This is a genomic window from Pectinatus sottacetonis (genome assembly GCF_015732155.1).
Lineage (GTDB): Bacteria > Bacillota > Negativicutes > Selenomonadales > Selenomonadaceae > Pectinatus > Pectinatus sottacetonis.
Genome location: NZ_WIQK01000001.1, coordinates 57,672 through 173,014, shown reverse-complemented (window position 1 = coordinate 173,014; position 115,343 = coordinate 57,672). Strand labels below are relative to the sequence as shown.

Annotated in this window: 97 protein-coding genes, 2 tRNA genes and 5 pseudogenes (2 of these 104 cut by a window edge); 67 read left to right on the top strand and 37 right to left on the bottom strand. The window is 34.1% G+C overall.

What is annotated here, in order from left to right; translation table 11 throughout:
* From I6760_RS00740 to I6760_RS00720, 5 genes are all read right to left on the bottom strand, one after another.
* Nucleotides 1-1,487, bottom strand: the 5' portion of a protein-coding gene (locus tag I6760_RS00740) for a KAP family P-loop NTPase fold protein (RefSeq protein WP_196592625.1). The gene continues 25 nt to the left of window position 1, outside the view; only the first 1,487 of its 1,512 coding nucleotides appear in the window; it begins with the start codon at nt 1,485-1,487; its stop codon lies beyond the left edge, outside the window.
* Nucleotides 1,488-1,522: 35 nt separating this feature from the next.
* Nucleotides 1,523-2,101, bottom strand: a complete 579-nt coding sequence (locus I6760_RS00735; protein WP_196592624.1) for a hypothetical protein — start codon at nt 2,099-2,101, stop codon at nt 1,523-1,525.
* Between the two features lie 163 nt (nt 2,102-2,264).
* Nucleotides 2,265-2,341: transfer RNA gene (locus I6760_RS00730), tRNA-Arg, on the bottom strand.
* A gap of 45 nt (nt 2,342-2,386) precedes the next feature.
* Complete coding sequence (locus tag I6760_RS00725; RefSeq protein ID WP_196592623.1) at nt 2,387-3,748, bottom strand: PFL family protein; 1,362 nt, start codon at nt 3,746-3,748, stop codon at nt 2,387-2,389.
* A gap of 16 nt (nt 3,749-3,764) precedes the next feature.
* Entirely contained in the window at nt 3,765-4,034 is a 270-nt protein-coding gene (locus tag I6760_RS00720) for an ACT domain-containing protein (RefSeq protein WP_196592622.1), read from the bottom strand.
* A 233-nt stretch (nt 4,035-4,267) separates the two neighbouring features.
* Between I6760_RS00720 and I6760_RS00715 the strand changes: the two genes are divergently transcribed.
* Nucleotides 4,268-4,447, top strand: a complete 180-nt coding sequence (locus I6760_RS00715) for a hypothetical protein (RefSeq protein WP_196592621.1) — start codon at nt 4,268-4,270, stop codon at nt 4,445-4,447.
* 77 nt (nt 4,448-4,524) lie between these two features.
* Here the strand turns inward: I6760_RS00715 and clpB are convergent, their stop codons facing one another.
* The gene (gene clpB / locus I6760_RS00710) at nt 4,525-7,098 is read right to left on the bottom strand and encodes an ATP-dependent chaperone ClpB (protein WP_196592620.1); all 2,574 of its coding nucleotides are present in this window, start codon (nt 7,096-7,098) and stop codon (nt 4,525-4,527) included.
* Between the two features lie 254 nt (nt 7,099-7,352).
* On the opposite strand from clpB, the gene I6760_RS00705 reads away from it, so the two are divergent.
* On the top strand, nt 7,353-7,847 hold the full coding sequence (locus tag I6760_RS00705) for a DNA-deoxyinosine glycosylase (RefSeq protein WP_196592619.1): 495 nt from the start codon (nt 7,353-7,355) through the stop codon (nt 7,845-7,847).
* Nucleotides 7,848-7,962: 115 nt separating this feature from the next.
* On the opposite strand, the gene I6760_RS00700 is transcribed toward I6760_RS00705, so the two are convergent.
* The 6 genes from I6760_RS00700 to I6760_RS00675 form a co-directional block, all read right to left on the bottom strand.
* Nucleotides 7,963-9,735: an ATP-binding protein gene (locus I6760_RS00700; RefSeq protein WP_196592618.1), complete on the bottom strand. Its 1,773-nt coding sequence runs from the start codon at nt 9,733-9,735 to the stop codon at nt 7,963-7,965.
* Between the two features lie 144 nt (nt 9,736-9,879).
* Complete coding sequence (phoU, locus tag I6760_RS00695) at nt 9,880-10,545, bottom strand: phosphate signaling complex protein PhoU (RefSeq protein WP_196592617.1); 666 nt, start codon at nt 10,543-10,545, stop codon at nt 9,880-9,882.
* 16 nt (nt 10,546-10,561) lie between these two features.
* Nucleotides 10,562-11,317, bottom strand: coding sequence for a phosphate ABC transporter ATP-binding protein PstB (pstB, locus tag I6760_RS00690; RefSeq protein ID WP_196592616.1), 756 nt, complete (start codon nt 11,315-11,317; stop codon nt 10,562-10,564).
* Nucleotides 11,318-11,437: 120 nt separating this feature from the next.
* Nucleotides 11,438-13,507: a polyphosphate kinase 1 gene (ppk1, locus tag I6760_RS00685; protein WP_196592615.1), complete on the bottom strand. Its 2,070-nt coding sequence runs from the start codon at nt 13,505-13,507 to the stop codon at nt 11,438-11,440.
* Nucleotides 13,504-14,448 carry a Ppx/GppA phosphatase family protein gene (locus I6760_RS00680; protein ID WP_196592614.1) on the bottom strand — a complete coding sequence of 315 codons (945 nt, stop codon included), beginning with the start codon at nt 14,446-14,448 and terminating at the stop codon, nt 13,504-13,506. The genes ppk1 and I6760_RS00680 overlap by 4 nt, the downstream gene beginning before the upstream one ends.
* Nucleotides 14,449-14,579: 131 nt before the next feature.
* Nucleotides 14,580-15,269, bottom strand: a complete 690-nt coding sequence (locus I6760_RS00675; RefSeq protein ID WP_196592613.1) for a response regulator transcription factor — start codon at nt 15,267-15,269, stop codon at nt 14,580-14,582.
* Between the two features lie 311 nt (nt 15,270-15,580).
* Between I6760_RS00675 and I6760_RS00670 the strand changes: the two genes are divergently transcribed.
* The 3 genes from I6760_RS00670 to pstA are packed head-to-tail and all read left to right on the top strand — an operon-like array spanning nt 15,581 to nt 18,213.
* Nucleotides 15,581-16,450, top strand: coding sequence for a phosphate ABC transporter substrate-binding protein (locus I6760_RS00670; RefSeq protein WP_196592612.1), 870 nt, complete (start codon nt 15,581-15,583; stop codon nt 16,448-16,450).
* 18 nt (nt 16,451-16,468) lie between these two features.
* Nucleotides 16,469-17,353: a phosphate ABC transporter permease subunit PstC gene (gene pstC, locus I6760_RS00665; protein WP_196592611.1), complete on the top strand. Its 885-nt coding sequence runs from the start codon at nt 16,469-16,471 to the stop codon at nt 17,351-17,353.
* Nucleotides 17,353-18,213: a phosphate ABC transporter permease PstA gene (gene pstA, locus I6760_RS00660; RefSeq protein WP_196592610.1), complete on the top strand. Its 861-nt coding sequence runs from the start codon at nt 17,353-17,355 to the stop codon at nt 18,211-18,213. Before pstC ends, pstA begins: the two co-directional genes overlap by 1 nt.
* 306 nt (nt 18,214-18,519) lie before the next feature.
* Here the strand turns inward: pstA and I6760_RS00655 are convergent, their stop codons facing one another.
* The 3 genes from I6760_RS00655 to I6760_RS00645 form a co-directional block, all read right to left on the bottom strand.
* The gene (locus I6760_RS00655; RefSeq protein WP_196592609.1) at nt 18,520-19,692 is read right to left on the bottom strand and encodes an FprA family A-type flavoprotein; all 1,173 of its coding nucleotides are present in this window, start codon (nt 19,690-19,692) and stop codon (nt 18,520-18,522) included.
* 92 nt (nt 19,693-19,784) lie between these two features.
* The gene (locus I6760_RS00650) at nt 19,785-21,179 is read right to left on the bottom strand and encodes a GDSL-type esterase/lipase family protein (RefSeq protein WP_196592608.1); all 1,395 of its coding nucleotides are present in this window, start codon (nt 21,177-21,179) and stop codon (nt 19,785-19,787) included.
* Nucleotides 21,180-21,190: 11 nt separating this feature from the next.
* Nucleotides 21,191-22,015 (bottom strand): Cof-type HAD-IIB family hydrolase, encoded by an 825-nt coding sequence (locus I6760_RS00645; RefSeq protein WP_196592607.1) that lies wholly within the window; start codon nt 22,013-22,015, stop codon nt 21,191-21,193.
* A gap of 162 nt (nt 22,016-22,177) precedes the next feature.
* On the opposite strand from I6760_RS00645, the gene I6760_RS00640 reads away from it, so the two are divergent.
* From I6760_RS00640 to I6760_RS12990, 33 genes and pseudogenes are all read left to right on the top strand, one after another.
* Nucleotides 22,178-23,488, top strand: coding sequence for an LCP family protein (locus I6760_RS00640; RefSeq protein ID WP_196592606.1), 1,311 nt, complete (start codon nt 22,178-22,180; stop codon nt 23,486-23,488).
* 22 nt (nt 23,489-23,510) lie between these two features.
* On the top strand, nt 23,511-25,427 hold the full coding sequence (locus I6760_RS00635) for an ABC-F family ATP-binding cassette domain-containing protein (RefSeq protein WP_196592605.1): 1,917 nt from the start codon (nt 23,511-23,513) through the stop codon (nt 25,425-25,427).
* A gap of 33 nt (nt 25,428-25,460) precedes the next feature.
* Complete coding sequence (gene recD2 / locus I6760_RS00630) at nt 25,461-27,623, top strand: SF1B family DNA helicase RecD2 (protein WP_196592604.1); 2,163 nt, start codon at nt 25,461-25,463, stop codon at nt 27,621-27,623.
* A 13-nt stretch (nt 27,624-27,636) separates the two neighbouring features.
* Complete coding sequence (locus I6760_RS00625; protein ID WP_196592603.1) at nt 27,637-28,290, top strand: ComF family protein; 654 nt, start codon at nt 27,637-27,639, stop codon at nt 28,288-28,290.
* 74 nt (nt 28,291-28,364) lie between these two features.
* On the top strand, nt 28,365-28,778 hold the full coding sequence (locus tag I6760_RS00620; protein ID WP_196592602.1) for a flagellar protein: 414 nt from the start codon (nt 28,365-28,367) through the stop codon (nt 28,776-28,778).
* A 159-nt stretch (nt 28,779-28,937) separates the two neighbouring features.
* A complete protein-coding gene (gene flgM, locus I6760_RS00615) occupies nt 28,938-29,225 on the top strand; it encodes a flagellar biosynthesis anti-sigma factor FlgM (RefSeq protein WP_196592601.1) in 288 nt (95 codons plus the stop codon).
* Nucleotides 29,226-29,245: 20 nt separating this feature from the next.
* Complete coding sequence (locus I6760_RS00610) at nt 29,246-29,731, top strand: flagellar protein FlgN (protein ID WP_196592600.1); 486 nt, start codon at nt 29,246-29,248, stop codon at nt 29,729-29,731.
* A 9-nt stretch (nt 29,732-29,740) separates the two neighbouring features.
* Nucleotides 29,741-30,184: a flagellar protein FlgN gene (locus I6760_RS00605; protein ID WP_196592599.1), complete on the top strand. Its 444-nt coding sequence runs from the start codon at nt 29,741-29,743 to the stop codon at nt 30,182-30,184.
* 14 nt (nt 30,185-30,198) lie between these two features.
* Nucleotides 30,199-31,947: a flagellar hook-associated protein FlgK gene (gene flgK, locus I6760_RS00600; RefSeq protein WP_196592598.1), complete on the top strand. Its 1,749-nt coding sequence runs from the start codon at nt 30,199-30,201 to the stop codon at nt 31,945-31,947.
* Nucleotides 31,948-31,953: 6 nt separating this feature from the next.
* On the top strand, nt 31,954-33,426 hold the full coding sequence (locus I6760_RS00595; RefSeq protein ID WP_196592597.1) for a flagellin: 1,473 nt from the start codon (nt 31,954-31,956) through the stop codon (nt 33,424-33,426).
* Nucleotides 33,427-33,475: 49 nt separating this feature from the next.
* Nucleotides 33,476-34,042, top strand: coding sequence for a DUF6470 family protein (locus tag I6760_RS00590; RefSeq protein WP_330997932.1), 567 nt, complete (start codon nt 33,476-33,478; stop codon nt 34,040-34,042).
* Nucleotides 34,043-34,056: 14 nt separating this feature from the next.
* Nucleotides 34,057-34,505, top strand: a pseudogene (fliW, locus tag I6760_RS12995) (flagellar assembly protein FliW).
* A complete protein-coding gene (gene csrA / locus I6760_RS00580) occupies nt 34,505-34,729 on the top strand; it encodes a carbon storage regulator CsrA (RefSeq protein ID WP_196592595.1) in 225 nt (74 codons plus the stop codon). Before fliW ends, csrA begins: the two are co-directional and overlap by 1 nt.
* 57 nt (nt 34,730-34,786) lie before the next feature.
* Nucleotides 34,787-35,224 carry a flagellar protein FlaG gene (locus tag I6760_RS00575; protein ID WP_196592594.1) on the top strand — a complete coding sequence of 146 codons (438 nt, stop codon included), beginning with the start codon at nt 34,787-34,789 and terminating at the stop codon, nt 35,222-35,224.
* A 24-nt stretch (nt 35,225-35,248) separates the two neighbouring features.
* On the top strand, nt 35,249-37,093 hold the full coding sequence (fliD, locus tag I6760_RS00570) for a flagellar filament capping protein FliD (protein ID WP_196592593.1): 1,845 nt from the start codon (nt 35,249-35,251) through the stop codon (nt 37,091-37,093).
* A 35-nt stretch (nt 37,094-37,128) separates the two neighbouring features.
* On the top strand, nt 37,129-37,527 hold the full coding sequence (gene fliS / locus I6760_RS00565; protein ID WP_196592592.1) for a flagellar export chaperone FliS: 399 nt from the start codon (nt 37,129-37,131) through the stop codon (nt 37,525-37,527).
* Nucleotides 37,528-37,608: 81 nt separating this feature from the next.
* A complete protein-coding gene (locus I6760_RS00560) occupies nt 37,609-37,950 on the top strand; it encodes a hypothetical protein (RefSeq protein ID WP_196592591.1) in 342 nt (113 codons plus the stop codon).
* Between the two features lie 161 nt (nt 37,951-38,111).
* A complete protein-coding gene (locus I6760_RS00555; RefSeq protein ID WP_196592590.1) occupies nt 38,112-39,473 on the top strand; it encodes a flagellin N-terminal helical domain-containing protein in 1,362 nt (453 codons plus the stop codon).
* A gap of 130 nt (nt 39,474-39,603) precedes the next feature.
* Nucleotides 39,604-42,240, top strand: coding sequence for a glycosyltransferase family 2 protein (locus I6760_RS00550; RefSeq protein ID WP_196592589.1), 2,637 nt, complete (start codon nt 39,604-39,606; stop codon nt 42,238-42,240).
* Nucleotides 42,234-43,685, top strand: a complete 1,452-nt coding sequence (locus I6760_RS00545; protein WP_196592588.1) for a tetratricopeptide repeat-containing glycosyltransferase family 2 protein — start codon at nt 42,234-42,236, stop codon at nt 43,683-43,685. Before I6760_RS00550 ends, I6760_RS00545 begins: the two co-directional genes overlap by 7 nt.
* A 30-nt stretch (nt 43,686-43,715) precedes the next feature.
* Nucleotides 43,716-45,164 (top strand): glycosyltransferase family 2 protein, encoded by a 1,449-nt coding sequence (locus tag I6760_RS00540; protein ID WP_196592587.1) that lies wholly within the window; start codon nt 43,716-43,718, stop codon nt 45,162-45,164.
* A gap of 23 nt (nt 45,165-45,187) precedes the next feature.
* Complete coding sequence (locus I6760_RS00535; protein WP_196592586.1) at nt 45,188-46,303, top strand: major capsid protein; 1,116 nt, start codon at nt 45,188-45,190, stop codon at nt 46,301-46,303.
* A 170-nt stretch (nt 46,304-46,473) separates the two neighbouring features.
* Entirely contained in the window at nt 46,474-47,865 is a 1,392-nt protein-coding gene (locus tag I6760_RS00530) for a glycosyltransferase (protein ID WP_196592585.1), read from the top strand.
* A gap of 109 nt (nt 47,866-47,974) precedes the next feature.
* A complete protein-coding gene (locus I6760_RS00525) occupies nt 47,975-50,347 on the top strand; it encodes a CatB-related O-acetyltransferase (protein WP_196592584.1) in 2,373 nt (790 codons plus the stop codon).
* 37 nt (nt 50,348-50,384) lie between these two features.
* Nucleotides 50,385-50,798 (top strand): sugar 3,4-ketoisomerase, encoded by a 414-nt coding sequence (locus I6760_RS00520; RefSeq protein WP_196592583.1) that lies wholly within the window; start codon nt 50,385-50,387, stop codon nt 50,796-50,798.
* A complete protein-coding gene (locus I6760_RS00515; RefSeq protein ID WP_196592582.1) occupies nt 50,788-51,885 on the top strand; it encodes a DegT/DnrJ/EryC1/StrS family aminotransferase in 1,098 nt (365 codons plus the stop codon). Before I6760_RS00520 ends, I6760_RS00515 begins: the two co-directional genes overlap by 11 nt.
* 79 nt (nt 51,886-51,964) lie before the next feature.
* Nucleotides 51,965-52,531: an N-acetyltransferase gene (locus tag I6760_RS00510; RefSeq protein ID WP_196592581.1), complete on the top strand. Its 567-nt coding sequence runs from the start codon at nt 51,965-51,967 to the stop codon at nt 52,529-52,531.
* Between the two features lie 35 nt (nt 52,532-52,566).
* Nucleotides 52,567-52,782 (top strand): hypothetical protein, encoded by a 216-nt coding sequence (locus tag I6760_RS00505; protein ID WP_196592580.1) that lies wholly within the window; start codon nt 52,567-52,569, stop codon nt 52,780-52,782.
* Nucleotides 52,783-52,803: 21 nt separating this feature from the next.
* A complete protein-coding gene (locus I6760_RS00500; RefSeq protein WP_196592579.1) occupies nt 52,804-53,550 on the top strand; it encodes an SDR family NAD(P)-dependent oxidoreductase in 747 nt (248 codons plus the stop codon).
* Between the two features lie 19 nt (nt 53,551-53,569).
* Complete coding sequence (locus I6760_RS00495) at nt 53,570-54,562, top strand: 3-oxoacyl-ACP synthase III family protein (protein WP_196592578.1); 993 nt, start codon at nt 53,570-53,572, stop codon at nt 54,560-54,562.
* A 136-nt stretch (nt 54,563-54,698) separates the two neighbouring features.
* On the top strand, nt 54,699-55,004 hold the full coding sequence (locus tag I6760_RS00490; RefSeq protein ID WP_196592577.1) for a transposase: 306 nt from the start codon (nt 54,699-54,701) through the stop codon (nt 55,002-55,004).
* Nucleotides 54,995-55,672, top strand: a complete 678-nt coding sequence (locus tag I6760_RS00485) for an IS3 family transposase (RefSeq protein ID WP_196592576.1) — start codon at nt 54,995-54,997, stop codon at nt 55,670-55,672. The genes I6760_RS00490 and I6760_RS00485 overlap by 10 nt, the downstream gene beginning before the upstream one ends.
* Before the next feature lie 12 nt (nt 55,673-55,684).
* Nucleotides 55,685-55,855: pseudogene (locus I6760_RS12990) on the top strand (integrase core domain-containing protein); the annotation flags it as partial.
* On the opposite strand, the gene tnpC reads toward I6760_RS12990, so the two are convergent.
* The 3 genes and pseudogenes from tnpC to tnpB form a co-directional block, all read right to left on the bottom strand.
* The gene (gene tnpC, locus I6760_RS00475; protein ID WP_196592575.1) at nt 55,809-57,011 is read right to left on the bottom strand and encodes an IS66 family transposase; all 1,203 of its coding nucleotides are present in this window, start codon (nt 57,009-57,011) and stop codon (nt 55,809-55,811) included. The pseudogene I6760_RS12990 and the gene tnpC sit on opposite strands and share 47 nt — an antisense overlap.
* 120 nt (nt 57,012-57,131) lie before the next feature.
* On the bottom strand, nt 57,132-58,514 hold the full coding sequence (gene ltrA / locus I6760_RS00470; protein ID WP_231036020.1) for a group II intron reverse transcriptase/maturase: 1,383 nt from the start codon (nt 58,512-58,514) through the stop codon (nt 57,132-57,134).
* Between the two features lie 456 nt (nt 58,515-58,970).
* Nucleotides 58,971-59,240: pseudogene (tnpB, locus tag I6760_RS00465) on the bottom strand (IS66 family insertion sequence element accessory protein TnpB); the annotation flags it as partial.
* 96 nt (nt 59,241-59,336) lie between these two features.
* On the opposite strand from tnpB, the gene I6760_RS00460 reads away from it, so the two are divergent.
* Both I6760_RS00460 and I6760_RS00455 read left to right on the top strand, forming a co-directional pair.
* The gene (locus I6760_RS00460) at nt 59,337-59,486 is read left to right on the top strand and encodes a transposase family protein (protein ID WP_196592573.1); all 150 of its coding nucleotides are present in this window, start codon (nt 59,337-59,339) and stop codon (nt 59,484-59,486) included.
* 18 nt (nt 59,487-59,504) lie between these two features.
* Nucleotides 59,505-60,440: pseudogene (locus I6760_RS00455) on the top strand (ISAs1 family transposase); the annotation flags it as partial.
* Between the two features lie 15 nt (nt 60,441-60,455).
* On the opposite strand, the gene I6760_RS12795 reads toward I6760_RS00455, so the two are convergent.
* The 4 genes and pseudogenes from I6760_RS12795 to I6760_RS00445 form a co-directional block, all read right to left on the bottom strand.
* The gene (locus I6760_RS12795; RefSeq protein ID WP_269140266.1) at nt 60,456-60,578 is read right to left on the bottom strand and encodes a hypothetical protein; all 123 of its coding nucleotides are present in this window, start codon (nt 60,576-60,578) and stop codon (nt 60,456-60,458) included.
* Nucleotides 60,568-60,789, bottom strand: a pseudogene (locus I6760_RS12985) (hypothetical protein); the annotation flags it as partial. The gene I6760_RS12795 and the pseudogene I6760_RS12985, both read right to left, overlap by 11 nt.
* Before the next feature lie 638 nt (nt 60,790-61,427).
* Complete coding sequence (locus I6760_RS00450) at nt 61,428-61,793, bottom strand: hypothetical protein (RefSeq protein WP_196592572.1); 366 nt, start codon at nt 61,791-61,793, stop codon at nt 61,428-61,430.
* Entirely contained in the window at nt 61,790-62,344 is a 555-nt protein-coding gene (locus I6760_RS00445; RefSeq protein WP_196592571.1) for a replication/maintenance protein RepL, read from the bottom strand. The genes I6760_RS00450 and I6760_RS00445 overlap by 4 nt, the downstream gene beginning before the upstream one ends.
* Nucleotides 62,345-63,098: 754 nt before the next feature.
* Here I6760_RS00445 and I6760_RS00440 point away from each other — a divergent pair.
* The 3 genes from I6760_RS00440 (at nt 63,099) to I6760_RS00430 (ending at nt 65,333) form a co-directional block, all read left to right on the top strand.
* A complete protein-coding gene (locus I6760_RS00440) occupies nt 63,099-63,536 on the top strand; it encodes a universal stress protein (RefSeq protein WP_196592570.1) in 438 nt (145 codons plus the stop codon).
* 537 nt (nt 63,537-64,073) lie between these two features.
* A complete protein-coding gene (gene scpB, locus I6760_RS00435) occupies nt 64,074-64,853 on the top strand; it encodes a methylmalonyl-CoA decarboxylase (protein ID WP_196592569.1) in 780 nt (259 codons plus the stop codon).
* A gap of 321 nt (nt 64,854-65,174) precedes the next feature.
* On the top strand, nt 65,175-65,333 hold the full coding sequence (locus I6760_RS00430) for a hypothetical protein (RefSeq protein WP_196592568.1): 159 nt from the start codon (nt 65,175-65,177) through the stop codon (nt 65,331-65,333).
* 349 nt (nt 65,334-65,682) lie between these two features.
* On the opposite strand, the gene I6760_RS00425 is transcribed toward I6760_RS00430, so the two are convergent.
* Nucleotides 65,683-65,757: transfer RNA gene (locus I6760_RS00425), tRNA-Arg, on the bottom strand.
* Between the two features lie 201 nt (nt 65,758-65,958).
* Here I6760_RS00425 and I6760_RS00420 point away from each other — a divergent pair.
* The 16 genes from I6760_RS00420 to I6760_RS00350 all read left to right on the top strand — a co-directional run bounded on the left by I6760_RS00420 (nt 65,959) and on the right by I6760_RS00350 (nt 84,112).
* Nucleotides 65,959-66,207 (top strand): hypothetical protein, encoded by a 249-nt coding sequence (locus tag I6760_RS00420; RefSeq protein WP_196592567.1) that lies wholly within the window; start codon nt 65,959-65,961, stop codon nt 66,205-66,207.
* Between the two features lie 162 nt (nt 66,208-66,369).
* On the top strand, nt 66,370-66,567 hold the full coding sequence (locus I6760_RS00415; RefSeq protein WP_196592566.1) for a hypothetical protein: 198 nt from the start codon (nt 66,370-66,372) through the stop codon (nt 66,565-66,567).
* A gap of 345 nt (nt 66,568-66,912) precedes the next feature.
* Complete coding sequence (locus I6760_RS00410; RefSeq protein ID WP_196592565.1) at nt 66,913-68,412, top strand: TIGR02677 family protein; 1,500 nt, start codon at nt 66,913-66,915, stop codon at nt 68,410-68,412.
* On the top strand, nt 68,405-69,592 hold the full coding sequence (locus tag I6760_RS00405; RefSeq protein ID WP_196592564.1) for a TIGR02678 family protein: 1,188 nt from the start codon (nt 68,405-68,407) through the stop codon (nt 69,590-69,592). Before I6760_RS00410 ends, I6760_RS00405 begins: the two co-directional genes overlap by 8 nt.
* Entirely contained in the window at nt 69,582-73,769 is a 4,188-nt protein-coding gene (locus I6760_RS00400; RefSeq protein WP_196592563.1) for a TIGR02680 family protein, read from the top strand. The genes I6760_RS00405 and I6760_RS00400 overlap by 11 nt, the downstream gene beginning before the upstream one ends.
* Complete coding sequence (locus I6760_RS00395; protein ID WP_196592562.1) at nt 73,759-75,057, top strand: TIGR02679 domain-containing protein; 1,299 nt, start codon at nt 73,759-73,761, stop codon at nt 75,055-75,057. Before I6760_RS00400 ends, I6760_RS00395 begins: the two co-directional genes overlap by 11 nt.
* A gap of 92 nt (nt 75,058-75,149) precedes the next feature.
* Complete coding sequence (locus tag I6760_RS00390) at nt 75,150-75,311, top strand: hypothetical protein (RefSeq protein WP_196592561.1); 162 nt, start codon at nt 75,150-75,152, stop codon at nt 75,309-75,311.
* Between the two features lie 332 nt (nt 75,312-75,643).
* Entirely contained in the window at nt 75,644-76,456 is an 813-nt protein-coding gene (locus I6760_RS00385) for a class I fructose-bisphosphate aldolase (protein WP_196592560.1), read from the top strand.
* A gap of 101 nt (nt 76,457-76,557) precedes the next feature.
* Nucleotides 76,558-77,106, top strand: coding sequence for a glycerol-3-phosphate responsive antiterminator (locus I6760_RS00380; protein ID WP_196592559.1), 549 nt, complete (start codon nt 76,558-76,560; stop codon nt 77,104-77,106).
* Between the two features lie 14 nt (nt 77,107-77,120).
* Nucleotides 77,121-78,695, top strand: a complete 1,575-nt coding sequence (locus I6760_RS00375) for an FGGY-family carbohydrate kinase (protein WP_196592558.1) — start codon at nt 77,121-77,123, stop codon at nt 78,693-78,695.
* Between the two features lies 1 nt (nt 78,696).
* On the top strand, nt 78,697-79,458 hold the full coding sequence (locus I6760_RS00370; protein ID WP_231036018.1) for an SDR family NAD(P)-dependent oxidoreductase: 762 nt from the start codon (nt 78,697-78,699) through the stop codon (nt 79,456-79,458).
* Nucleotides 79,459-79,493: 35 nt separating this feature from the next.
* Entirely contained in the window at nt 79,494-80,354 is an 861-nt protein-coding gene (locus tag I6760_RS00365; RefSeq protein WP_196592556.1) for an NAD(P)-dependent oxidoreductase, read from the top strand.
* A 570-nt stretch (nt 80,355-80,924) separates the two neighbouring features.
* Nucleotides 80,925-81,332: a helix-turn-helix domain-containing protein gene (locus I6760_RS12645; protein WP_231036016.1), complete on the top strand. Its 408-nt coding sequence runs from the start codon at nt 80,925-80,927 to the stop codon at nt 81,330-81,332.
* A 23-nt stretch (nt 81,333-81,355) separates the two neighbouring features.
* Entirely contained in the window at nt 81,356-81,763 is a 408-nt protein-coding gene (locus tag I6760_RS12640; RefSeq protein ID WP_330997930.1) for an RNA-guided endonuclease TnpB family protein, read from the top strand.
* Between the two features lie 288 nt (nt 81,764-82,051).
* The gene (locus tag I6760_RS00355; RefSeq protein ID WP_196592555.1) at nt 82,052-83,323 is read left to right on the top strand and encodes a PTS transporter subunit IIC; all 1,272 of its coding nucleotides are present in this window, start codon (nt 82,052-82,054) and stop codon (nt 83,321-83,323) included.
* A gap of 432 nt (nt 83,324-83,755) precedes the next feature.
* A complete protein-coding gene (locus tag I6760_RS00350; RefSeq protein WP_196592554.1) occupies nt 83,756-84,112 on the top strand; it encodes a hypothetical protein in 357 nt (118 codons plus the stop codon).
* Between the two features lie 75 nt (nt 84,113-84,187).
* Here the strand turns inward: I6760_RS00350 and I6760_RS00345 are convergent, their stop codons facing one another.
* From I6760_RS00345 to I6760_RS00335, 3 genes are all read right to left on the bottom strand, one after another.
* Nucleotides 84,188-85,711: a DHA2 family efflux MFS transporter permease subunit gene (locus tag I6760_RS00345; protein WP_196592553.1), complete on the bottom strand. Its 1,524-nt coding sequence runs from the start codon at nt 85,709-85,711 to the stop codon at nt 84,188-84,190.
* A gap of 12 nt (nt 85,712-85,723) precedes the next feature.
* Nucleotides 85,724-86,782 (bottom strand): HlyD family secretion protein, encoded by a 1,059-nt coding sequence (locus I6760_RS00340; RefSeq protein ID WP_231036014.1) that lies wholly within the window; start codon nt 86,780-86,782, stop codon nt 85,724-85,726.
* A gap of 65 nt (nt 86,783-86,847) precedes the next feature.
* Nucleotides 86,848-87,444, bottom strand: coding sequence for a TetR/AcrR family transcriptional regulator (locus I6760_RS00335; protein WP_196592552.1), 597 nt, complete (start codon nt 87,442-87,444; stop codon nt 86,848-86,850).
* A gap of 361 nt (nt 87,445-87,805) precedes the next feature.
* Between I6760_RS00335 and I6760_RS00330 the strand changes: the two genes are divergently transcribed.
* On the top strand, nt 87,806-87,988 hold the full coding sequence (locus I6760_RS00330) for a hypothetical protein (protein ID WP_196592551.1): 183 nt from the start codon (nt 87,806-87,808) through the stop codon (nt 87,986-87,988).
* Between the two features lie 122 nt (nt 87,989-88,110).
* On the top strand, nt 88,111-91,059 hold the full coding sequence (lanM, locus tag I6760_RS00325; RefSeq protein WP_196592550.1) for a type 2 lanthipeptide synthetase LanM: 2,949 nt from the start codon (nt 88,111-88,113) through the stop codon (nt 91,057-91,059).
* A 54-nt stretch (nt 91,060-91,113) separates the two neighbouring features.
* Here lanM and I6760_RS12980 read toward each other — a convergent pair whose 3' ends face one another.
* The 9 genes from I6760_RS12980 to I6760_RS00280 all read right to left on the bottom strand — a co-directional run bounded on the left by I6760_RS12980 (nt 91,114) and on the right by I6760_RS00280 (nt 105,458).
* On the bottom strand, nt 91,114-91,311 hold the full coding sequence (locus tag I6760_RS12980; protein ID WP_407947303.1) for an integrase core domain-containing protein: 198 nt from the start codon (nt 91,309-91,311) through the stop codon (nt 91,114-91,116).
* Nucleotides 91,312-91,530: 219 nt separating this feature from the next.
* Entirely contained in the window at nt 91,531-91,734 is a 204-nt protein-coding gene (locus I6760_RS00315) for a hypothetical protein (protein ID WP_196592548.1), read from the bottom strand.
* Nucleotides 91,735-91,995: 261 nt separating this feature from the next.
* Complete coding sequence (locus tag I6760_RS00310) at nt 91,996-92,262, bottom strand: transposase (protein ID WP_196592547.1); 267 nt, start codon at nt 92,260-92,262, stop codon at nt 91,996-91,998.
* A gap of 181 nt (nt 92,263-92,443) precedes the next feature.
* A complete protein-coding gene (locus I6760_RS00305; protein ID WP_196592546.1) occupies nt 92,444-95,026 on the bottom strand; it encodes a TrlF family AAA-like ATPase in 2,583 nt (860 codons plus the stop codon).
* Nucleotides 95,027-95,114: 88 nt separating this feature from the next.
* Entirely contained in the window at nt 95,115-98,159 is a 3,045-nt protein-coding gene (locus tag I6760_RS00300) for a type III restriction-modification system endonuclease (protein WP_196592545.1), read from the bottom strand.
* An 11-nt stretch (nt 98,160-98,170) separates the two neighbouring features.
* Complete coding sequence (locus I6760_RS00295) at nt 98,171-100,033, bottom strand: site-specific DNA-methyltransferase (RefSeq protein WP_196592544.1); 1,863 nt, start codon at nt 100,031-100,033, stop codon at nt 98,171-98,173.
* Between the two features lie 30 nt (nt 100,034-100,063).
* On the bottom strand, nt 100,064-100,723 hold the full coding sequence (locus tag I6760_RS00290) for a DUF4391 domain-containing protein (protein WP_196592543.1): 660 nt from the start codon (nt 100,721-100,723) through the stop codon (nt 100,064-100,066).
* A 13-nt stretch (nt 100,724-100,736) separates the two neighbouring features.
* On the bottom strand, nt 100,737-103,961 hold the full coding sequence (locus tag I6760_RS00285; RefSeq protein WP_196592542.1) for a helicase-related protein: 3,225 nt from the start codon (nt 103,959-103,961) through the stop codon (nt 100,737-100,739).
* Nucleotides 103,962-104,531: 570 nt separating this feature from the next.
* Nucleotides 104,532-105,458 (bottom strand): site-specific integrase, encoded by a 927-nt coding sequence (locus I6760_RS00280; RefSeq protein WP_196592541.1) that lies wholly within the window; start codon nt 105,456-105,458, stop codon nt 104,532-104,534.
* 344 nt (nt 105,459-105,802) lie between these two features.
* Here I6760_RS00280 and I6760_RS00275 point away from each other — a divergent pair, with 344 nt between their 5' ends.
* The 3 genes from I6760_RS00275 to I6760_RS00265 are packed head-to-tail and all read left to right on the top strand — an operon-like array spanning nt 105,803 to nt 106,753.
* Complete coding sequence (locus tag I6760_RS00275; RefSeq protein WP_196592540.1) at nt 105,803-106,042, top strand: helix-turn-helix domain-containing protein; 240 nt, start codon at nt 105,803-105,805, stop codon at nt 106,040-106,042.
* Nucleotides 106,020-106,202 (top strand): hypothetical protein, encoded by a 183-nt coding sequence (locus tag I6760_RS00270; RefSeq protein WP_196592539.1) that lies wholly within the window; start codon nt 106,020-106,022, stop codon nt 106,200-106,202. Before I6760_RS00275 ends, I6760_RS00270 begins: the two co-directional genes overlap by 23 nt.
* On the top strand, nt 106,199-106,753 hold the full coding sequence (locus I6760_RS00265; RefSeq protein ID WP_231036010.1) for a hypothetical protein: 555 nt from the start codon (nt 106,199-106,201) through the stop codon (nt 106,751-106,753). Before I6760_RS00270 ends, I6760_RS00265 begins: the two co-directional genes overlap by 4 nt.
* 111 nt (nt 106,754-106,864) lie before the next feature.
* Here I6760_RS00265 and guaA read toward each other — a convergent pair whose 3' ends face one another.
* Complete coding sequence (guaA, locus tag I6760_RS00260) at nt 106,865-108,433, bottom strand: glutamine-hydrolyzing GMP synthase (RefSeq protein ID WP_196592537.1); 1,569 nt, start codon at nt 108,431-108,433, stop codon at nt 106,865-106,867.
* A 188-nt stretch (nt 108,434-108,621) separates the two neighbouring features.
* The gene (fba, locus tag I6760_RS00255) at nt 108,622-109,587 is read right to left on the bottom strand and encodes a class II fructose-1,6-bisphosphate aldolase (RefSeq protein ID WP_196592536.1); all 966 of its coding nucleotides are present in this window, start codon (nt 109,585-109,587) and stop codon (nt 108,622-108,624) included.
* Nucleotides 109,588-109,880: 293 nt separating this feature from the next.
* Between fba and typA the strand changes: the two genes are divergently transcribed.
* The 3 genes from typA to rpoB all read left to right on the top strand — a co-directional run.
* Nucleotides 109,881-111,695, top strand: coding sequence for a translational GTPase TypA (gene typA, locus I6760_RS00250; RefSeq protein ID WP_196592535.1), 1,815 nt, complete (start codon nt 109,881-109,883; stop codon nt 111,693-111,695).
* A gap of 99 nt (nt 111,696-111,794) precedes the next feature.
* A complete protein-coding gene (locus I6760_RS00245; RefSeq protein WP_196592534.1) occupies nt 111,795-112,295 on the top strand; it encodes a cell division protein SepF in 501 nt (166 codons plus the stop codon).
* A 603-nt stretch (nt 112,296-112,898) separates the two neighbouring features.
* Nucleotides 112,899-115,343 carry the 5' portion of a DNA-directed RNA polymerase subunit beta gene (gene rpoB / locus I6760_RS00240; RefSeq protein ID WP_196592533.1) on the top strand. The gene runs 1,290 nt beyond the window's last position, so only the first 2,445 of its 3,735 coding nucleotides appear in the window; it begins with the start codon at nt 112,899-112,901; its stop codon lies beyond the right edge, outside the window.

The window sequence follows — 115,343 nt, the reverse complement described above, 5'->3', positions numbered from 1 at the left end:
AATATATCCCATAATCTATAAGAACAATCCATTAGTGACTGTTTCACAGTTGTATACTTAATTGTTTTTAAATTAGTTATTTCACTATTTCTAAAAACTGCTTGATTATTATTTAAATAATTACAAAAATATGCAGCATACGAAATTTTGCCATTTACTGTACAAGTCATAAATTGACGATGATAGTCAGGCATAAGAATATCTATATAACCATCAATTTTAGGTGCAAATAGCGTTGTTAATATAGAAACAAATAAATCACTCGTTTTACGTCCAGTTTGTTTAATACCATTTTCTGCTCTACTTCTAATAACAGGCGATAACATATATATATCTTTGATAGTACCATTACCCTTATCTTTTAATGCCTTTAATCCTTGTATATTATTAAATCCTTCTGTATTTTTTTTCCAATAATCTAATTTTTCATCATATTGTTTTAATGTAATAAAAGTCTCTTTTTCAAATTCATATAATATAATTATAAATAATGTTAGTAATTTAAAAAAAAGAAGATTTTGATTAGGAATCAATAAAGGTTTTCCTATATTTAAACCTCTATAATATTCAAGTAATAAATATTTATTAAAAATTTTTTTTACATGCCTTGGATTCGTAAAGTGCATTGCATAAATAAAATTCTTTATTTCTTTTATATCTGTATCAAATCCTATAAACGAATCAATCATTTTATCAAGTTCAACTATCGGCATGTCAAATGATATATCAAATAGTTTTTCAAGATATTCTTCTGATTTTATCACATCATTATATTTACATTGCAGTGCTTTATTTACTGCTGTTTTATCAACAGCACAAACAAAAATAGTACGTTTTCCTAATGCAAAAAATAATTTTATTGCAGATAACAGGTTCAATATATTTTCCGGTTCGCATCTATCTAAATCATCTATAAATACAACTAAATACTCGTTTTCTTTTAAAATATCACTTTCCAATTCACGGTACTTAATTTTAAAATCATCTATTTTATCAGCAAAACTGCCTTTTTCAAGATAGTCATTTACACTCATTCTAACCTTTTCTAGCGAAATACGACCTACATGTGGAACATTTATTGTTGTAGCATCAACAAGACCACTCATTATAGCTTTAGCCGATTCCCATGTTTCTTTTTTTATTTTTTCACATGTAGACTTATTTTTATCAAATATAGTTTCAAATAATGTCATAGGCAAATTATCGTCATTTTCCATTTGCCATGTATCAAAAAATACTGTTTTAAATGTATCATCATCTAATTGTTTTTTTATATATTTCAATAAGGACGTTTTCCCACTGCCCCATTCTCCATATAATGCAATTATTTTCATATCAAGCGGATCGTGTTTTACTATTATATTTAAAAAATCTTTTATTAAATCACCTTTATCATGTGTACCTAATTCATCATTTTCATCTGTTAAATCTTTTGGTTGATTATTTTTTATTTTTTCTAATAAATATTCATCATCTATACATCCCATAGTCATATTCTCCTAATATATTACAAAAACACTAATCAATTTAATAAATTTTCTCTTAATTTGATTATTATAATGTCAAACTCTGCTACTAACAGAGCAAGATCTTTTTTATCGACATTCTGTCCGTTGCTATAGAAAGAAACAATAAATTTAAGCTTGTCAAAATAATCCTCTATCTCAGTAGATAAATTTTCATCTAAATATAATCCTGCTTCTCTAAAAGCCTTCTGTGCCTCATTAAATGCATTAATAACTTCAATATTTTCTTTCTGTATCTCTTCATTTGAAGGTAAATTCACTTCTATATTTTTCCGATGATGAATTTTAGCAATAGCTTCACATAAACGTTCATATAACACTATACATTTTTCATGTTTTTTGGTTGCAAATAAACTAAAATCCGTTAATTGTTTTTGATGTTGATATTTCACTGTTTCTGTTAATGAAGCAAGTTCCTGTTTATAGTGTTCAAGATTTTTAGCTAAATTTGTTTTTTGTTCTTCTAATTTACTATTAAATTTATATTGTTCGTGAAATTTATAAAAACCAATAAAACATAGAATAATGGGTAAATATTTCACTATAATATCTAATATAGCATATATATGCTCCATCTTAAATCAACTCCTAATATGGATTAACCTATAAAATAAAACCGTTGGATTATCTCCAACGGTTCATCAGCAATCAGTCATATATTGAAATTCTATCTGCACCACAAATGCACCATTTATACACGGTTTTTCCTGCACCAGCGGCTAGAACTATTGTTATTAGTGGTGCGCCAAGCAGGATTCGAACCTGCGACACACGGCTTAGAAGGCCGTTGCTCTATCCAACTGAGCTATTGGCGCATAACGTCACTATATTAGCAACGAAAAAAGTATACTATAAAAAAATTAATTTGTCAAGCTTCTTATTGGGGCTGGGATTCTTCCGCCACGGGCAATAAAAGCTTCGGAACTATATTTGTTTTTCACAGGGACTATAGGGCAATGTCCTAATAATCCGCCAAAATTAACAGAATCTCCAATTTTTTTACCAGGAACAGGAATTATTCGTACAGCAGTAGTTTTATTATTTATCATACCGATAGCTGCTTCATCAGCAATAATTCCAGATATAGTGGATGCAGATACATCACCTTCAACAGCAATCATATCAAGGCCAACTGAGCATACACAAGTCATTGCTTCTAGTTTTTCTAAGGATAAGCTGCCTCTTTCAACTGCATTTATCATACCCGCATCTTCGCTGACAGGAATGAAAGCACCACTTAGTCCACCTACATGAGATGATGCCATTAAGCCACCCTTTTTTACAGCATCATTTAGCAGGGCCAGGGCAGCAGTTGTACCAGGAGCACCACAGCTTTCCAATCCCATTTCTTCTATAATATGAGCAACGCTGTCTCCTACTGCTGGTGTAGGTGCTAATGATAAGTCAATAATACCGAAGGGAACACCAAGACGCTTAGAAGCTTCTCTGGCAACCAATTGACCAACACGAGTTATTTTATAAGCAGTTTTCTTAATAGTTTCAGCAACTTCACTAAAATCAGCACTTTTTATATCTTCCAATGCATGTTTTACAACTCCCGGGCCACTGACGCCAACGCTTACTACTTTTTCTGCTTCACTGACGCCATGGAAAGCTCCTGCCATAAATGGATTATCACCTGGGGCATTAGAAAAGACAACAAGTTTTGCACAGCCGATTGCCCCATGGTCACGGGTAAGTTCAGCAGTCCTTTTGATTACCTCACCCATTTCACGGACACAATCCATATTTATACCTGCCTTAGTTGAGCCTAAATTTATAGATGAACATACAATATCAGTAGTTGCAAGTGCTTGAGGAATAGATTTTATTAATATTCTATCACCGGTAGTATAACCCTTTTCAACCAAAGCAGAAAAACCACCAATAAAATTAATACCAACCTCATGGGCAGCCTTGTCCAACGCTTCAGCTACGGGTACATATGTATCTGTCTTACAAGCTTCAGCAGCTATAGCAATAGGAGTGACAGAGACACGTTTATGAATAATAGGAATTCCATATTCTCCCTCAATATCTTCGCCTGTTTTAACCAGAAATTCTGCTGACTTAGTTATTTTATCATAAATATTACTGCAGAACTGTTTTATGTTGGGATGTGCACAATCACGTAAACTAATACCCATGGTAATAGTTCTTACATCAAGTTTATTTTCTGTGATCATGCGATTTGTTTCCATTATATCGTTGATACTAATCAATGTATTTCCTCCAAATTTAGATATTATGCATGACGTTGAAAATATCCTGATGTTGTACTTTTATATCAAGATTTATTTCAGTGCCTTTTTCTTTTAAGATTTTTTGCAATTCCTGTAATTTTATTTTGCTGTCAGTCATTTCTACAATCATAACCATATTGAAGAAGCCTTCCATGATATTTTGATTGATGTTTAATATATTGACATTATTCTCCGCAAGAATATTGCTAACCATAGCTATTATGCCAACACGATCTTTTCCTACAATTGTCACTACAAGTTTCATTGACAACTACTCCTATTCATTAATATGCCCATTATTATAACACAAATATATATTAGTAGTAAATACAAGGCTTTTTAAATAATATTTTTGTTTTTTATTTAGCAACTATTTTTATAATATAAAGCAATTATACTATGTAAATTTTATGTAAACTGCTTATTTGTCAAGGAAAAATGTTTTATAATTAAAATAAGTTTATTTTTTATAAAATGTTTTATATAGGGGGCATAACCATGCAAAAGGGATTGGCCATAAAAAATATAATTAATGAAATTAAATATGAAAAAAAAGTTAGGAATAAGATAAAACCTAATAAATTATCGAAATCAGAATTCAGGCATAGGATTTTAGCTAGAAAAATTCCTAATGATTTTAGAAATTACATAAAATATAAATTTGAAAAAATAATATAAAACTAATAAAAGCTGGAAATATGAGATTTTATTTATTTCATATTTCCAGCTAAAAAATTATTTATAAAATAATTAAATCAGGCAACAGAAAAATGCAACTTACCATCTACCAAGCTTATTTCTGCTGTGTCGCCTTCTTTTATAGTACCCTTGATGATCTCCTTACTGAGTTCGGTTTCTACCGTATGAGTCAGAAGACGGCGAAGTGGACGTGCACCGAAGTTAGGATCAAAGCCCTTTTCAGATAACTTGTCTAAAACTTCGTCGGACCATTTTAAGCTGATCTTGACTTGTTTTTGCAGCCGTTTGTTTAAAGTTTCCAATAAAATACCAGCAATTTTTTTGACTTGGTTTCTATCAAGGCCCTTGAATACTATTATATCATCAATACGATTTAAGAATTCAGGACGGAAATAATTCTTTAATATTTCCAATACATCTTGCTGGGCTTTGGCAAAATCCTGTTCGTCCAGTATCTTGTGTGATCCCAGATTTGATGTCATTATAATGACAGTATTCTTAAAGTTTACGACACGTCCCTTACCATCAGTAAGACGACCGTCATCAAGAATCTGCAGTAATACATTGAAGATATCAGCATGGGCTTTTTCAATTTCATCAAGCAGGATAACACTGTATGGATGACGGCGTACCGCTTCTGTCAGCTGACCACCTTCATCATAGCCGACATATCCCGGAGGAGCGCCGATAAGACGTGATACAGAATGTTTTTCCATATATTCCGACATATCTATACGGATCATAGAGCGTTCATCATCAAACAAGGATTCTGCCAGAGTCTTTGCCAGTTCAGTTTTACCTACGCCGGTTGGCCCCAGAAAAATGAAGGAACCAATAGGCCTGTTGGGGTCTTTTATTCCTGCCCGTGCCCGGATAATAGCTTCACTAACTGCTTTTACCGCTTGATCCTGGCCTATGACACGTTTATGAAGTTCATCTTCAAGATGGATAAGTTTTTCTCGTTCGCCGGTCATCATTTTTGTTACCGGGATACCAGTCCACCTGCTGACAACTTTAGCTATATCTTCTTCGCCTACTTCTTCTTTCAATAACTGGGAATCTTTATTTTCAGCCATGAACTTTTCTTGAGCAGCCAGCTGTTTTGTCAGCTCTGGTAATTTCCCATATCTGAGTTCAGAAGCTTTGGTCAGATCACCATCACGTTCAGCTTTAGTCATTTCATTTTTTACATTGTCTATTTCCTGCTTAATTCCACGAGTACGTGTTATCAATTGTTTTTCATGTTCCCATTGTTTTTTCAGAGCCGCTTCTTCAGTTTCAGAAGATTTGATTTCTTCATTGAGTTTTTCGAGTCGTTCTTTTGAAGCATCATCATTTTCTTTAGTTAAGGCTTGCTGTTCTATTTTAAGCTGGAGAATTTTTCTTCGTATTTCGTCAAGCGGGGCTGGCATGGATTCTATTTCGGTCCTGAGTTTGGCAGCAGCTTCATCGACTAAGTCTATAGCTTTATCAGGAAGAAATCTGTCAGAAATATATCTATCTGATAAAACTGCCGCTGAAATTAGTGCATTATCCCGTATCCTAACGCCATGATGAACTTCATAACGTTCTTTTAGACCACGCAGTATGGAAATTGTATCTTCCACATTTGGTTCTCCGACCATTACCGGCTGGAAACGACGTTCTAAAGCGGTGTCTTTTTCTATATATTTACGATATTCATTCAGTGTAGTCGCCCCTATGCAGCGAAGTTCTCCCCGGGCCAGCATCGGTTTTAAGATATTGCCGGCATCCATAGCACCTTCAGCAGCACCGGCTCCCACAACAGTATGGACTTCATCAATGAAAAGGAGAATTTGACCGTCTGATTTAGCAATTTCATTTAAAACTGCTTTTAAACGTTCTTCAAATTCACCACGGAACTTTGCTCCTGCAACCATTGAGCCTAAATCAAGGGAATATAAAGTTTTATTTTTTAAAGATTCTGGTACATCTCCGGCAATGATACGGCGGGCAAGACCTTCAACAATAGCAGTTTTTCCTACACCTGGTTCACCAATTAAAACAGGATTATTTTTGGTACGCCGGGAAAGAATTTCAATAGTGCGACGTATTTCGTCATCGCGGCCAATGACTGGATCCAGCTTACCACGGCGTGCCGCTTCAGTAAGGTCACGTCCATATTTTTCCAGGGATTTATATTCACTTTCTGGATTATCAGAGTTTACATTTTGTTTACGATTATTTTTTATTATAGATTGAATTCTGGATTTAACAAGACCGTATTCCTTGCAAATCTTCTGTATTTCATCATCAGAACTATCGATTATAGCCAGTAACAAATGTTCTGTACTGATATAATCATCTTTCATAGAATCAGCAATTTGACGGGATTTGCCTAGAACACGGGCAAGTTCAACACTCATGGTAAGGCGATCTTGCCCCTTAACGGAGGGAATCTTATTAAGTATTTGTTCGAGTCGTACCTTGAGCATTGGTAGATCGGTTTTGCAGCCTTCAAAAATTGTTGCTAATAGACCTTCTGGTTCTTTTACCAGGGCAAGTAGAATATGCGCTGAGGTAATTTCTTGATGATAATGCATAGCAGCAGTCTGCTGGGCATTTTGTAGTGCGGTTAGAACTTTTTGAGTATATTTTTCTTCTGCCATAAATAGAACCTCCTGACAATAAATTTCGTATTTTAAGTGTTTGTATTGCTATCAGAGCATAAATCATGTTATCCAATATCATAGAAACATGATAGCAACTTTGATATCATTATTTTCAAGTACAATATTATTATAATACAAAAAGTCAAAAAGTCAAATACTTTTTTGACTTTTTGACTTTTTGTATAAAATAACATTATGAATAAAAATTTGTTATACTTAGATATAAAATACTATTATAAGGGAGCTGTTTAATGTTGGAATGTGTAGGTTTCAAACCATGTGTAAATAAAAATTCCCGTATTTTAATTTTGGGATCAATGCCAAGTATAAAATCATTAAAAGAACAGCAGTATTATGCTCATCCGCAGAACCGTTTTTGGAAATTAATGGCAAAACTACTGAATTATAGAAAGACACCAGAAGACTATCATGATAAAATAAAAATGCTTTTGGACAATAATATAGCTTTATGGGATGCAATTGCCTCATGTGATAGAAAAGGAAGTCTGGATACCGCTATACAAAATGAAATACCCAATGATTTTACAGCCTTTTTAGATAAATATAAAAGCATCAGGACAATATGTTTTAATGGTGGTAAATCATATCAGTCATTTAAAAAATATAACGAAGAGTTACTAAAGAAAGTAAAATATACATATTTTGCAATGCCTTCCACCAGCCCCGCTAATGCAAGATTTAGATTGGACATGCTGTATGAAAAATGGGCAAAAATGTTTGGCTAATATACTGTAATAAAATAGAAGCTTCTATCACAAATATTTTGCCTCATAATAATCTTCTATTTATAGAAGGACAAAGAATAGTTTTATAGGGACAATAACGGATTTCTCAAATATTTTATTTTTGCTGTCGGGGAAAAACTAAGGTAAAAGTAGTACCCTTCCCTAAAATACTGTGTACAAAAATTTTGCCGCCGAACAACTCTACTAAGAATTTGACTAGTGATAGACCGATTCCAGAACCACCAATACTTTGTCTTAAGCGGGATTTGTCACTGCGGTAAAAGCGATCAAAAATGAAGGGCAGATCAGCTTTATCAATACCGATTCCATTATCAGATAATGTAAAAGTGACATTGGCCGTGTCAGCTTCATAGGATAATTCTATAGTACCTTTTTCAGGCGTGTATTTTATGGCGTTTTCAATTAAATTAATAAAAATCTGTTTAAATAAATCAGAATTGGCTTTTATATATATTTTTTCTGAGGAAAAGTTTGTTTTAAATAATTGATTTTTCTCTGTAAAAAGAGGCATTACAGCTTTAGTAACTTTAGTCAAAACCTTGGAACAGTCAATATTGTTAGTGACAAGCTGTTTCCGGTAATCTTCATTATTCAATTTAGCAAGCTGTAGTAGATTTTTTACCAAATACTGCATACGGCAGCTTTCATCATAGATTATTTGGATAAAATGATGAGCCGTATCCGTATCTTTTAGATTGCTGTCTAATAAAGTCTCACTAAAGCCTTTTATAGAAGTGAGTGGTGTTGAAAGTTCATGTGCGGCATTAGCAACAAATATATTCTGCCGGTTGGTTATTTCCTGCAGCAAAGAGATGTCATGGAAAACACAAACTATAGATTGTTTATTTTCTGTAGTAAATGGAGCGAAAAAGACAATAAAAGTCTTTTCCGTATTGCCTAATTTTATGCGGAGGGTTATTTTTTTATTCTTATTTTCCTGGGCGCTGTTTTTTGCTGTTTCACTTATAACAGTACTGCCAATACAATTTATACTATAAGTTTGCATTATGTCAGGCGTGATTTTAAAAATTTTTTTTGCCTGACGATTTGTCTGGGTTATTATACCCTTGTCGTTTAGCAGGATAACGGCATTATCCATATTATCAAGGATTAGTGATAAAGTGCGGGCTTTGGTCTGGGCGTAATTTATTTTATTGAGCAGTCTGACGGTGAGTTTATTGATTATTGCAGCAAGAAATTCTAGTTCATCAGAAGTATTTATCTTCATGCGTGTACTTAAATCACCATTGATTATCTTTTGTGCATCCAGAGTCATTTGTTTTATTGGATTTGTGAAGTGACGAGTCAAAATTATACCAATAATAATGGAAATAATAGTAACTGCTAAAAAGATAAACAAAATATTGTTACGCATATTATCATATGAGTTTTCTAGAGGCGTAATACTTATAGCTGTTCGGCTTACACCCAGCAATATTTTATTATCATATACAGGAACTGCAACATAAAGAAGATTTTTTTGTAAAGTTTTACTGAAACGTATGGAAGATCCAGTTCCTATTTTTAAAGCATCTAAAATTTCCGGACGCTGGGAATGATTATCCATCGAAGTATTATCGTGGGAAGAATCATAAATCACTGTTCCACGGTTATTTACTAAAGTAATGCGCAGGCCCGTATCATCGCTTATAGATTTAAGTAGTGAAAAATCATTAGTAGTATTATTAAAATAATCATGTGATATATCAGCTATTGTCTTGGCCTGATTTTTTAATGAATTGGTTTTATCAGTTATATTTATTTTATAGAAATAGTCGACCATATATATACTACATATCAATAAAGGTAGTATTACTAATATTAAAGAATAAAGAGTCAATCGTTTACTTATACTTGATTTGAGCATTATAGTGAGTCCTTTCCTAATAATCTAATAATTTAATAATAAAGTATACTAATTGTATCACAGATGATAATTTATGTATGCTATTTAGTTATATAAAAAATCTCAGTACAAGTATGTACTGAGATTTTTTATATAACTAATACTTTATTTATCAAATATTTTTTTAGTTTTGCGGATTCTTTCAGCAGTTTCCAAATAGATAACCCATTCAGCTATATTAGTAGCATGGTCTCCAACACGTTCCAGATAACGTGAAATAAATACCAATTCTGGCAGAGCTTCAGTATTATTAATGCTAGATATTTGATTTAAAGTTTTAGCAAAAAGAGAATCCGCATTATCATCTTCTTGGCAAACTTTTTCGGCTAAACTTATATCAGCATTTTTATAAGCCATAATTGACATATTGATCATAGAAATAGCACAGTCAGATAATTTTTTTATATAGGTTTTATCAAAATCAAAGGACCTTTTTAAATTACAAGTAATTTTGGCTATATCAAAGGCATGATCACCAATTCGCTCAAGATCAGTAGAAATTTTAAAAGAAGTAGCTACGATACGCAAATCGTGAGCTATCGGCTGTTGTTTAGCAATTAACAATATGCATGAATCTTCTATATCAATTAAAAGCTTGTCAATTACATCGTCATTATGCATAACTTCAGCCGCTAATTTTTTGTCAAAAGTAAGCAACGCATGGACAGCATTTTTAGCAGCAGTTTCGGCTGCGATGCCCATTTCCACTATTTTCTCTTGAATCTTTGCTAAATCTTCTATGTAGGACTTTCTTGTTATCTGTTGATCCATAAAAAAAATTCCTTTCTTAACCGAAACGACCAGATATATAATCTTCGGTTTGTTTATCAGATGGGTTAGTAAATATAACATCAGTAATATCGTGTTCGATCAATTTTCCATTAAGGAAAAAAGCCGTATAATCCGATACACGGGCAGCCTGTTGCATATTATGGGTAACCATTACTATTGTATATTTCTTTTTCAATTCAGTGACCAGTTCTTCTATTTTCATGGTTGATATAGGATCAAGCGCGGAGCATGGTTCATCCATAAGAATAACTTCTGGTTCAACAGCAAGAACACGTGCTATACAAAGTCGCTGCTGCTGGCCACCAGACATTCCCATAGCGGAATCATTAAGACGATCCTTAACTTCGTCCCATAACGCAGCATTGCGAAGACTTCTTTCAACTATTTCGTTGAGTTTGTTTTTATTGCTAAGTCCATGTATACGCGGACCATAGGCAATATTTTCATAAATTGACATAGGAAAAGGATTTGGACGCTGAAATACCATGCCGACACGCTTACGCAGGTATACGATATCTGTATCTGGAGCATATATATCATTTCCATCCAGAAAAATGTCGCCATCAATATGGACGTTGTCGACAAGATCATTCATTCTGTTTAAGGTTTTTAAAAATGTTGATTTACCACAGCCTGAAGGACCAATTAAAGCAACGACCTTGTTAGGCTGGACATCAAGTGAAACATTATATAAGGCCTGTTTGTTTCCATAATGTAAATTTAAATTTTTGGTCTGCATTTTAAATTGCATTCTATTTCCTCCTGATATATCATGTGACAAATATATCATAAACTTGAATATTAAGTGTTAGTTAAATGTAAATTTTTTGTAAAATAATAATTTGAATTTAGAAGTAAAACATATCTGTCATTAAGAATGATATTTTTGGAGAAAATATTCCTGACTGTTCAACAATGGCAGTTTGGTAGAGAAATTTTCATAATTACCCTCAGAATTTATAAGACGGCCCTTAATCGTGTCACGCCACATTATAAGTAGTCCCTGGTATATATCTTCCTTTAAGTTTTCATCATATATAGGACAGGCCAGTTCTACACGATGCTCGGTATTTCTTGTCATCCAATCAGCTGAAGAAATATAAATTTTGGTATCTTTTCCGTTGCCAAAACAAAAAACACGTGAATGTTCTAAAAAGCGGCCAACGATACTCATGACTTTTATATTTTCTGTTTTTTCCCTTATACCTGGCTTTAAGCAGCAGATGCCACGGATTATCATTTTTATCTTTACTCCAGCTTGTGATGCTTCTGAAAGGGCATCAATGAGTTCTCGGTCTGTTAAGGAATTCATTTTTAAAAGAATATGTGAAAGTTGTCCTGACAAAGCTTTTTTCTTTTCCTCATTTATTAATTTTATAAGCTTTGACTTTAAGCTGTTTGGCGCGGATAGAAGGCAGTTATAATTTCCATGCAGGTTATCCGTTCCCATGTTTTGAAAAAATTGTACCGCATCAAGACCTATATTATCAGAGGCAGTAAATAGAGAAAGATCTGTATATAATTTTGCTGTCTGGGCATTATAATTACCAGTACCAATTTGAGTAAAATATTCTATTCTATTTTCATTGCGGCGCATTATCAGACAGATTTTAGCATGGACTTTATAACCTTCCATGCCATAAATTACCTTACAGCCGGAATCCTGTAACATTTCTGCCCAGTTAATATTGTTAGCTTCATCAAAACGTGCCCGCAGCTCCATTAGAACAGTAACATCCTTACCAAGCTCAGCTGCCATTGACAGTAGCTGGATCAATTTTGCCTTGCGCTTTCCTATACGGTAAATAGTAATTTTCATGGCAAATACGGATTCATCATAAACAGCTTCTTTTATGAAGTTCAGGAATAGATCAAAACTTTGATAAGGATAATGAAGCAGTAAATCGTGCTGGCGTACATAATCCATGATTTTACTTTCAATTGGTACAGCTGATTTTAATGATGGTTTAAAATGTGGATACATTAGTGTTGCCTTTTGTTCTACTGTTAATCTTTCATCGAGAGAAAGCAGATAAGACATATTTATGGGAACATGACATTTAAAAAGTTGTTGTTTATTTATTTTTAAATGATTAATAAGATAATCCGTTATAAATGATGATGGTTCGCCATTTATTTCCAGGCGTACAGCAGCCAGACGACTTCTCTTGCGCAGACTTTTCCGCATATGCTGTAAATAATCCTCGCCTAATTCAAATTCTTCATCATCAAGGCTGATGTCGGCATTGCGGGTGACACTGATTATTACTTTTTTTTCTACCGAATACAAGTTAAATATTTTCTCTGCGTAATATAATATAATATCTTCTATTAATATATATTTAATTTTATTGTATTTTACTTTGCGTCCTGGTAAATATAATAATTTTGGCAGTGTTTTAGGTACAGGAATTATGCCAAGTACATTAACTTTTTTTTCTTTTAAAACGGCAGCTATATATAAATTTTTGTTTAATAAATGGGGAAATGGATGTCGTAGATTTATCACCAATGGTGATAATAAAGGAACAATTTGTGTTTTGAAATAAGTTTCCATAAACTTTTGTTCAGTTTTATTTAATTTATCAGGCTGTTTTCTTTGGATGCCAGCTTTTTTGCAGGCACGTTCTAATTTTAGTGCAAGAGCATCTCTTTTTTTATATAGAATTTTAGTAGCAGCAAATATTTTTTCAAGTTGCTGCGAAGGTGTCAGAAAACTTTTATTGTCAAATTTGAGAGTATTTTCCAAGGAAAGATCATAAAGACTGCCGACCCGTATCATAAAAAATTCATCTAAATTGCTGTTGAAAATAGATAAAAATTTTAATCTTTCATAAAGAGGGACACTCTCATCGCTTGCTTCTTCCAAAACACGTGCATTAAATTTTAGCCATGAAAGTTCGCGGTTTTGAGTATATGTAGGATTAATTTTTTTTATCATTCGCCTTCCACCTCAATATCGTTGAATTCATTTAACACCATTTTAGTAAGATACCCTTCACGTACACCGGCACGACTTACAAGTATATTTTGCACGTTAAATTGATTTATAAGGGTATTTAATATTATCATTCCCGGCAATATTGTACGTACACGTTCTGGTACTACATCTAAAAGAGAATCAAGCGTAGTACGATTAATATGTGATTTATTTTTTTTATGCAAAAACTTTCTTATTATATCAGGAACATGTTTTGTCATAATATTTCTATTTTGGGAGCTTAAGCCGAAAATAGAATTGTATAAATCTTTAGTAGAACGTATAGTACCACCTACACCACAAATGCATTGATAATTTTTATTAAAATGATTAATATCTTCTCTTCCCAGTAATTTTAAAATGACTTTACTGATTTTTTTCTGTTCACTTTTATTAGGAAAGAAATGTTTTACATATTTACTGTAAGCACTCAGTGAACCAATAGGAAGACTTATAGCATATTTTATCTGCATATCTTCATAAGCGACTAATTCGGTGCTGGCTCCGCCGATATCTACTAAAAGACCACTTTTTAGCTCAACTGTTCTGGCAGCACCGATAAAGTCAAGCGTAGCTTCTGTTTTTCCACTTATTACATTTATTCTTAGGCCAGTTCTTTCTTCAATTTCATTAATGGCATTTTCACTGTTAGACACATTGCGCAAAGCTGCAGTAGCAAACGCATGTATTTCCTTTATACCAAGGTCATAGGCAATTTTTTTAAATATAGATAACGCATTACAAGCCCTATCTATTCCGGCACCGCTCATCATATCATCTTTTATAAAAGATGCCAGAGCGGCCATTTCTTTCTTATTAAGAAGAATAGTATAGGTTCCGTTGTCAATTTTATAAATGACAAGCCTTATAGTATTTGATCCAATATCAATTATAGCGTACATGAATTTCTGCCTCGCTTTAATTATAATTTGTAATATATGGGCCAGATATATATTATATTACATCAAGAAAATAATAATGTAATCATTAAGTAAATTTATTGTAAATATTTTAAAAGCTATAATTTTTTCTGTTAATCTTGTTTAGTAAATCTATATCCGACACCGCGTACTGTTTTAATTCCTTCGCTTATAGATGGAGCTGATTGAAGTTTGGCCCGTAGATGACGTATATGAACATCAACTGTTCTGGTATCACCATAATATTCATAACCCCACACTTTTTCTAGAAGTTCATCGCGGGAAAAAGCTTTACCTTCATTAGTAATAAATAATTTTAACAAATCATATTCTTTAGGTGTTAGCATGAGCTGTTCATTATTAAGATATGCCGTATAGGCATTAAAATTGATCCGCAGACTACCGATGGTAAGTTCGCCTTCTGGATTTTCATGTACATTACTGCGGCGTAAGACTGCTTTTATTCGCGCAATTAATTCGCGCATACTGAATGGTTTTGTAGTATAGTCGTCCGCGCCAAGTTCCAAACCGAGAACTTTATCGATTTCTTCGTTTTTGGCAGTTATCATAATAATAGGTATTTTCGAGGTGGTTTTATTTTGTTTGAGACGGCGGCATACTTCAAATCCATCAATTTCTGGCAGCATTATATCTAACAATATTAATGAAATGTTTTCTGTTTGGGCAATTTCAATAGCTGTTAATCCATCAGCGGCTGCGGCAGTTTCGTAACCATTCTTTTTCAAATTAAAAACAAGTAATTCACGGATTGGTGCTTCATCATCAACAACTAAAATTTTCATTTAAACTCTCCATTACTATATTAAATTTAATATAAACTTAAATATATCTTTCGATAAAAATTAATAATTTCCTATAGGTTGATTGAAATTAGTGGTAGTCTTAACAAAAAGTTAACAAATACATAACAAGCTTATAGAAAATATACTGTAGAATAAGCATGAAGCAGAAAGATAGTATGCTTTGCAGTGTGAAGAAATAAAAAAATAACAGAAAACTGCAAGATTATTTTATAATTTTAATCTGGTCAGGCTCCAGTGAATAATCGCTGGATTTAAGACTCATCTATAAATTTTATTTTGGAGGTTTTAAAATGCTATTTAGCGGAAAGAAAAAATTATTGGCTGTTTTAGGAACAATGGTGGTAAGTACAATGTTATTTGCTGGATGCGGTGGGAATAGTGCTGACAATAATGCGAAGTCAGCTTCTAGTGATCTCAAAGGAAAAGTATCAGCTTCTGGTTCGACAGCGTTGTTGCCATTACTCAAACCGGCACAGGAAGCTTTTGAAAAAGATCATAAAGATGTAACAGTAAACATAGCCGGTGGTGGATCTTTTACAGGTATGAATCAGGTTGCCGAAGGTGCTGTTGATATTGGTGATTCAGATGTTTTCTTACCAGAAGAATATAAAGGAAAAGGTTTGGTAGACCATAAGGTAGTAGTTGAACCATTTGTCTTCATAACAAATAAAGATAATAAAGTTAGCAACTTATCAACAGACCAGATAGTGGGTATTCTTACAGGCAAGATCACTAACTGGAAAGAAGTAGGTGGTGCTGATAAAGCAATTACTTTAATTCATCGTGCCAAATCATCCGGTTCACGTGCTACAATTAGCAGTGTTATATTAAAAGGTAAACAATTTACTGATAATGCATCCATACAGGATTCCAATGGAGCTGTATTAAAAGGTGTAGCAAGTACTCCAGGTGCTATAGGTTATGTAGATGCACCATATGCTGATAAAACAGTCAAAGTTTTGGCTTTAAACGGTGTTCCTTATTCCGCACAGGCAATTATTGATGGGAAATATCCTGTTTATGGATATGGACATATGTATACTAAAGGTCAGCCTAAAGGGGCAGTTAAAGCCTTTATTGATTATGTTATGAGTCCGGGATTCCAAGATAAATATGTAGAAAAATTAGGCTTTATCCCTGTCAGCAAAATGAAAAAATAATTTGTAAAGGTAAAAAATATGGAAAAAGATTTTATGCATCAAAGAAAATTAATATATGACCGCTATGTGCGATATCTCTTTATTGCCTGTGCTGCCTTGATGACTATAATAATTTTTTCCATTATATTTTTTGTCGGAAAACAAGGGCTGATGACATTTCATGATGTCAGCCCTATTGAATTTTTCTTTGCCGACAAGTGGAATCCATTGATTCATAAATATGGGGCACTAAGCTTTATAATAGGATCAATTGTAGTTACGCTGTTAGCAATAGTGTTGGGAACTCCATTGGGGCTTTTGGGAGCAGTATTTATGTCAAAAATTTCTCCCAGAAGACTCAGAAATATAATGCGGCCGGCGGTAGATTTATATGTAGCTATTCCCTCAGTAGTATATGGTTATATTGGGCTTACAGTTTTAGTTCCACTGGTCAGAAAAATTTTCCATGTTAATATGGGTTATGGTGTATTTGTCACATCAGTGATATTGGCAGTAATGATTTTGCCTACTATAATAAGTATAAGTGAAGATGCTTTAAATGGTGTCCCTAAACCGTTAGAAGAAGCTTCCCTGGCACTGGGTGCGACCTACTGGCAGACGCTGTATAGAGTTATTATTCCGTCAGCAGCTCCGGGAATATTAACAGCTATCGTCTTGGCTATGGCACGGGCTATTGGTGAAACAATGGCTGTACAAATGGTAATAGGTAATACACCGCTTATTCCTAAAGGATTGTTTACGCCAACATCGACCTTAACAAGTAATATCGTCATTGAAATGGGAAATACTCCATTTGGTTCTACCTGGGGCAATGCCCTGTTTCTCATGGCATTAGTGCTACTTGTAGTATCGTTACTAATGATTTTGATAATAAGACGAATTGGAGCCAGGAGGTATACATAATGAGTGCAAAAATTACAAATAAAATTGCCATGGTCATTTTATGGTTGACTGGTTTCTTTATTCTCATGTTATTATGTGTATTCCTTGGATATATATTATATAAAGGATTACCGGTACTGTCAGTTCATTTTATATTTGGCAAATCAAGTGATATAACTGCCGGTGGTGGAGTAGGTGCACAGTTATTTAACTCATTTTATTTACTATTTTTATCACTTGTAATATCAGTTCCCATTGCTTTAGGGGCAGGAATTTATTTAGCTGAATATGCAAAAGATAATTGGTTAACAAAAATTATCCGATTAAGTACTGAAAGTTTGGCCACAGTACCTTCAATAGTTTTGGGGTTGTTTGGCATGATAATTTTTGTTAATGTTATGGGCTTTGGTTTTAGCATACTGAGCGGGACATTTACGCTGGTACTTTTAAACCTACCGCTGCTGGTTCGTGTTACAGAAGAATCTATTAAGCTGGTTCCTAAGTCTTACCGGGAGGCAAGTCTTGCCCTGGGCTCAACAAAATGGCAGAGTATTTATAAAGTTGTTCTGCCATCAGCATTTGCCGGAATTATCACAGGTATTATATTGACAGCAGGGCGGGCCTTGGGTGAAACTGCTATTCTAATTTTTACTGCAGGGACAACAGTATCAAGACACATGTGTGATACCAATGTAATGGCAGCTGGGGAAACACTGGCAGTTCATTTATGGTATCTCATGTCAGTGGGATTAGTTCCTGACAGAGGCGTAATTGCTGATGGTATAGGAGCATTATTGATAATTGTTATTTTGTTGTTCAACTTAGTCTTGACTATTCCACTTAAAATAATTCAAAAAAGAATGGGAATTATAAGTAAATGAAGACTGCTGCATGTGATGTTTTCTTGTATATGCATAATACTGAGAGCATATTTATAGGTAAATAAATTGTGCCGCAGTTTTTTATTTTCTATTTCGTAAAGTTATGTAATATGTAAATGGTCTTTTTATTAGACCTTCTAATGGTGGATAGAAGATTATGACTAATATTTATTTGCCTGTACTTATGCCTACTGAAATATTCTGAGCGTATAGGCTGGAAATTATTAGGTATATAATAATATGCCCTTTGCCAAATCAAGCCATAAATTGATTTGGCAAAGGGCATATTAACGTTCTACTATGAAATTAAGATAACTTTTCTAAAACAGTATTTTTAAGTTGTTTTAATTCTTCGTTGCTGGGAATATTTTTTATGCGTATTTTATCTATCCAGATAGTAAAACCACAGGCTTTTAATTCATCTTCAGCCTGAGCAATGCTCTGTCCACCCCATCCATAAGAACCAAAAGCAAAAGAAAGGCGGCCTTTATCCTTGGGAGAAAGGCCCTTGAGATAACATAAGAATGAAGCAACCGTAGGCATCATATTATTATTAAGTGTGGGAGATCCTACAGCAATATATTTTGCAGTAAGTATATCAGTTACAATGTCTGAAATGTGATTTATCTTTAAATCATATAATTGGGCAGGAATTTTTTTCTGTGAAAAAGCTTCAACAATATATTTAGCCATCGTTTCAGTAGAATGCCACATACTGTCATAGACAATGATTGCTTTTTCTTCAGTATCATTAGAAGACCATTTTTTATAATTATCTATAATTTTGTCAACATATTTATGCCAAATAATGCCATGTCCAGTAGCAATTATATCAATAGGCAGTGTACTAACAGCTTTCAAAGCAGTAGCGGCCTGATGTCCATATAACATTAAAATATTAGCATAATATTTTTTGGCTTCATACATGAGCGTATTAAAATTAACTTCATTATCAAAGCGTTCCGTAGCTGCAAAATGCTGGCCAAAACCATCATTAGAAAACAGTATTTTTTCTTCTGGGCAGTATGTGAACATACTGTCGGGCCAGTGCAGCATAGGAACAGGAATAAATCGTAGTGTTCTTGAACCGATATTTAATGAATCACCTGCTTTTACTCCCTTATAGTTTAGATCACCGTAAAATTTAGGAATATTTTTCAACCCATTTGGCATACATGTATAAATTTGAGCATTAGGACATTTTTCCATAACAGCCGGAATACAGCCGGAATGATCTTGTTCAAGATGATTACAAATAATGTAATCAATTTTTGCTGGATCAATAACAGAAGATATACGAGATAATAATTCATTTTTAAAACCGACTTTTGCGGTGTCAATAAGAGTTATTTTTTCATCTATTATTAAATAAGCATTATAAGAAGATCCCCTGCCTGTACGATATCCGTGAAAATTACGTAAATTCCAATCAATTACACCAACCCAATAGATACCTTTTTTTATTTCTACTGCCTGCATAAAATACACACTACCTTTCTATATAAAGAACAAAATAAACTAATATTATTATAACACTGGTAATAAATAGACACAATTAATATTCAGACAGATCACAGATCATAGACATCAGGTGTCTGAAAAAATTTCTTTAGTGCAGCAGTTCCTATATGGAAATTTTTTCTTTCATCTATTTCTTTAATAACACGCGGCCAGGCCTTGTTTATCCTATTGCCCATAATAGCTTTAGCATTATCATCTAAATGCAAGCCATCCAAGGCATAACAGGTAGGCAAGACTTCTGGGGGCGTGGGAAAATCAGCAGCTGTATCAATGTGTACTTGTGTCCTAATATAAGCATTGACCTTGTTGAAATCATCAGCCCAATTATCAGAAGTAGCTTCATCAAAAACTTTTTTTATATTGGCTGGATTTATTGAAGGAAGTGTCAGTAATATAGGCTCAATATTATTGTCATAACATTTTTGCTGTAAAATTTTTAGTCCCAGGATAACTTTATCCGCTGGAATGCCTGCTCGCAGACTGTTACTGGCACCCATTATGATAAGGTACTTTGGAGTAAAAGGAAGTACATCATTATCAAAGCGTTTGACCATCATTTCAATGGTGTCACCGCTTTCGGATAAATTTATAGTAGGAAAATCCAAATAATGGGCATAGCTGAATTCAAAATCTTCTGGGCCGTACGACATATGACCGCCGCCGTGGCTTATACTGTCACCAAAGATACCAACAATATAATGCTTAGAAGGATCATTATCGATTAATCTTGCCGCTGAAAAAACACCTATAGGATTATTATCACTGTCGAGGGCACGTACACGCCAATAAAATTTTCCGATACGGGGTACAGGGTCGTAAAATTCACAAGAAAAATTTATAATTTTAGAAAATACTTTATATTGGGAATTACTTATTTCCCCAGAAGTATCCGGTGCAGCAGATAGGACTTCAATTTCAAACTTTTCAGCTCCAGGATTAGGAATCCATTCATATACAGGATATAAAAGTACAGAACCATTACCAGTATTATACTGGGCTATAGGAATAGGAGCATTTGCGGAAGGTACATGTCCGTCGCTATATAACTTTTCTAAGCTAGAAAAAGTGGTCAGAGGATTGTGGTCAATATCCATCGCACGTACACGCCAATATATAGTACAGGGGAACGTATGAATAATATCTTGCAAGGGTAGCATAAAAGCATTTAGGAAAACTTTATCAGTAAAATAAACATGCTGAGAATTAGGTTTGTTATTACTGAGATTTTTAGGGATATCCGTAAAAACTTCCAATTCATAATATACAGCTTTAGTATTTTTATTCCATCTTAACACAGGCGTATATGATGCAGGTGATTTTTCTCCATAGTGCACAACTGCATAGGGAGGAGAAGATACAAGGGGATAGCTGTAAGTATCACCGGCAATTGCTAAAATATTAAAAAATACAACAAAAACAATAATATATTTAATAAAATTTTTCATAAAAATATCCTCTATAAATTAAGTGCGTATTTTTTTATGGCAGCTGCAACGCCATGTTCATTATTGTTTAAAGTCTGATATAAGGCTTTTTCTTTTACTGATAGAAAAGCATTTTCCATCGCAACAGAACAACCTGCATACTCGAGCATAGAAATATCATTGCTTCCATCACCAATAGCCATGACTTCAGAAGAATGCAGATGAAGTGTTTTAGCTAATTTTGCCAGTGAATTCCCCTTGCTTGCCGTAGGGCTATTAAACTCCAGATTAGCTTCAGTAGAACCAGTCATAGCAGCTGGCAGATTTTTACATTTAGCATGGATAGCTTCAAAATTATCAGCATTATTGTAAAATATATTCATTTTATAGATAGGTTTTTGCCAGTCAGCGCGAAACAATGCTTTTAAATTTTCTAAAGGAGTACGGGTATCTAAAATAAGTTGGGCAAATTTTTCTGGTACATACTTGTATACATGTTCGTAACACGATTGTGATGTATAAATTTGATCGTTGGTATAAACTTCTATCATTACAGGATATTCACGAACAATGCGATAGATAGTATTAGCCGCCGAAAAGGATAAAGGGTCAGACAATATTGTTTTATTAAGCGTTTTATCATATATTTTACAGCCATTACCGTTAATAAAATATCTCAGTTCTGGCAGCAGTTTGATGATAGGAGGAAGTTCAGTGTTACTGCGTCCGGTACAGACTGTTACTACAATCCCTTGGACCAGTGCAGCATTTATTGCAGAGCGATTCTCATCGGATATTTTATGCTCATCATTCAAAGTAGTGCCATCCATATCCAGTGCAATCAGTTTTATAGCCATTAGTTTTGATCCTTTCTAATACAAAATAATATACAAACTCATTTTACAATAAAATATATTTATTAGCAATAATGAAACTCTTGATGTATAAATTGAAAAAAATAGCCTTTTTTGTTATACTAAAATTTACTAATTATTCATTTGGAGAAGTGAAAAGAAAAATTGGCAGAAAAAAAATTAAAATACAAAAGAAATTATCGACGTATTATAGCCTTGGGGATTATATTTTTTACCATTGCAGTTGCAGCATTTGCGTATAATTTTATAAAGCATGACAATGATAATATAACAAACAAAAATATGAAGCAGGCAACTAACAAGGTTACTATAATGATAATGGGAGTTGACAGTCGTAAAGATGATGTTGGCAGAAGTGATACTTTAATGCTGCTGGTCATAGATAAAAAGACAGATGAGGTATCACTTCTATCCATTCCCCGTGATACAAGAGTAAAAATAAAAGGGCATGAATACAATAAAATAAATCATGCTTATGCGTATGGTGGACATGAACTGACTAAGAATACAGTAGAAAATTTATTGGATATTCCTATTAATTATTATGTGTTAATAAATATGGAATCTTTTAAAAAAATAGTTAATGATCTTGGCGGTATTGACCTAAAAGTAGAAAAGAGAATGTACTATAATGATCCTTGGGATGATAATGGGGGACTTCATATAGACTTATATCCAGGCATGCAGCATTTAGATGGTGAAAAAGCTGTTGAATATGTGCGTTTTCGTGACAGCGAAGGTGATATAGGCCGGATAGCTAGGCAGCAGCATTTCATAAAAGCTGTATTAGAAAAAGTATTGACACCGGCTGTACTGCCAAAAATTCCTTCATTAATAAAAGAATTGAGCAGTACGATAAAAACAGATATGCCTGTTACTGAAATGATGTCATATGCAAAATTGCTCCCCGGATTAAAAAATAAAAAGATAGCAGCTACAATGCTTCCTGGCAGCCCACTGTATATTAATGATATAAGTTATTGGATTCCCGATATAAAATTGCTGCGGCACAATATAGCAAAGTTATTAGGACAGACAATTACACAAGCTATGGCCGATAACACAGAGGAAACCATAAGGCAATATGCTCAATCACTGCCAGTCCAGATAAAAATGTCTGAACAGGATAAACAAATAATCGCAGATAAGGAACAAAAAAATAAAGATGATGTTCAGCTCAAAGATACTACAAAGCCTAATGATATTACTGTTATGGTAATAAATTCAAGTGGAATAGATGGAGCAGGAGCAGCAGCAGCTGATGTACTAAAGCATAAAGGATTTAATATATCAAGTGTCGAAACAGGACATACATCGGCAAATCAACAGACGAAGATAATAGCAAGTAAAAATGCCGTTAATTTATTTTACGGGATGCCATTTCCCTGCGTGATAATGGCAGGGAATACTTCAGGTCATGCGGTGCTTGATATAGGACGGGATTATAAAAAATAGATTCTATATAGGATGTGAAATTTTGGGGTTGCTACGTATTCAAGAGGTATCAAAATCATTCGGTATAAAAGAACTTTTTAATAATGTATCATTTACAATAAATAAGGGTGATAAAATTGGTTTGATTGGAGCTAATGGCGCCGGAAAGACTACACTACTGAATTGTATAATGGGTGTAGAGGACTATGACAGCGGCACAGTAAAAATAGATGCCGGCGATAAAATAGGTTATATGGAACAGCAGGCAGAGTTTTCTTGTCAGACTTTGAATGAAGAATTATTAACAACCTTTAATGATGTTCTAACTTTAAAAGATGAAAAAGAAAAACTGGAAAAAGTCATAGCTAAAAATACTGATAAAACAAAATTAGCAGATTTAATGAATGAATATACTAAAACTGCTGATGAATTTGAAAGACTGGACGGCTACAATTATGAAAGCAATATTCGCCGAGTAAGCTTTGGACTGGGATTTGATGAAAATGACTTAAAAAAATCACCGGAAGATTTTTCCGGCGGACAGAAAACACGTATTTCTCTTGTTAAGGCCCTTTTACGTGAACCAGATTATCTTTTTTTAGATGAACCGACTAATCATTTAGATATAGAGATGATTGAATGGCTGGAAGAATTTCTCAAAAATTATAAAGGCGGCGTGTTAATGATATCACATGACCGCTTTTTTCTTGATAAAGTTACTACATCTATAGCTGAATTAATAAATAAAAATGTAGATATTTATCAAGGAAACTATAGCAGAGCCATGCAGCTGCGCAATGAGCAGCGGGCGGCTCTGGAATCGGCATTTATAAAACAGCAGGAACACATAAAAAAGACTGAAGAATACATCCGGCGTTATAAAGCCGGTATAAAATCAAAACAGGCCCGGGGCAGAGAAAAACAACTAAAGCGTTTAGACAGGATTATTCTGCCGCCTGATTCCGCTGGATTTAATTATTTACTGTTTAACCCACCGGCTGAATGTGCACAAAAAGTATTAGAAATAGAGGACTTAGCCTTTTCCTTTGGGGCAGATTTTCTTTTCAGAGATTTATCAATGTCAGTAAGAAAAGGTGATGGTATAGCATTGATAGGTTCCAATGGAGCAGGTAAAACAACATTGTTGAAGTTGATAATGGGGGAACTGGACGCAGTTTCAGGCAGAATAAAAATCGGCAGCAGAGTAAAAATAGGTTATTTTTCTCAGCATCATGATGAACTTAATGGAAGAAATAACATCTTCTCTGAAATAATTGATAATTATGAAGTAAATGATGAGCAGGCAAGGAACTATTTAGGGGCATTTTTATTCAAGGGCGATGATGTTTATAAAACTGTTGCTGATTTATCCGGTGGGGAAAAAGCCCGGCTGGCTTTGTTAAAACTAATGATGGACGGGGCCAATTTCTTGATCCTTGATGAACCAACTAATCACTTGGATATACCAGCAAGAGAGGCAGTAGAAAGAGCACTTATGTCCTTTCCAGGAACATTTATGGTAGTATCACATGATCGATATTTTTTAGATAAAGTGACGAACTGTACTTATGAGTTGGAAAAGGGGGCTTTGACACAATATAATGGTAATTACAGCTATTATCGACAGAAAAAAGATGCAAGAGAAACTATTTTACCTAAGCAGGTAAAAGAAAAAACTGTAAACAAAAAAAACAAATTTTCGCTGCCAGAAAAGAAAAAACTTCTTACCCATGAAGCAGAGGGAAGTTCTCTTAAAGCGGAAAAAAAAGAACAGGCAATCAGTCGTTGCGAAGCACATATTGCTATGCTGGAAGTCGAGCTTAAAGCTCTGGAACAGAAAATGAATGACCCAGCAATACAAAAAGACATAAAAACAAGTGAAGAAGTAGCTGAGGCATATGAGGCTAAACAAACAGAGATAGATGAAAAATATAAACAATGGGATTCTCTTATGCAATAATTTTATTAAACTTATACTGATTAGGATAATGTTATGGAAAAAATTGAGGGCAGTGTTCAAACAATTATATTTGCAAGTTCGGATGGAAATTTCAGCGTATTTCGTTTGAAGCCAGAACAACAAAATACCCCGGTAACAGTAACGGCAAATTTAGCTGCACCGCTTATAGGCCAAAATGTTTACGTGGAAGGAATGTGGGTAAAACATCCCCGATTTGGGCAGCAGTTCAAAGCAGAAAAAATGCATGTATCAGCACCAGACAGCGCAGCAGGAATAGAGAATTTTCTCGCATCAGGTGCACTTGATGGAATCGGTTCGGCTACTGCCAAAAGAATTGTAAATAAATTTGGTAAAGATACTTTAAAGATAATAGAAACTGAACATAACAGATTATGTGAAATTCCGGGCATAGGTAAAAAGACTGCAGAAAAAATATTCAGTTCTTATAATGAGCAGGGAGAATTAAGAGACATCATGGTCTGGTTGGAAACGCACGGAGTTTCTGGTACCTATGCTGGACGTATCTTTGAAGAATATGGTTCTTTTGCTATGGATGTAATAGCTAATGATCCATATAGGCTCGCTAGTGATATTGATGGAATAGGTTTTTTGACTGCGGATCAGATAGCAGAAAAAATAGGCATAGAAAAAAACAGCAGCAGCAGAATATCTGCGGGAATAGATTTTACATTGCAGAAAATAGCATCAAATGGGCATTGCTGCGTTCCTGAAGAATTTGTCATAAATAAAACAGCAAAACTGCTGAATATCGACAGAGAAAGTGTACGCATTAATGTAAAAGCAGAATTACAGGCAGACAGATTATATACTGAATATGTGGGTGGCAGCCAGCTTTTGTATCCACCATATTTATATTTTGCAGAAAAACAAGTAGCACAGCGGCTGCTGAAATTAAAAGGCAGTGTAGATCAATTAATACAGGCTGATGGTTATAAAATAATCGCACAGTGGGAAGCCAGCAAAAAAATGCGGTTAGCAGAAAAACAGAAAGAAGCTGTACGAGCCGTTTTAGAACATGGGGTATTAGTATTGACAGGCGGGCCGGGTACAGGAAAAACAACTGTTGTCCAAGCAATAATAGCACTTTTAGAAAATCTTAATTTGAAGATATTGTTAGGAGCACCGACAGGCCGGGCTGCAAAACGACTGGCAGAAGCCACAGAAAGAAAAGCAGCTACAATACATCGGCTTTTAGAAGCTACAGGTATACGTAAAGCCAATGATGAATCTGTTTTTGGCAAAGATAGTGACGAACCATTGGACGCGGATGTAATCATCATTGACGAAGTGTCAATGGTCGATATAGTCTTGATGCAGCATTTTTTAAATGCTATACCCGATGGATGCCGTGTTGTCTTGGTAGGAGATATGGATCAGCTGCCTGCAGTAGGGCCAGGAGCTGTACTAAAAGATATCCTGCGATCTAAAACTATTTACTCTATAAAACTTGATGAAATTTTTCGACAGGCTCAGGAGAGCATGATAGTTTATAACGCTCATGCGATAAATGCTGGGAGAATGCCTGATTGCACATCCAGTAATGATTTTGTATTTTATGAAATAGATAATGATGAAGAAACTGCTGCTAAAATAGTAAAATTATGCAAAGAAAAACTACCAGCAGAAGGGTTTAATCCACTGCTTGATGTACAGGTCCTGTCACCTATGCATCGTCTGCCTTGCGGCGTAAGTAATTTAAACAGATTATTGCAAAAATCATTAAATCCACCGGCACCATATAAAAAAGAATATAAGACAGCAGCCCAATTGTTTCGTGTTGGTGATAAAGTAATGCAGATAAGAAATAATTATGAAAAAAATGTTTTTAATGGTGATATAGGCTTTATAAAAAATATTTTTCCAGAAAAAATTGTAGTCAGGTTCAACGAAGAAAATATTGATTATCAGGCAGCAGAAATCAATCAATTAATTTTGGCATATGCAATGAGTGTACATAAAAGTCAGGGTAGTGAATATAAGATTGTCATTTTGCCGCTGACACAAGGACATTTTATTATGCTGCAGAGAAATTTGTTATACACAGCAGTTACAAGAGCAAAAGAACGGGTTATAATGCTCGGTTCAAAAAAAGCAGTATTTACGGCAGTACAGAATAATAAAATGCAGAAGCGATATACGCTATTGGCAGAACGGCTGGCATATCAAGTAAATTAAGTAGGCAATAATAATGAACATATTAGAAACCATAGCTGATTTCCTTTTCCCTCCGGTCTGTCCGTCTTGTGGAGCATATGTAGAAAAGAATGGTGATTGGTGTCAAGCCTGTTTAGCAAATACTATAAAAATACATGAGCTGCCAATAGAAAAAGAAAATTATAAATATTTTCATAGAATATGGGCATTAGGCAGATATCATGGCGTATTGCGCAAACTTATCATAAAGTTGAAATATAATAAAAAAACGAGCGTGCTACCCCAATTTGATTCTTTTATTACAGCTGCTATGGATAATTTTGCCATGCCGTCTGATATAGATGCAGTAGCCTTTGTACCTCTGCATGATAAACGCAGAAAAGAAAGAGGTTTTAACCAGACAGAACTAATCTTTAGAAAAATACTGGATATATATCAGCTATCTCCTATAGACTGTTTGGAACGAGTCATTTGTACTAAGGCCCAATTTAGTCTGACAAGAGAGGAAAGAAAAGAAAATCTGTATAAGGCATTTGCTATTAAGCCTGGTTATACTATTAAGGCAAAAAATTGTTTATTACTGGATGATATATATACTACAGGAACGACAATGGCAGCATGCGCAAAAGTACTAAAGAAAAATGGCGCCGGGAAAATTTATGGCATTGTTTTGGCGAGTGATGCATAGTAATATAAAAAAATTGTTAAATTATATCATATGAATTATAATAAGAATAACAGAGAATGGCTGGAGGGAAAATTATGGTCAATAAAATGAGAAATTGCCCAGAATGTGGAAAGTTATTTATAGATACAGGCGCGGGAATGTGCCGGGACTGCCTGCGTAAGGAAGAGGAAAGCGAGCTTATTGTCAGCAGTTATCTTAGAGATAATCCCGGTAGTACAATAAAAGAAATATATGATGCCACAGGTGTTAAGGAACGCACAATAATGCGAATGATCCGTGCTGGCAGATTTATAGGAAAAGGAAAGATTTCCTATCCCTGCGAACGCTGCGGAACACTTATTACTGAAGGACGCTATTGTAATAAGTGTATGCAGGAATTAAAGGAAGATATAAAAAAAGCTACTGATGCCATTAAGCAAAAGCAGCAGAAAAATAATCCGTCAAGTGATACGAGAATGAAAAGCCGGGGCATGTATTCAAATAAATAAGGTGTTTTGCCTATAAGCCCTGTAAGAGTGAGGAAACTGAAGATTTTAGGGGAAAAACGTAAAAAAACAGCATATAAAGTAGTTAATTAAAATACCATGATTACCGATATTTATTGTTAGTAGATAATATCGGTGATTTTTTTTAAGGGGGGATAAGAGATGATTTCTAATAGTAGCCATATAAATTCTATAACAAATTTATATGTAAACAAAATAGATAAAGTTAATTTAAAGACTAAAGTAAAACAGCTTGATATGGAAGTCAGTGATAAAATCGTATTATCAAACGAAAGCCAGAAATTTGCGCCATATCTGAATAAATTACGTACACTGCCGGATGCTCGCATGGAAAAAGTACAAAATTATAGTAAAGCCATAGAGAGCGGGACATATAAAATTGATGCCAGTGGTGTTGCCGACAGTATCTTACAGACATGTTTTTTATAATTTTATAAAAGGATATAATTATGTGGCAGGATTTAATAGATATTATTATAAAACTTACAATGGTATATACGGATATACTTAAATCAAATGAACGAAAAAGAAAAGCAGTTTTAGCCATAGATATGAAAACCTTGGATCAGATTATTAATGAAGAACAAAAACTTATGGCTATAGTTATAAAAGAGGAACAAAAACGTCAAGAAATATTGAAAAAAATGGCAGATAAAAACCCATCAATAAATTTGACTTCAAATGTAAAATCGCTGACATTTTTTTGTCCTACTGACTACAAAGATAAATTTTTAGCTGTCAATAAGGATTTATCGGAAATTGTGAAAAAAGTAGCAGATATCAATGAAGCTAATAAAATGCTTATGCAAGGGGCGTTAACGGCTGTAAATTTGAATTTAAATTCGTTAGTACAAATGAAAGCAGATCCTGATTATAAAAAAAATGGCAGTCAGTATTTTTCTCCCCAGGAGAAAAAATTAGATTTTAAAGCATGAGGCATAATTATGAACGAATTAATAAATATATTAAAACAACAGTTAGTAAAATATAAGGAATTAGAACAGAATCTTAAAATTCAGCAGCAAATGTTTATAGCAGCCGATAATAAAAAGCTGCAGGAGCAGACAAATAAAATAGAAATGCTAGTAAATCAACTAAAATCACTGGAACGAAAGAAACAGAAAATCAGGGAACTTAATAGACAGGCAGAAACAGTATCCCCCAAAGATGTCTATACGGAAAGTTTATCAGATAAAATAAAAATATTGGCACAGGCAATAAAAAAGGTAAGCGATTGTAATAAAACACTTTTAAATAATAAAATGAATTCTATTCAGTTCAGCATTAATGTAATGACTAAGGTTACTGACGATTCACCGTATCAGTCTGATGGTGAAGCAACAGCAAGGGGAAATAATAAAATAAAAATGTTTGATAGAAGCATTTAAAAAGGATGGTTGTAATGAGGTCAACATTTTCTGGTTTAAATACTATGGTTAGTGGGCTTCAAGCTCATCAGCTGGCACTTGATACCGTTGGGCAGAATTTGTCTAACGATAGTACAGACGGTTATTCCAGACAAAGCGTTAATTTAGTAGCAACGACACCTTTAGCACAGAATACATTGTATGGTGTAAGTTATGTTGGTACAGGTGTTGACGCGGTGTCAATAACTAGGGCAAGAGATATTTTTGCAGATAAACACTACTGGCGAGAAAATGCCTCTAAGTCATATTATGAGGAAAGGCAAACTAATTATACTGCCGTTGAACAGGTTTTTAATGATTCTCAAATTAACGATCAGGACGTTGGTTTAAAGAGTTCTATAGATAAGTTTTGGAATTCATGGCAGACTTTATCCGGTGATGCTAGTAATGATGATGACAGAATAAGTACCCGCGATACAGCTGTGACAATGGCTGATAAAATAAAAACCATGGCTTCACAGATGCAGAGCCAGATAGGAACAAACTATGATCAGCTAAAGACAGATGTTACTGAAGTAAACAAAATAACAACACAAATATTAGATTTAAACAAAAATATCCGTCAAGCAGAAGCTACTGGTGGTATGGCCAACGATTTAAGAGACCAACGGGACAAACTAGTTGATGATTTATCTAAGTATATAAAAACAGATGTTACTGTACAAAGTGATGGAACATATTCCATCAGTAATAATGGGAGTGTACTCGTCGACGGTAGAGGAAAGCTTACTTTAGATTTACAGTCACAAGATAATTCTGAGTATGGAATTACAGATTATAATTTAACCTTTAAAGAAACCGGGACAATCTATAATCCTTCAGATGGGGAGATAAAAGCACTCCAGGACAATGTAGTAGAAGATAAGAATTATATTGATAAGCTTGGTAATTATTCAGCTTTTTTTCTTTCCACGTTCAACGCTCAGCATAAAGAAGGCTATGGCATTGATGGTGCTAATAATGGTAAAGGTTCAACAGATATAAACTTTTTTGGGGAAACAGGTAATTCTTATAAATGGATAAATAATGAAGATGGTACTTCAGGTGCTTATGAGAAAGCATATATTGAAAAAACCAGTGCAAGTGGCGTAGAAGAATTGCGTGGCATTAATATAATCAATGAGCTGACGGTAAACAGTAAAATAACTGATAAGGGTGGTACAGATTATATAGCAGCAAAAGGGGCTAATGTGTATACCAAGGATACATCATATACTGACAGTAATGGTAAAACAGTAAAAAAAGGCGATTATATCGATGCAAATGGCAACTGGGTAGATTATGATCACAGAATACCATCAGAAAACGGTAAGGCTGATGGTGCCGATGGATCTAATGCAGTTACATTGTCTACCATATTTAAAAAGACTTTAACAGATGCTGCCGTAAATGATCATATAAAAGAAGCAGCCGGTATGATTGATGCCAGTGGCAATTTGAAAATAAGTTCTACGAATAATAAGTCACTATATGATTATTATAATGATTCTATGACTGAGCTGGGGACTGCTTCAAGTGTGACTGATGATAATGTTACTAAAATGACATCTGTTGTTACTCAAGCTGACAATGCACGACAGTCAGTATCCGGCGTAAACTGGAATGAGGAATTAACTAATATGATAAAATTTCAGCAGGGCTATTCTGCCTGCGCACGAGTATTGACAACCATGGATGAGATGCTGGATAAATTGATAAATAGTACCGGAACGGTAGGAAGGTGATTAAAAATGCGTGTAAGTAGTACGATGATGCTGAATAATTATATGAACGCGGTCAATGGCAATTATGAAACACAGGCTAAGCTCGTAGAAGAAAATTCAACACAACAAAGATTAAACAGACCTTCAGATGATCCTGTAGGATATGCGAAATATCTTTCTTATACAAATGATGATGTTGAAAATCAGCAGTATATACAAAATGCTAAAAATGGAGTTTCATGGATGAAAGCTAGTGATGACGCCCTTACGAACATAAGCAATCAGTTTACTACTTTTATTGAGCAAACTAATCAAGCGGCTAATGGAACCAATAACACAAGTAATAATTCAGCTACAGCTAGTCAGTTGCTTTCATTGATGCAAGAAACAATAAGTCAGGGTAATACTCAGCTGGGCGGCAGGTATTTGTTTTCCGGGCAGATGGATAAGACTGAGCCTTTTACAATCTCCACAGAAAAAGTAGAACGCGGTCTTACTAAAACCCTTGATGATAATCAGGCTGATTTTTTTAGCAAGACAGTTAATATAAATGGAATGGATACCAAAGAAACGGGTGGTACCCAGGTCAATGGACTAAATCAGATGCTTAGTCTTAAAGGCAGTGATGGAGACGATTATTATCTTGACCCCAGTACTGGCTATATATTCACAAAAGATTTTGTTCAAAACGGTTATAAAGATAAACTTAATTCAGGGCAGAAAAGTGTAACAGCTGCTGATGCAGTTGGCAGGATTACGTTGACCAATAATGCAAGTACGCCTCTGGCAGATTTACCAGCTGATGCTGATGCGCTGAAAGCAGGCAATCTAAATGAATCTTCATATGGGACACAGAAGGATTATGATAATTTATCCGTAAATGTACGTTCAGACTTTATTAATAAGTATTTTGATAAAGATAATAATGGAGCTATTACAGCAGCAGGAAAGGCATTAACAACCTCAGGGCTAACTGCTTCTGGTGGAACGGGTGTTACATTTTCCTTTAATACTATCCATCAATATGTTGTCAATTACAATGGTGACGATAATAAAATATCAATGGTAAAATTAAGCGGCAGAACTGACCAAACTCGCGACAGCATTAATGTTACCGGCAGTGATGTGTTTGGCAATAGTGATATATTTGGTGCTTCACATGGTACAGCAACTTTGAACGATATGCTTACAGTTGTGGCGGAAATGGATGGCGGCAATCAAAACTGGCTTTCAAGTGATGGAATTACCATAGCTAATAATGCTAAAGATGTATTGCAAAAATCCCAGACTTCTCTAGCTTCGAGAAATGAGGCATACAGTAATGCTATTGATACGATGGATAGCCAAAATGTTGTTATTAAAGATAATATAAATAATGTCAATGGTATTAATGTCCCGGAAATTGCTACTAAATTAATGACAGCGCAGACTATTTATAACATATCTATTTCAATGGGGAAAAATGTAATTCCTAAAACCATTGCAGATTACCTTAGCTGATAATATGTATATAATGGATTAATGAATGTATTTAAGGGAATGATATACAATGTCAATGCTATGTTTAAATATAAGAAGTAGTAATCTGATTTTAAATATGAAAAGCTTTCAAGGAAAAGCTGATCCTAATATGCCAGAACCATCAGGTCAAGGGAAGTATATAGCACCAAGCTGCAATTTGAAAGTCACACCAGCTACTGTGAAAATAGATTCGACTGCATCACGTGAGGTTGTAGGGTTATATACGGATTCGGCATTTAGTAAAAAAATGGCAGAAAGAGGAGAAAAGGCACTTTCAGCAGGTATTGCACGGCGCATGCAGGAAGGGCGTGAAGTAATGGAAAACGGTGCGTTAACTGATGCATTAGGGGATATAAGCAGAAGAAATATGCTGCCCAAGCAAAAACAACTGGCGATAGTTTCTATGCCAGCGCCAAAGATAACCGTTACACCTGCTCATATTGAGGGGACTATTGACCCAGGTATTTCACAAATAAAGCTGACAGCAGGAAAATATAAATTGGATTTTGAGCCGGCAAAAGTAGATATATCAGTTAAACAGTATGCATCTATAAAAATGTGGGTAACACAGGGACATTGTGATACCTATGCATAATTTGGAGGATTTAAATGAAAAACATAGCTACAACACGATTTGGTAATATTGATATTGATGAAGAAAAGATCATAAAATTTACCCAGGGAATTCCTGCTTTTGAAAAAGAACATGAATTTGTCATGATTCCTTATGATGAAAAAACACCATTCCTTTTTCTTCAATCAGTAAAAACGCCGGATTTAGCATTTTTGATGGTTGATCCATTTGTTTTTTTGCAGATTATGAGTTTACAATAAATGATGAAACAATAGAGGAACTAAAAATCGTAAAACAGGAAGATATGCTGACCTTTGTTTTTTTAACTGTACAAAATAAGGATGTAAAAAAGACAACAGCAAATCTTTTAGCACCAATAATCATAAATCAAAATAACCATGAGGCAAAACAATTGATTCTAGAAAATACAAACTATATGACAAAACACCAGTTAATTAATAATGTTGCGGAGGATGATAAATAATGCTAGTTTTAACACGTCGTCCTGGACAATATATAACAATCGGCGATGATATCGTCATACATATTTCTGATGTGCAAGGAGGCAATGTCCGCATTGCTATTGATGCACCTCGTAATATAAAAATATATCGCGGTGAAATATATGAAGCAATATTGGAAGAAAATAAAAAGTCTGCGTCACAATCATCAGATGTTGATTTGGGCAAACTACTGAAGGACAAATAAGTTTTCACTGCACAAGGGAATGCTATGGGTTAATACTATCTAAGGAGGGATTTTGCAATGGTCGATAATATGTCGGGAATTATTGCAGGAAATATAAATATACCTGAAAATAATATAAGCAAAAAATCAGGTGAAACTTTAACTAATATATCAAATGATAATAATGGTTCGCTCATTAAGGATGACAATAACTTAATAGGGAAAAATAAAATAAATAATGCACTGGATGATGCTATGAATGGTATTACGAGGAGTAATAAGAAAAAAATATCCAGTACTGATTTACAACAGGTAACAGATAAACTAAATAAAGACATGAATGATATGAATCTACAGCTGAAGTTTGTCTGGTATAAGGAAATTGACCAGCTTGGTGTGCGAATGATAGATATTGATACACAAAAAATCATTAAGTCCTTTCCACCGGAAGATGTTATGAAGACACTGATAAAGACAAAAGATTGGATTGGAAAATTTCTCGATGAAAATGTGTAAATGATTACTACAGGAGGATAAGTCATGGGAGTAAATGGTATATATGGACTAGCTTCAGGTCTTGATGTTGATTCATTGGTTACACAGGCTATGCAGGCTAAACAGAAACAGTATGATTCAATATATAAAAAAGAACAACGGGCAGAATGGACGAAGGATGCTTATAATTCATGGTATGAAAAATTAACTGATTTTCAGAATAATACGCTTTGGCAGTATTCTTTATCCAGCGGAATGGATCCGCATACAGCAACAAGTTCTGATAATAGCATAGTTACAGCAAAAGCAGGTGGTGCAGCAGCAAATATGTCTCATCATGTGGCAGTGGAATCATTAGCTTCTAATGCTTACTTAAAGTCCGTGGGAGAAATCACGCGGCCGTCTGGTACACCTAGTGATAGTATAAAGCTTTCAGATATAGTGGGCATAACTAACGTTAATTTTACAGCAGGCACTGATAATTCTACGGATGATAAGCTGTCTTTTGATATGGATGGATCACATTATGAGCTGAATGGCAGTGAAATGGATGAAACGGCAATTAGCTTTACGGTAAGGGATGGTACAACAACAAAGGATATTGATAATGGAACAGAATCCAATACTTCCTGTAAAGTGTCTTTTTCCTATCGTGATCTTGTTGAAGGTACTTTGAACGATGTCGCTAGTAAACTAAGTAATGGCGGAACAAATGTAAATGCCGGATATGATTCAGTGAATGATACCTTTAGTATTTATAACAATAAGGGTGGAGTTAGTAACTTTATCGACCTTACAGTCGATGATGTTCCTATTTCCAGTGCTTTAGCAAACAAGGGGATTACAATTGATAGTAATGAGCACACAAGGACATTACTGTCTGCACTAAACCTTGGTCAATATGATGCCAGCAATGATAGTTTGACCGCAATTGATGTGTCAAATCTGCATGACACACCTGATAATTTGAATTCAGGTTATAGCGGAGCCGAATTTAAAGGGACTGATGGTAAGGTAAAAATAGATGGGAAAGAATATACAACTGACAGTAGTGGAATAACAGTTGATGGTGTTTCCTATACACTACTGGCAGATAGTGATTATACACTTGATGCTAATAATAATAAGGTGTATAAAAATAGTGTAGTTTCCGTGAGTACAGATACAGATACCATTGTTAAAAATGTAAAACAATTTGTTGATGATTATAATAAAATGTTAAGTGATTTGAAAGATGCCGTTAATACAGAACCTGATAGTAATTATCAACCATTAACCGATACTGAAAAGAAGGCCATGAGTGAAGATCAGATAAAAGCATGGGAAACAAAAGCAAAACAGGGATTGTTATACAAAGATAATTCCCTGACTGACTTGATAAGTAGTATACGTTCTGCTGTCAATGAGCCTATTGCTGGTATTGGCGGCAAGTATAATAGCCTTAATAATATTGGCATATCAGTATCGGCAGAATGGACTAGTGAGAAGAGCGGTGTTTTGAGTTTAGATGAAACAAAACTAAAAAGTGCTTTAGCCGAAGATCCTAATGTTGTTTATAAGATTTTTGATAATCCGGCGGCTGATAAAAGTGATAGCAGTACCTATGGTGTAGTTAAACGTTTAAACCAGGCGGTAACTGACGCTATAGGGACAGGTGATATCGCAACGGCAAGCGGTATAAGGGGAATGGCAGGGGTCAGTGATTCCTCGGATATTTCAGACCAAAGTTATTGGGCAAAAGAAATAGTGGATTGGAAGAAAAAGCTTAGTTCATTTCAAGACTCAATGGACAAATATCAGGATAAATTATATAGTCAATTTGATGCTATGGAAACAGCCATTTCTAATTTGAGTTCTCAGTATAGTTATATTTCGAGTTTTTTAAGTTAATATATAAATAGTTATTATGAAGGGAGCATTTATTAATGCGAAATGCGTCTTATACCGCGGAAGCGTATAAACGACAGCAGGTAATGACGGCAAGCCCAGAAATGTTGACATTGATGTTGTACAATGGGGCAATAAGATTCATCAATGAGGGCATTAAATGTGTAGATGCTAAGGACTGTGTAAAATCAAATAAAGCATTGCTAAAAGCGCAAAATATACTAATAGAGTTTATGTCAACTTTGAATATGGATTATGAAATAGCGCATCAGCTTTATCCTATTTATAATTATGTTTATCGTATTTTGATCGAGGGAAATATGAAAAATGATGTAAATAAATTAAATGAGGCAAGGGAACTTTTGACGGAACTGCGTGATACATGGCACCAAGCTATGAAAAAGGCACAACAGGAAAAAAATACAGTTAACGAATAAAATATAATAAAGAACATGTTAACTGGCTATTGAATTATGTTAAAATACGCAGTATACTTATTGATATTAAAGGATAGAATAATGGAGAACACTGATAAAGAGGCAGCTGCTTTATGGAACAAATTTTATATGCTGACGACTGAGATGTATAGATTTTTGAAAAAAAGTGATATAGATATGTTCTTTTCCTTGTTACAACAGCGTTTGGATTTGCAAAAGATGTTGGAAAAACTTGACAATAAAACTTATCATAAAACTGTAGCAGGGAAAAAACTTATTTCGCAGATTAATCCGATTAATGTTCAAATTAAAGCAATGGCGCAGTCCTGGCTTATACGGATGCGAAATAAAAATAATAAGGTCAATTCGTATGATGTTTCACCATATGTACTGCAAATGAATAGATTTAATAAAAAAATGTAAAAAAAATTTATAAAGTATTTAAGTTTCATTATAAAAGTTTCGATTATATATTTAGAGTTAAAAGTCGAGTATTCTGAGCGATCGGCAGTTTATTCGGCTTTTAATATAAAGCTGTCGAGGATGATGGCAATAAAACATTTCAATCAGGGAGGAATTTTATTATGTCATTAGTAGTAAAAAATAATATGTCAGCGCTTAATACACTGAACATTATGGGAAGAAATAGTAAGGCTTTATCCAGCAGTTTGGAAAAAGTATCTTCAGGTATGAAAATCAATAGTGCGGCTGATAATCCAGCGGGCTATGCAATTTCTGAACGTATGCGCACTCAGATCCGTTCTTTGGATCAGGACAATACCAATGCACAAAATGGTCAAAACATGTTGAAGACTGCAGAAGGTTCTGTTTCTTCCACAGTTGATATCTTGAAAACTTTGAAAGAAAAAGTTCTTGATGCAGCCAATGATACTAATACCACTTATGACCGTCAGACAATGCAGGACTATCTTGATCAGGCCGTAGACCAGATCAATGATAATGCTAATACAACTTATAACGGCCAGCTGCTTATTGATGGTTCTAAGGATAAGCAAATGGATAAAGATACAGCTGTTGTTTATAGTAATTCTAGCCTTAGTACGACTACTGATTTTTCTACTGCTTTAACTGCTTTGTATAATCGCAATGGACAGAAACTTGATATTCAGAGTGCTGATAAGCTTTCTATTTCTTTTGTAAGCAATGGTAAGACTTTTACTACATCTGTTACAGTATCAAGTTTAGGCTCGGCTGCTGGATTAAAAGATGTATTTACTTTAGCTAATAGTATTGCTGGTGTATCTGGAACAGCTAATGTAGGGGAATTTGCTACTGGGTCAGTTCATACTAATTCAGTAATTGGTACAACTGCCGAAGGTGTAACGATGTATACAGCTGATGGTTCAAGTGTGTTGTCGATTGCATCATCAACAGCAGGTTTAGCAGGCAATATTGCCGGTTTTACTATCAGTATTACCGGTACAGATGGCAATATCAAAAAATCTGTTAACTCAGTACTTGATGCTTGGGATGAACAGATCAGTGCTCAGGATAAATCAGGTGATAATGCTATTACCATGCAGATCGGTACAAAATCAAACCAGGCTATTCGCGTTGGTTTAAGTGATATGCGGGCTAGAGCACTTGGACTTCAGGGTGTGTCTTCTGATGGACGTGTGCAGAATCTGGATATTACTACTCGTGCTAATGCTAATGCTTCTATCAATGTACTTGATAATGCAGTGCAGAAAGCACTTAAGGAACAAACGAAAATTGGTTCTGTGGAAAGTCGCTTAGATTATACTCAGGATAACCTGACTACACAAAGTGAAAATGTACAGGCTTCCGAATCAACTATTCGTGATTCTAATATGGCTAAAGAAATGACTGAATACACGAAGAACAATGTTCTTATGCAGGCTTCACAGGCTATGTTGGCTCAGGCAAATCAAAGCAGCCAGAATGTATTACAGTTGTTACGATAATATTTGTATTATCAGTGATATTATTAAGGCGGATGTTTATGGCATCCGCCTTAATTTTATATATAAGTTTAACATTTTTAAACTTATATATAAAATTAAAGAAAAATTATTAATAATAAAGGATGATAATATGCTGCTTTCAGCCTGTTATATAGTAAGAAATGAAGAAAAAAATTTAGCGCGAAGCATTATTTCAATAAAAAGTATAGTGGATGAAATAATCATAGTAGATACCGGTTCTACGGATAGTACAGTCAATATTGCACGACAATATACTGATAAAATATTTCCTTATCAATGGCAGGATGATTTTGCTGCTGCCCGTAATTTTGCCCTAACCAAAGCAGCAGGTTCATGGATACTTTTCCCTGACGCTGACGAATATGCAGTAATAAGAAAAAATTTTAATATCAGGAAAAAATTAGAACACACTCCAAATATTGATACTTATTTATTGAAAATAGTAAATATTGATATTGACAACAATAAATATCTCGATGAATTTTATGCACTGCGGCTTTTTAAAAATAATAATGTAATGTATAAAGGTAAAATACATGAGCAGCTTATAAAAAAATCAGGGCAAGCATTAAAAAATGAGCTTATTTTGCAGGAAGACATGTCCTTTTTTCATACTGGTTATACGCTATCTAAGGCGAAAAAAAAAGCACAGCGCAATCTTAGGCTGCTGCAAAGCGATATAGTTACCCCTGCTGTATTGATAGAGTTAGCAGAGGCTTATAATGGTGTAGATGATGCTGAAAAAGCTTTGTTTTATGCTAATAAAGCCGTACAACAGGGAAGATTGAATATTACTTATGCCAGTCGGCCTTATCGGCTGTTGATAAGTCTGCTGCAAAAAAAACAAGCTGATATAAAAATAATAAAAAAAGCTATTGAAATAGCTATGCTGGATTTTCCGGAAATGCCGGATTTTTGTGCTGAATATGGCAATATTTTTTATAATACAGGTAACTATTTAAGTGCCATAAAATACATGGAAAAAGCATTAAAATTAAAAAAAAGCTATAAAAGCATAGAACCGACACTTTTTGACAGTGATAAAGAAACAGCAGCTGAGCAAATTATCTGTCATAGTGCTGCTATATTAAAAAATGTGAAAACAATAAAAGTATCAGCGTGTATTATTGTAAAAAATGAAGAAAGAGATATTATGCGTTGGTATAATTCTGTGGCTAAATGCAGTGATGAACAGATAGTTATCGATACTGGCTCTATAGATAATACTATAAGCATATTAAAAAAACTGCCTGTAAAATTATATCATTATCAGTGGAATGATGATTTTGCGGCAGCCAAAAATTATGCTATTGATAAAGCTAAGGGAGATTGGATAATATTTATTGATGCTGATCAATACTTTAGTGCTGATTGTATAGAAAAGGTGCGCAGTGAAATAGCCAGGGCCGATATCGCAGAAAACCACCCCAGCGGCTTGTTTATAATAGAAATAAATATAGAAGAAAGTACCAGCAGAGAAATAAGCCGTTCATATAGTATCCGTGTTTTTCGCAATGACCCCGATTTGCGTTATAAAGGAGCTATTCACGAAGAACTTCAATTAAATAGCAACGGCAAATTTACTATTGTAAAAAATGATCTGTTAAAGATTTATCATACGGGTTATTCAGATAGCTACGCACAAAAAAAAGCCGCACGCAATTTAAAAATACTGCTATCAGAAAAATATAATGATGGTATTATGCGTTGGCATTATATTGCTGATGCTTATTATGGCATGGAAAATTATGAAAAAGCAGTAGAATGTATTGAAAAATATTTTAGTGAGAGTAAATATTATGTTATAAATGGCGCGAGTCATATTTGGAATACATATATCAATGCTATGCTGAAAGCTGCTTATCCACAAGATAAGATTCTGTCAGAGTTGAAAAAGGCTATTGATAAATTTCCCGAATTACCGGATTTTTATGCATTGACTGGAATAGTATTATTTAATAATGGTAAAGAGAAACTGGCAGAAAAATATCTTATACAGGCACTGGATATAAATAAAAAAAACATCGAATTAACCATAAAAGACAGTACATCGTTTTCAATGTATTTGCCAACTGCACAAAACTGCTTACGACAAATAAATTGTGCGAAAAAAGAAAAATGTACGAAAAAATTGTCTGAAAGTACAAATATAAATAATACTATGCTGGAAAGGAATTTAGCAGAAGGTAATAAAGAAGAGGCGAAAACTTATATGGAAGAAAAGATACTAGATGATGATATAATAAATAAAACTGTTGATAATATACAATGGTTATTTGTGGCAATTTTGTCACAACCTGTATTGGATAAAAAATATCTTAGGTTTTTACCTGATGCAATAGCAAGATTGGTTTGGCAGTTTTTTTCTGATAGTCCGGTTTTATCGGATAATGATGCAAATACGTATGAAACTTTATGGCCAATGATTTTAAAACATGCATCAGATAATGTCATAGAAAAGTATACATTGCTTGCAGATAAATTTTCGCTTGTGTTACAAAAAAAAATAATTACTGATCTATTAAAGGAAAATAAATGGAAGGCAGCATATCATTTATTAAAATGTATGAAAAATGCTCAGTTTGATGCTGAGTTACTATATAATTATGCTTGTTGTTTTTATTATTTAGATGAACTGGATACAGCGGAAAAATATTTTCTGCAGGCTGGTAAGACAGGGTATTCAAAAGAAATAATAAGTTCCTACCTTGCATGGATAAAAGATCGGAGAAACGGCAAATGGTAAAAATATCAGCCTGCGTAATTACTAAAAATGAAGCAGAAAATCTGCCTACGTGGCTTGCCGGTATGCGAGAAATAGCAGATGAAATGATTGTAGTGGATACGGGCTCTAGTGATAATACACGGCAGATAGCACATGATGCAGGAGCAGTTGTATATGACTTTGCCTGGCGTGACGATTTTGCAGCGGCTAAAAATTATGCGATTGACAGAGCTGTCGGTGAATGGATATTGTTTTTAGATGCGGATGAATATTTTCTTGATGATATGGGGCAAAAAATTATAAAAGAGCTTGATAAGATTAATAATAATCAAGCAGTAAATGCTTTAATGTGTCGTTTGATTAATATTGATAGAGATAATAATAACAAATTTATGGGCAGTTTTTATCAGCTGCGTATTTTTAGAAATATGCCGGGACTTCGTTATAAGGGTGTAGTACATGAAATGTTAAAATATAACGATGCTACACCACAGTTACTGGTTTTGCCGCGGGATATATATATATACCATACAGGTTATTCGGCAAAAGTTAATTTGCAAAAAATAAAACGAAATTTAAAATTAATGCAGCAGGACATAGCATTGCATGGTGAAACTATTGCTTATTATAAGCCGTTGGCAGACTGCTATTATGGATTAAAAGAATATGACAAGGCTGTTTATTATGATAAGAAACTTATTGAAAGCGGCGTAATATTGATAGGCAGTGACATTGACGTGTACCTGCAATGCATTAATGCTCTGTGTATACTTGATAAGCCGAAACCAGATATTAAGGCAGTTGTTAATAAGGGTCTTGAAAAATATCCTGAATCATCGGATCTTAACTATCAGAAGGGATTTTTATTATATGAAGATAAAAAGTATATAGAAGCAGAAACCTATTTAAATAAATCACTTAAATTATATGCAACTAAAGAACAAATATCTTCTTCCAATATGGATAGATCGTTTTTTTTGCTTTATGGATTATTGGGAGATATAGCTTCTTTAAAGGGAACAACGGAGCAGGCAGTAAAATGGTATGTTAAATCATTACAGAAAGATCCCTGTGTCCGACAATTTTTCGACAATTTTTATAAAATAATTAAGACAAGATCCAATAAAGTAAAAATAAAATTCCTAAATAAAATTTATCAAAAAGAGAATAAAGATTTTTTACTCAGAACATTAAAAGATATTGGCGCAGATGAATTATATCTTTATTATAAGGAACTTTATCAACCTGATAGTTTATCATCGACGGATAAAATAGTTAAATATTTTTGTGGGGGCAATTATAATTTGGCAGCAGAAAATTTTGCTGCTGTTCTTAATAAAAATTATAAAAATATAATTATGGATATTTTGGATAAGAAGGCAGATATGCCGCCTGGAGTTAAATGTATACTACCGCAAGGTTACCAAACAGCTTTTTATCAAGTTAAAAATAAATTAAAGCAATAGGTTAATGCCCTGGTGAGAGGAAAATATTTTATGAAGATAAGTGCCTGCGTGATTGTAAAAAATGAAGCAGTAAACATACAAACGTGGTTGTGTTGTATGAAAAAAATAGCTGATGAACTTATAGTAGTAGATACAGGATCAGCTGACGATACTAAACAAATGAGCAGCAGAGCTGGAGCCAAAGTATATGATTTCATCTGGCAGGATGATTTTGCTGCTGCTAAGAATTATGCCATAAGTAAAGCTAAGGGTGATTGGGTTTTGTTTTTTGACGCCGATGAGTATTTTTCTGAAACTGTAGCAAAACAGCTGCAACAACAGCTGCTTATTTTCCTTCATAATGATGATATAGAAGCTTTCTTATGCAAACTAGTTAATATAGACAAGGATAAAAACAATAAATTTCTCAGTAGTTTTTATCAATTGCGTATTTTTAAAAATAAGCCAGGTATTGCATATGAAGGAGCAATTCACGAAGAATTGAAAAATAAGGGCAGAAGTCTGCGTTTAGCAGCACTGCCTGCCGAAATATATGCTTATCACACGGGGTATTCGGCTTCAGTGAATGCGACAAAATTGGAACGCAATTTAATTATTTTACAACAGCAGATAAACCGGCATGGTGAAGATAAGAAACTCTATCCATATTTAGCAACATGTTATTTTGGCTTGAAACAGTATGAAAAAACTATTTATTATCTGCAAGAATTTATTAATAGCGGGATAAACATGCTGGGAGCAGAGGTATATGTTTTTATACAGTACATTGATGCACTTGAATTAGCAGGCTGCTCCCATAACGAAGTAGAGAAGGTGTTGGCAGAAGGTTTAAAAAGATTTCCTAAATCACCAGATTTGAATTATAAGAAGGGGATTATGCTATTCAGCGAGAATAAATTTAGTAATGCTGAAAAATATTTGCATAAGGCACTGCTGCTTTATGCTGATACAGAACAACTGACTGCTTCAAAAATGGATAATTATTTATTTATGTTATATGGCATTTTAGCGCAAATCAATGCATTAAAGAAGGATAATATGGCAGCAGTAAAATATTATGTCATGTCTCTGCAGAAAAACCATTATTCAAAGTTTTTCGGAGATTTTTGTCGTTTAATAAGGTGTTATCCAGTTTTGGCAAGAATAAAATTATTAGATAAAATATATAATCACAGCGGTGAGGATTTACAATTTTTATTACAATATTTCAAGAGTTTCGGTGATAGAAAATTAATTCAGCACTATGAAAAATTTCTGCCAAATAAAAAAATAATTATAGATAAAAATTTACGACTTTTTTTAGATGGACAATATAAAGAGTTAACGGAACTAACAGCTAATACACTCGATAGTACTTATAGAATAATATTATCAGCTATATTGCAAGGTAACGGTAAAACTTTGTCGGAAGAAATAAAGCTTATTTTGCCAAGTAATTACCAAAAAGTCTTTTTTACTATTCGTAGTAAATTAATATAAATGTTTATATAAGGTGGGTACACATGGGAAAGAGTAAAAAGCGTATTATGAAAAATTTACAAGGGAGATCAGGCATGAGTAATGTAAATAATTTGTCGTATAATGATTTAAAAATTGATAAGATAGTTTCTGAACATGATGTTGATAAATGCCGTATTGAAATAAAAAAACTGTTAGAAGAAAAAAAATATAATGCAGCTATGGAAAAAATAATCAGTTTGTTTAATGCTGGGCATACAGACTATGATTTAATGCTTGACCTTGCAGAGATATATTATGTAAATCGTGACTATCAAAGAGCGGAAAAATGGGCCTATAATTCAATAAAAATACAAGAAACAGGTAAAGCTTATGTGCTCCTGGCTAAAATATATTCAGATAATAATGCTACAGAAAAGATGGCAGGTGCATTAAATGCAGCACTGAAACTGCAAAAAGACATTTCCGATGAAGATAATGAACTTATAGGTGATATGACTTTGGTAGTTGAATTGTCTTATGATGCAGATATAATATCGCAAAAATATCCATATATCGCCAAGAAGATGGAAAAAGATGAAGCAGATATAGATGATGTGGATGCGTTTACAGAAGATAATGACAACAATTTCCAGCAGGATAATTTTAATGATAATTCTGCTGATAAAGATGAAATTATAGATGATACTGAAACTATGATGAATTCGGGGTCACTGCAGTCAGCACAAATGGCAGCTGATTCCATTGAACAAATGATAAATGATGAATTGGCAGGAAGTTCTGAAACCGCACCGGAAAAACCAGGGGGATTTGAGGAACACAAGATAGCCCAAAATACCACTAGTAATGATGCTCCCACTATAAATAATAAGACTGATATAGAAGCTATACGTGATAATATATTACAGGAAAACACATCACTTGTCGAAAAATTAAAAAAACTTAATGCAGCAGCAGCAAATTGCTATTTTGATAATAATTTACCAGCGTCACAAATGCTCCTCGAAACAGCATTTTCTATAGATGAATATGATGAAGGAACGTTGCGTAATTTAGTGCAATTATCATTACGGCAGAATGATAAAGAAAAAGCTTTTGACTATGCTATAAAAATGCCAACTGTTGATTTTATGCTATTAGATAAAATAAAGAATGAATAACCTTATGTGGGTTATTCATTCTTTATCAACTAATTATATTAAAAATTAATTAGTTTGTGCTTTTATATGTAAATAAGTAGTTGTGAGATTTTTTATTTGTTATTTAAATTAATTAAACAAGTTACATTATATTGTTTGTTAAAATTTTTGCTAAAATGGAGATATTATTAATGCTTCGAAAAACAAGTATAATATTATTAACACATAACCAGTTGGAATATACAAAACTTTGTGTTAAAAGCATAAGAAGACACACTAATGCTTTAAAATATGAAATTATTGTTGTTGATAATGCATCTACTGATCAAACAACTGAATGGCTTCGTAAACAAAAAGATATTAAATGTATTTTCAACTCTGAAAATAAGGGGTTTTCTGCTGGTTGTAATCAGGGAATAAGAAAATCTAATGGAACGGAAATATTATTGCTTAATAATGATACTATAGTTATGCCTAATTGGCTTAGAAATTTGAGAATAGCTTTATATAGCTCAGATAAAATAGGGGCAGTTGGTCCTGTAAGTAATAGTTGTTCAAATCTGCAAGCTATAAATGTTAATTATGAAAGTGATAACTTTTTTAAAATGCTTGAATTTGGGAAAAATTACAATCAAATTAGTAATTCCCAAAAGTGGCAAGAAAAAGTCAAACTTATAGGATTTTGCATGTTGATAAAAAAGTCTGTGGTGGATAAGGTTGGATTTTTAGATGAACAATTTTTCCCAGGAAATTTTGAAGATGACGATTATTCATTGCGAATTATAAAAGCTGGATATGATTTATTACAATGCAATGATACGTTTATTCATCATTTTGGTGGGGTTTCATTTAAGGGATATAATCAAAAATACGCGAATATTATTATTGAAAATCACAGTAAGTTTTTCAATAAATGGGGGATAGATTCTATTTCTTCTATAGATAATATAAGTGAATATAACAGCTTGAATTTATGTGCAGGGATGCATATCCTAGAAATAGGTTGTTCTTGTGGAGCTGCATTGCTGGAATTAAAGTCAAAAAATGTTGGTATAAATATATATGGTATAGATAAAAGAAAAACAGCTGTACAAATTGCTAATCATTATTTCCCTGCTATATATGGCGATATTGAAACAATGAATTTATCCTATGGAAAGGAATTTTTTGATTATATCCTTTTGCCGGATTATATAACAAAAGTTAAAAAGCCAGTAAATGTTTTAAAAAAACTTGTACCATATTTAAAAGATAACGGGGAAATTGTTGTTAGTGCCTATAACATCATGCATTATGATAATTTGAGAAAAATATTATCAGGAGATTATTTATATAAATCTGATTTAGTAAGTGATGTTTTTTCGGAAAGTAATATACGCTTTTTAAACTTATATAGTCTAAAAAAAATTATTGAGGATGCTGGGCTGAAAATAGGCCATTGTGAATCAATAGTAAAATTTGATGAAGATATTAATTATGACAATGATTTAGTGAAAACTATTCTAAGTACAAATTTAGTACCAAAGGAAAAGCATTGGGAATTAAAGGTATATAAGTATATTATGCATTTAAAACATAGATAGATATTGTAGAGAAAAGTAGTAAAGAATTAAATAAGTGATTTTAAGGAGCTAAATTATGATTATTCCAGTGAATTTTGCTAATTTTGATATAAAAGTCCGGAAGCTTTATATGGATAAAGAAGAGAGAATAGTTGCATTGACTATGGGACCCGGCTCGTATTTGGTTAATGGTAATTTAGAATATGGGAGTACAGATTGTCATGTACTTATTGGCCGCTATTGCTCATTAGCGCATAGACTTACTTTTGAAATAGGGTTAAATCATGATTATCGTCAAGTAACTACTTATCCATTTATTGATATTATGAAAAAGGATAATTTTAATCATTATAAAAATGCAAATCATTATCAGGTTATCATCGGAAATGATGTCTGGATTGGCTGCAACGTGGTAATATTAGGAGGAACACGTATTGGTAATGGTGCAGTTATAGGAGCAGGGGCAGTAGTATCTGGCAATGTACCACCATATGCTGTTGTAGTAGGAAATCCTGCCAAAGTAATTAAATATCGTTTTGATAAGGATATAATTGATAGGTTACAGAAAATTAAGTGGTGGTATTGGGATATAGAAAAAATTAAAAAGAATCTGGCCTTAATGCAAAATCCAGAAAAATTTGTAAGTAAGTTTTATTGTAATTGCTTAAATGAAGAATTAGAAAATGAAATTATTACAAAATTAAGGAATTTTAAATCGCTAAAGTATAAAATTTATTATTTTATATTAGATTTTGAAAATAGTTATCCTATTTGGAAAAAGATTATAGAGGAATATTTGGGAAAATATTCCTCTATAAACAAAATTATACTTTTATTAGAACTACCAAAAACAAAATATTGTAGGGAAATAGCATATTTACAGAAATGCATAACAAGTAAGGGAAAAAATTCTCCTACAATATTAATATATCAGGGAAATGGAAAAATTACTGATTATATATTACAAAATGTAGATTATTTTATTACAAGTCGTGAAGATATTTCCTCACAATGTGTAGATTATAGTGTGAATTATAATTTTGATGTTATATCTGGACTAGAAAATGATGTATTTGCGATGGATAACATAATTAATAATAATGAATTAATAGCTTCAAATACAATGAATTCAAATAAAAATTTAGCTCAAAAAATTGATATGGCAATTATAAATGAAAAAAGAAAAATTGAAAATAATTTTTTAGAAAATCAATTAGAAAATGGATTATTAAAAATACGTAATATGGGTTCAATATTATATGAATATAATCAAAGATATACAGATAATGACTTAGAAAATGAATTACAAAAAATAGAAAAAATATTATCGGACAAGACTTTATACAAAAATATAGATGATAAGCGGGTACTTTTTTATGATGGGTTTGGGCTTGATAGCAGAGGGCTGGCTCAAATTTATTTACAGGCACTTGGCTTGGCAGGATACAAAATATTTTATATTGTAATAAATAAGGGAAGAGAAAATATTCCAACTTTAAAAAAAATATTACATTGCTATAATGCAAAAATTTTATATTTACCAGCTAATAATATAATAAATACATATAAAATATTATGTAAATACATATATTTATTTAAACCGCGAATTGGTTTCCTTTATACTACACCATATGATATTTCTGCAATTATGGCATTTATGCATTTTAAAAATATGATGAAACGTTATCTAATAAATTTGACAGATCATGCTTTTTGGTTAGGAAAAAATAGTTTTGATTATTGTTTAGAATTTAGAGATTATGGTGCGTCTTTATCATTTAAATATAGAAAAATTTTGGCAAATAAACTTATTAAACAACCATATTATCCCATTTTTAATAAAAGGCTTAAATTTGATGGATTTCCATTTGAAAAAGAAAATAAAGATTTTGTTATTTTTTCAGGTGGTTTTTTGTATAAGACAATGGATAAAAATAACACCTACTATCAAATTATTGATTATTGTTTAAAAGCTTTTTCGCATACCAAATTTTGGTATGCAGGGTATGGAGATGATTCCCAATTAAAAATATTAATGGCAAGATATCCTGGTCGTGTTTTTCATACAAATGAAAGAAAGGATTTATTCCAAGTTTTACAAAATATTGACATGTATATAAATACATATCCTTTTTTGGGTGGACTTATGACTCAATATAGTGCTATTGCTGGTAAAGCGCCAATTACTTTAGGAAGTGGTAAATCCTTAGAAGGATTACTTTTCAATTCAGAAAAGTTAAAAATTGAATTTATTAAGATAGAAGAAATTAAAGAAGAAATAATAAAATATATTAGTGATGAAGATTATCGATATAAAAAAGATTATCAAATGAAAAATACAGTTATTGATTCAAAGATATTTACTGAAAATTTAGTACAAATTATAGAGTGTAATAAATCTAAATTTCCTATTCATATATACGATATAGATACATCACAGGATAAAAAAATTTATTATGAACAATTTTTAAAAAAATTCGGTAGTGATATTTTTAATAGCTAAATATTTTATTATTTGTCCCGATGGAGGAATATTGTAGGTGAAAATTATTAGCATAAAAACTGTAAAACATGAAATTTTAGGTAGTTTATCCTTTTTTGAAGGAGAAAGGGATATTCCTTTTTCTATTAAACGTGTTTATTATATTTATGGAGTGCCTAAAGAAGGACAAAGAGGTGGACATGCGCATAAAAATTTGCAACAAATGCTTTTTTGTCCTTATGGTAGTATAGAAATAGTATTAGATGATGGAAATAATAAAAAAAGCATAATGCTTGATTCGCCAGAAAAAGGATTGTTAATAGGAAATGGTATATGGCGTGATATGATATGGCACAAAAATGAGTCGGTTCTTTGTGTGGTTGCTTCCGCTTATTATAATGAACATGATTATATACGAGATCATAAAATATTCAAAAAAATGGTAGAAGAAGGATATTGGGATGAAAATTGATTTAGCAGTGTTAAATCGTCAGTTTGAACTATATCAAAAAGAATATGAATCGGCAGCAATTAAAGTGCTACGTTCAGGATGGTATATACTCGGACCTGAATTAGAACAATTTGAAAATGAATTTAAAACTTATATAGGGTGTGAATATAGCGTTGGGTTAAATTCGGGATTAGATGCATTAACATTGGCAGTAAAGGCATTAGGAATAAAAGCAGGAGATGAAGTGATTGTTCCAGCCAATACATATATAGCCACAGTATTGAGTATTACAGAAAATGGGGCAACGCCAATTTTTGTTGAGCCAGACATATATTATAATATAGATGCAGAAAATATAGAACGGGTAATTACAGCAAAAACAAAAGCAATAATGACTGTGCATCTTTATGGGCAGGCAGCTCAAATGGATAAAATAACACAAATTGCAAATAAATATAACTTGTATTTACTCGAAGATTGCGCCCAGTCGCATGGGGCACATTTTGATAAAAAAATGACAGGATCTTTTGGCGATATAGGATGCTTTAGTTTTTATCCAACTAAAAATCTAGGTGCATTTGGTGATTCTGGGGCAATTGTTACTGATAATGAAAAACTTTATAAAAGAATAAAAATGATGCGTAATTATGGGAGCCGAATAAAATATCATAATGAACTTGAAGGTGTTAATTCTCGTCTAGATGAAGTTCAAGCAGCACTTTTGCGCGTTAAATTAGAACACATAAAGGAACTGGAAAGTGAACGTAAAAAGATTGCCAATATATATTTAGAAGAAATACGAAATGATAATATAAAATTACCAATGACAAGAAGTAAGTCAGAACATGTATATCATCAGTTTGTCATAAGAACAGAAAAACGTGATAAATTTAAGTGTTTTCTAGAAGATAAAGGAATAAAAACAGTTATTCATTATCCTATACCGCCGCATTTATCGGAGTGTTATAGGTACCTTGGACATAAGAAGGGTGAGTATCCTATAGCAGAAAATTATGCAGATACAGTATTGAGTTTACCAATTTTTAATGGAATGACAGATAATGAGATTACTTATATTATTGATACTATCAATGGTTATAAAGGGTAGGTATGAGTCGATTAAGATTATTTGTGTCACCGTTATTATTGATGTTGATTCAGACAGTAAATAATCAAGAGGAGCTATTATGGAAAAAAGTATATACATCGAAGGGAAATATGCTATTTTAGATGAAATTTCCCCCAAATATTTTAAATATGTAATTAAATGGCGTAATGATAAAGTTTTGAATAAATTTTTAAATCAGCCTTTTGATCTTACATTAGAAAGTGAATTAGAATGGTATAAAAAATATGTTAAAGATGATACCCAGGGATTTATGATTATGATAGACAAGGAAAGTAATATTCCCTTTGGGACAATCGGCTGGACGGATTTGGACAAAATACATAAAAAATGTATATTGGGAAGACTTATCTTAGGCAATCCATTATTTAAAGGAACAATGGCTTTTTTGGAAAGTTTTATATTAATAGGAGATTATTTATATAAAAAAGTTGATAATATGTATATTCATGTTGGGATAAGAAATAAAAAAGCACTACACATAAATAAAACAATGGGCTTTATTTATAATATATCTGAGTGTCAATATCCGCATGAATTACTGGTAAATGGGAATAAACAAAGGGAACTTTATCGTACAAAAGATATGTATAATAAAACTAAAAAAGACTTAGAAATATTATTTTAAAAACAATATGTACAATAATCAAAGGAGAATATCACATGGGAGAAAAACAATTTATAGATAAAATGGTTGAATTACTGGATTGTGAAGAAAAAATAGAAATGGATACAGAGTTAAATAATATAGAAGAATGGGATTCATTAAGTTTTGTAAGTTTTTTAGCAATGGCAGACGCATCATATGGTAAAAAGATTTTACCTGAGAAGATACGTGAAGCTAAAAAAATATCTGATTTATATGCATTAGTGAAATAAAATTAATACATGGAGAAATATATGGATTCAGTGGAGTTTAACTTTACAGGAAATCACTATATAGTGACAGGCGCATCATCTGGAATGGGGCGTCAGGTTACACTAGAATTAGTAAAAGCTGGTGCAGTTATATTAGCTGTTGCAAGAAAAAAAGAAAACCTGTTAAGCTTAAAAGAAGAAGCGCCTGAACAAATTCATATTGCAACAGTGGATGTCTGTGATAATATAGCATTAGAAAATAAGATAAGAGAATTTGTCGATAAATATGGTAAATTAAATGGGAGCGTACATGCAGCAGGAATAAGCGAAATTACTCCATTACGCGCATATAATAAAGATATAGCTCATAAGATTATGCAGACAAGTTTTTGGGCTGGAATAGACCTAATTCAACTTGTTACAAAAAGTAAATATTCAGAAAAAGGGACGTCAAATGTTATTTTTTCATCAGTATGTGCACTTTCTAGTGAAAAAGGAATGTTTGCCTATACTGCAGCAAAAGCAGCAATAAATAGTAGTATAAAATCTATTGCCAAGGAAATTTGTGGTAAAGGGCACAGACTTAATAGCATAGTACCAGGATGGGTAAAAACACCAATGACCGAAAGAGCTGAGAATTTAACAAATACAAAAGATCTTTTTGATAGATATTTATTAGGAACAGGAGAAGTAAAAGATATTAGTGGCACAGTACTTTTTCTTTTAAGTAACAGAGCAAAATGGATTACGGGAAGTAATATTGTAGTCGATGGAGGATATTTAGCGTAAAAATTTTAAGGAGGAAAACTTGAAAGCATATATTACAAAAATAACATATTCATTACCTGAAACAGTAGAAATTAATGAAATAAACCGTTTGACCAAAAAAACGGGAATATATAGAAGGCATATTTGTAATAGTAGGGAAATAGCATCTGACTTAGCCATAAAAGCGGCAAATAAATTATTCGACAAAGGAATAGATAAAACTAAAATTGATTTCATAATTCTTTGTACACAATCACCTGATTATATCTTACCAACTACAGCTTGTATTTTGCAGGATAAGCTTGGATTAAATAAAAACAGCGGTGCTTTTGATTTTAACTTAGGTTGTTCAGGCTTTGTCTATGGATTAGGAATAGCAAAAGGTCTTATTGAATCAGGACAAGCAGGATATATTTTATTAATAACAGCAGAAACATATAGTAAATATATAAATTCACGAGATAATGCAGTGAAACCGCTTTTTGGCGATGGGGCAACAGCTTGTTTAATTGAAAGCAGAAAAGAAGAAGAGTCTGGGATATTAGGAAACGTTTTTGGGACAGATGGGAGTGGTGCAGGAAAGCTAATTGTTCCAGTAGGTGCAATGCAAGAACGCTTTGGAGTTCCTGAAAAAGAAACCACAGATAAATATGGAAACATACGGACAAATTATAATTTGTATATGGATGGGGCAGCTATTAGTCAGTTTGCCTTAGAAGTTGTTCCCAAAACCATGAAAACCATTTTAAAAAAGATGAATTTAAGTAAAACTGAAATAGATTATTTTGTATTCCACCAGGCCAATAAATTTATTTTGGAGTTTTTGCAGCAAAAATGCGAATTATTAAACTGTCATTTTTGGAATGATGCTAGTGAATATGGAAATACTGTATCTAGTTCAATACCAATAGCATTAACTGATTTAGTACAAAAAGAACCAGTAGAAAAATTAGAAAAAGTTATGCTTATAGGCTTCGGAGTAGGTTTATCCTGGGCTGGTTGTATTGTTAATTTAAAATTATTAAGGAATTAAAGGAATATTTGCTGTGTTGCTATAAATCAAGGAGGAGGCAGGAGCATTATAATGGTCTCATAAATTAAGACATTTTCTGAACACGTTTATAATGAACCTGATATACTGTAGATAACACTCGAAAGAAGGTTCATTTATGTCTCGGAAAAGAAGAAATTTCACAGCAAAATTCAAATCGGATCTTGTTCTTGAACTGCTCAAGGGTGAGAAAGATCTCAACTCGGTAGCTACCGAAAATAGCATACAGCCAAATCTTTTGCGAAACTGGAAAAAGGAATTTCTTGATAAAGCCTCTGTTGTATTCGATGATTCCCGTGAGGAGAATATCAGAGAAAAGCTTGATGAGGAACGCAAAGAGAAAGAAGAATATGCGAAAAAGGTTGGCCAGCTCACCATGCAGGTGGACTGGTTGAAAAAAATCTACAGAACTCCTTGGACCTGACTACGAAAGTAAATTTAGTCCGAAACCTTTTGACGACTAAGGAACTTCCAGCTCAAAAAGGCGCTGAATTACTTGAAGTAAATCGTACTAGCATTTATTACAAAGGAACGCCAGTTTCAGAAGAAGAGCTTGCATGTAAGGCCATTATAGACCGTATTCATACGGATAATCCCGCTTGGGGCGCACGTCAAATATCATCTCAACTTAAAAACCTCGGTTATTTAGTAGGGCGCAGGAAAGCACGCCGATATATGACGGAAATGGGAATTGACGCGATATATCCGAAGATGAATCTTTCAAAGCGCATGCAGCAGGCAAAGGTATGTCCTTACTTACTACGTAATGCCGTAATATCTCGGCCAAATCAAGCCTGGTCAATAGACATCACCTATATTCCCATCAAGCGAGGATTCCTTTATTTGACTGCTGTCATCGATTGGTATAGCCGATGTATTGTTGGCTGGGAGGTAGATGATACATTGGATACAAGAATGGTCATTCATGCACTTGGAAAAGCTTTTAGAGTTGCCAAGCCACTAATTTTAAATTCAGATCAGGGGTGTCAATTCACCAGCAATGAATATATTGAATTTCTCAAAGGGAATAACATCCGTCAAAGCATGGATGGAAAGAGCCGATGGGCTGACAATATTATGATTGAACGTTGATTTCGAAGTTTCAAGTATGAAGAAGCTTATCTGACCCAATATGCCAACCTAAAAGAGGCGCGTCAAGCAATTAAGAAGTATATCTATACCTACAATTTTAAACGGCATCATTCAGCAATTGATTATCAGGTGCCAGCTACGCTGTACTATCCAGCAATGCTGATAGACTATGCCACGGCTTAAGGTTCATTATAAAATCTTTAGATTTCTGTCTTGACAAGTGAGCCATTATATTTTGCCTGTTTTGTATGGGTTCTTTTATTAATAGTTTTTCTATGGCAAACAGTTTATTTATTTGTTTTATGCTTTCTTGTGCTATTGTCCCGGAAAGTTCATCAGTGTCAGAAGGTATTGCTTCAACGAAGTATCTTCTGGCATGGGCCCAGCACAGACAATGTTTTATGTTTTCTACTTTTTCATAGCCAATATAGGCATCGGTGTGCAAATACCCGTTATATCCTTGGAGAAAGTTTTGGGCATAATCGCCTTTTCTTCCTGGCTGGTATTCGAATATCCGGATGTTATGTATTGGGTCATATTTACCGCTGCTATACAGCCACATATAGGATTTTGCTGTGTTTTTACGGTTTTTTTCGCCCATTATTTGTACTGGTGTTTCGTCTGCATGAATAACTTTTTCTTGTAAAAGATATTCATGCATTTTTTTTATTATGGGCAGCAGCCACTCTTGTGCTGCTAAAACTATCCAGTTGGCAAGCGTTGCTCTGTTTAGTTTTATGCCTAATTGCTGCCATTGTTTTTCCTGACGGTAAAGCGGTACTGCATATTCATATTTTTGCTGCATGGTATGAGCTATTGCTGACGGTGTGGCTATACTATGTGGTATTACGGATGCTGGTATTTGTGGTTTTTCTATACTGAAGTGTTCATTTTTTCGGCAAGTGCGGCATTCAAATGTCTCCCGGTAAAGGTCTATTACTTTTACTTTAGCTGGGATATATTCTAATTCGCTGCGGATAAATTCTTCACCCATGGAGACAAGGTTACTTTGGCAGCGGTTACAAATTCTTTTATCTTCGGGTAGTGTTATAATTTTCTTTTCATGTGGCAGGTTTTCCAGCAGTTCTTTTTTCTGCCCGGAATATTTTTTGCGTTTATGTTCTTTTATTATCTGTATTTCTGGTTCGGGGGCAGTTTTCTTTGTTTGCTGTTCTGCTTCGTCAAACAGGCTTAATTGATCTTCACAAATAACAGCTGTTTTTTCTGTTTTACGGCCAAATACATGTTTGCGTAGATAAGCAACCTGTTCTTTAAGACGCAGGTTTTCTTCTTCTAATGTTGTTATGCGTTTTTTCATTGAAGCTTCCAGCTGTGTCATAAATAACCGTCCTTTAATAAAAAGATGTTTACAGTAATCGAGTAGGAGGTCACTCATTAATTGAATGACCGACCTCTCACACCACCGTACTTACTGTTCAGTATACGGCGGTTCAATAATTTAACGTGAATGAAACATCTCATATTTCTTGGCTATATTCATATAACCAAGCGACTCAAGATATTTATCTGTTAGTGTTTTGCCTAATATTGGACTGTTTGCGATGCGCCAGTACCCCAGTCTTGTATTGGCATACTCCCACGCCTTGCCTTTGTACAATCCTAATCGATTCAGATTTTTAAATCTCGCGGAAATTTTCTTCCACTGTTTCCACAGATACATTCTCAATCTACGCCTAATCCACTGGTTTAAATCTTGTATTCTGCTGCGCATATCGCTTATGGAAAAGTAATTAAGCCAGCCTATTGTATAATTTTTTAATTCAAGCAAGATGCTTTCTATTGACCGGCCGCGACTGCGGCCGGTTATTTCTTTCACCTTTTGCTTGAATTTCCGGATTACATTTTGGTGTGGCCTGATTCCTATTTTCCCTACTACTTTGTGCAGAGAAAATCCTAAAAACTTTTCCCGCAATGGGCTGCCTATTTTACTTTTCTTCCGGTTGACTTTTAGTTTCAGTTTTCCTTCAAGATAGTTTATACAGCTCTCCATTACACGTTTTGCCGCTCTTGGCGTTTTTACATAGATGTTACAGTCATCGGCGTATCTTACAAATTTATGTCCCCTGCTTTCTAGCAGTTTGTCAAATTTTGTAAGATAGATGTTAGACAGTAATGGTGACAGGTTTCCTCCCTGCGGCGTTCCTGCCATTGTCGGGCTTATTATTCCGCCTTCCATTACTCCGCTCTTTAAATATTTTCGGATGAGTGCTATTGCGCGCTCATCCTGTATTTCTTCTCGGAGCATGTTTATGAGCATGTCATGATTTACCGTGTCAAAGTACTGTGCAAGGTCAAGGTCCACTATTTTAGTGTATCCTTCTTTATAATAGGCTTCCGCCTGTTTTATGGCCAGGTGCGCACTCTTTCCCGGTCTGAATCCATAACTGTTGTCTGAGAATGTCTGTTCGAAAATTGGCTGTAGTACCTGCATTATTGCTTGTTGTATTACTCTGTCCAGTACTGTTGGTATGCCAAGCTTTCTTTTCCCTCCGTCTGGCTTAGGTATTTCTACCCGCCGTACCGGCTGTGGTTTATATTTCCCGTTCTTTAGCGATTCAAGGAATTCTTCCTTATGTTCTTTTAACCATCCGTACATTTCGTCAACTTTCATGCCATCTACTCCGGCTGCGCCTTTCTTTCGCTTTACCCTGAGATAGGCTTCATTGAGATTTGCCGGACTTAGGATTATTTCTAACAGGTTCACACGGTTCTTTGTTGCAGTTCCCAGCGATGTCATGCTCTGCGCTCCCTTGCTACTATCTGTTTCCAACATACCCTTACAAGGGCAGTCCATTTTATTGGTTTTCTGCTTTCTTTGCATGACTTCTCCTCCCTCTGCCCAAGAACGCTATTATTGTTCGGTCCTTCCTGGATTTCTTCCAGTACTATGACCTCAGCTGACTTCTCACGATAAATCTTATTTCAACCATGTTTCAATTTTATTTCTGCATGTCCGCGAGACCTCCCCGGGTAAGAACGCAGTCTTTCTCTCCATCCATCTGCCACATTTACAGGATTGGCCTCGAATAGTTTTGGGCTTTGGTTTGTCTAGCAACCTTACCCGGTTACTCCTGCCTTATATGTGATTTCTGTTCGTCAGACCAGAGATTTGCCGCTGGCTTCCTTTAGATTCCACCTCGCGATGGACACCCTTGCCTTAAGCTATGTGCTTGGCACTATTAACCTGCACTCGGGACTTTCACCCGTTAGACTGCGCCCATGCCGGGCACACTAGCAGAAAGACCGGTAAATTCATAGCAATTTATGAATTTACCGGTCATATACAATTTTTAGCGGTTATTTTCTTTACAGCTTTAGGCTGGTTTATGCATAAACCTTCCAGCAGCCAGCGTAATTGCTGCCGGCTTAAATCCAGTACTTCTTCAGGTGTATCCGGCCACTGGAATTTGCCATTTTCCAGCCGTTTATATAAAAGGACAAAACCGTCACCTTCAAATAATAATGCTTTAAGCCGGTCGTGTTTCCTGCTGCTGAATAAAAACAAACTCTTGTCAAACGGACCCATCTTGAATTTTTGCTGTACTAAACAGCAAACACGTTCGTTTCATAAACCGGAAAATAAATATTAACAAAAAAAGGAAATAAATGATATAATCCAAAGTAAAAAAGTATAGGTGAAAAAATGGATTATATCAAAGAAAAATTTGCAATAATAGAAGATAACAAACATTCAAGCTATGTAGAACATAGTTTAACAGATATACTTACTATAATAATGTGTGCCGTATTGTGTGGATTAGATGAACTGGCAGATATAACAACTTATGCATAAAGCAATGCAAAATTTTTAAAAAAGAAATTTAATATCACTAAAATCCCTTCTAAAGCTACTTTCAGCCGTATATTAAATATTATGGACGCAGATAAAGTAGCCAGTGTAATTATTGAAATAATGCATGATGCAGCATACTGTGACTTGGGCGATGTTATCGCTGTAGACGGGAAGGCAATCCGTAGTACCTCTAAAAAAGGTACACCGCATTCAGCACTGCAAATATTAACTGTATATTTAACACAAAGCGGCGTCGTTTTAGGGCAAAAATCTATACATGAAAAGACAAACGAGATTCCTGTATTCCAGCAGCTATTGGATAATCTAAACATTAAGGACAAGACAGTAACGGCTGATGCGATGCATTGTCAAAAAGAAACCTGCAAGAAAATTATAGCCAAGCATGGCAATTACGTTTTTGGGCTTAAGGAAAACCAAAAGACATTGCACGATGATGTTAAATTTTTCTTTGATGAAGAATTCGATAGCAAAACATTAGATTCTTATACGACAGTTGAAAAAAATGGAGGAAGAATTGAGAAACGCATCTGCAAAAAATGTTCAGATATTAAATGGCTGAATGGATATAAAGAATGGGCAGGACTGAGTTCAATATTTGCAGTTAAGCGTATTACAACAACGAACCGTGAAACCAGTGATGAAACTGGTTATTATATAACAAGTAAGGATACAGATGCCAAAGAGCTTTTACATATTTGCCGTGAACATTGGAAAATTGAAAGCATGCATTGGCTGTTAGATGTAACCTTTTCGGAAGATGAGTGTTCTATTATATCTGAAAATGGGCAAAAAACTTTAAACAGCCTTAGAAAATTGGCATTACTGCTACATAAAAGATATTTAGCTAAGCAGCTTAAAAAATGTAGCATTAAAGCTAATCTGCTAAAATGTCTTATGAATAGCCAACTGTTATGTGAGGTAGCTGACTTATAGACTAACATTTCTTATTTAAGAACAATTATCTTGTTTATGAAACGAACGTGAACAGCAAAGACCATCTATTGACTTTGGCATATCCGTATGACCACAGGCTATATAAATATGTTCTACTGAAGATATGTCACCGAGCATATTTCTGTTCCATTTTTATAAATAACGCCAGTGTTTCTTCCAAATATTGAGAATTTATATTATCCTGTGTTTCCAAACAAAAATTACCATAACGAATGGTGATTTTTGTTGGAACAGCTGCTGATTTTAATGAGGCGGAAATATTAATAGGAACAATAGTACCTGCTAAAGACTTACCTGCTTCATTACGGATTATTTTCTGCCAATAATAATAACTTTTTACGTTTAAACCATACTTTTCACAAAAAGATTTTACTGTAAGATTGCTGCCTGCCCGCTCGCTCTTTCAAATACTTCCGCCATTGCTGTAAACGATATTGTCTTGTTAATTCTTTAGTACTTATGAGAAAATCCCCCTTTAGACTTTTTCGAGTTTTTCGACCTTCTCTGAAAACTCTAAAGAAATTATCTCATGTTTGAGGTATGTTTTATAGCCACTGTTTTATTTTGCGGTTACAAATAGTGTATAGAAAATGCCGCTAATCCTGTATTGTAATTACAAGGGTTAGCGGCATTCATATATGTTAAGGTTACTGGCTACAGTTGTTTTTTATTTCGTGACTCCATGGCAGATAATTTTCTATCAGCTCAGGATTCTAAATAATTTGCTGGTTAGGCATGTTTTTTTCATATATATTCAAGATATTATATGTATCTATTTTATTTGTCTTGCAGGTTTTTATTATGCTGTATACAGCGGCGCTTGCTTTGGCTCCTTTGGGCTAACCGAAAAAACAGCCAGTTTCCTGCAAAGTTATTCCTAAGAAAATTATCTCATATTTGAGGAATATTTTATAGCCACTGCCTTATTTTGTGGTTACTATGAAACGACTAGGTAGAAAGATATAATTATAGAAATCCTGAATCAGATCCATCTAAAATTATTGGCCAATCTTCTTTATCAATTTTTTCATTGCTATATAAAAATGCTATTATGGCATGATGAATTTGATTTTTATCTAAGCTTATACTAACTCTTGTACAAATATTATTTATAATTTCATTGGCGTGGTTTAAAATTCTGGTAAAAGTTTCCTCATCTACATTGTATTCAGAAGAATCAAGAATTTGGGCATTAAAGGTAATGTTATTTACATCATATTTTTGTTTAATAAACCAAACGCCTGTAATATTTTCAATTATAAAAGTTACTTTATTTTGTGAGGCGAGTGATATGCTTGTAGTTATTTTTGATCCGTTATCGTAAAATATCATTTATTTTTACTCCTTTTTTCTAGTTCTGTATTATTTTCTTTCAGTATATATTCATTTACTAATGCTAATCTATTACCATTATAAATGTAAGTTGGATTTATAAAATATACGCCTGATATTAGTGTTTCAGCGATAAAATTCTTTTTTAATAAATCTTTTAGGCCACGATAAAAAGTAGCTCTACTACAGGTTGCTTGTTGTTCATCTTCTAGCATGTCATAATTAAGCAGTATAGTATCTTTAGTATATTGCTTATTTAGAATAATAATGTTATAAATAATAGAAAATGTTTTCATACCGGCACTTGATAAACCTGTAAGTGTTCTTATTCCTAATGAATATATTTTTAAAAAGTGAGTTTTATCAACTTCGACTTTCGTATAAAATCCAGTCATTTCTTTTATTTCTTCAGTATCAGAAGTAACGACAAGTCTAGTATCACTTTGTTCTCCTGTGCCAGTTATTGTCCTATTACCTTGTATGCTTTGAAGTGTAGTTTCTTTCAGAAAAGGATTTTCTTTGTACTTTGTTACATTAGTACGTCTCGCCATATTTCAAAACCTCCTTTGCTAGAATATACAGCATATTAGATAGATGGTTTATATGTATCTAAAGCACCTTTAAAATGATATTAGAAGTGTCACTGGAATTGACAATATGATATATATATAACTTTACCACATACATATTGGGGAATCAATAAAAATAACATTTATAATATCATTTTTCGCGTTGTGTTAGTTGATAAAATAATTTAAAGTGCGATAGTAGAGACTGCTTAATATATTTTTTACAACGAGATTTTCGGCTATTATTGTTTATAAATAACAAAATTTCCTACCGGCTTTATCCTAATAGTTATAGAATTGCAATTATTCTCTAAAAATTGAGAGATGTAATATCTTATTTAACAGTAGGAGGTGCATTGTTGGCGATATAAAGCAATATATAAAAACCAAAATTTTAAGTAAAGGAATATGAAATAGATGAAGAACACTGATTCAAATATTAACAAACAAAAGATTTAAATCTACGAGAATGGAATTGCCTTGAATGAGGAACACACAATAATAAAGATAAAAACGCAGCTATAAATATACTCCAAGAAGGAGAAAAATTTTTTTTCTCGAAATATATAATATATATAAAGATGTTAATCGTTTAGAAGAGAATTCATAAAAATGGCATTTTGCCAGCAATATTCGTTCGTATTCTAGAATTTTCTGCCTTTAGGCATGAGGGAGTATGTCAATAATATACTTATTTCATGGTAAAATGGAAACAATAATTAAAAGGAGAGATAATATGGATACCAAAAATTTTTTAGTGGCGGTCGACGGTTCTGAAAACTCAATGATTGCGTTGCAGCAGGCAATAGAAATTGCTGAGAAATTTAAAGCTAAGCTGTATGTAATTTATGTAAAGAATCGTAATGTCCCAGTTGTCGATTCATATCTGTTAGAAGAACTTATTGAATCAAATAATCGTTATTCTAAAGCGATACTTGACAATGCAGTAAAAAAAGTACCGGATAGTGTAGATGTTGAAGGTATTATGGAGATAGGTGATCCAGCAGACCAAATACTAAAGTTAGTAAAAGAAAAGTCTATTGACATGGTTATTATTGGGTCGCGTGGTTTAGGAACAATAGAGGGAAAAATTTTTGGCAGCGTAAGTCAAAAAGTCATTCAAGATGCAAAATGCTGTGTGTTGGTATGTAAAAAAGAAAGTAAGCTGTTTTAAAAAAGAGCTTGGGCAGGCATCATTGATTGCCTGATAGTAAGATGTCTGCCTATAAAAAGATAAATTTATGATATGAAAAGGTTTTGCTTTGTAATAAATACTTTTATGTATGATAATCATAGATAAAACAATGTGTAGAATTATTTACTAAGCTTGTATGACATTGAATTAAGTAGCTTTACAAATATTTCTATTACATTTATGAATAATATAGATGTTTTATTTTAATGTGAAAGTTTATAAAATACTTTTGTTATTTACACTAATTCGCATTAATATTTTTTATATAGGGGATTTTTAGGTAGCAATTTTTTTAGGAAAAATAAGCAATGTATTTAGTGCAATAGCTTCAGTCGTTAAACTCATAAAGCATGATGTTTTTGTATGTTTTTTTGGTGTATACTATATACACTTAATAAAAAATGATTTTTATTGAGTGGAAGTAAAAACATATTGGCATAATTAACCAATTATGTAAATGGGATGTTACAAATAGAGAAAATGTAACACTTATAAACTAATTTGGAGGCTGAAACTATGGCATTAGTACAAAAAGAAGTTCGGGATAATGTGGGGATTATTACTTTGGATAATCCTAAAAAGCTGAATGCTCTCAGCAGAGAAATGGTAGATGATATAATTAGTGCATTTGATGATTTTGAAGCGCAGAGGATACCAGTTATTATTTTGAAAGCATCTGAAGGAATGAAAGTCTGGTCCGCAGGACATGATGTAAAAGAACTGCCGCGTAAGATGAGAGATCCGTTAAGTTATTATGATTCTTTGGAAAGACTGTTAAGGACTGTAGAAAAATATTTTGGACCTGTAATAGCGGTTGTTCATGGCAGTGTTTGGGGTGGAGCTTGTGATTTGACTATGACCTGTGATATGGTTGTGGCTGATGATACGGCAAGTTTTGCAATGACTCCTGTAAAAATGGGAGTACCATATAATCTTACTGGTATTCTTCATTTTATGAATAGATTGCCAATTAATATTGCTAAGGAAATGTTTTTTACAGCATCGCCACTGCCTGCTAAAAAAGCAGCAGAAATTGGTATTATAAACCATCTGGTACCGGAAGAAGATCTTTTGAAGGTTGCGATGGATATAGCTAAAACAGTGATGTCACGTTCTCAGTTGTCTGTGGAAGTTATCAAGGAACAGTTTCGTATTTTGTCTAAAGCTTTCCCAATTAATCCAGCTGATTTTGAACGTGTTCAGGGATTGCGGCGTAAAGTATATGATAGCCATGATTATGAAGAAGCTATTACAGCCTTTTTGGAAAAAAGACCACCATGTTTTAATGGTAAATAATATAACTGCTTAATTAAATAATATGTAGCAAAAATGCCACTAATCTTGTATAGTAATTATAAGATTAGTGGCATTATATAGTTTCGTTCATATTATAAAAATTATATGGATTACTATTAGGTAAAAAATGAAAAAGCCGTCCGTATAGGGGTAGTAGCTTACATATACATATCGTCAGGGAAGATACATATTAGTCAAGAAGAAATTTATATGAGGTCTTTTGAATACGAATATAATATTAAAAGTAACTTTCTTTAAATACTTTTAATTAACATAATAAAAAAGCCACCCATATTGGTCGGTACGAAAAAAGGTATTACTATGAATCAAAAAGATAATCAAAAACTTAAAACTTCTACAACTGGACATATTATAAAAACTAGTAAAAATAATTCTGTTCTAGCACAAAAAATTAAGAAAGCATCCAAGAAAATTTTAAAAAAGAATTATAAACTTTATAAAGACCTTGAAAATAAATGAGTGATATTAACGAAACTATTCAATTTATACTAGATGATGTAATTTCCCTCCATGATGAAATGGAACAGGTATTTGTCATATTTGCTGACGGTATTGCTGATGAATTTGATAAAGAACGTCTTGCTGAAACAAAAAAAGAGCTGCTTTCCATCCGCAGTACAATTGCAGAATTAGAAAGCAGCTATATTCCTCCGCTCAGCAAAGAGCAGATTATAAAATACATTGATCAATACCGTAATGATATTTATAGTAACGACCCCGAAGTATTAAAAAATCTTATAAATCATTTCATTGAAAAAATCACTGTAACCACTGATAACATAACGATTCGTTACCGATTGTGTTTTGATGGTGCGCCCGGTGGGAGTCGAACCCACGCACCTGGCTCCGGAGGCTAGTGCTCTATCCACTGAGCTACGGGCGCATAACATAAGAAACAGCTAATATTATAACATAATCATAAAGAAAATACTATATTTATTTAGATAAATAAATATAGTATTTTAGCAATTGTAGATAAAAAGTCGATAAAAAGTTACAAATATGTCACAATTTGTAAAGCTGGTTTTGGTAATATAATTACGTAAATAGAATTAATAATTATTTTTGAAAGAGAGTTGTTAATATGCTGAAATTTACAAGAAAGAAAATGGCCGTATTTATGGTATCCGCATTTATGGCACTTAGTGTATCTGGGACTGCAGTTGTATCAGCACATCCATATGATGCTGATGCTCCGGCAATACATCATAATGATCAAGCACCGCATCCACCGGTTCATCATAATGAACATCATCGTCATCATCACTGGGTTGATGGACATTGGTCCCATGGTCATTGGATTGAAGGACATTGGGAACGTAATCACAGGTAATAATAATGAGTCTTTTAATTGGTTCTGATGAACCCTCTCTATTTTTTGTATTAAAGACTAGAGAGGGCTGTTTTATTGGGAAAACAATAAAAGGATTACTATTTAAATAATGATTTTTTTATCAATTAGTGTTAAAATAATAAAGAAGAAAGGGGATATTTAATGAATCAAAAAGATGAAAAAAGCATCGGAGAAATTTTGGCACAGTTAAAAAGAAATGGCTTTAGAAGGGAAGATTGTCCTATTTGTCATTGTCAATATATACTGGCTGCCAAAACGGATAAGTATTTAAAACTTACCTGTAGAGAATGTGGATATACACAGCTATTCAACATTAGGCTGCTATTTAACCATGAATAGTAAATAAGATGGAACACCCTGAAGGGTGCTTTTTTTATACTTTTTTTAGATATCTAATTATAGTGGAATTAATTGTACTGTAAATATCTATGATATATATTCATTGTATTTTATATTAAAAGTAACGATACAATAGTCATTTTAAAGTTATGCAATAAAAAAATCCTGCACCATGAAAGTGCAGGAAAGAGTAAGATAATAATTAGTTCATATATTATTATAAACTTATATTTATTATTTTGCAATAGATTTAAAAAAAGAAATGTCTAAAAGTATTTACGGTTATAGTGTAGAATAATAAGATAAGGTTAGGAAGATTAAATATTTTAGAAGGAAATAAATAAAATGGTAGAGCAAAGTACTTTAAAAAGAATATCGGAAACAGCCTATTTAAATCAGGAGAATACCTGGCGATACCGCAGTATCATTCATTTTTGTTATAAAAAACATGAGCGGATGCAGACATATATTTATCCAGAAGAAATATATCAATATTTGCGGGAAGATGACCATTTTAAGGAATATACAAGTGAACAGCTTAACCAGGATTTAAATCAGCTGGTACAATGGCATAATTTATCGGCACAGCAGGAAACTGCTAATATGAATACAATTGATGATTTCAAAAAGAAAAAATTACGTTATCAGTGTACACCATACACCGTAGAAATAGAACGTATGATTCAGAATCTGCAAAAGATTGGCAGTGAATTTGGCGGATCGCTGGAAATAACGCAGTTTGATAGACTTCTGCATTCTATAACAATGCTTTTAGATAAGGGAAATGATTTAAGTGCCGAGAATTTAAATCAGACTTGGAATGATTTATGTCATTATTTTAAAACGATGGTGCAAAATGCTGCCGATTATTTGGCGCATGTTAAAAGTGAAAAAGTTGAAGAACGCATGAAAACAAGTGAATTTATTATTTATAAGGATAAATTTACTCATTATTTGCAAAACTTCATGATAGGTTTGCAGCATTCGTCATTGCAGATTGAGGCAGTATTTAAAAGAAATGACGCAGTAAAAGAGAAAAATATAATAGATAAAATAGCTAATTATCAGCTTAATTATCGGCTTGGTGAAGAAAAGTCAGCAAAAGAGTACTTTGAGGAATACATGGAACAGTATTTGGCGATAAAAGAGTGGTTTTTGGGCGCCCAGTATCGTGAAAGTGAGTTGCGGGTACTATATGGGGAAACGATGGAAACAATAAGGCGGATAACACGTTTTGCCAAAAGGTTAGCTGAACGTCATCAGGCCTTTCGCAGCCGCAAAAATGATTACATATATTTGTCCCGCTGGTTTTTACGGTTAGGAACACAGCAGGAAGCAGCCAAACTTAGTGCGGTATTATTCGGTACTGTACAGATGCGGCATTTTTATGCAAAGCCGCGTAGTAGTGATAGTTTTGATATACTGATGCAGGAGGAAGCTCCCACGGTTATCGAGATGAAACCGCGAACAAAAACATATCGGGAAAAAAGTAAACAGCAGGCTATGACTGAATATGCAGCAGAAAAAAGACTGGTTTTACAAAAGTATCGTGAACAGCAAATAGTGCATGATGAATTAATCGATAAACTAATTCATCATGATAGTATTGATTTGGCTGAATTGCCTAAAATATCCACTGCTGTGCGTAAAACTCTGCTGGGCTGGATAACACGCTGCCTGCAGCAGGAAACCCGTCAGATTCAGACTCAGACGGGACGACAGGTGAAATTGCTATGGGATAATAATACTATTGAAACCATTGTATTAAAAAGTGATGATGGTGAATTTGTTTTACCGAAAATGAAATTGCAGGTAACGGCGGCGAGGATGAAAAATTATGGATAATAATATGAAACGTGCTATGATGCTGCTTTTAGAAAATAAATGGCTCATAAGAAAAAAATCACCTGAGGAATATAATTTGGTAAGACGTTATGAAAAAGAGCTGCAAAGATATTTTCAAGATAAATGCGGCTGGCTGCTTGTCAGCAATCAACGTTTTTACAAGCTGGAAAAGATACCAGCAAGAGCTGAAGCATTCATGGGGATTAAAGAATTTCAGCAGGCAGAGGATTATGTATTACTTTGCTGTATTATGGCGTATTTGGAAGAACAGGAAGTTGACAGTAAATTTTTATTGAGTGATTTATGTGAGGCTTTGCTGGAATATTATCCAGACGAAGAATTTAACGACAAAATAAATTGGGAGTCATATAATTGGCGGCGGGCATTGGTCAGAGTAATAAACTATCTATTGTCAATGGAAATATTGCGCTGGATAGATGGCGACCGCAGCGGCGAAAATTTTTTAAGCAATGATTTTTCGCGTGAATCTTTTTCAGGGGAAACACTTTATCAGATAACGATATTGTCACGTTATTTTTTACGCAGTTACCCTAAAGACCTGCAAAACTATGATGATATTGCCAGTTTATATCAAAGTGAGTTTATGGAAAATGATGCGGTGGAAGCGGAAGAAGTAGCTCATCGTCGTCATAATGTCTATCGGCAGTTATTATTGTCCCCCATTTTTTATAAAGAAGCGGCTGCTGGTGATTTCGCCTATTTACGCAAGATGTATCGGCGTATAAATGAAGAAATGATGGAGCTGTTTGAAGTTGATGTACAGTTATATGATGATTGTGCTATGGCAGTAAGTAATGAGCGCAATACTTGGTTTAAAGATGTTTTCCCCGCACGCTTGAAAGGCAGTCATGATGTTATTTTGAGTTTTGCTGCGTATTGTTGGGAAAATAGTATTAAGCCACAGGCGTTATCATTAAAAGAGTTTATAAATTTGGCTGAGAAGACTGCTCAGCAATTTAATAGTGGCTGGACCAAAGAATTTCGTGAAATGACAGCAGAAAAACTGGCGCGGGCAATTTTGGCGGAAATGATGGAGTGGCAGATGGTATTTTGGCACAAAAAAGAAAATATGGTGATATTGCAGCCGGCATTATTTAAGCTAATTGGCAAATACCCGGCAGATTATTTGGCAGGAGGTACTACAGCATATGGAAAGTAATAAATGGCAGTTGCATAGAGCCGGAATACTTAATTATTGGTATTATGATGAGGCTGAATTTTTATTTGCTGGTGGGAGGCTGTTATTGCGTGGCAGTAATGGTGCCGGCAAATCAGTAACGATGCAAAGTCTTATTACATTGCTGCTGGATGGTGTAAAGTCAGCTGAAAGATTGGATAGTTTTGGCTCACGCTCACGTCGAATAGAAGATTATCTTTTAGGCGAAAAAGAAATAAGTAATTATGATGAGCGGACAGGTTATTTATTTTTGGAGTATAAAAGACAAAAAAGTGAGCAGTATATTACGACAGGGATAGGTCTGCATGCTCGTCGTAATGCCGGGAAAGTAGATTTTTGGGGATTTATCGTAACAGACAACCGGCGTATAAATAAGGATTTTTATCTTTATAAAATGGAAAAAAATCCTCAGACCGGTGAAAAACAGCGTATTCCCCTGTCACGCCGAGAACTCGAGAATCGGTTGGGTACAGGGGGAAGGCTGACTTTGTCACAGAAGGAATATATGCAGCTGGTTAATCGTTATATTTTTGGGTTTAAAGATATTGATAAGTATCGCGAGTTGATGCGTTTGCTTATACAATTACGCAGTCCCAAATTATCACGTGATTTTAAGCCCAGTGTAATATATGAAATATTAAACGAATCGTTGCCGGCTTTAAGTGAAGAACAGCTGCAGCCTTTATCAGAAACGATTGAAAGTATGGAAAAAACCAAACTGGCTATTGAACAACTGCAGCGGGAAGAAAAATCTTTTAATGGTATCTGTCGCGAATATGATGCTTATAATCGTGGTGTGTTAGTGCAGCAGATTTTAGCGGATAGAACTTATAAGCAGCGTTATGAATCAGCTAAAAAAAATTATGCTGTTTGTCTGCAAGAACAAGAAACGGCTCAGCAATGTTGTCAACTGGCACAAGAACAACAACAAAAGCTTATTATTGAACAAGATGAGCTTAGCAATGAAAATGAAGAACTTAAAAATAATAAAATTTATCGTGCTGCCTCTGATAAACGTGATAAAGAAGAATTATTGCAGAAGAAACAAAATGATTATGAGCGTCTGGCAGAGACTTTAAGTGAGAAAAAACAGCGAGAATTTGAATTGACGGATATGGTGCATACTTATGAAGAAAAAATAGTTCAGCTGGAAACGACAGTTGCTGATATACTGGATGAACTAACTGATATAGCAAAGACAGCGCAGTTTGTCTTTGCAGAGGTAATGCAGGCGGGATATGCTGTAAATAACAACGATAATGCTGTTCATTTTTCAGCATGGCAGCAGGAAATAGATAATTATAGCAGTCATTTACAGTGTTTGCGCAGGGCAGCACAGGCTTACCAAAAATTAACTGATAATTATAGTCGCATTGAAAAGGAATTGGGACAGGAAAATAAACTGCTGGACGAATATCAACGGCAATATGAAAAGATTACTGCCCAGTTGGAAGAGCAGCGGGACAAATTAGTAAAAGCCTATTATGAATGGAAAAACAAATATAAAAATATTTTGCCAATTGATATCGAAGCAGAAACAAGGATAATAACTGTTTTACAGGAACTATATGACGGACAGCAATGGGAATACGCAGCAATTGTGCTGGAAAATCAGTACATAGATGTTATACAAAGTAATAACGCTATTTTGGGAGAGTTTATTGCCAAGCAGAAAATTTTGGATAATGAAATTGAACAACTTGAACAGCAGCTCAAAGTATTACGAGAAACAAAAGAAGCCGTGCCGATGTTATCAGAGGAAATGCAGCAGGCTAGAAAATATTTAACTGAAAATAAAATTAAATGGATAGCTTTTTACGAAAGTGTTGAATTTAGAGAAACTGTGACAGCACAGCAGCAGTGTGCTATTGAAGCAGCATTAACTGGCAGTGGTGTTTTAAATGCGTTGATATTGGAAAGTGATGCTGTGAATGAGACGCTGCCACAGCAAATGCGGGGAAATATTGTTGGCAGCGCGATGGTTCCGGTATTGGCTAAAACCTTATTTGATTATTTGCAGCCAGGTGAAAAAACGGTTGTGGGAAAAGAACGTATTGCCAGTATTTTGAGCAGTATTGTTGTTGATGAAGCGTTTTATGCTTATAGTACTGATGCTTATATTAGTATGAACGTACAAAATGGAGCCTATCACTATGGGAATATCAGCGGCTGTGAAATTTTGTCAGCAGAAGCAATGTATTTAGGCAGTCGGGCAAGAAAATTGTATAGACAAAAGCAAATTATTGAAAAACAGCAGGTACTGCAGGCGCGGCAGGCTGAGAATGTTGAGATAAAAAATGCAGTGGAAAAAATTAAGAATAAAATCACTCAGATAGTAATGGCAAAAAAAGATTTTCCTGCGGAAAAAGAAATTAAGCTTGTATATAATAGTCAGCAGCAGTATCAAAGTGAACTTGAAAGGCAGAGTAAAAAAGTTGCTGACAAAGAACTGGCTAAGGGAAAGCTTGCGGAGCAAATGCGTCAACAACAGCAGGAAATAAATAAACTGCGTGGGAATAATACGCTGCCTTTTACCAATGAAGCCTATGAGAAAGCGCAAGATGAGATGCAGCGCTATAATAGTTATTTTGCTAAATTACAAATAGAGCAAAAAGATTATGACAATGTCCAGCGTAATCGCCAGCGTATATGTGCCGATATAGATTATGTACAGACTGAAATTGATGAATTTATCGGACAACGCTTGGAATGTGAACTGGAAGTAAATAAATTAAAAAAACGTCTGGATACGATTAATAGTTACTTGCAGGAAATGGATATTGATAAACTAGACAAGCGCATAGCTGTTGTAATGCAGCGATTAAGTTTGCTGCCAAAGGCTATAAATGAACAGGTCGCCATTAATGCCAAAAATCAAGGAGTAATTGAGCAGACTACTGTTCAATTGGAACAGTTGCAGCTGGAGTGTAATTTTTATAAAAAAATAACAGAGGTTGCGCAGAAATTATTAAACGATGAAATTGAGCGTGGACTGATTATTCCAGCAATTACCGATGAATCAGAATTGGCAAATATAGTAAAAAAATGGGAAAAAAGCGGCAGAAAAACATTAACCCAGCTTATGAGTAAATTGAATGAAAAATTCTCTTATGAGCAGATGCATCTGCAGGAATATCGTTTGCAGATTCGTCAGCTTGATGAACAGATTATGACAATACCAAATTTAGATGGCGCAGATAGAAAAAGTGAATGGGAAAATGAATGGAATAATTTGGCGGAAAAGGCAAAGCGCCAGATAATAGTAATAGAAACAGCGGGAAATTTATTAAATCCATATCAGCAGGCAGATATCATAAAAAAACATTTAATTGAGCAGGAAAATCTTTTATCAGAGCAGGATAAAAGACTTTATGAAGAAATAATAATGAACGATATTGGGCGGGCTATCAGCCAAAAGATTTATGCCGCTGAGCATTGGGTTAAACAAATGAATTCGCTTATGCAGAAAAGTGATACTTCAAGCGGTATAAAATTTAGATTGGAATGGAAACCGCTGCGTGGGCAGGATGATGCCGAGTTAGATACAGGAGAACTGGTGGATTTACTGCATATGGATCCTGCTTTACTCAAGGATGAGGACATGAAAAAGATTGTGGAACATTTTTCGGCACGAATTAAGCAGGCCAAGGAAGAGGCGGAATTACAGCAAAAAGATCTTGAGTTTTTTCAGCAGGCAGTTCGTGATTTGCTTGATTATCGTCAGTGGTTTAATTTTAAACTCTTTTATGATCAGGGGCAGCAGATAAAAAGACGAGAACTCACAGATAAAATATTTTTTCGCTTTAGCGGCGGTGAAAAAGCTATGGCGATGTATATTCCGTTGTTTTCGGCGGCATATTCCCGTTATCTTGAAGCAGGAAAGGATGCACCGTTTATAATAACGCTTGATGAAGCTTTTGCTGGTGTCGATGAAAAAAATATTCGTGATATGTTTAATTTGGTGGAAAAATTAGGTTTTAATTATATAATGAATTCACAGGCTATTTGGGGTGATTATGATGTGGTGCCGCAGCTTAATATGTATGAGTTGCTGCGTCCCGCCAATGCTCCATATGTGCAGCTGTTTGGCTGTCATTGGGACGGTCATGTGCGGAAAATGCTTCTGACTGATGAGGACATACAAGCTGATGAAAAATGAAGAAGATATTTTAAAAACAGCAAAAGTCTATTTTAACGATAATGAAATTTTATCTCGTTTAGCAGCATGTTTCTGTGATAAATATCGCAGTCTTGGGCATTGGGGAGGTGTTGTGGAGTTCACAGCACTTAGCAGTAGTGATAAAGAAATATTGTCGGGGTTTTTAGGTAAATATATACGAGAAAGTAAAGTGCGTATAAGCTATAAAAAATTTTGTAGTGCATGGAAAAATACGCGGTTCGCGGCTATTGAACTGGAAAACTTTTTAAAGTATTATCACAAAGACCCGCTTATTTCTAAACAACAGGAAAAATTATTACAGCAAAAAAATCAGCTGGCAATTATTGATGAATTATTAGAAAAACATATGACCGGTGCGGCTAATAAATGGCTGCAAGCACTAAAAAATAAAGAGTTATATCTGTATCGTCGAGAATTAGCTAATGATAAAAAGTTATTGCAGCTGCTGGCAGAAGCTTTGGATAATTTACCGACGGACTATGAACGGTTGCCGGTTTTTGCTAATAGAGTAAGCGGCAATCCGCATATTTTTGATGTCAACACGGTGGAAGCTAATGTACTATTGCAGGCATTGGCGTTTTTGGCTGGTACTAATATGGCGATAATAAGTATTGAGGCTAAAACAGAAATTTTTTATCGACATAAATTATTGCGCGATGATATCCTTAATTTTGCTACTGTTTTTGGTTTGTGTGGCTTTAATGATACCGGACGGATTGCTTATTGGTATGAAGCGGCTAAAATAAAGGCACCGCTTAATCTGCCTTTACGAGAAATCGTTCGTGCAACGAAAATTTGTCCAATATCTGAAGTTGAAAATAAAGAAAAATATATTGTATATATAGTAGAAAACTCTGGTGTTTTTTCAGCAATTATTGATTATTTGCAACAGAGTGGTAATAATCAAGCCGTGATATGTTTACATGGGCAGCTTAAAATGGCATCATGGGCGTTGTTGGACAGATTATACAGCAGTGGCGCGGTGTTTTATTATTCTGGCGATTTTGACCCCGAGGGACTGGGTATTGTCGAAAAAATAATAGAGCGGTATGGCACACGTGTTAAATTATGGCATTTTAATGCCCGGCAATATATTGATATTATTGGGAAAAATAATGATAATAATACATTATCAAATGAGCGGCTCAAAAAATTAGAAAAAATTAAGCAGCCATTATTAAGACAGCAGGTTCAATTATTACAAAAATATAAACAGGCTGTGTATCAAGAGAGTTTTATAAATGATTTATTAAATGATTTTTTCTAATGGTAAACAGCTATGTTTATTGCGTTTACCATACATTAATATTAATGCTGCAACAGAAGCTGTAAGTCAGGCTTGGCATAGGAGGGGAAAAAATGCTTAGTGATATAATGATCGGGCAGTTTTTCCCGGGAAAATCTATTTTGCATCGTCTCGATGCCATGGCAAAGATTTTGATGTTATTTGCCTTAATTATCAGCATTTTTTATGTGACAGTAAATATGATTATATTTTGCTTATTATATTTAATATTATAGTAATGTATATCTCCCGTATTCCCATCGGGATGTATATGAAAATCATTTTTACACAAACTATTTTACACTCACTAAAGATGAAATAGCATACGTAGTGAAAATACTTATTACACATATCTAAATGTAAAAATGTTTATATTAGTGAGTAATATATAAAATAAAATTTTTATTGACAAAATGATTATTTTGAATTATTATAAAGTTGTAAAAACAAAATATATTTTGTGAACAAGAAATACAGAGTGTTCATTTAGATTGGTATAAATAATTACTTTATACTGGTTTATTTGGGCACTCTATTTTTTTGTAATATTTTAAGGAGGCAGTTTTATATGGATAAGACAAAAAGAATGAATCGTATTTTCGGAAAAGATGGAAAAACTATTATTGTAGCATTGGATGGTTTTGGATTTAGTGCATATACAGAAGGAGTGGACTTTTCTGTAAAGAACGTAAAAAATCTTTTAAAATATGGCTTGAACTGTGCATTGGTTACTTATGGGCAGGCTCAAATGTTTGCAAAAGATTTAATAGATGTACCTATTGTTTTACGTGTGGATGGGTCAGCAGATGTATTTGATAATAATGTTCCTGATACAGCACAATTTTTTGACGTAACTGATGCTTTGAAATTAGGGGCAGATGGTGTTGTATGTATGACATTTCCGGGAGGAGATAAGGGTAGGGAAGAATTTTCACATAAAATGCTTTCATCACTGGCAAAACAGGGAAGAGAATGGAATGTCCCAGTATTAGCGGAAACATTACCTTGTTCATATCCTGTTATTGATGCGTATCCTAATTCAGGAAATCCAGAATATATAAAAACGGCTGCCAGGCTTGGAGCGGAATATGGAGCAGATATTATAAAGACAAGGTTTACTGGTAACATTGAAACAGATAAAAAAATTGTAAAAAATACTATAAAACCAACTGTAGCTCTTGGTGGACCTAAAACGGATAATAAAACTTATTTTGAATATGTTTATAATTTGATGCAGGCGGGTGTAAAAGGGATTGCCTGTGGAAGAAATATTACGCAAGATCCGAATCCTGTTGGTAAAGTAGCTGCATTATCAGCATTGATCCATGATGATGCAAGTGTTGAAAAAGCTCTTGAAATTTATAGTTCTGTGAAAGCATAATAAAAGCAAAAATGCTGAATGATTATAGTAACAAGATTAAAATATTAATTCGTAATTTTATGATATAGTTAATGTAAATTATATTATTCGGAGGAGTTCTTATGCGATTAAAAAATACTATAATACCTTCAGTCAGAGAAATAAGACATTTGTCATTAGCCTGTAAATCAAAAGCTCCTATTATATTATTAAGTAATACAGATATAGGAAATTTGGCATCACAAGCAGATTATGTGCATAAATGCGGTAAACAGGCATTTGCACATCTTGAGTTAATCGGGGGATTTGCACCAGATAGTACAGGACTAAAATTACTTAAAAATATGTATCACTTGGATGGAGTTTTTACGACAAATGTACAGGCGGGAAATATAGCTAAAAATTTGGGAATGGCTGTTGTATATAGGTTTTTTTTAATTGACAGCCGCTCACTTAAAAGAACATCTGAAATATTAAGAAAAAATACATTCGATGCTATAGAAACTTTACCTGCGTACTGTGCTGTGCAAGAATTTGCTAATTTGCAACAGTTAGGAAAGGGTATACCTTTTATTGCTGGAGGATTTGTTCGGGATAAAAAAATGGTCAAAGAAATATTCGCATCGGGAATATGCGGAATAACTACAAGCAAAATAGAATTGTGGAATTAGAAAGGAGAATAAAAATGCCTGAGTATTTAATGGGTATAGATAATGGGGGAACATCAAGTAAAGCTGCTATTTATGATTTAAAAGGAAGAGAAGTAGCACAATGTACCACTTATACAAATATGTTGATTCCTCATGAATACTGGACGGAAAGAGATATGAGTGAACTAAAACAGGTGAACTTTTCGGCTATTCGAGGGGCAATAGAAAAAGCATGCATTAATCCAAAGGACATTATTGGTGTTTCTACGACTGGACATGGAAATGGGTTATATCTTATTGGTGAAAATGGTAGTTATGTGCGAAATGGAATTATCTCAACAGATAATAGAGCACATAAAGTTGTTGAAAAGTGGCTATCTGATGAGAATTATGAGAAAATTGTTCGTCCCCGTACCTATGCAACTATTTGGAGTTCACAGCCGCCGGCTTTGTTGAAATGGTTGGATATAAATGAACCTGAAATTTATGATAAAACAAAATATGTGTTTATGATAACAGATTTAGTGAGATACTGGTTAACTGGCAAGGCTGGTTTTGAAGTTTCGAATGCCAGCGGAACATCACTTTTTAACCAAGATACAGAAAATTATGATAAATATGTATTTGAGTATTTTGGTATAGGGAAATGGATGAAGAAGATGCCGCCGTTGATTAAATCAGCAGAGAAAGCTGGAGAGATTACTGATGAAGTAAGCAATGAAACAGGGTTAAGTAAAGGAACTTTAGTTGCAGGAGGCCTAATTGATATAACTGCCAGTGCTCTTTCCACAGGACTGGTAAAGCATAATCAATTATCTATTGTAACGGGAACATGGAGCATAAATCAGTATATTGATAATAAAATTACAGTAGTGAAGGATTTATTCATGACTTCGGATTATCCGCTGGAAAAAGAATATTTACTGACAGAAGCATCTCCCACCAGCGGTTCTAACCTTACATGGTTTATTGATACATTTTTAAAGGCTCATTCTAAATTGTTGAAAATTGTTGATGATGAAAGTAGTGTATATGATTATTGTTCAAGATTAGTAGAATCTGTTAAACCATGGGAAAGTAAGCTTATTTTTTATCCGTTTATTTTTGGCTCGAATGCTGGAGTAGCCAATTCTTCGGCAGGATTTATCGGAGCTACTAAGGAAACTTCATTGGCTAAGTTTGTAAGTGCAATTTATGAGGGAGTATGCTTTGCCCATAAAGCACATGTTGAAAAATTAATGAAAATTAATGAAAATGTTTTAGATAAACCAATTAGAATTGCTGGTGGTATAACCAATTCACAGATATGGCTGCAAATGTTTGCAAATGTATTTCAAAAACCACTGGAACTGGTAAATGTAAAAGAAAATGGCGCATTGGGAACATCAATGGCCGCCGGAGTTATGGCAGGTGTTTTTTCTGATTTTCATGTAGCGGCAGAAAATATGGTGAATATTTCTAAAGTAATTAAACCAGATCCTGCAATGGCAGAAATATATCAGCAGAAATATGAATTGTATAAAAAAGCTGTAATTAATCAGGCAAATGTTTGGTCGGATATTGAAGATACCGTATTATCTAAACCTAAAATTATTGAAAGGATTGAATAACATGGAATTGGGTCTAAAAGGTAAAAAAGCATTGGTAACTGGAGGAGCAACAGGACTAGGAAGGCAATTTGTTTTGGCGTTAGCGAGAGAAGGAGTGACTGTTGGTTTTAGTTATTATAGTGAAAAAGAAAAGCCGGATGAAGTAGAAGAAATGGTAGCTGAACAAACAAATGTAAAAGCCTATGGGTTCAAGACCGATTTATCAAAAGTTAAACAAGTAGGATTATTATTTGATGAAGTGCATGAAAAAATTGGGGAAATAGACATTTTAATTAATAATGCAGGAGTTTGGTTAACGGGACTTGTTACGGAAATAAAATCCGATGATTGGGATTTGCAGCTTGAAACAAATTTAAGAGCACCATTCCTTTTGTGCCAAAAATTTGCTCAATATGCAAATAAGGAAGAGCATGGCGGACATGTTTTGAATATTACCAGTCAAGCTGCCTATTATGGTTCTACAACTGGGCATTCACATTATGCGGCATCAAAAGCTGGATTGATAGCATTTAATGCTTCATTTGCCAGAGAGCAGGCAAAAAAAGGAATTAATAGTAATAATATTGCTATTGGTATTATGCACACAAGGATGATTCAGGCGAATCTTGATAAAGATCCAAATTATTATGTGAATAGAATTCCTATGGGAAGAGTTGTTGAACCTGAAGAAATAGCTAAAATGGGAACATTATTTGTTTCTGATATATATAGTTATATGACCGGAGCGACTGTAGATGTTACTGGCGGCATGTTGATGCATTAAAAAACAAAAATTTAAGTATAAAGGATGGATTGATTATGAAAATTTTGGCGTTTGGTGATAATCTTATTACATCAGAAATGTTAAGCAATGGATTAAAAGCTTTTGAAAATAATGGCGATACGGTAGAAATTCGTGATTGGAGCCATAAATCTGTTGAAGATTTACAAAATGACAATATTAAAATTGAACAACATGGTGCTAATGCCATTGAAATAAGTGATCCAGAATTATTAAAAAATATAGGTGACTATGATTTAATAATTACTCAGTTTATGCCAATTGGAAAGAAATTAATTGATAAGGCAATAAACCTAAAATATATAGGCGTTTTAAGAGGCGGCATAGAAAATGTAGATAAAAAATATGCTGAAAGTAAAAAAATACAGGTGATAAATACTGCAGGACGCAATGCCAGAGCTGTGGCGGAATTTACAGTCGGCATGATTTTATCAGAGATCCGAAATATTGCCCGGACTAATGCAGAAATGCATAAAGATATTTGGTTTAAAGATTTTCCTAATAAAGATAATATTCCGGAATTAGGTGGAAAAGTTGTCGGGATTATTGGGTTTGGACATATAGGCCAGTTGGTAGCAAAATTTTTAAAAGGTTTTGATGTAAAAATTGTTTATTATGATCCTTATGTGAGTATATCTGGTGAGGCTGACAGACTGAAGAGTGTCGAGGAAGTTGTCAAAAAAGCAGATATAGTGACTATTCATATGCGTGCTACAGAGGAAACATATCATATTATTGATAGTCATATTTTTGCATTAATGGATGAAAATACTTATTTCATAAATACAGCACGGTCAGCATTAGTAGATGAAAAAGCGTTAATTAAGGCACTATCAGAAAAAAAATTGGCTGGTGCGGCAATTGATACTTTTGATTAAATGGGAGCCGCACACTCGTGACTTCAGTCTGAGTTAGGCGACCAAACTAGTCAGTATGTATAGAAATATGCATATAGAGATTGGCAAAGACCAATCCAATACTGCCTGAAATGCTGGAAACTCCTAAAGACAGCATAGCCACAACGCTAAGATGAAACAAGCTCAAACGTGACGGCGACGAAAGTAAAAAAAATATGCTGTATGGTGCAAGGTTAAACCCTAAACACTAAGAAAATGGACAATCAGCAGGAAAGCTCCGAACAGGAGAATCCCCAACGACTATTCCTCTTGAGGGAAGTACAGCCAAGCGGCTGGAAGTGGGCAGACCTTAACGGATAATGCCGAAGGACAAGATATAGTCTGTGCTTTATGGAAACATAAAGGAGTTCATAAGAGAACCGCATAGGAATCAGCGAGCCCGTGTGAACGACACCTCCCCCATACGACTAAAAAAGAACTTACGACTCTTATATATGTTACTGCAAAGAACTTGCTTTTCTAAAGCCTGCATGTTAAGTTTAAAATAATCAGGCAATAATCTTGTAAAGATAAAAAGAAAAGTGAGCAATCATGGAAAAAGCCTTCAAATTTAGGATATACCCCAACAAAACACAGGAACTACTGCTGCAAAAAACATTTGGCTGCGTAAGATATGTTTTTAATCACTATCTCGACATGCGAATCAAAGCATACAACAATGATAAAACCACACTTACCTATACCAAATGTTCCAGTAATTTAACGCAGTTGAAAAAAGAAAACACCTGGTTAAAAGAACCAGATAAATGTTCCTTACAAAACGCGTTAAAAGACCTCGATACAGCTTACCAGAACTTCTTTAAACATAAAAAAGTTGGCTTTCCTAAATTCAAGACCAAAAAAAACAGGCATAAATCCTACAAAACAAACTTTACCAATAGCAACATTGAATTTCTGGGAACAAAAATAAAACTTCCCAAACTAGGTGGGGAAGTATAAACAGAAACAAAGCAAGAATCAAAGTGGCAAGGCTGCAGGCACGTATTGCAAATCAGCGAAAAGATATGCTGCATAAACTATCTCATAAACTTATAGAAAACTACGATGTTATCTGCTTAGAAGACTTACAAATAAATAACATGCTGAAAAACCACAAACTTGCCCGAAGTATTATAGATGCCAGCTGGTCAGAATTTATCCGCCAGATAAAATATAAAGCTCAGTGGTATAGCAAAGAAATAGTACAAATAGACAAATTCTATCCATCAAGCCAGCTGTGCCATAATTGTGGTTACCAGAACAAAGAAATAAAAGACCTTACTATAAGGAAATGGGAATGTCCTAACTGTAAAGCCCAGCATGACAGAGATATAAATGCCGCCATAAACATTCGCAATGAAGGACTAAGAATATTAAACATAACAGCATAATAACATATATAAGAACCGTAGGAACTACGGGGATAGCCTGTGGAGATAATATAAGACGTGCTTTTGGCGCAACTATCCGTGAAGCAGGAACCCCGCGACTTTAGTCGTGGGAGGTTCAGGATGAACCATTACCAGCAGATTCACCATTTTTGACATTGCCTAATGTGACATTGACTTCTCACTTGGCAGGTACAACAGCAGATGCATTTAAAAATACGCCTAAATTATTTGCAGAAAGATTTTTAAAGAAATGAAAATTAATATATTATTTGGAAAGGGAGTGTAAGTATGCCAATAATTAACATGATTGTAAATTTGGGGTCAGCAGTCATGATGCCAATAATATTTTTTGTTGTTGGAATGATTTTTAGAATGCATCCGGCAAAAGCATTTAAATCCGGCATGCTTGTAGGAGTTGGATTCACCGGTGTTTCTATGGTAATTACTATGATGCTGAATGCACTTGGGCCAGCATCAAAAGCTATGGTGGAAAGACTTGGGTTACAGCTCACAGTTACTGATGTCGGCTGGGGAACAGCTTCTACAATTAGCTGGGGTTCACCGATTATGCTGGTCACAGTTGTGGGATTTTTAGTTATAAATGCTATATTATTAATTCCTAATATTACTAAAACTGTAGATTTGGATATATTTAATTTTTGGATATTTTTATTGGTAGGGACAGCAATTTACGCAGGTACAGATAATTTCTGGATTTCAGTGGTTGCAGTTTGGATTATCTATGCACTGACACTTATTGTAGCAGATATTACGCAGCCAATTATTCAGAAACAATTTCCTAATAAAGATCTGGACGGTATTTCGTTCCCTCATTTGACTTGTCTAGCATGGGTACCCTTTGGGATAATAGGAAATTGGATTTGCGAACATATGCCTGGCCTAAATAAAATACAGTTTGATCCTGAAACGATTAACAGGCGTTTAGGGATTTTAGGTGAACCAATAAGCTTTGGGGCAATCATTGGAGCTGTCATGGGGATATTTGCCGGATATGATATACCGAAAGTTTTAACTTTAGCAGTGAATATAGCAGCTGCAATGTATTTGCTGCCAGTAGTGGTAAATGTATTGGTTTCAGGATTAGTAATGGTAAAAGAGCATGTTAATAAAAAGTTACGTATATGGTTTCCTAATAGAAAGTTTTATATTGGTATGGATACGGCATTATTAATAGACGATCCAGCAGTTTTGTCAACAGGACTACTGTTGTTGCCCTTTGCAATCGTTCTAGCCTTTATTTTACCGGGAAATAAAGTTTTACCATTTGCTGACCTGGCATCATTAATGTTTTTGTTTGCGATAATAGCTCCTTTTTGTAAGAGGAATATATTCCGTATGCTGATATCGGGTATTTTAATTATCATAGTAATATTTTATGCAGGTACATCACTGGCACCTGAATTTACAAAAGCAGCAGTAGATTCTCATATTACTTCAGTAAAAGGATTTACATTTATAACTAATTTAGTGGGACCTGTTACTACATGGGTCGGATGGTTGTTTATAAAAGGAAGCGAATTAATAGCAACATTATTATAAAAAAAATATTTAGATTGTAAGAGATTAACTAAACAGTGTATAAAAAATACCGCTAATCCTGTATTATAATTATAAGGACTAGCGGTATTTATATATGGTTAAGGTTATTGACTACAGTTATTTCACTCCATGGCAGATAATTTTCTATCAGCTCAGGGTTATGAATAATTGGCTGGTTAGACAGATTTTTCAATATATACGCAAGATATTTATAAGCATTTATTTTTTTGTGTAACTATTGGTTTTATGCTGTTGACTAAAAAATTTGTTGAATTATAATATTAATAATTACCAAAATAGAAACGGCAATGTGTTTAATAAAAATTATATAAACTGATAAATATTAAAAAAAGGAGAATAGGATAATTCCTTATAAACAAAGGATTATGTTAATTGTAAATGCAATTTTTATTTAAAGCAATAAATGTTTTTTTGAAAAAAACGGCTATTATTTTAAGCTTATTATTATTATCAACTGTAATTTGTTTTGCAAATGGAGCAGTGAAAGAATCATTTATAAAAAAGACGCCGCAATCAATGTATTCGTATATAATACCATATTCTTCTAATAATGAAAGGGTACTGTTGAAAGAATACGGTTTATCTTATGGATCAAAAAGTAATAATCATAATAATTATTGGAATATATCGTACGATAGTGATAATAAATATGTTGACTATTTTTTGCAGGTATCAAATGATTTTGATGATATATCATTTATCCAAAGCATTGATTATATAGGGCTGCATTCATATGGACTGAATTTTGGTATTGCATATAATTTCTAAATCATTATATATTGAATTTGCATTGTGCTAGGTAATAAAATAATTAATTTTGCAAAAAAGGTTCAACATTACCAGTTATTTTTTCCTTGTAGGCAATGCTAAAGCTATGAAGGCTAGTGCCAAAAAGAGACAACCAAGCAGCCGGAAAGTGTCAATATAGGCTAAAATATCAGCTTGCAGCTGTAGACTCTGATACAATTTCATCATTGTTCCATATATAACTGTATTGCTGTTCAATAAAGAAGGAAAGTGGATATTTTGAATTACAGCAGTGTATTGATTTAACCCTAATTTGTATCCTATTTGATCAAAGGTAAGATGTGATTCCAAATATGTTTGTTCTATCTGCTGATGATGAGCCAGGTAGCTGGTTATAATGGAAATACCAAAACTGCCGCCAAGATTTTTCATTAGCGAAATAATGGCAGAAGCATTATTGCTTTCCTTAGTGGAAATATCACAGAATGCTACGGACAATGTTGGAACAAAAAGGAAGGGGGTGCCAAGAATCTGCGTGATCCTTACCAATATGAAATATGTTTTATCGCTTTGCAGGTTAATACCTTCAGAAAATAACATACTGCCAGCACTGATAAACATTCCAAAAGCTATTAAATATTTGGGCTTGAAAATTTTTAATGACTTACCAACCACAGGCATCAACAGCAATATAACGATTCCACCAGGAACTAAAATAAGTCCAGCTGTCGTTGCATCATAGCCAAAATAGTTTTGTACCAGCATAGGCAGCAGCATTACACTGACATTTACAAGTGTTCCGGTAAAAAACATCATTATACAACCTATGGCAAAGTACGGTATCTTGAAAAGTCGTATGTTTACGATTGGATTTTTCTGGCGCAACAGCCATATAATTGTTGCAATTATACTGATAAACGAAATAATAAATAATGCCATGATTCCCGAGCTTGCAAACCAATCATACTGTTGGGCATTATCCAGAGCAACTTGCAATGTACCAAGCCCAACAGCAAGCATTGTAAAACCGATATAATCAATAGAAGAACTGGCTGTCTCATGCTGAAAATCAGGAACCAGCTTTTTTACTAAAATAGCTGTTAATATACCAATAGGCACATTGATAAAAAATATCCACCGCCAACTGAGATTGTCAGTTATATATCCGCCCAAGGCCGGCCCTAAAATAGGCGCACATACATTTACGATACCTACAATAGCAAAGGCACTGCCAAGCTTTTGCGGTGGAAAGCTGTCTTTTATAATAGCTTGCTGGCTTGGCTGCAGGCCTCCGCCTGCCAAGCCTTGAATCAATCGAAAAAAAACTAATGCTGGCAATGAAGTGGCTATTCCGCACAAGAAAGAAGTAAGTGTAAACCCGGCTATGCAGACTATAAAATATCTTTTCCGTCCAAATTTTTCGGAGCACCAGCCAGAAACCGGCAGAATAATAGCGTTAGTTACCAGATAAGATGTCAGTATCCAGGTACTTTCTTCCATACCGGCACTTAAATCACCTGCAATATGTGTAAGCGCTACATTAGTTACTGTTGTATCCAGAATTTCCATAAAGGCGGCTATACTAACGACAAAAGAAATAATCAAAGATTTAGATTTCATATTTTTTATCCTTTAATTTATGTGTACAGTAGGTTTGACAGACATACCAGGACCTAATAATGCCGCAGTAGAGTCAGAAAGATGGTCAAGTAATATTTTTACAGGAATACGTTGTGTTGTTTTCACAAAGTTTCCAGTAGCATTTTCTGCTGGAAATAATGAGAAATAAGAACCGGTACCTGCCTGAAAACTGTCGATTTTACCGGTAAGTTTAAGTTTAGGATATGCATCTATCGAAATATCCACTTTATCACCGGGTTTAATTCTTTTTAGCTGAGTTTCCTTGAAATTTGCTGTAACCCATAAATCAAAACTGACTAGTGAGCATAATTGTGTGCCGGCTTCTACATAAGCTCCCTTATTGACACTTTTCTTGGTTATTCGTCCCGCCATTGGAGCAACTATTTTTGTATGCTGCAGATTATTTTCGGCTTGGTCAAGTTTTGCCTGTGCCTGTACCACTTGAGCCTGAAGCTGCTTTACTTTATTTTGAGAACTTTTTATGACGTCAGGTGCAGAATTTGCCGATACCAGTGAAGCTTTCATCTGACCGAGTGAAGCTCTTGTCGATTTTTCTGCTGCCACAGCTTGATCATATTCCTGCTGTGAGCAGGCCCCGCTTTGAATGAGCATCCCCATACGATTTTTATCAGCCAAGGCTTTTTCCCACGCTGCCTGTGCAGCATTCACCTTCTGATTAGCTTCACTTACATTTGCTGGTGCTGTGATCACAGTTGCCGCTGACTGATTTTGAGCAGCAGCCAAAGCAGCATTGTCTGCTGCTAATGCTGCTTTGGCATTCTCAACTTGAATCTGATAATCTTTGGGATCTATCTGCATAATAATCTCGCCGGCTTTTACAGTCTGATTGTCATTAACGTATATTGTTTTTATGTACCCTGCTACTTTAGGTGATAGTATTACAGTCTGCCCGTCTATTGCAGCATCATCAGTAGAGACTGACTGCCCGCTGTAATGTATATATGCCGTTGCAGCACTTATACTTAAAATAACTGTGGCAATCATTAAACACAAAGTTTTTTTATTGACATTTTTTATCCAAGTAATCATAAATAGTTTGTACTCCTTTAAAAAATTGCTTAATATTAAACAAGCGTTCAATATTAAGCAAAAAATTATTTGATCAAAGAATTTACACCATAAAAATATTGCTGTGTATAAAGCTGCATAATATTGGCAGCCCATTCTTCATTTTTATAATGTCTGGCGACTTCAAAAACACCTTCCATAAAATTATTGGCTAATATGTGATAAAATAACTCATCTATTTTTTTGCTTTTATGTATTTTAGCCTGTAGCTGCATTTGTATATGCATTTTAGTGAATTGGATAAATTCTTCTTTAGTGTTTTCATATGAGGTCCCTTTGCTTTTATCGATCAGAATAACAAATTGTCTGCGATTGTTTTTGAGCATGTTAAGGACAGCCGGTAGTTCCTTTTGAAAATGAAAAGAAGTATCATGGTTCTGATTACTACCTGATACGCCTGGCTCTGATAATAGTAATTTTTGGACAGATAAATATATAGGATTAACGATAATATTGAACAGAGCCTCTTTGTTTTTGTAATAAGTATAAATAAGCCCGACGGGAATACCTGCATTCTTTGCAATATTTCTTAAAGTAGCAGTCTTATAATCGTTATTATAAAATTCCTCAATTGCCATTTGGTATATTTTGTTTTTTATTTCTTCTTTTAATACCTGTGCCATATTTCTGCCATCCTCAGAATATTTATACTATATTGAACATACGTTCATCATAGTATAAAGTAAAGTGTTTGTCAAATATTACATATAGAAAGTAACCGCAAAATAAAACAGTGGCTATAAAATATACCCCAAAAATGAGATAATTTCTTTAGAGTTTTCAGAGCAGGTCGAAAAACTCGAAAAAGTCTAAAGGGGGATTTTCTCATAAGTACTAAAGAATTAACCAGACAGTATCGTTTGCAGCAATGGCGGAAATCAATAACCTTAACATAAAAAAATATCTTCTAAATTTTACCATAGTAAAATTCAGAAGATATAATATGAAATTAGAAAGTATTTATAATTTAATTAAGGAGTGAATTTGATGGGTAAAATTGAAGATGCTTTGCAAAATGATCCAGTTTTAAAAGAAAAGGTAGTTAATTCTGTAAAAGAAAGTCTTGAAAAGGAACTTGTAGCTGCTAATGTTATAAAACCAGGTGAATTGGAAACTCAAAACGTAGGTTGTGTAAGTGTCCTGTTGAGTACAGTATGTACTTGCTAATAAATATATAATACAATCTCTAATAAGAGGATGAGAATATAGAATATTTATTTTATGTTTCCATCCTCTTATTAGTATTACTAATAAGATATAATACTTTTATTATGAAATGAGAGTAAAATATGAAAATAAATAATACTAAAAAAAATATAATGAGTAATAGTATTACACTAAATGATAAAAAATTTTTTTTAAAAAATAAGGAAAAAATACCGTTTCAAGAAATTTTATGTTTATTTGTAAATATTGGATTTAATAAATTATTAAAAAAAAATCCTAATATAATAAATTATTTTACTGATAACGCATTCTCCGATATACAATATTTTCTTTTAAAAAGACTTTCTAAAATAGCTTCAGAAACATTATATATAAAATTTTGCATGACAAATACTTATTCAATAAAACATTTTTTAGGAGAAATAACTACAAATGATTATATTAAAATAACTACTACTATTGAATATAATAAATTTATTAACAACATGCTTTATGGCGAATTAAATGCATTTTTTAATGAATATCCTGTACTGGCGGAATATATTTCGCAAACAGTGTCTTATTGGGTTGATTTTATAACTGATTTTTCCACTACTTTTGAAAAAGATTATAATAAGTTATGTCAAAAATTTTTCGATGGGAAAAGTATTGGTAAAATATCTTCATTAAAATTGGAATTATCAGATAATCATAACAATAATAAAACTGTAATATTGGTATCTTTTAGAAATAAACAAAATATTATTTTTAAACCTAGAAATATTTCTATTGAAAAAGAATATTATAAATTATTAGCATTTTTTAATAGTAATAATACTTCATTTCAACACAAAATATTAAAATTTATAGATGGAAAAACATATGGTTGGGTAGAATTTGTAGAACATTTACCCTGTTATAGCATAAACGATGTTACTCATTATTATAAACATGCTGGTTCATTATTATGTATAATATCAATCTTAGGAGGAACAGATTTTCATTATGAAAATGTCATTGCGAATAACAATACTCCAGTGTTAATAGACTTAGAAATGCTTATGAATAATAAAAAAAATAATAATTCAATGACGATTGACGATTTACTAGAACGTAATTGTTCTATTCTTCAAAGTGGATTATTACCTGCATTTTATATTAAAAATAATGGTTCTATATCAAATTTAGGTGGTTTCGGAAATAATTCATCTATTCAAACAACATTTAAAGAACCTATTTGGACAAATGTTAATTTAGACTCAATGACATTAGAATTTAAGTATATTAATGTTTTTTTTCAAAAAAACAATGTATCATTAAATGGAAAACTTATTCATTCATATGATTTTGTAAATGATATTATAGACGGATTTAAAAATACATATATAACATTTATAAAATTAAAAAATGAATTGTTAAAACCTAATAGTATATTATATCTATTTGCTAATCAGTATTTACGTTATATTAATAGACCAACACAAAATTATGTACATTTGATATTAAATATTTTAAAGCCTCCATTTTTTATAAATAAACAACAACAGCAACATAAAATTAAAAGCTTATTTTATATAATATCAATCTTTATGGGACAACAAAATAAAGAAATATTAAAAGATGAATTTTTATCCATTAAAAACTTAGATATACCTTATTTTAAATATAAAGCTAACAAAAAAAATTTAATTTTATCCTCTAATAACGTTATACCAAATTTTTTTAATAAAACATCTTTTGATATTTTAATTCATACAATATCAAACTTATCATATCAAAATATAGAAGAGCAATGTTTTCTTATTAAGAAATCATATAAAATATTAAAAGATTTAAAAACTACTAATCATAATCCATTAGCACTCCCTATAAATGATTCTATTTTAAAGCAATCAACCTATAAAAAAAATATATTAGAAGTAAGAGATAGTCTAATGAGTAAAAAAATAGACTATCAAAAATCAGTAACTTGGAATCAACTTGAATTAATAAACAACTCAACTTATATCACTAAAATAATGGGACTTGGCCTTTATGAAGGAACAGCTGGAATTGCAATATTTCTTGCAGCAACAAAAAAAATATTTTCATCTAAAAATACTAATGATATAGTTTATAAAATTCTAAAACCTATTAATGAATATTTCGGTACTATAAATACGGAAAATTCGCTTAATAATGCGAATTTAGGAATAGCAAATGGTCTTGGTGGTGAAATATATACATTAACATTAACAGACTATTTAATGGAAACAAATTTTTTTTATAAAAACACAATGAATTTAATAAAAAATATTTCTGATAATACTATATTTAATGATACTATATTAGATGTAATAGGTGGATGCGCTGGTTTATTATTAAGTTTACTTGCACTTTATAATAAAAATCCCCATGAACAAATACTTGACTTAGCAATAAAATGTGGAAATCATTTATTAAATAATCGTTATACAGGCAGTAATGGATTAAGAGCCTGGAAAAATAAGCAAATTATATCAGAAAATAATCAACCATTATGTGGTTTTGCTCATGGGGCTTCTGGTATATCTTATGCATTAATAAAATTATTCAAATTAACAAAAATAAAAAAATTTCTTTATGCTGCTGAAGAAGGCATTATTTATGAAAATAGCATCATTTTAAAAAAAACAGCTTGTTGGCCTGATCTAAGAAAATCACAAACTGAAAAGCATAAACTTTATAATGCTTGGTGTAATGGTGCAGCGGGCATATTAATTACTCGTTTAGAAGCCTTAAATTTAATTAATAAAGAACTTATAAATGCTGATATAAATAGAGCAATTAACATTATAATAAATATGCCATCTAAAAATAATAGTTTATGTTGTGGTACTTTAGGAAAAGTGGATGTTTTATTATCTGCATCGAAAAAATTATTACGTCCAGATTTAGCAACAACAGCTTTTACATTATTAGAAAAAGAAAATGCTTTATTTTTTTCTAATAATATTTTTACAAATAAAAATGCTAATTATACTTTTTTTCAGGGAATACCAGGAATTGTATATACGTTATTAAGATTTAAAAATATAAATACTATTCCTTCCGTTATATCATTTAATATCTAAAATACTATAATGGCTCACTTGTCAAGACAAAATTTAAAGAATTTATAATGAACCCTAGGCCGCAGCATAATCTATCAGCATTGCCGGATAGTACAGTATAGCCGGTACTTGATAGTTAATTACCGAGTGATGCCGTTGGAAATTGTAGGTGTGGATATAATTCTTAATGGCTTGGCGAGCCTCCTTGATGTTGTCATACTGTGTCAGATAGGCTTCTTCATACTTGAAGCTTCGGAACCAACGTTCAATCATGATATTGTCAGCCCATCGACTTTTGCCATCCATGTTTTGCCGTACCTTATTTTGCCTGAGAAAATTGGTTTAAACATTGCTAGTAAACTAGCAATGTTTAAAATCAGTGGTTTTGCGACATCGAAGGCCTTTTTGAGCGCGTTGATGACCATCCTTGTATCCCAAGTATATCTATATCCCAGCTAACAATACAGCGGCTATATCAGTCGATGACGGCGGTCAGATAAAGAAAGCGCCATGCTTGATAGGAATATAGGTCACATCAATGTACCATACCTCATTTGGCCGGGTTATTACTGCATTGCGCAGTAAGTATGGGCATACCTTAGCCTGCTGCATACGCTTAGAAAGATTCATCTTCGGATAGATGGCGTCGATGCCCATTTCCATCATGTAGCGATGTGCTTTCCTGCGACATACCAAGTAACCGAGGCTTTTGAGTTGAGATGACATTTGACGCGCACTCCAAGTGGGGTTATCCATATGAATATGGTCTATGATGGCCTTAACATTCAAGATCTTCATCTGAGACTGATGGACCCTTGTAAGAAATGCTGGTACGATTTACTTCCAGTAATTCAGTGCCTTTTTGAGCCGGAAATTCTCTAGTATTCAAAAGGTTTCAGACTAAATTTACTTTCGTAGTTAGGTCCAAGCAGTTCTTCAGATTTTTTTTCAACCAGTTCACCTGCATGGTGGGCTGTCCAATTTTTTTAGCATAAGCTGTTTTTTCTTTGCGCTCGTCTTCAACTTTTCTCTGATATTCTCTTCACGAAAATCATCGAATACAACAGAGACTTTATCAAGAAATTCCTTTTTCCAGTTTCGCAAAAGATTTGGCTGTATACTGTTTTCAGCAGCCAACGCGTTGAGATCCTTGTCTCCTTTTAGCAGTTCTAAAACGAGATCTGACTTGAATTTCGCTGTGAAATTTCTTCTTTTTCTAGACATGAATGGATATTCTTTCGAATGTTATCTACAGTATAGCAGGTTCATTATAAATGTTTTCTGAAAATGTCTTAATTTGTGAGTCCATTATAGACCATACATAAAGACATTCAGCTTTACTTTAGAAAACTTACAGCAACCTGTTTTCCGAATCATTCTCTTAGCAGTTCATAATCATTTTCTACTATTCCCAATTGCCATATATTTCATTTCGCTTTTTAAATGCTTCTACTCCGCCTTCCATAATATTTACAATATCTCTGTGAGTTTCTGCAGAATCTATCGTTCCTTCCATCAGCTCAACAGATTCATCCCCACTATAAATGTATGTCACAACCCTTTCTGCATCACCTAACACTGGGATATTTGCATTATGCGTCGCAAATATAAACTGCATATCTTTCTTTTCTCTTCTAATTGTTTGTATTAATTCCTCATAGATAACTTGATTATCCAAATCATCTTCCGGCTGGTCTACAATTATCACGTCGCTGTCATGTTGCGTCAAAATAAACAATATTAAAGCTGAGGCTCTTTGCCCAAGAGAATGTTTACTAAGTGGTTTTCCATGATATGATATGTTAATGATATCGGGGGTATCACTAGCAATCATATCAATATAATTTTCTTCTATTTTTTGAGCCATTTTTGAATATATATTATCTGTACAATAATCCTTTATTTTATTTCCACAACCCAGATAATAGTCTTCAACAATTTCTGGTAAATCTGAGAACTTAGTACATATTTCATTGTATTTAACATCTGATAATCCCGTTCCTTTAAATTGTGTTGTTAGGTCCTCCTTAAAAGTACTTTTATCTCCCTTGAACTCAATGCTAATAGATAACATATCTTGTTGCTTATTTATTTCGCCTATTGCCTTTTTATATTCAATATAGTTTTTTTCCAAAAATGCATTACGTTGATTAAATGCATTCTGAATAGACCCTTTTAGTTTTTCTTTAGATTTTAACTTTTCTTGAAGTGTAGTTATTTTTTCTTTGTTAGTGGATAATTTTTTTTGATATGAAACATAACTATCAGCGTCTAATTGTTCATCATTGATTTCTCTTTTAATTTCAGCGAATTCATCTTTTAAAGAATCAATTTTTTCTATAAGTTTTTTCTTGGTAAGTATTAGCCCTTCCTGTACCTCCTTCAATATATTAATATCAGTTTTAATCGAATCCAAACAAACATTGGTTTGTCCAATATATTTTTCCACATCCTGAAATATTTCAGCATTATACTGAGAACTATAACCATCTAAAGCAAGAAGATTTCGTTCTTGCTTTAAATATGCGGTGTTGATGGATGATACCATTTCCTTTATCCAGTCAGATATGGCTTCCAGCTTTACAAGATCAGTATTACATGATGTCTGTTTTTTTAGTTTTTCATCAAGACCTTTTTCTTTATATACTTGAAGCTTATGTTCTAACGTTAAATTTTCATTATTTATATCTGAGATCTTGCTCGGAATATCTGTTAATAATCTGAGGTCATTAATATCATCACACAAATTACTTTGGATATTTTTATATTCTTCTGTTATATCTGGTACCTTATCTCCAATTATCTTGTTTAATAAGTCAAATTCGTACCCTTTTCGAGTTAGTGCTAAGTCCTTTTGTCCAAAATACAGCGGATTCTTCAATATTGTTTCAACCGGAATTTTCAACACATCGCCAGAATCGTCATATATCGTACTTTTCTCATTAAATATTCTTTTTAATAAATAAGATTTGCCATGCTTATCAATAATTGTAAGTTCAACCTGTCCCCCCGATCCAAGAACCGCTTTTACTAAGTCATTTTTGTATTTTACATCCGTTGCGGGTTCCTTATTAAGCGCATATCTCAATACTTCTAAAACAGAAGACTTTCCACTTCCTCTTATTCCTATTAGTGTATTAAGCTCAGGTGATGGAGAAAACACTTGATTGGATAATTTACCACCAATGCATTTCATCTTTTTAATATATCCATGACTGATTGGTGAAATATTATCATAAACGCGGTTTCGATAATCTGACAATGCATATTTCACTGCCGAATATGAATTTTCGCCTATTTTTATATATGTTTTTTTATTACATGTTCCAATTTCATTAATTGACTTCGGATCAGATCCTTCTACAAAAGCTATATCATATTTCATCCAATTATGTACCTTAGTAATCAGATCTCTTGTTCGCGCTTTTTGGAAGCCAATCACTCTTCTCTTAAAACAAGGATTTGCTGATAAATCAGTAATTAATGTTCCTTTACACTCCTTCCAGAAACCTTTATTTTGCTCTACATGCGCACATATCATAAAATAATCTTTGTTCTGATCATTAAATTTCTTTATTACATTTAAGAAATCATCTTTTGTACACTTATTTTCATCTCCAGGATTACTAACATCTAAAAACAACGAATCAATAACCCTAGAAATAAAATCCGTTCCATCTTTTAACCATTCATCTGGATTAAAAACAATCAGAACATGTATAGAACTTGCTCCTTCTTTTATTGAAAGTTCTACTCCAGGCAAAATAATGATATCCTTTTTTTTGGCGGCACTTTTGATTGCCTTATATTCATCACACACAAATTTATTATGGTTTGTAATTACTCCAACAGAAATATTTTCCTGACAGAGTTTGTCAACATACTCTGAAACAAAACTACTTTGCTCGCCTTCATACTTGAATTCCTTGTCCTGCACAGTATGCAGGTGACAATCGAATCCAAGTATCATCGAACCATTTTCAAACATTCTATACACCTCACTCTACTATATTTGTATATTAAACTATATAGTAAATCGCCAGATCATTCCAAATACCATAGTTGCATTCATAACATTACCTGATCACTTTATCCAACAGCGTCTTATAGCTATCCACCACGTCATAAACAATATTCTCAGAGCTTATCGCCTTGAAATGCTCTCTGGCACAGTGGTTTTTAGATTCTTCAATCAGTCTAAGCTGCATGGAAGACATCGAACCTTTTGTTTCAGCTACGAAATAAATGTGTTTTACAGTTCCTTCATGGAATGCAATTGCCCAGTCGGGGTTATAATGCCCAATAGGTGTGTTGATATAGAATCCATTAGGCAGTTTGACATAGACAGCTACTTCCTTACTTGAATCCAGATCTGTTGCAAATTTTTTCTCATTTGTAGAATCGTAAACAATATGATCATATAAACTTTTGTTGGCCTTCATTGCATTTATGCCCAGTTTTCCCTTGATAGTTGGTTCTGTAAAAACATCGGTTCCATAATGATCATCCATCGCACGATAGGTAATATGTTCAATAATGGCAGTAGCTTTCTCATCATTGATCAGACGTGATGACTTTAGAATAAACTCTTCTGGATTATCATGGAATTGGTCAAATACTGGTTTCTCAATCCCCTGAAGAATTTTAATTACAGCTCTTCTTGTTAGACCTGTCTCATCAACAAGCTTTCCAATAAGATCATATTTAACACTTGTACTTGCCTTGATTACTGCACCGTAGTGTCCAGATTCCTCCTTGACAAAGGCATCCCCATTCCTTAAAACATCTCTGGATTTGATTTCATCCATCGTTCCGGTTTGAACCTTAAAATATATCTTTGAAACACGAAGATTAGAATTCATAGAAGTAATGGATTTTTTTATTAATTCATCTGTATCAAAGTCAACAACATAAACAGATTTCTCATTTATTTTGTTCCATAATGCCTTAAACTCAGGCATTGCAAGCTTATCAGTATTAACTTGAAGTTCTACATTATTGCTGCGGGCATTTTCAGGCTGCATAGAGTGGCTGTTATATACAGAATCTATAATTTCAATCACAGAAGCAGCTGAATCTTTCACCTCACCCGCAACCTTAATTTCGTTGTTAGCCTTATCCTGATAATACTGATCAGTTAATATGCCTTTCTTGTCAATGTATCTGTTCACTATCATGTCAAAATAGATAGCCTGTGCTGTATCATCATCAACAACCTGTTCATTACCTCTTGCATCTGTAATGACTTTTCCCTTGAAAAGGTCAGCCGTAACAGCTAGTGGTCTGTCAGATACGGTTTCAGCAATCTCAGTCTGTAAACCCTTTGCAAAGCTGTCATAACTCTCGTTTGCGATGACTGTAAGTATGTTAATATTCTGCACATTATTGCCAAGAACAGATGAATCCATACGTTCTCCATCTTGATTGACACAAAGACGTAAGCCACGCCCAACTTCCTGACGCTTACGAACATCACTGCCGCTTTGTTTCAAAGTGCATATCTGGAACACATTTGGGTTATCCCACCCTTCACGAAGAGCAGAGTGAGAAAAAATAAAGCGGACAGGGGAACGCTTTGGATCACAATCCAGAAGAAGTTCTTTGTTCTTCATGATAAGATCATAAGCGTCGATATCATCAGATGTTTTCTCTTTTTTATCCGACACTTTACTGTCTACTGCATGTCCTTTTTTATCTATCGAGAAATACCCGGCATGAGTGTCATGAGCATCGATTGAATTCAAATACTCCATATATTTATCTTCGCCCATGGCAATTTGCATATTTCCAACAACGTCCTTGTATTCTTCTTCAAAAATGTCCGCATAAACACCGTTTACTGCATTTCCATTTGCATCATATTGTTTATACTTTGCAACTTCATCAATGAAGAAAAGGGACAGTACCTTGATTCCTTTATAGAAAAGTTTTCTTTCTCTATCAATATGAGAAAGAATAGTTTCTCTGATTTGTATGCGGCGAATCTGCATTTCATCTATTTTACCTATGACATCACCGGCATATATTTTGATCCCGTTTATGAATTCAATAGAATCATCACGACCATCGATAAATTTAACCACAAACCCTTTCTTGTATTCTTCCATTTCACCGGAATTATCATACAAGTTGTAACCAATCCCTACTGTTCGTGTAACTTTACGAATCCCAGCAGCACCTTTTAAATCAAACTGAATCGTTGCAGTCGGATCAGTTTTTGAAAGATTGATACTTTGTAGATATACATAACTATCAGTTGCCGTCGAACCGGACTCTTCAATGCCCTTAACCGAAATTTTCTTGACCAGTTTTTTATTATAAGCATCCATTGCGTCAAGACGATAAATCAGGTTGTAATATTCCCGTGGGGTAGCAGAGTAACGCAAAGTAAATAAAGCATTGAATTCCTTTAATCGTTCTTTAGTATGCTTGCCCTCTACTGATTGAGGCTCATCAATAATTACAATCGGATTGGTCTTTGCAATGATATCTATAGGTCTTCTGGAGCGGAATTCATCCAACTGCATATAAATTCGCCTTGCATCTTTGCCTCTGGCATTAAACGCCTGAGAATTGATAATCATGACATTTATAGCGCTGTCTGACGCAAAGCGGTCGATTTCCGTAAGCTGTGCAGAATTGTAGATAAAGAACCTGATTTTCTTTCCGTACTCTTCGGCAAAATGGTCTTGCGTAATCTGGAATGATTTATAAACACCCTCACGTATAGCAACACTAGGTACAACGACAATATACTTGCTCCATCCATAATACTTGTTAAGCTCATACATTGTTTTTATGTATGTATATGTCTTACCAACACCTGTTTCCATTTCAACTGTCAGATTATATCGCCCTTTCAGTTCATTGGAAGGTTCAATCTGGTAAGAACGCTGAATCTTGTTGATGTGATCCAGAATAATCTGATCATTGATTTCCGGTATTATGGGCATGTTGTTCCATCCAGTATAATCACGATCTTCAGTAGTACTAGTTTGATATATTCCAGTACCACGATCCATCATATAAGTAGGCTTGCCATAAGGTTGTCCTTTGAACACATCGACAATCACTTGTGCGGCATCTGCCTGAAATTTTTGATGCTTAAATTGTAATTTCATGCAGAACCTCCTTAAATTACTTTTACTGTAGTACGTGGACTAATAAGCTTAAATATTTCACTAACGTTAATTTTAGATGGACTGTTAGCAAAACTGGAATCACGGAAAACAGCTCGCAATGGTTTTCTATTTGCAATTTCTTTTATTACGTCTTCAGAAATATTTATATCAAAACAAGCGATCAGGTCACCATTGTTATATGTGTGAATAGTACAACTCTGCAGCTTTTCCGAGGTATACGGCATGGACAGAGGAAGCCCCCAATCAAGGATGCAGGCAAAAAGCAAATCAATGTCAGTTCTGTCCGGCTTGATATTGGATTCCAACATTGAAAGCATTCCTTGATTATATGCATCTGCCGAATAATAGACATCTGTCATGTTTGATTCATCTAACTTGAAAACACGGAAACCGGAGTCAAATTTTGCCTTCGGATTTTCTTCAGCTATCTTTTTAGCTGCACGGCGAATACGTTCTTTGCCGATTTCACAAATGTCTTTATACCCAGCTTTAAAAGCATCTGTAACTTCCTCACAAACTTCAGGTATTTGTACCATGATAAATTTTCTTTTTCCATCATCAGTAACATTTAAATTTATTACGGCTTCAGCTGTAGTAGCTGTTCCAGAAAAAAAATCTAAAACTGTACAATCTTTACCTAAGTAAGTTAATAATTTTTGAATTAACGCCCTTGGTTTTACAGTATCAAATCCCATAGAAGTTTCCATTAAATCATTAAATTCGTCTTTTCCAGTCTGTGCTGTCCCAACATCATTAGCTAAAAGAAGTGACCAAAATGGTTTATATTGCGTTTTATCTATCTCATCTTCCGGATATACTGCTTTTTTTACAATACCATCTACTATTTCCACTTTTCCTTCAGCTTCAAGTTTTTTAGCTGTTTTATCGCCTATTTGCCAACGTTTCCCATTACGCGGATATTGTCCTAATATTGAAAATTTCATTGTGGGTCTATTATAATCTCCAGAATCTGATTTTTCTATTATTTCAAACCGACATTTTCCATGTTTTCCTTGATGTGGGTAATTTAATTCTCCTTCTATTTTCTCAAGTGTAAATCCACTAAATTTGTTTTTTTGTTTGCCATACATCAATATAGTCTCTGTTTTTTTCTGCAATCCAAATCTTGCTGTTCCTGCATTTATTGGTTGAGTAGTTGCTTCCCAAATAATGTCTCCAAAATAATTTTTTTCTCCAAAAATTTCATCACAAATTTTTCTAATGTTTGAATATTCACGTTCATCTATAGATATGAAAATAATGCCATCATCAGTTAAAAGATTTCTCGCCAATAACAACCTTGAATACATCATACTACACCAACTAGAATGAAACCTAGGATTACTAATACTATTTTCTTTAAATCTTTTATTTCCCTCGTCATCAAAAAGTCCAGAAAGATCATTATATTCAACCTCTGTAACACGATAATTATCCGAATATATGAACTGGTCATTTCCCGTATTATATGGAGGATCTATATAAATTACTTTTATTTTATTAAGATAACTTTCCTGCAAAAGTTTCAGCACCTCAAGGTTATCGCCCTCAATATAGAGATTTTCAGTGGTATCCCAATCCTTACTTTCCTCTAGGCAAGGACGGAGCGTCTTACGGATAGGTTTGTTGGCTTCCACAATGGCAGCTTTTTTACCTACCCATGTAAATTCGTAGGCTTCATCGCCGTCTAACACATCGCCGGAAAGCATCTGCTTGAGCAGCTCGAAGTTGATTGCCTTTTTGGGCTTGCCGTTTTTATCTATGGTTTCTGTTATGCAGTTAGGAAACATTGTCCCGATTTTTTCTATATTCTGAGCTGTCATATCAGCTGACTCCATGCGCATTTTATCCATTTTATGCTCTCCTTCTATCGCCTCATACTATTATGAGTCCATTTCTTCCCATTCAATTTTTAATCGCTTCAATTCCGCATTCCATTGCATTTTTCGATTCAATTGCTTTTCTCTACAGATTTTTCCTTCTAAGCTTTTGATCTGTTTTTCCAGCTTTGCTTTTTTCTGACTGCGTTCCACTGACTTTTTGATTGATTCTCCACTCTCGCATACTTGCAATTGACTACCAGCAATTTGTCGCACGTAGCTGCTATAAATATCATCTAGCCCAAGTCCATCCAGCCGCAAAGACAGTTTTTCTTCAATCGACCATTCGGTATGATAATATTGGTTTTCTTTTAATCCACTAATTCCAGATTCGCTGATTTCCTTATAAGCAATACAAGCTTGGTATTTTCCTTCATACTCCAACAGATACAAGATATGATACGAAATTGCTTTATCAATTTGACGCAAAATATTCTCATCAATCATCATCTGATTCAATCGAACTTCAAAAATCTGCAACTCTTGTACGATTTGCCCGCCTGCTACATTTAGCGTAGCAGGTGCCAGCTTATTTTTCCAAACAATTGTTTTGACTTGTTCAACAAAACTTTTCTTTAAAGCAGATGTTACAGATATATTCTCATAAAATTTTTGTTTAGGGATACGCTTATTGAATTCTGTCGATTTAGGTAATCCAAACATATGTGCAACTCCCTTATTTAATTACGACAAAACAAATTAATTCAAAATCATCCAAACCTGATATTGACGACATCAGCGCTGATGTTCCACCACTACGAAACAAACTGTCAATATCACTTTCTTCTTTGACATCCAAAATAGAATGAATCGCATCGCTCAATAGTTGGGAGACATCACTCATATTTCTTCCATCGGCTGTTTCCTTGTTGAATCGCTCACACAACTCCCTGATCGGTTCCTGCTGTTTACGACACAAAAGCCGCATATCATCCAAAAGTTTTTTAGGCTGCAAATGATCACAAACAATATTCCCATCAGTATCAACATATACCATATAAAAGGGATGAATCTGATTATGATGATCTATATTCACACTATTATTGATGTTTTTCAACACAAAGATAACGCCTTCCGGCAATTCCTCATTAGCAGGAACTACCGCATGAAGACCAAACGGAAGCTTATCCATATCAGCATGTGTCTTTACATATTCCAACAAATCCAGCCGGAATTCATTCAATCCCAAATCCATAATTGATATGCCTGTAGACATATCCTCTATATCAACAACTTCATCTTGTAATCGTTTCAGCTGTTGTTTACGATATTCCAGATCTCCTTTTTCTTCTGCGTTTATAAGATCATCATCACCTGTAGACGTCATAATACTTATCTTCATCCGCGTTTCTACACGGCCTTTCAGATTAATATAATCATCCAATGTCATATCCGGCCAAAAATTTACCAGCTGGATGTATTCATTTTTACTGCCGATACGATCTATACGTCCAAAACGTTGAATAATCCGCACAGGATTCCAATGAATATCATAATTTACCAGATAATCGCAATCCTGTAAATTCTGCCCTTCAGAAATACAATCCGTAGCAATCAGAATCTCTATATCAGCATCACTGTCAGGCATCAACACATCTTTTCCTTTGGAGATAGGTGAAAAGCACGTGAGTACATTATTCAGCGTAGCTTTTAGTCCCTTGATTGTAGTCTTTCCATCTATGCTGCCGGTAATAATAGCGGTATCCATGCCATATTTTTGTTTGATGAATGTACTAACATTGTCATAAAGATACTCTGCTGTATCTGAAAATGCTGAGAAAATCAGTACCTTCTTATTTCCACTGTTAATTGGCCGTTCAATTTTATTTGCTAATAACTTCAACAACGTTTGCAGCTTAGAATCATATTCTGGTGTGATATCTTCTACCATACTGGTCAAAAGCTCCAAAATTTCTGCATCATGCAGCAATCCTTCCCGCCAGCTTTTATAATCCATATCTGCCAAATCAATCTTTATTTTTTTGCCAACGGTAAATAAATCTGTATTCTGATCATCGTCATCCCAATCACGATCCGAAACTTCGTATACATCAAGATCAGACATGCCATTTTTCTCAAAACATGCAATCTCCTCCAGCGTATCTTCTATAAAAGCATGAATACGGCTGAGTGTTAGTTTAAAGGAATATACAGAGCTTTCCAATCGTTTCAACAGATTGACGCTCATCAATCGGCGAATTCCTTCTTCGCGACCGCTTTGCGTAAGTCCTTTACTATGGCTCAAGTCCATATACTTTTCCAACCTGCTTGGGAAAATATAATTTGATGGTGTGTAAACAACCAAGCACAAGGTCATCAACTGCTCATAAATTTCATTGTAGTTGATGGCATTATTTTTATTGCTGATGCTTGGACGCAGAGAAATCGGCTTTAACCGTTCTGGAAATTTTCCAACCTCAACCGTATTATAATATTTTTTGATATGCTTACGTGAACGAGCAATTGTTACACTGTCCAGAAGCTCAAAAAAATCGAAATCTAATTTATGTAGTAAAGCGTCTGTAGTCCGATCTGCCGGTTCCAGTTTATTCCACTCATTAAATGATCTCTGTGCCTGTCGGAAAATATCCTCAATCGGTTTCTTCGTTTTTAAACGTTCATCAAGATTCCCGGCATTGCCTTCATAGGCAATCGCCAGTTGATTTTTCAAATCATTGAATCGATTATTGACAGGTGTAGCCGAAAGCATTAATACTTTTGTTTTAACGCCTGTCCGAATGACCTTATCCATTAACTTCACATATCGGTTCTCCACTGTATTGGCATGCGTACCACTGCCATTGCGGAAATTATGCGATTCATCAATGACAACTAAATCATAATTACCCCAGTTCAAGCGATCCAAATCAAGCCCATTCGAGGTCCCCTGCGTACGTGATAAATCCGTATGAAAGAGTACATCATAATTCAACCGATCTTTCGCAATAGGATTGTTGACATAGTTATCTTTATAGGTATTCCAGTTCTCAGATAATTTTTTGGGACATAAAATAAGTACTGTCTTATTTTTATTCTCATAATATTTTACCACAGCCAATGCTGTAAAAGTTTTACCAAGCCCTACACTATCAGCCAGAATGCAACCATTATACTGTTCTAATTTATTAATGATAGCCAGAACTGCATCTTTTTGAAAATCATATAGCATATTCCAAATCTGACTGTTTTTAAATCCGGTTGCTTCATTAGGCAGATTATCCTCTGATATATCATCTAAAAATGTACTGAATACATTGTAAAGCGCCAGAAAATAAATCAATTCTGGTGCATTTTCATTATAAGCTGAAGATATATTTTCGATGATAGATTCAGTAACATCCTGTAGCTTATCTTTATCATTCCACAATTGGTTGAACAACTCTATATATTGAGTTGAAAAAGGGGCTTCCATGCGATTGATCATATTATAGCTATTATTTCCTCTGTCACAGCCAAGATCAACTGTCGTAAAGCCCATCAAAGGCATATAGGCAGTTTGTGCATCATGACTTTCTACTGTAGCAAAGCCACTCATGTTTTCACCAGATGTATTCGACTTAAAAATCGCTTTTTTTCGAATCCAGGCGGCACATTCTTTGGCAATCGCTTTTTGTGTCAACTCATTTCTAAGTTTTATTTCAAATTCCGTACCATAAAGGCTATGTTCCCGATCTAAACGAGGAATATAAAATTCTCGCTTCGCTTTTTCAGCTTTTTGTTTAATGAATGTCGGTGAAGTAAACAAAAAACGAAATTCATCAATACTATCTAATTGCTTTTTAAGTACATTATATGCATACATAGAGAAACAAGCTGCAGCAACAAATACCTTACTGCCCTTTTTGATTGTTGCCATTAAATCATCACGAGCTATATCATTGATATTATTGATAACCTTCATTGCCATACCCTCCACCTTTATATCCTATTTTTATATCATATCATTTTAGATTATGTATTAAAACCAATTTGCGTTGAATTTTTCAAATTAATCTATATTTATCTATACATTCTCTATAACGCATATTGGTTATGAAACACAGGTCTAATTTTTCACTTTCCAATAGGTCGAAACATAAAAACAAGGAACAGTTATCTTACTGCAAATAACTGTTCCCCACAAAACATCTACCACTATTCTTTTTTTTCATACAATCTTGGCCAATTCTCCGGATGTTCCATTTTATCTTTCTGTAGCCTATCCCATACACTATAGAATAGTTTTTCATTGATATGGTGTTAACATTTTATGTAAACAATTGTTAACGCCATGAGTCGCACCGCTATAGCCTTATATCTTGCCGAAGGCAAGAAGGGGTGTGCCTATTATTATTGTTTTCCGTCTGATGATCATTGATACTGTTTCGTCTTGTGCCCATCGTCACCTTTTTGCCAGTTTGGACAGGCCCAAAACTTTTTCCCGTTCCATTCTTTAAGGTACATTTCTGCCCCACATGTATCACAAATTGGATTATAAGAACCTGTGTCTCAAATCATGTATCCGTATCCGCTTGATTCCAGCTTCTTTTACTCCACGATCCATTTCGTGATGCAAATAGCTCTTCGTTACTTCAAAAAGACGTGTATCAGCTTCGCACTTATATATGGTGGAAATATAGTCATCCATCTCACAACATAGAAAATCCGGGATATCAATCACTCGATTGCTCTTATCTGTTTTAGTCGTCGTAATGCAATCTTGTCCACTAAACCGCTGTACAGACTTATTGATGGTAATCTGCTTTACATCCAGATCAATATCTTTTCTTGTCAAGGCCAGCATCTCTCCAAGCCGCATACCACACCAATATAAGATTTCAAACGCATAATATGAAATCGGCTTTGATTTCATAGCTTCAGAAAACTTGAGATATTCACACTTTGTCCAAAAAAGCATTTCATTGGCCTTGCCTTTTCCCATTTTTTCAACTTTAGCACATGGATTTTCTTTCATGTTGTAATAACGACATGCATGATTGAATATAGCACTAAGCTGATTATTGATTGTTCGAAGATATGTTGCCGAATAACCTTTCCCTTCTAAATCTCGTTTACTCAACAGCTCATTTTGCCATTTAATAATATTCATTGGCGCTATATCATCAATATTAAGATTTTTGAAATATGGCAATATTCGCGATTTTATTATGGCTTCTTTTGTCAGGTACGTGTTATATTTTATTCTTGGTTTTAAATTATTTAGATAGACATTTACAAAACTGCTAAAATCCATGTTAATGTCATTACTTTTGTCAGATAAAAACTCTCGTTCATAATCTAACGCTTCATGCTTTGTCCGAAAACCACGCTTTCGCTTTTCTTTGATGTTTCCCTGCCAATCACGATATCGTATATACATCATCCATGTACCACGCTTCTCATCTTTTGTAGCACTCATACAAATACCATTCTCCTTCGCAATAACTACCGTTTAAGGCAAACTTCTTCATAATATACACGATTGATTTTTCCACTTAAGGTCAAAAGTTTTGGATTGTCTGACAGCATCTGCATTGATAACTGCTTGATTATTGCATAAGCCTTTGATTTACTGCATCCCCAATCCTTATTTGAACTTCCATTATTTTTCCTCCTTTCCGCATCTATATAAGTACAAATTTGTACTTATATAGATGGTGTAACATGTGTTTTTTATTCTTACAAGTACTTTTTTGTACTTATATTATTTTTTTGATTAATGTTCACAAACATGTTACAATTCAGATTAAGGAGAGATTAAACATGACAATTGGCGACAAGATACGACATATACGTGCATTTCGAGGCTATACGCAGTCTCAACTTGGCAAAATGGTAGGTCTTTCCGGCGATCGAATAAGACAGTATGAAAACGACGTCCGCAAACCCAAGCCAGAGCTTTTACAAAAAATTGTGAAAGCTCTAAATGTAGATGAATCTGTACTTTCAGAAATAAATATAACTACTTTCGATGATGTTTATGCATATTTTTTTCCTGCTTGAAGATGAATTGGGACTGGAAATAAACAAAATCAACAATCAATATTCGCTAACATTTAACGACAATCCACCAAGCAAAGATATTCTGTATGCTTTAGATTCCTGGTATACAGCCAAGCAAAATTCTCTGTGCAAAAAAATGATGATAATGAAACTGCTATGAAAAAGTATAATACATACAGAGATTGGCGATATCGATACCCACTAGATAAGCGTGCACATGACAAATTTATTTCTGACAATTTTGCCAATATGTACAAGCCATATCTGAACCAGCCTACAGAAGTGAATATATGCACATTTAAAGATATTGCAATTGTACTGGAAAACCTGTTGCGCAATGATATTCATATAGAATTCGGTTATATCCCAGAAAGACAATCTAGACATGTAGCAACCATAATCTCATTTGATTATTCTCAGCTTATAGCGTTATCTGACGCTCAAAAGCCAGCATTTATAGATTTTTTAATTATGCTGAAACAATTAATCTACAAAGGCGTAGAATTCACAGAAAACACATACACCTATTCGGGACATTCTCTGATAGACTTTAATATTTACAGCGCATCACTTTATAGTTTAGTTAAAAATGGTTTAATGGAATTACAAAAACGATTCGCCAATAACACCTACGAAAATGACAAATTTTTTAAATCGAACTATGAAGAAATGTTAACCATGTATGATTTACCTATTGAACAACTGCAGTAAAAACGCAAAAACCACAGGAAAAAATTCCTGTGGTTTTTGCGTTTATGCGACCAAATTGCGACCACGGCTTTTTAAAAGCCTGTAGCTATGCTATTTCCAGCCGTTATATTATTATTCCCACTCAATAGTAGCTGGCGGTTTAGAGGTGATGTCATAGACGATCCTATTAACACCAGGAACTTCGTTTACTATACGACGGGATATTTTATCTAAAACTTCATAAGGAATTCTGGCCCATTCTGAGGTCATGGCATCGGAGCTGGTGACAGCACGTAATGCTATAGTGTGACAGTAAGTGCGGCTATCACCCATGACACCTACAGATTTTATATTGGGCAGGCAGGCAAAGTACTGCCAGATTTTTTCGCTTAATCCGGCTTTGGCAATTTCTTCGCGGAATATGGCATCTGCTTCACGTGTTACAACAAGTTTTTCTTCAGTAATTTCGCCTAAAACACGTATGGCAAGGCCAGGTCCGGGGAATGGCTGGCGCCATACCAGATCATGAGGGATACCAAGCTTTTCCCCGACAGCACGGACTTCATCTTTAAATAATTCCCGCAAGGGTTCTATAAGAGAGAATTGCATATCTTCAGGAAGACCGCCAACATTATGATGGCTTTTGATGGTGGCAGAGGTCTTGGTACCGCTTTCTACTACATCAGGATAAATGGTTCCTTGTACGAGAAAATCTATTTGTCCTAATTTATTGGCTTCTTCTTCGAATACGCGGATAAATTCTTCACCTATAATTTTTCTTTTCTTTTCAGGATCAGAAACACCGTGTAATTTATTGAGAAATCGTTCCTGGGCATTTATACGGATGAAGTTCATATCAAATTTATCTTTAAATACTTTTTCTACTTGGTCTCCCTCGTCCTTGCGCAGTAAGCCGTGGTCAACGAATATGCAGGTGAGCTGTTTTCCTACAGCTTTATGAGTTATTACAGCGGCTACTGATGAGTCTACACCACCGGATAAGGCACATAAAACCTTTTTATTGCCTACGGATTTTTTTATTTCATTTATTTTACTTTCGGCAAATGCTTCCATACTCCAGTTTCCCTTTACTTCACAAATTTTAAAAAGAAAATTTTTCAGCATTTTTTTACCGAAAGGAGTATGTTCTACTTCGGGATGGAATTGTACACCGTATATCCTTCTTTTATCATTTGACATTGCGGTTACCGGACCAGTAGTGGTATGACCGATGATTGTAAAATCTACCGGTACCTTGGATACATAGTCACGGTGGCTCATCCAGCAGGTGTTTTCTTTGTCAATTGTATCGAAAATAACAGCAGAAGGGTCGAGTGTTACAGAGGTTTTTCCATATTCGCCTGTTTCTGCATGTGTTACTGTACCACCTAATGCATTGGCAATGATTTGGTGTCCGTAGCATATACCCAGAATAGGGACATTGATATCAAATATGCCATCAACTGCCTGTGGTGTATCTTTAGCATATACACTAGCAGGACCGCCAGTCAGGATTATTCCTTTAGGATTTTTGGCTTTGATTTTGGCAAGTGAATAATCATATGGAACAATTTCACAATAAACGCCACATTCTCTGACTCTGCGGGCAATAAGCTGATTATATTGTCCGCCAAAGTCGATTACTAGTACAAGTTCATTATTGTCATTCAAAATAGATCCTCCTAAGATATAAAAATTCATTAAGGATAAAATGTGATTTTATCTTATTAGCAACCATTATAATATATTATAAAAAAGAATGGCAGAAAAAGGTTTATGGTTGTTTTTATAAAAAAGAAATGCTCTCTTTATAGCAACAGTTTACTATGTATTACCGTTACCTGTAAAGAGAGCAATGAATTTTTTGTTGTATTTGTTAAACTATCAGATTAAGCTTGGCCTTTGCATCCAAGTACATCATCAATTTTATGTTTTACGAGTTCTTTGATATATGCTCTGGCTGGAGATAAATATTGACGAGGATCAAAATGTTCAGGATGAGCTGTCATATATTCGCGGATACCGGCAGTTAAAGCTAAACGCAAATCAGAATCAATGTTGATTTTGCATACAGCAGAGCTGGCAGCTTTCCTTAGCTGGCTTTCAGGGATACCAACAGCATCAGCTAATTTACCACCATTATCATTAATGATTTTTACGTATTTAGGAATAACGGATGAAGCACCATGCAATACAATAGGAAAACCAGGAAGACGTTTTTTTACTTCTTCAAGAATATCAAAGCGAAGTGGAGGTGGAACTAATACACCGTCTTCATTTCTAGTGCATTGTTCTGGTGTGAATTTGAAAGCACCATGGCTTGTACCAATGGCAATTGCCAGTGAATCAACACCAGTAGATTTTACAAATTCTTCAACTTCTTCTGGCTGTGTATAAGAAGAATCTTCAGCGGAAACATTGACATCGTCTTCAATCCCGGCAAGTCTTCCCAGTTCACCTTCAACTACAACATTTTTTTTGTGTGCATATTCAACAACACGTTTTGTCAATTCAATATTATCTTTGAAGCTATGTTTGGAGCCGTCGATCATAACGGAGGTGAATCCGCCATCAATGCAGGATTTACAGATATCGAAATCAGCACCATGATCCAGATGCAGGGCAATTGGTAAATCTGTATCTTCAATTGCTGCTTCAACTAATTTTGTAAGATAAACATGTTTTGCATATTTACGGGCACCAGCAGATACCTGAAGAATAAGAGGAGCTTGTTCTTCTTTTGCTGCTTCAGTAATACCCTGGATAATTTCCATGTTGTTTACATTGAAAGCGCCAATAGCATAACCGCCTTCATAGGCTTTTTTAAACATTTCTGTAGTTGTTACTTTTGCCATTTTTGTTTATACCTCCAAGTTTTTTATCTAAAGCTATATGAAGATTATAACACAATTATTGACTATTTGGTGTAATATAAAATATTTTTTATGATAAGATTGACCGTATTTATAGAAATTTATATTATTTGCAAATGTTAAAATTGTATTAATATTTGTTTAAATAAATTAAGCATATATAATTAGCTACTTATTATTATATATTATGATTGACAGTAATTACTTTTTATACTATGATTATGAAGATATACAACTAAATGAAGAATTGTTTCCTGGAGGAATGTAAGTTAATTATGAGTACTAATGAAAATCTTAGAAATATCGCGATAATTGCGCACGTCGATCATGGAAAAACAACTTTAGTAGATGCTATGCTGAAACAAAGTCATGTATTCCGCGCTAACGAACAAGTTGCTGAACGTGTTATGGATTCCAATGATTTGGAACGTGAACGCGGTATTACTATTTTATCTAAAAATACGGCTATTATGTATAAAGGTATAAAAATAAATATAGTTGATACCCCGGGACATGCTGATTTTGGCGGTGAAGTTGAACGTGTACTTAATATGGTAGACGGAGTCCTTTTATTGGTAGACGCTTTTGAAGGACCTATGCCGCAAACTAAATATGTTCTTAGAAAGGCTTTGGAACAAAAACTAAAGCCCATTGTTGTAATTAATAAAATAGATCGTCCTGATCAACGTGTGGATGATGTTTATGATGAAGTTTTAGAATTGTTTATGGAACTTGGTGCAGACGATGGGCAGCTTGATTTTCCTGTTGTTTATGCAGCTGCTCGCGATGGGATAGCAAAACTTTCTATGGACGATGAAAGTACTAATTTGGAACCACTGATGAATCTTTTGATAAAGGAAATACCAGCACCTCAGGGTGATGCTGATGGTCCTCTGCAGATAATGGTAACTACGCTTGATGCTGATGAATATGTTGGTCGTGTTGCAATCGGACGTATTATTCGTGGGCAGGCAAGGGAAGGTCAAAATGTAGTCATAATAAGTGGTGATGGAGAAAGAAAAGCTAAAATAGGACAGGTTTTCGTTTATCAGGGACTGAAACGTGTTCCGGTAAAAACAGCACCATTGGGAGAAATTGTGGCTATAACCGGTCTGGGAGATATAAGTATTGGACACACTATTGCAGATGCGGAAAATCCAGAAGCCCTGCCGGCAATTAATATTGATGAACCTACGTTGTCAATGACATTTGGTGTAAATACCAGTCCCTTTGCAGGCAATGAAGGTGATTTTGTAACATCACGTCATTTACGTGACAGGTTATTCAAAGAAACGGAAACCAATGTCAGTTTAAAGGTTGAGGAAACTGATTCGGCAGATACTTTTAAGGTTTCAGGACGCGGTGAACTGCATTTATCTATATTAATTGAAACTATGCGCCGAGAAGGTTTTGAATTACAGATTGGTAAACCAGAAGTAATATATAAGACTATTAATGGGCAGCTTTGTGAACCTATTGAAAATTTATCCATAGAAGTTCCACAGGAGTTTATGGGTACGGTAATGGAATCACTGGGAACACGTAAGGCAGAACTGTCTAATATGGTTGAGTTATCAGGCTATTTAAGAATGGAATTCACAATACCAGCACGCGGCCTTATCGGATTCAGATCGGAGTTTTTAACAAATACTAAGGGAAATGGCATAATGAATCACGTATTCCATGGATATGTACCTTATAAGGGAGATATTCCGGGAAGGGCACGCGGTTCTCTGGTTGCTTTTGAACGTGGTGAAACTACTGCTTATGGGATTTATACACTACAGGACAGAGGAACAATGTTTGTTGCCCCAAATGAACAAGTATATGAAGGCATGATAGTTGGTGAAAATAGCCGCGATGTAGATATTGATATCAACCCATGTAAAAAGAAAAATGTATCTAACATGCGTTCTAGTTCATCAGATGAAGCTATTCGCCTGACTCCGCCACGTATATTAAGTCTTGAACAGGCTTTAGAATATATAAATAAAGATGAACTTGTAGAAGTTACACCCAAAAATGTACGTTTACGCAAAGCAATTCTTAATAAACAGCAGCGCGGTCGTATGAGAAAAAATGCGAAATAGTTGCTAAAAAATTTTTTTTAGCAGGATATTTTAATTATATGTAGAATAACACACATAATGACTATAGGATCTGTTTTGTACTGTGTGGGGGTGATTTTTTTGAAATTGATAAACAAACTAGCTAATATATTGATGCCGATTGAAGAGATTGAAGAACCACTTGAAAATATGCCATTACAGCATGATTCTAACTCTGGTAAACAGCAGTCACAGACATCTGCTGAACAAGGAACTGCTATTCCACAGCAGAATACAGCTTCGGTATCAACTTCGTCTGTACGTACACATTTATCAGTTCACACCAATAATAAGGTTGCTGACATGCAGATATTGGTGTTTAAGATAAATGCGTTTGATGAAGTAAAAGCTGTGGCCGATGCATTAAAGCGTAAAAAAGCAGCTGTGGTCAATTATGAAAAAGTTGATGCTGAAACGCAAAGGCGTATTTGTGATTTTATTAATGGGGCATGTTATGTTATGAATGGGGCAGTTAAAAGAATTACTGCTTCCATGGTCTTATATGTGCCAGAAAACATTACTATTAATAATGGTATTGTAAGTGAAGCTGACAGCATGTTCAAAAAGGATATTGCCAGCTGACCTTGATAATGTATGTTTTTGCCTGAAAAACAGGAAATTAACACATAAGTTTGGCTTTATTAGATATATAGAATTTAGTTTGTTAATGCTTATCATATTAGGTAAGCTGCTACTTGAATGTCATAGATGTTAAAAGGCAGAATATGTATTATAAATAAAATTTTTTTATAAGAAATAGTACGGAATATTTTATGATATATAACTAAAAACCGTGAATACACGGAATAGCTCGCTTAAGACTGTAATGCAGTCTTAGCAAATGAAACTTTCATGTTGAGTTTGTTATAATGAAAGTATGATACAGGGCTTTCCTTCATTGATATGAGGGGAAGCTTTTTTACTAAAGTCGAAATGGCTGTATTTATTTGGACAAAATAATAAAATATTATTGACATAATATGTCATGTATGCTAAAATTGGATATTACAGAATGGCTAATTATCTGTAAAAGACAGAGGACCTATTGCAGATAAAATATATCAGGCGGGGTGTACAATGAAATATTATGAAATTAAGAGAGCAAGGTGTGAAAAATAATAACTGCCTTGCCTTTTTAATGTTCATTACTTTATTATTGTTTAAATGTGCTGAGGGGTGAAAATTTTGTTTAAACCTGTTCCGGTAGGAAAAAGAACAAGGTATAGCTACGCCAAAATTAAAGAAGTTATGGATATGCCGCATTTGTTGGATATCCAGAGAAATTCATATGAATGGTTTATGAAAGATGGGCTTAAAGAAATTTTTCATGATATTTCTCCTATTCAGGATTTTACGGGGAATCTTGTTTTATCATTTGAAACTTTTTCATTAGGTGATCCCAAATATTCTATTGACGAATGTAAGGAAAGAGATACTACCTATGCGGCACCGCTGCGTGTTAATGTACGTCTTATTAATAATGAAACTGGCGAAATAAAAGAACAGGAAGTGTTCATGGGTGATTTTCCGTTGATGACGGAAACAGGCACATTTATTATAAATGGGGCTGAACGTGTTATAGTAAGTCAGTTAGTACGTTCACCAGGAGCATATTATGGAGTGACAACAGATTCGACAGGAAAACAGCTTTATAATTCCACGCTTATTCCAAATCGCGGAGCATGGATAGAACTGGAAAATGATGCTAATGATATAATTTCAGTCAGAATTGATCGTACTCGTAAGCTGCCGGTAACTATTCTTATTCGTGCGCTTGGCATAAGTTCTAATCAAGCTATTGCTGAGTTGTTTGCCAATGACCCACGTATCGTAAATACTATGGAACGTGATAGTGCCATGTCCAAGGAAGAGGCACTAGTCGAAATCTATAAACGTCTGCGACCAGGTGAACCGCCGACAGTTGAAAACTCACAGGCACTTTTAGATGGATTGTTTTTCGACCCTAAACGTTATGATTTAGCTACTGTCGGGCGTTATAAAATAACAAAGAAACTTGGTTGGAAGCGCCGTCTTGCAGGGCATGAACTTACAGAACCATTGGTTGATCGTACTACTGGCGAAATAGTAGTTCCAGCCGACACTGTTATTGATATGTCTATGCTGGAACCTATAACTGTTGAACAGGAAAGAAATATCTTTGGTGATACTGATATGATCTCTTTTTATGTCAAAACCAAATCAGATAAACCAATGAAAATGATTTGTTCTTCTACTCTGGAATATCACCATCGTACGATAACTATAGAAGATATAATGGCATCTATAAATTATTTGCTTAATTTAATGGATGGTGTAGGAAATACAGATGATATTGATCATTTGGGAAATAGACGTGTTCGTTCTGTAGGTGAGCTGTTGCAGAATCAGTTCCGTATAGGATTGTCACGTATGGAACGTGTAGTAAGAGAAAGAATGACTATCCAGGATAATGAAGTTATTACACCGCAGGCACTTATAAATATTCGTCCGGTAGTTGCTTCTATAAAGGAATTTTTTGGATCAAGTCAGTTATCTCAGTTTATGGATCAGCATAATCCACTGAGTGAACTTACACATAAACGTCGTCTTAGTGCATTGGGACCTGGTGGTTTATCTAGGGAACGTGCTGGATTTGAAGTACGTGATGTCCATAATTCTCATTATGGACGTATGTGTCCTATAGAAACACCAGAAGGTCCTAATATCGGGCTGATTGGTTCTTTATCAACTTATGCACGGGTCAATCGTTTTGGTTTTATGGAAACACCTTATAGAAAAGTTGATAAAGTTAATAAAAAAGTTACTAATGAAGTACATTATCTTACGGCTGATGAGGAAGACGATATAGTAATTGCACAAGCCAATGAAAAACTTGACAGTAATGACTGGTTCTTGAATAATCGTGTAACAGCTCGTTTCCATGAAGAAACAAGCTTAATGCCGGCTGATTCTGTTGATTACATGGATGTGTCGCCAAAACAGGTTGTATCTATTGCTACAGCTATGATTCCTTTTCTGGAAAATGATGATGCTAACCGTGCGCTGATGGGGGCTAATATGCAGCGTCAGGCAGTGCCTTTACTTCGTACACAGGCACCTTTAGTAGGTACTGGTATGGAATATAAGGCCGCATGTGATTCTGGTGTTATGATTTTAGCGAGAAATGCTGGCGTGATTTCCAAAGTAACGGCAGATCAGATCGTTGTCCGTAAGGATAATGGAGAATATGATACTTATAAATTACAGAAATATCTGCGTTCCAATCAGGGAACTTGTATAAATCAATTACCAATTGTTTATAAAGGCGATAGTGTTTATAAAGGACAGCCGATAGCTGATGGACCGGCAACTGATCATGGCGAACTTGCTCTGGGGTATAATATAATAGTTGCTTTTATGCCTTGGGAAGGTTACAACTATGAAGATGCAGTGCTGTTGAGTGAAAAGCTGGTAAAAGAAGATATTTATACGTCTATTCATATTGAAGAATATGAATGCGATGCAAGAGATACAAAACTTGGAGCGGAAGAAATTACACGTGATATGCCTAATGTGGCAGAAGACACACTAAAGGATCTCGATGAACAGGGAATTATCCGTATCGGAGCAGAAGTTCGTCCTGGTGATATC

Excerpts from the sequence above, each read along its gene's own strand:
- I6760_RS00305 (WP_196592546.1), bottom strand. The coding sequence starts at position 95,026 with ATGTTTGAAAATGGTTCGATGATACTTGGATTCGATTGTCACCTGCAT.
- I6760_RS00290 (WP_196592543.1), bottom strand. The coding sequence starts at position 100,723 with ATGTTTGGATTACCTAAATCGACAGAATTCAATAAGCGTATCCCTAAA.
- I6760_RS00605 (WP_196592599.1), top strand. The coding sequence starts at position 29,741 with ATGAACGAATTAATAAATATATTAAAACAACAGTTAGTAAAATATAAG.
- I6760_RS00650 (WP_196592608.1), bottom strand. The coding sequence starts at position 21,179 with ATGAAAAATTTTATTAAATATATTATTGTTTTTGTTGTATTTTTTAAT.
- I6760_RS00530 (WP_196592585.1), top strand. The coding sequence starts at position 46,474 with ATGCTTCGAAAAACAAGTATAATATTATTAACACATAACCAGTTGGAA.
- I6760_RS00410 (WP_196592565.1), top strand. The coding sequence starts at position 66,913 with ATGGTAGAGCAAAGTACTTTAAAAAGAATATCGGAAACAGCCTATTTA.
- typA (WP_196592535.1), top strand. The coding sequence starts at position 109,881 with ATGAGTACTAATGAAAATCTTAGAAATATCGCGATAATTGCGCACGTC.
- I6760_RS00355 (WP_196592555.1), top strand. The coding sequence starts at position 82,052 with ATGCCAATAATTAACATGATTGTAAATTTGGGGTCAGCAGTCATGATG.
- I6760_RS00535 (WP_196592586.1), top strand. The coding sequence starts at position 45,188 with ATGGGAAAGAGTAAAAAGCGTATTATGAAAAATTTACAAGGGAGATCA.
- I6760_RS00550 (WP_196592589.1), top strand. The coding sequence starts at position 39,604 with ATGCTGCTTTCAGCCTGTTATATAGTAAGAAATGAAGAAAAAAATTTA.
- I6760_RS00720 (WP_196592622.1), bottom strand. The coding sequence starts at position 4,034 with ATGAAACTTGTAGTGACAATTGTAGGAAAAGATCGTGTTGGCATAATA.
- I6760_RS00680 (WP_196592614.1), bottom strand. The coding sequence starts at position 14,448 with ATGTACGCTATAATTGATATTGGATCAAATACTATAAGGCTTGTCATT.
- I6760_RS00700 (WP_196592618.1), bottom strand. The coding sequence starts at position 9,735 with ATGCTCAAATCAAGTATAAGTAAACGATTGACTCTTTATTCTTTAATA.
- I6760_RS12980 (WP_407947303.1), bottom strand. The coding sequence starts at position 91,311 with ATGATTGAACGTTGGTTCCGAAGCTTCAAGTATGAAGAAGCCTATCTG.
- I6760_RS00395 (WP_196592562.1), top strand. The coding sequence starts at position 73,759 with ATGAAAAATGAAGAAGATATTTTAAAAACAGCAAAAGTCTATTTTAAC.
- guaA (WP_196592537.1), bottom strand. The coding sequence starts at position 108,433 with ATGAATTTTTATATCTTAGGAGGATCTATTTTGAATGACAATAATGAA.
- csrA (WP_196592595.1), top strand. The coding sequence starts at position 34,505 with ATGCTAGTTTTAACACGTCGTCCTGGACAATATATAACAATCGGCGAT.
- I6760_RS00505 (WP_196592580.1), top strand. The coding sequence starts at position 52,567 with ATGGGAGAAAAACAATTTATAGATAAAATGGTTGAATTACTGGATTGT.
- I6760_RS00415 (WP_196592566.1), top strand. The coding sequence starts at position 66,370 with ATGAATCAAAAAGATGAAAAAAGCATCGGAGAAATTTTGGCACAGTTA.
- I6760_RS00280 (WP_196592541.1), bottom strand. The coding sequence starts at position 105,458 with ATGAGTGCTACAAAAGATGAGAAGCGTGGTACATGGATGATGTATATA.
- I6760_RS00560 (WP_196592591.1), top strand. The coding sequence starts at position 37,609 with ATGGAGAACACTGATAAAGAGGCAGCTGCTTTATGGAACAAATTTTAT.
- I6760_RS00400 (WP_196592563.1), top strand. The coding sequence starts at position 69,582 with ATGGAAAGTAATAAATGGCAGTTGCATAGAGCCGGAATACTTAATTAT.
- I6760_RS00285 (WP_196592542.1), bottom strand. The coding sequence starts at position 103,961 with ATGAAGGTTATCAATAATATCAATGATATAGCTCGTGATGATTTAATG.
- I6760_RS00335 (WP_196592552.1), bottom strand. The coding sequence starts at position 87,444 with ATGGCACAGGTATTAAAAGAAGAAATAAAAAACAAAATATACCAAATG.
- I6760_RS00375 (WP_196592558.1), top strand. The coding sequence starts at position 77,121 with ATGCCTGAGTATTTAATGGGTATAGATAATGGGGGAACATCAAGTAAA.
- I6760_RS00540 (WP_196592587.1), top strand. The coding sequence starts at position 43,716 with ATGAAGATAAGTGCCTGCGTGATTGTAAAAAATGAAGCAGTAAACATA.
- I6760_RS00340 (WP_231036014.1), bottom strand. The coding sequence starts at position 86,782 with ATGATTACTTGGATAAAAAATGTCAATAAAAAAACTTTGTGTTTAATG.
- I6760_RS00275 (WP_196592540.1), top strand. The coding sequence starts at position 105,803 with ATGACAATTGGCGACAAGATACGACATATACGTGCATTTCGAGGCTAT.
- I6760_RS00525 (WP_196592584.1), top strand. The coding sequence starts at position 47,975 with ATGGATAAAGAAGAGAGAATAGTTGCATTGACTATGGGACCCGGCTCG.
- I6760_RS00575 (WP_196592594.1), top strand. The coding sequence starts at position 34,787 with ATGGTCGATAATATGTCGGGAATTATTGCAGGAAATATAAATATACCT.
- recD2 (WP_196592604.1), top strand. The coding sequence starts at position 25,461 with ATGGAAAAAATTGAGGGCAGTGTTCAAACAATTATATTTGCAAGTTCG.
- I6760_RS00620 (WP_196592602.1), top strand. The coding sequence starts at position 28,365 with ATGGTCAATAAAATGAGAAATTGCCCAGAATGTGGAAAGTTATTTATA.
- I6760_RS00265 (WP_231036010.1), top strand. The coding sequence starts at position 106,199 with ATGAAAAAGTATAATACATACAGAGATTGGCGATATCGATACCCACTA.
- I6760_RS00430 (WP_196592568.1), top strand. The coding sequence starts at position 65,175 with ATGAATCAAAAAGATAATCAAAAACTTAAAACTTCTACAACTGGACAT.
- clpB (WP_196592620.1), bottom strand. The coding sequence starts at position 7,098 with ATGGCAGAAGAAAAATATACTCAAAAAGTTCTAACCGCACTACAAAAT.
- I6760_RS00715 (WP_196592621.1), top strand. The coding sequence starts at position 4,268 with ATGCAAAAGGGATTGGCCATAAAAAATATAATTAATGAAATTAAATAT.
- I6760_RS00500 (WP_196592579.1), top strand. The coding sequence starts at position 52,804 with ATGGATTCAGTGGAGTTTAACTTTACAGGAAATCACTATATAGTGACA.
- flgK (WP_196592598.1), top strand. The coding sequence starts at position 30,199 with ATGAGGTCAACATTTTCTGGTTTAAATACTATGGTTAGTGGGCTTCAA.
- pstA (WP_196592610.1), top strand. The coding sequence starts at position 17,353 with ATGAGTGCAAAAATTACAAATAAAATTGCCATGGTCATTTTATGGTTG.
- ltrA (WP_231036020.1), bottom strand. The coding sequence starts at position 58,514 with ATGCAAAGAAAGCAGAAAACCAATAAAATGGACTGCCCTTGTAAGGGT.
- fliD (WP_196592593.1), top strand. The coding sequence starts at position 35,249 with ATGGGAGTAAATGGTATATATGGACTAGCTTCAGGTCTTGATGTTGAT.
- I6760_RS00380 (WP_196592559.1), top strand. The coding sequence starts at position 76,558 with ATGCGATTAAAAAATACTATAATACCTTCAGTCAGAGAAATAAGACAT.
- I6760_RS00365 (WP_196592556.1), top strand. The coding sequence starts at position 79,494 with ATGAAAATTTTGGCGTTTGGTGATAATCTTATTACATCAGAAATGTTA.
- I6760_RS00460 (WP_196592573.1), top strand. The coding sequence starts at position 59,337 with ATGGATTATATCAAAGAAAAATTTGCAATAATAGAAGATAACAAACAT.
- lanM (WP_196592550.1), top strand. The coding sequence starts at position 88,111 with ATGAAAATAAATAATACTAAAAAAAATATAATGAGTAATAGTATTACA.
- fliS (WP_196592592.1), top strand. The coding sequence starts at position 37,129 with ATGCGAAATGCGTCTTATACCGCGGAAGCGTATAAACGACAGCAGGTA.
- I6760_RS00405 (WP_196592564.1), top strand. The coding sequence starts at position 68,405 with ATGGATAATAATATGAAACGTGCTATGATGCTGCTTTTAGAAAATAAA.
- I6760_RS00655 (WP_196592609.1), bottom strand. The coding sequence starts at position 19,692 with ATGCAGGCAGTAGAAATAAAAAAAGGTATCTATTGGGTTGGTGTAATT.
- I6760_RS00735 (WP_196592624.1), bottom strand. The coding sequence starts at position 2,101 with ATGGAGCATATATATGCTATATTAGATATTATAGTGAAATATTTACCC.
- I6760_RS00595 (WP_196592597.1), top strand. The coding sequence starts at position 31,954 with ATGCGTGTAAGTAGTACGATGATGCTGAATAATTATATGAACGCGGTC.
- I6760_RS12795 (WP_269140266.1), bottom strand. The coding sequence starts at position 60,578 with ATGCTCGGTGACATATCTTCAGTAGAACATATTTATATAGCCTGTGGT.
- flgM (WP_196592601.1), top strand. The coding sequence starts at position 28,938 with ATGATTTCTAATAGTAGCCATATAAATTCTATAACAAATTTATATGTA.
- I6760_RS00645 (WP_196592607.1), bottom strand. The coding sequence starts at position 22,015 with ATGGCTATAAAACTGATTGCACTGGATATGGATGGCACTACTTTGAAT.
- I6760_RS00625 (WP_196592603.1), top strand. The coding sequence starts at position 27,637 with ATGAACATATTAGAAACCATAGCTGATTTCCTTTTCCCTCCGGTCTGT.
- pstC (WP_196592611.1), top strand. The coding sequence starts at position 16,469 with ATGGAAAAAGATTTTATGCATCAAAGAAAATTAATATATGACCGCTAT.
- I6760_RS00705 (WP_196592619.1), top strand. The coding sequence starts at position 7,353 with ATGTTGGAATGTGTAGGTTTCAAACCATGTGTAAATAAAAATTCCCGT.
- I6760_RS00555 (WP_196592590.1), top strand. The coding sequence starts at position 38,112 with ATGTCATTAGTAGTAAAAAATAATATGTCAGCGCTTAATACACTGAAC.
- I6760_RS00370 (WP_231036018.1), top strand. The coding sequence starts at position 78,697 with ATGGAATTGGGTCTAAAAGGTAAAAAAGCATTGGTAACTGGAGGAGCA.
- I6760_RS00445 (WP_196592571.1), bottom strand. The coding sequence starts at position 62,344 with ATGGCGAGACGTACTAATGTAACAAAGTACAAAGAAAATCCTTTTCTG.
- I6760_RS00675 (WP_196592613.1), bottom strand. The coding sequence starts at position 15,269 with ATGAAAATTTTAGTTGTTGATGATGAAGCACCAATCCGTGAATTACTT.
- scpB (WP_196592569.1), top strand. The coding sequence starts at position 64,074 with ATGGCATTAGTACAAAAAGAAGTTCGGGATAATGTGGGGATTATTACT.
- I6760_RS00440 (WP_196592570.1), top strand. The coding sequence starts at position 63,099 with ATGGATACCAAAAATTTTTTAGTGGCGGTCGACGGTTCTGAAAACTCA.
- ppk1 (WP_196592615.1), bottom strand. The coding sequence starts at position 13,507 with ATGATAAAAAAAATTAATCCTACATATACTCAAAACCGCGAACTTTCA.
- I6760_RS00590 (WP_330997932.1), top strand. The coding sequence starts at position 33,476 with ATGTCAATGCTATGTTTAAATATAAGAAGTAGTAATCTGATTTTAAAT.
- I6760_RS00670 (WP_196592612.1), top strand. The coding sequence starts at position 15,581 with ATGCTATTTAGCGGAAAGAAAAAATTATTGGCTGTTTTAGGAACAATG.
- I6760_RS00270 (WP_196592539.1), top strand. The coding sequence starts at position 106,020 with ATGCATATTTTTTTCCTGCTTGAAGATGAATTGGGACTGGAAATAAAC.
- pstB (WP_196592616.1), bottom strand. The coding sequence starts at position 11,317 with ATGCAATTTAAAATGCAGACCAAAAATTTAAATTTACATTATGGAAAC.
- I6760_RS00390 (WP_196592561.1), top strand. The coding sequence starts at position 75,150 with ATGCTTAGTGATATAATGATCGGGCAGTTTTTCCCGGGAAAATCTATT.
- I6760_RS00385 (WP_196592560.1), top strand. The coding sequence starts at position 75,644 with ATGGATAAGACAAAAAGAATGAATCGTATTTTCGGAAAAGATGGAAAA.
- I6760_RS00510 (WP_196592581.1), top strand. The coding sequence starts at position 51,965 with ATGGAAAAAAGTATATACATCGAAGGGAAATATGCTATTTTAGATGAA.
- I6760_RS00310 (WP_196592547.1), bottom strand. The coding sequence starts at position 92,262 with ATGTCTAGAAAAAGAAGAAATTTCACAGCGAAATTCAAGTCAGATCTC.
- I6760_RS00490 (WP_196592577.1), top strand. The coding sequence starts at position 54,699 with ATGTCTCGGAAAAGAAGAAATTTCACAGCAAAATTCAAATCGGATCTT.
- I6760_RS00450 (WP_196592572.1), bottom strand. The coding sequence starts at position 61,793 with ATGATATTTTACGATAACGGATCAAAAATAACTACAAGCATATCACTC.
- I6760_RS00420 (WP_196592567.1), top strand. The coding sequence starts at position 65,959 with ATGCTGAAATTTACAAGAAAGAAAATGGCCGTATTTATGGTATCCGCA.
- I6760_RS00300 (WP_196592545.1), bottom strand. The coding sequence starts at position 98,159 with ATGAAATTACAATTTAAGCATCAAAAATTTCAGGCAGATGCCGCACAA.
- I6760_RS00345 (WP_196592553.1), bottom strand. The coding sequence starts at position 85,711 with ATGAAATCTAAATCTTTGATTATTTCTTTTGTCGTTAGTATAGCCGCC.
- I6760_RS00515 (WP_196592582.1), top strand. The coding sequence starts at position 50,788 with ATGAAAATTGATTTAGCAGTGTTAAATCGTCAGTTTGAACTATATCAA.
- I6760_RS00295 (WP_196592544.1), bottom strand. The coding sequence starts at position 100,033 with ATGGATAAAATGCGCATGGAGTCAGCTGATATGACAGCTCAGAATATA.
- tnpC (WP_196592575.1), bottom strand. The coding sequence starts at position 57,011 with ATGACACAGCTGGAAGCTTCAATGAAAAAACGCATAACAACATTAGAA.
- fba (WP_196592536.1), bottom strand. The coding sequence starts at position 109,587 with ATGGCAAAAGTAACAACTACAGAAATGTTTAAAAAAGCCTATGAAGGC.
- I6760_RS00610 (WP_196592600.1), top strand. The coding sequence starts at position 29,246 with ATGTGGCAGGATTTAATAGATATTATTATAAAACTTACAATGGTATAT.
- phoU (WP_196592617.1), bottom strand. The coding sequence starts at position 10,545 with ATGGATCAACAGATAACAAGAAAGTCCTACATAGAAGATTTAGCAAAG.
- I6760_RS00545 (WP_196592588.1), top strand. The coding sequence starts at position 42,234 with ATGGTAAAAATATCAGCCTGCGTAATTACTAAAAATGAAGCAGAAAAT.
- I6760_RS12645 (WP_231036016.1), top strand. The coding sequence starts at position 80,925 with ATGGAAAAAGCCTTCAAATTTAGGATATACCCCAACAAAACACAGGAA.